Here is a 113,630-nt window from a genome sequence, read left to right on the forward strand (position 1 = left end):
TATCAACAAACTTGGCACACTATTGAGTTCTCAAACAACAGACACCCCGGACTACCACAACCAGGACCATTCATCCCGACCGCTTCGCTCCGAAGCAACTCGAATACCTTACCCGCATCCCCCCGCCAATGCAAACCGCAGAACCTGCGACCCGCACCACACCGGAGAACCCGCAACCCCCTTTCCCCGCCACCATTCCCAGGGCGTTCGAGAACACCCGCCGAAACGGTTCAGAGAAAAAGGAAAAAGGATTCCGCCACCGCTTCGATCCTCAGCCCCGGATCTCTCCGTGCTGTCCTCGTCGCGACGACTCGAAATACTCTACACAGAAACCAGCACCCCGCAAAATCGGGCGGCCACCCCCTCCCGCGGGCCTCTCAGCCGCGCCATTCCGGGGATTTGGGCCGCTCTGCCGGTCGAGACGGGGCCCGGCGGAAAATGCGTACTGCGTCACATCGCTCCCTTCTCCGCCGGCTCTTCCGGCGCAGTCGGGAAACGTCTATCGGACGCCGTCGGTGAGTGGCATGTTGTCGATGAGTCGGACGGAGCCGACACGGGCGGCCACCAGGGCGAGGGCCGTTCCCGTGAAGGGAGTGTCCTGGCAGTTGAAGGCGAGCACCTGGAGCGTCTCGGGATCGACGATCTCGAAGTAGTCGAGCTCCACTCTCGGCTCGGAGGCGATGAGCGCGACGGCGTCGTCCGGCTGCAGGGGGAGCCGGGACTCGGCGCGCTCCTTCATGAGGAACAGCGCCCGCGACAGGACGAGGGCCGCCTCGCGGTCCTCGTCCGTGAGGAACTGGTTGCGGCTCGACAGCGCCAGCCCGTCCTCCGCCCGGACGATCGGCACCGGCCGGATCTCCACCGGGTAGGCGAGGTCCTTGACCAGTCGCTGCACGATAGCGAGCTGCTGCGCGTCCTTCTGCCCGAAGTAGGCGCGGTACGGGGTCGGCACGGCCGTGGCCGCCTCCGGATTCCCGTAGTGGAGGAGTTTGGCGACGACGGCGAGCATGCCGTCGAAGTGTCCCGGGCGGGACCGCCCCTCGAAGCGCGCGCCCAGATCCCCGGCGGAGACGAGCACCCGCGGAGTCCCGTCCGGATAGACCTCGTGCTCCTCGGGGGCGAAGACGACGTCGGCGCCGGCCTCCCCGGCGAGCGCCGCGTCGGCGTCGAGCGTGCGCGGGTACCGCTCGTAGTCCGCCGGGTCGTCGAACTGGAGACGGTTGACGAAGACCGTGACGACGACGACGTCGTTCTCCGCGCGGGCCTGCCGGATGAGCGTCGCGTGCCCGGAGTGGAGGGCGCCCATGGTGGGCACGAGCCCGAGCGACACCGGTTCCGCGCCCTCCTCGCCCACCCGACCGGCGGCCTCCAGCAGCTTCCGCGAGGCCGTCTTCAGCTCGGCGACCGTGCGGACGATGCGCGGTGCCGGTCCGGGGACACCGCTCTCACTGGCTCGGGCGGACTGGGCGGGGCGCGGTTCCGTGTTCACGGCGTCAGTCTAGGAGGTCGAGGATCCCGTCGGCCTGCGCCCGGGTGAGGCGTCCGCGGTCCACGGCCCGCAACGCGGTGGCCCGCGCCATCGCCTGGTAGGCGAGGCGGACGTCGTCGTCCTCGGCGCGGAGGGCCTCCCCGTGCGCGGCGACGGTGCCGGTGTCCCCCCGGGCCACCGGACCCGTGAGGGCGCTCTCCCCGGAGGCGAGCGCGTTCTCCAGCGACGCCCGCATCAGCGGGGCGAGGACGCGGTCCGGCCGCTCCACGCCGACGGCGCCGAGCATCTGGGCGGCCTGTCCGGCAATGGTGACCAGGTGGTTGGAGGCGTGGGCGAGCGCCGCGTGGTAGCGGACCCGGTCCTCCTCGGCGACGACGACGGGCTCGGCGCCCATCTCCACCACGAGCGCCTGCGCGATGGGGAGCATCATGTTGTCCGCCGTGACCCCGAAGACGCAGTCGGACAGGCGCGCGAGGTCCATCGACAGGCCGGTGAACGTCATCGCGGGGTGGATGGCGAGCGGGACGGCCCCCGCCGCGCGGACCGGCTCGAGCACTCCGACGCCGTAGCGGCCCGCGGTGTGCACGACCAGCTGCCCGGAGCGCCAGTGGCCGCCGTCGGCGAGGCCCTGCACGAGCGGGCCGAGCTGATCGTCCGGCACGGCGAGCAGGACGAGCTCGGCCCGCCGCAGGATCTCCGGGATCTCGAGGACCGGGGCCCCGGGCAGCAGGGTCTCGGCGCGGTCGCGCGACTCCTCGGAGACGGCGTGCACGCCCACCACCTGGTGCTCCGCGGCCCGCAGGGCGTAGCCGAGCACGGCGCCGACCCGCCCCGCGCTCACGATCCCGATGCCGAGGCGTCCGGGCTTGCTCATCGCTCTCCTTCCGCGACGGGGCCGCGCTGCGGGGCACCGTACGGGTCGTCGTCCAGCCAGTGGTCGTGGTCGTGCAGGTGCCGCGCCTCGGCCGCGCGCTCGGCCTGCTCGAGGAAGAACCGGCGCGCCTCGGCCGCTCCCGCCTGGGTGATGGCCGGATGCACCGGCCCGTCCGTGGTCACCAGGGAGACGTCCGCGACGCCGCGCCAGCGCTCGAGCGGCCCCTGGGTCAGGCGGATGCCCTGGGTCCGCTCGTGCGGCACCATGAACAGACTGCGGACCAGGAACCCGGACCGGGCGAAGACGGCCGTGCGCGTGACGGTGTAGCCCTGCCGGCTCCATGCGAACGGTGAGAGGAGGCGGGCCGTGCGCGGCGACGTCGTGAAGCCCTCCCCCGTGCCGCGGCCGGCGATACCGGCGTCGATCAGCTCCAGCGGGCGGTCCGTGCCGGGGTTCGGCAGGATGATCGCCAGGACGTTCAGCACGTCCTGACGGGTGCCGACGGGCAGGACGGTGGACCGGGCGGCGCTGCCGCCGGTGGCCTCGCCGTACCCAGCGACGTTGACCGTGACCTTGTGCCACCCGAACAGCTTCCAGATCACGCCCTGCGTCACCTGCACCGCCTGCACGCGGCCGGGCGGGACGGTCTGGTGGTGCGTGTCCAGCAGGCCGTAGCTCATGCGCAGGCCGTCCGGGCTCACGCCGGCCCGGAAGTTGAAGCCGTTGGAGAATTCGGTCCACAGCCACGGCAGGATCCCGAAGAGACCGGGCACGAGGTACACCGTCCGGAACGCCCCCTCCGTGAGGACCTCCCCCACGATGCCGCCGGCCAGGGCCGCGAACACGAACCAGAGCCACGGGCTCACCAGCAGCGACAGGACCAGACGGCCCGGCGGGACGCGGACCAGGACGTTCTCCGGCGCCTCGAGGTCTGCGTCGGTCAGCACCGGGGCGGCACCGGTCGTACCGGCCACGGAGGTCCCGGGATCCGGCAGCGTGCCCGCGGGAGCGACGTCGTCGGCCCCGGCCGGCGGCGCGCCGCCCGCCCCGGTGCCGGACGGCGACTCGGCGGGGCGGGCCGTCCCCGACTGGGCGGCGCGCAGACCCCCGGCCCGGGCGAGGATCCGATGGCGCAGCCGCTTGGCCTCCGCGAGCTTGAGGTAGGACAGCTTCATGGCGGTGCTGCCGCCGTCGGCGACCTCGAACTTGAGCTCGCCCAGGCCCGTGATCCGGGCGACCAGGGGCTGACCGATGTCGATGGCCTGGACGCGGTCGATCCGCGCCTGGCGCTGCTGGCGGAAGAGGATGCCGGAGCGGACGTTCACGTGTCCCTCGGTCACCTGGTACTTCGTGAACCGCCAGGACAGGAAGAACCCGAGCAGGATCAGCAGCAGCACCCCGAGGGAGATACCGACGACCCAGAGCAGGCCCTCCTGGGTCGCGGCGAGCTCGGCCGGATTCCACGTCCCGGACTCCTCGGGCTCGTCGCCGCCGATGCCGGTCAGGTCGGAGAACAGGTTCTCCGCCCACGACTGCCCGAAGAAGTAGACGATCGCCACCAACGCGATCCAGCCCCGCACGAGGGGCGAGATCGGATGCACCCGGTGCCACTCGTCCGCGGCGTCCGTGAGAGCCGGGTCGGCGGAGGCCCCCGGCGGGTCCTCGGCGGCGTTCTCTGGAGCGCCCTCGCGGGCGCTCCTTCCGGGAGGCACGACGGCGTCCTCGTCAGGGGGCACGACGGCGTCGGGGTCCTGGTGGCTCATAGGCCGGCCAGCCTCGCCTCGCCGCGGGCGGAGAGCTGCTCGCGCAGCCTGGCCCCCTCCTCCTCGGGAACCCCGGGGATGGTGGCCGTCACGGACGAGGACGCGGTGTGCAGCTCGACCTTGCAGAGCCCGAACGCGCGGTCCAGCGGACCGGCCTGCACGTCCACGTACTGCATCCGGCCGTAGGGGACCACCAGCAGGCGGCGGAAGAGGATGCCCTGCTTGACCAGCAGGTCCTCGTGCCGCTCCGCGTAGCCGATGGCCCGCACCTGGCGCGGAGTGATCGCCAGCCCGATGAGGAACCACAGGAGGACGACGCCGGGGACGGACCAGGCCAGCCACCCGGGGTAGCCCGCCCAGACGCCGGTGGACCGCAGGACGAGCGGCACCGAGAGCACGCCGACGACGACGACCATCCAGACGGCCCCGCTGATGAGGCGGACCGTGATGAGCTTGTCCGACACCGGCAGCCAGTCGACGCCCTCCGGATCCACGGCCTGGTCAGGCGCCTGCCGGGAATCCTTCTCCGCGTTCATCCGTGTCCCCCAGGTTCGCCGCCGGGTCGTCCGGCGGAAGCTTGCAGAATTGTTCCACCACCCATCCCACCACACTCATGACGACGCCGGCGCCGAGCATCACCCAGGCGGTGATCACGGTGGCGGAGGCGGGCGCCATGGCCCCGAGCAGGTCCACCAGGACGCCGCCGTGCCAACCGCCCACCACGGAACCCGCGTAGGCCACGGCCTGCGCGAGGATCAGGGTGCGTGCCGCGAGCAGCGGGCTCATCTCGACCGGGTCCCGACGGGGGGCGGGCCTGCGGTCGGACTGGCCGCGGTCCTCGGAGCCCGGGCCCTCGGGAGCACGCCCGGCCGCGGCCTGCTCGGAGGCGGCCTGACGGCGGCGCTCCTCGGCCCAGCGGCGGCGCTGCGCCTGCACGGCGCGCACGCGCAGCCCGAGGACCAGGACGATCAGGGTGGCGGCGCCGACGGTGATCAGGCTGGTCGGGTGCAGGACCGGCGCCGGGGCCGAGTGGGACGCGGCGATCAGGCTCGCGCCCCAGCCCAGAACCGCCGCGATGACGGCGGTCAGGCCGAGCCCGGCCGGGCGGATCTGGTTCATGCGGCGGTCAGTCCCCGTACTCGTCGGCCTCGACGTCGTAGAGGGAGACGTCGTCGCGGTCCGAGGCCTGCTGCGCGAGCTCCGCGACGCTCTGCCCGGCGAGCGTGGCCTCGGGGTCCATCCAGGCCCAGGGCTGCAGGACGAACGCGCGCTCGGCGGCCCGGGGGTGGGGCAGCGTCAGGTCGTCGTCGTCCAGGGTCAGGTCGCCGTAGGTGACGATGTCGACGTCGAGCGTGCGCGGGCCCCAGCGGACCTCGCGGGTCCGCAGGTGCTTGTCCTCGACGTCCTGGCAGTGGGCCAGCAGCTCGTAGGGCTCGAGCGTGGTCTCCACCTCGAGCACCATGTTCAGGTAGTCGGGCTGGCCCTCCGGGCCGCCGACCGGCTTGGTCTGGACCACCTCGGAGACCTGCAGCAGGCGCACCTGCTGGTGGGCGATCAGGTCGCCCACGGCCAGGGAGAGCGTGTCGCTCCGCTCGCCGAGATTGCTGCCCAGCGCCAGGAGGCACTTCACTGGTGTCCGGCTCATGCTCGCGTGCCTGCTTCCCGCTCCCGATGGATGCTGATGCTGACGTCCCCGAACGGCACCGGGATCGGCGCCTGGGGCTTGTGCACGGTGACATCGACCGCCGAGACCGTCCGGAAGACTGCCAGAATCGCATCCGCGATGCCCTGGGTCAACGTCTCGATGAGGTCGTGCGGGCCGCCCTCGATCCGGTCCCGGACCAGCTCGGCGGCCTTCCCGTAGTCGGTGGTCAGCGCGAGGTCGTCCGCTGCGGCGGCGGGGCGGATGTCCGTGTGCAGGACGAGGTCCACCACGAACGGCTGGCCGTCGCGCTTCTCATGGTCGAACACCCCGTGGTGGCCGGTGGCCGTGATGCCGGTGAGGGCGATCCGGTCCCGCGCCGCGGGTGCGGCCGCGCTCACGCGGTTCCGCCGGCGGGAACGCCCGCGGCCGGGTCCGCCTCGCGCTGGCCGCCCTCCGCCTGCCCGTCGCTCTGGGCCGGGCCGCGCTGGGAGTCGTGGATCCCGTCCGCGCCGGCGCCGCCGCCGCTCATCCACGCGGTGGCGACCTTGACGGCGTCGTACGACGCCGGGACGTCGTGCACGCGCACGGCCCAGACACCCGCGGCGGCCGCGAGGGCGCTCGTGGCGGCGGTGGCGTGGTCGCGCTCCTTGGGTGCGGCGGGCGTGCCGCCCTGGGACAGCAGTGCGCCGAGGAACCGCTTGCGGGACGTCCCGATGAGGACCGGGTGGCCGAAGTCGGAGAACTCGCCGATGCGGTGCAGCAGCTCCCAGTTGTGGTGGGCGTTCTTGGCGAAGCCCAGGCCCGGGTCCACGATCAGCTGCTCCGGCTGGACGCCGGCGTCGAGGAACGTCCGGCGCAGCCCGGCGAGCTCGTCCCTCACCTCGGCCACGACGTCGTCGTAGTCCGCGTAGTCGCTCATGTTCTGCTGGTCGCCTCGGCGGTGCATGAGCACGTACGGCACGCCCAGCTCGGCCACGAGGGCCGGCATCTCCGGCTCGTGGGTGAGCCCGGAGACGTCGTTGATCAGGTGCGCGCCCGCCTCGACGGCCGCCCGGGCCGTGCCGACGTGCATGGTGTCCACCGAGACCACCGCGCCGGCCTTCACGAGCGCCTCGATCACGGGGACGACGCGCTTGCGCTCCAGCTCGGGGTCGATGAACGCGGCGCCGGGGCGCGTGGACTCCCCGCCCACGTCGATGATGTCCGCTCCGGCGTACATCATGCGCAGCCCGTGCTGGATGGCGTCGTCGACGGAGACGAACTCGCCGCCGTCGCTGAAGGAGTCCTCCGTCACGTTGAGCACGCCCATGACGAGGGTGCGTCCCACGGGCAGGTCACCGAACTTCTTGACCCTGGACGGACGGACGACGGGCAGCGGACTGGTGGCCGGACCGGTACCGGGGACGGCTCCGAGGTTCATTGCTCTCCTACCGGGTTGGGGTTACTTGCCGAGGATGAGGCTCATGGCCTCGGCGCGCGTGGCGGATTCGAGCAGCTGCCCGCGCACGGCTGACGTGACGGTGCGGGCTCCGGGCTTCTGGACGCCGCGCATGGACATGCACATGTGCTCGCACTCGACCACCACGATCACGCCGCGCGGAGCGAGGTGCTCCACCAGCGCGTCCGCGATCTGCGTGGTCAGGCGCTCCTGGACCTGCGGCCGGCGGGCGTAGAGCTCCACCAGACGGGCCAGCTTGCTCAGGCCCGTGACCTTGCCGTGCTCGCCGGGGATGTAGCCGACGTGGGCGGAGCCGTGGAACGGGACCAGATGGTGCTCGCACGTGGAGTAGAACGGGATGTCCTTCACCAGCACGAGCTCGGAGTGGTCGATGTCGAACGTCGTGTCCAGCAGGTCCCCCGGCCGCTCGTGCAGGCCGGAGAAGAACTCCGCGTACGCCTTGGCCACGCGCTTGGGCGTGTCCAGCAGGCCGTCGCGGTCCGGGTCCTCGCCGATCGCCTCGAGGATCTCGCGCACGGCGCGCTCGATCCGCGGCTGGTCGACGACGAAGCCGGCCGACGGATCCGTCTCTAGGTTCTGAGTCACAACGACGATCCTAACGAAGTCTGGGTGCCGGCTGCTCGCCGGGTGCGGGTACGCGGCAGGCGGGGCACCCCGGGGGATGCCCCGCCTGCCGCGACGACGGCGGCGTGACCGGGGCCACGCCGCCGTCGTCCGTCCTCCGCGGCCGTCGTCATGCGACGCCGCAAAGCGTCACGGGCGGGCCGACGGGGCGGTCCGGTCCCGGGTCAGCCGTCCTGCTGCTCGGCGCCGCCGGGGAGGCCGCCCGGGTTGGCCGGGTCCGTCCCGGGGCGCCCGGCGCCGGTGCGGCTGCCGGGCTGGCTGTCCTCGGGCACGTCGGTGACGTCTCCGATGCCCTCGGAGTACTCGTCCGGGCTCTTGCCCTCGGCGGCCTCGCGGCGCTCCTTGTGGGACATCACCGGGCCGTGCTCGCCGATGGGGCGGGTGTCCTTGGAGAGCCAGAGCGGGCGGGAGGGCAGCTTGACCAGGTCGGCGAAGATCTCGGCGATCTCCTTCTGGTTCAGGGTCTCGCGTTCGAGCAGCGCCAGGGCCAGCCGGTCCAGCACGTGCCGGTTCTCGAGGAGCACCCGGTAGGCCTCATCGTGCGCGGCGTCGATGAGGAGGCGGACCTCCTGGTCGACGACGGCGGCGAGGTTCTCCGAGTAGTCGCGGTCGTGCCCGGCGTCGCGGCCCAGGAACGGCTCGCCCCCGCCGGAACCGAGCTTCACGGAGCCGATGCGCTCGCTCATGCCGTACTGCGTGACCATCTTGCGGGCCGTCGCGGTGGCCTTCTCGATGTCGTTGGACGCGCCGGTGGAGGGATCGTGGAAGACGATCTCCTCGGCGACACGGCCACCCATCGCGTAGGCCAACTGGTCCAGCAGCTCGTTGCGGGTGATCGAGTACTTGTCGTCCTCCGGGACCACCATCGTGTACCCGAGGGCGCGGCCGCGCGGGAGGATGGTGATCTTCGTGACCGGGGCCGAGTGGTTCATGGCGGCCGCGACGAGCGCGTGGCCGCCCTCGTGGTAGGCCGTGACCTTGCGCTCGTGCTCCTTCATGAGCCGGGTGCGCTTCTGCGGGCCCGCCATGACGCGGTCGATCGCCTCGTCGAGGGCGCGGTCGTCGATCAGCTGCGCGTTGGAGCGGGCGGTGAGCAGCGCGGCCTCGTTGAGGACGTTGGCCAGGTCCGCACCCGTGTAGCCGGGAGTCTTCTTGGCGACGCCCTTGAGGTCCACGTTGTCCGCCATGGGCTTGCCCTTGGCGTGGACCTGCAGGATCTGCTCGCGGCCGGCGAGGTCGGGGGCCTCCACGGGGATCTGGCGGTCGAAGCGGCCCGGGCGGAGCAGCGCCGGGTCCAGCACGTCGGGGCGGTTGGTCGCCGCGATGAGGATGACGTTGGTCTTCGCGTCGAACCCGTCCATCTCGACGAGCAGCTGGTTGAGCGTCTGCTCGCGCTCGTCGTTGCCGCCGCCGATGCCGGCGCCGCGGTGGCGCCCGACGGCGTCGATCTCGTCGACGAAGATGATGGCGGGCGCGTTGTTCTTGGCCTGCTCGAAGAGATCGCGGACGCGCGAGGCGCCGACGCCGACGAACATCTCGACGAAGTCCGAGCCGGAGATCGAGTAGAACGGCACGCCGGCCTCGCCGGCGACGGCCTTGGCGAGCAGGGTCTTGCCGGTGCCCGGGGGGCCGTAGAGCAGGACGCCCTTGGGGATCTTGGCGCCGACGGCCTGGAACTTGCCCGGCTCCTCGAGGAACTCCTTGATCTCGTGGAGCTCCTCGACGGCCTCCTCGGCGCCGGCGACGTCGACGAAGGTCACCTGCGGCATGTCCTTGGTGATCAGCTTGGCCTTGGACTTGCCGAACTGCATGACCTTGCCGCCGCCGCCCGAGGCCCGCGACATGAGGAACCAGAAGAGCAGGGCGATCAGGATGAAGGGGATGAGCAGGCCGAGCATGGAGAGGAACCAATTCTCCTGGACCGGCTGGTCCGTGAAGCTGTCCAGGTCCGCCCGGTCGATCGCGTCGACCACGTCCTCGGCGCGCGCCTGCGAGTAGTAGAAAGAGACATCGGTGCCCATGTCGACGCCGTCGACCTCCAGGGCCTCCCGCAGCTTCAGGTCCACGCGCTGGTCGCCGTCGAAGATCCGGGCCTCGTAGGCCTTGTCCTCCTCGAGGAGCTCGAGCCCGACGCTCGTGTCCACCCGGCCGGCGTTCCCGGCCGTCAGCGTGGGGAGGAAGATGATCAGCGCGGCAGCGCCGATGAGCACCCAGATGACCCAGCTGTTAAAGATCTTCTTGACGTTCATGTTCGGGGTCCGTCCCCGTCCCTCCTGATCGGACTTCACGCGGCAGCCGTTCTCCGGGCCGTCGACGCGATCGAATCGATGCGTCGGCCTGCGGGGCCCGAGCCCTCCAGTGGCGATGCACCGCTTCCTAGCTTTGCACTCACCACTGTTCGACGCACAACGGAGCCCGAAAGTTCCCTGAGGGCGTAGCGGGCACGGCAGGAGCCGGGCACCGTCCTCGTCGACGGTGCCCGGCTCCTGTGCGTGCGGCTCGAGTCGGGCGCGCCGGCCCGGTCCTGGAGGCCTGGGGTCAGTTCAGTTCGCCCTGGAGGGCCGCGGCGGCGAGGGCCGGGTCCACGGCCCCGTAGATGGCGCCGCCGGCCACGGCGACGTCGGCTCCGGCGGCCTGGACGGCCGCGATGGAGTGGATGTTCACGCCGCCGGCGACCGAGAAGCGCACCTCGGAGGCGACGCCGGCCTCGAGCAGGGTGGTGAGGCTGAAGCCCGGCTGGGCCTGCTCGTCGAGTCCGGCGTGGAACTCGACGAACTCCGCACCGAGCTCCACGACCTGGCGGGCGCGGGCGGCCTTGTCGGCGACGCCGATCAGGTCCACGACGACGCCCTTCCCGACCTCACGGGCGGCCTCGACCGCGCCGCGGATCGTCGAGTCGTCCGCCGTGCCGAGCACGGTCACGAGGTCGGCACCGGCCTCGAAGGCGATCCGCGCCTCGAGGGCGCCGGCGTCGGCCGTCTTGAGATCGGCGAAGACGATCTTGTCCGGATGGGCGTCCTTCACGGCGCGGATGACGCCGAGGCCCTCGCTCTTGATGAGCGGGGTGCCGAGCTCGATGATGTCCACGTGCGGGGCGACCTTCTCGGCGAGGGCGAGCGCGTCGGCGGTGGTCAGAAGGTCGATGGCGACCTGGAGTTTCGTCATATCAGTTCCTTTGGTGAGTGGGGGATCCCGGGGATGGGCGGATGGTTCATTCGAGGTTGGCGTGCCGCGTCCACAGCTCCTCGGCGGCGGCGCCGCTGCGCTGCCAGAGGGCGTGGAAGACGGCGTCGCCGGTGAGCATCACCGTCTGCTCGAAGAGGCTCCCGGCGTACTGCGCGGACGCGGTGCCGCCGTGGTCGGTCTTCGCCGCGGCCTCGACGGTGATCGTGCAGGCCGCCATGCGCCCCACCGGCGAGTCGGCCGCCGTCGTCAGCGCGACGACGACGGCGCCCTCGCCGGCCGCGGCGACCGCGGCGCGGACCACCGAGCCGGTGGTCCCCGATCCCGAGGCGACGACGAGGACGTCGCCCGCGCCGATCGACGGCGCGGTGGCGTCCCCGACGACGTGCGCCGCGAGGCCGAGGTGCATGAGGCGCATCGCCAGACCGCGCAGGGCGATCCCGGACCGCCCCTGGCCGAAGACGAAGACCCGGCGCGCCCCCTCGATCAGATCGGCCGCCTCGGCGAGCGAGGCCGGGTCGAGGGCGCGGACCGCGCCCACCGCCTCAGCCGCGACGAGGTCGAGCGCGACCTGCTCGGGTGACTCGACCGTCTGCACGGTGTCGACGGGGTGCACGGTGTCGACGGGGTGCACGGCGTCAACTGTCTGCTCAGCGTCAACAGTCTGCACGGGGCTCCTTCCAGCAGTGCGTGTGGGTGCCGATCCATCCCATCGCAGGCGCGGGCCGCGGGAACCCGCCCGTTGCGCCGGATCTGCTACCCGAATGGGTAGGCCGCGGCGGGTGGGGCGTCCATACTGTTGAACCATGAGTTCGCTTCGGCTCCAGACCCTGCCCGACGACGGCGCCGACCACGGGGCGCGGGACGCAGCGGGTGCCGCGCAGCTGCGGCTGGCACTGGCGGTGGCCCGGATCGTGGAGGCGCCCCTGCGGGAGATCGCCGCCGCGCTGAGCGACGCCGTCGCACTGGCGCTCCCGCACCGGGCACTGGTGATCCTCACGGAGGACTGCACGGGGCGCCCCCAGAAGAAGGCGGGCGATCCCGCGATCACCGAGCGGGTGACGGTGCTGGAGATGGACGCGATCCGCCGTCGGCTCCGCGACGGCGAGGAGATCGCCACCGCGACGCTCGCCGGCGGGGAGCAGCAGGTGCGGGCCTGGGAGGCGGCCACCGGGGCGGTGCTGGCGCTGTGCGATCCGGGGGCGGCCGAGGGGCCGTCGGTGCGCGAGACGGTCCAGGCGGTCTGGGAGATCACGGCGACGTGCATCCGGCGGCAGGTGGCCGGGGCCTCGCCGGCGGACCTGGTCGACTCGAATGCGGTCTCCAGGGAGCGCGTCCGCGTGACGACGGAGCTGACCGAGCGCCACGCGACGGACCTCGAGTCGCTCCTGGCGGTCCTGCGCAGCCGGGACCTGGACGACCGGCGGACCAGGACGGCGGCGACGGAGCTGGCGTCGTCGGCCCTGGTCCGGACCCGGACCGCCAACGACGTGATGATGGCCCTCTCCGAGGAGCCGGTGGTCGGCGCGTTCTCGCGACTGCGCACGGACCTGCGCCCGCTGACGCAGTACGGTCGCCTGGACGTCCAGTTCATCGAGCCGCCCGCCGAGGGCCGGGCGCTCCCGGGCGAGATCGCCTACGCGGCCCGGTCGATCGTCCGCAGCGCGGTGCTGGCCATGAACGAGCAGGAGGACATCACCCGGGTGCGGGTGCAGTGGGACTGCGACGGCCGGAACCTGCTGATCAACATCCGCGACGACGGTCCCGGGCGGCTGGACGCCGGCACGCCGGGCCTGCACCAGGCGCAGGCCAACGTGGCGGCGCTCGGCGGCGCGGTCGGCGTGAAGCGCGTCCCCGGCTGGGGGACGGAGCTCGATGTGACGCTCCCCATCGACGCGCCGCGCGCCGGGGCGGCCGGCGAGTGGGACCTGGCGCCCCGGGAGCTCGAGGTGCTGCGCCTGGTCGTGCGCGGCCGGAAGAACCGGCAGATCGCCGAGGAGCTGTTCATCAGCGAGAACACGGTGAAGTTCCACCTCACGCAGATCTACCGCAAGCTCGGCGTGGGGTCCCGGTCGGCCGCGGCGGCCGCCGCCGCGGCCGGCGGACTGGCGTGACGGCGGGCGGTGCGAGCAGTCCGGGGTGTCGCCGCGCGCAGGACGGCTCGACGGCGGAGCGCCGCCGCCGGGGACCGACGGCGGCGCTCCGCTGAGCTGAATTCCGCTGTGCCGTGCTCTGCTCCGGCCGACTACTCGGCGGCGTTGAAGACGGGCACCACGTGCTCGATGAACAGCTCGAGCGACCGCTTCTTCTCCTCGTGGGTGAGACCGTTGTCCGACCAGAGGCTGAACTCGTCGATGCCGAGCTCCTCGTAGCGGCGCACCCGCTCGATGACTTCCTCCGGCGTGCCGATGACGGCGGACTTGTGGAGCGCCTCGGGCGCGAACTCCGGCTTGTCGGCGAACGCCTCGGCGGGCGTCGGCTCGAGGAAGCCGTTGACCGGCGTCGTCTTGTTCATGAACCAGGCGTGGAACGTGCGGTAGTACCGCTGGACGGCCTCCGCGGGACGGCGCCAGCCCTCGGGGTCCGCCGCGTCGTGCACGTGGGTGTGCCGGAGCATCATGAGCTCCGGGCGGGAGACCTCCGGGTGGGCCTCGACCGCCGTCTCGAACTTCCGGACGAGGTCCTCGACCTCCTCGTCGCCCTTCATCAGGGGCGTGACCATGACGTTGCAGCCGTTGGCCACGGCGAAGTCGTGCGACGCCGGGTCCCGGGCCGCGACCCACATCGGCGGCGTCGGCTGCTGGACCGGCTTGGGGACGCTGGTCGACGTGGGGAACTGCCACACCTCGCCGTCGTGCGCGTAGTCGCCCTGCCACAGTTTGCGCACCGCCGGGACGAGCTCCCGCAGGTGCTTGCCGCCCTCGGCCGCCGGGAGCCCGGGCGCCAGCCGGTCGAACTCGAACTGGTGCGCGCCGCGGGCGAGGCCGACCTCGGCCCGGCCGCCGCTGATCACGTCGAGCAGGGCGGTCTCGCCGGCGACGCGGATCGGGTTCCAGAACGGAGCGATGATGGTCCCCGCGCCGAGCCGGATGGTGGACGTGCGGGCGGCCAAGTAGGCGAGCTGGGGCATCGGGCTCGGCGAGACCGAGTACTCCATGGCGTGGTGCTCGCCGATCCAGACGGTACCGAATCCGCCGGCCTCGGCGAGGAGCACGAGCTCGGTGAGGTTCTCGAAGGCCTGCTGGTGGCTGACCTCGTCGTCCCATCGCTCCATGTGCACGAAGAGGGAGAATCGCATGGCTAAAGCTCCTTTGCTCTGGTGTTCTCCGCCGAGGCCGCCTGGCGCTCGGCGATGGTCCTGTCCGCCTTGGACCAGTGCGAGGCGGGCACCTCGCGGATGATGACGGTGGTGTTCTCGGGCAGGGCGCCGACGGTCTCCTCGGCCGCCCGGTGCAGGGCGGTCACGAGGCGGCGCAGGTCCTCGGCGGTCCGACCCTCGGCGATGGAGACGTCGATCAGCGGCATGCGCTAGCTCCTCAGCGTGAACGGATCCGCGACGGGACCCTCGTCGGTGTTGATCCACACGCTCTTCAGGCGCGTGTACTCGTGCATCGACTCGAGGCCGTGCTCGATCCCCACGCCGCTGGACTTGAAGCCCTGGCGCGGCGACATCGGGGACATGGCGCGGTACGTGTTGACCCAGACGGTCCCGGCGTCGAGCCGCCGCGCCATGCGGTGCGCCCGGGCCAGGTTCTGCGTCCAGACGCCGGCGGCGAGGCCGTACTGCGTGTCGTTGGCGAGGGCGAGGACCTCGTCCTCGGTGTCGAACGGCATGACGGCGGCGACCGGGCCGAAGATCTCCTCGCGGACCACGCGCATCCCGTTGTCGACATCGGTCAGGACGGTCGGCTCGAAGAAGTAGCCCGGCAGGCCGGTCTCCGGCCGCGACCCGCCCGTGGCGATCCGCGCACCCTCGTCCACGCCGAGCCGAACGTAGGAGGACACCTTGTCGAGCTGGTCCTGGAAGGCCAGCGGCCCGAGCTCGGTGGCCTCGTTCTTCGGGTCGCCGATGACGATGCTCCGGGCGCGCGCCGCGACCTTCTCCAGGAGCTCCTCGTAGACGGAGCGGTGCGCGAACACGCGGCTCCCGGCGATGCAGGTCTGCCCCGCGGCCGCGAAGATGCCGGCGACCACGCCCATCGCGGCGTTGTCCACGTCGGCGTCGTCGAACACGATGTTGGGGCTCTTGCCGCCGAGCTCCAGCGTGCAGCCGATGAACCGCGAGGCCGTGGAGGCCGCGATCCGGGCTCCTGTGGCCGTGGATCCGGTGAACGAGATCTTGGCGATGCCGGGGTGGTCCACGAGGGCGGCGCCCGCCTCCGCGCCCAGCCCCGTCACGACGTTGACGACCCCGTCCGGGAAGCCCGCCTCGACGGTCAGCTCCGCGAAGCGCAGGATGGTCCGCGACGTGTACTCGGACGGCTTGATCACCAGCGTGTTCCCCGCGGCGAGCGCGGGCGCCAGCTTGGAGGTGGTGAGCGTCAGCGGCGAGTTCCACGGGGTGATGGCGCCGACGACGCCGAGCGGCTCGCGCTGCGTGTAGTTGAGGACCTGGATGGAGCTGGTGGGGATCTGGCTGCCCTGCACCTTGTCCGCGAGGCCTGCGTAGTAGTAGAGGTACTCGGGCAGCCCGGTCAGCTGGCCGCGCATCTCGCGCAGCAGCTTCCCGTTGTCCTCGGTCTCCTGCAGGGCCAGCTCCTCGGCGTTCGCGGCGACCAGGTCGCCGAGGCGGCGGAGCAGGTGGCCGCGCTTCGTCGCGGAGAGGTCCCGCCACAGCGGGTTCCGGAAGGCCTCGGCGGCAGCGGAGACGGCGCGGTCGACGTCCTCGGACGTGCCCCGGGCCGCCTCGTAGAGGACCTCGAGGGTCGCGGGGTTGGTGCTGGTGAAGTACTCGCCGCCGGCGGGGGCGGAGGACTGCCCGTTGATGAAGTGGTCGTAGCGCTCAGTCATGCTCGGTGCTCGATTCTTCGATGAAGTGGTGGATGGTCTCGGCGAGTTCGCGGGGCGCCTCCACCGGCAGCATGTGCCGGGCGCCGGGGACGACGACGGCCCGCGAGCCGGCGATGCGCTCCGTGAGGCGGTGTGTCATCTCCGGCGTGGACCCGGGGTCCGACGCGCCGGTGACGTTGAGGGTGGGCTGCCGGATCCGGCCCAGGTCCGGGCCGATCTCGGCATCGCCCCACGCGAAGACGCCGTAGGCGGCCAGGAACGATTCGACGTCGTTCCCCAGGAGCACGGTGCGCGTCCGCTCGACCGTGTCGGCGTCGACCGAGGTGCCGGCGGGGTACCAGCGGTCGATCGAGGCCTCGGCGGCCGCGTCGAAGTCCGCCACGGCCTGCTCGAGCCGGGCGAGCACGGCGGCGCGCTCCGCCTCGGTGCGCCGGCAGACCGAGCTGACGTTCACCAGGCTGGCCACGCGGCCGCCGTGGCGGACGGCGAGCGCCTGGCCGATCAGCGCACCGAGCGAGAAGCCCACGAGATGGGCCCTCGGTGGCAGCCGGTCGGCGACGTCGTCCGCGTAGACCGCGAGATCCGCCGTCCCCCGCCAGGGCGGTCGTTCGCCGTGGCCGGGCAGGTCGAGCGCCAGGACCTCGCGGTCGGAGAGGCGGCCGAACTCCGTGCGGAATCCGTCCCACACCGTCCGGTCCAGGCCCACCCCGTGCAGCAGCACCAGCGGCGTCGGCTCGTTCCCGGCCACGACTGCTACTGCTCCGTGCTCAGCGGCGCGAGGCGCTGCTGCGGCCGTCCCTGCGCCGCCGCCGCCAGCGCGATGACGATCTCGCCCGGATGCGGCGCATCGGCCAGCCGGACCTCGATGGTCTGGTGGTGCGAGCGGACCGTGGCGTCGGTCTTGTGCTTGAGGGGAATGTCGAAGACGACGCCGGCGGGGCCGCGCTTCTCGACGGCCGGCAGCAGGGTGGTGGCCTCGGCGGCCTTGCGGAAGTGGTCGCCGAACTTCAGGGTGTGGATCAGCGCGGAGCCGTGCTCGACCTCTCCGTTCAGGCCCACGATCGCGGCCTTGCCGTACGCCTCGACGGGCTCGCCGAGCGCTTCGATAACCCGTGGCGCGAGGAGGGCTCCGACGTCGGACGCCACGGCGTCGATGCCCGCCGTGAGGTCCTCGACGAACCCCTGGCCGTCCCAGGGGTTCGGGATCACGGCCGCCACGACGGCGACGCGCGCGACGGTCTCGACGGGCCGGCCGCCCTCGGTGTGCGTCTCTTCGACGATGGTCACGATCTTGCGCGGGTTCATGCTTCTGCTCCTTCGAGGATCGCCGAGGTCACGGCGGGGTCCGTGGTCCGGTCGCCGATCCGCGGGTGCGGACGGGGGCCGGTGGACGCGGCGGCCACGACGACGATCTCGTCGGGTGCGGGGCCGTCGCTGACGCGGGTGGTCATGGTCTGGTAGTGGCTGCGTGTGGCCGCGGCCGTCTTGTGCCACAGGGGCACGGTGAGGCTCTGGCCGGCATCGGCGCGCTCGTCCGCGAAGCAGAGGATCGAGGTCCCCTCCAGGAATTCGCGCACGAGGTTGCCGAAGTAGGGGGTGTGAATGAGGGCGCTGCCGTGCTCGATCTCGCCCGCGGTCCCGACGATCGCGGCCTTGCCGAAGGCCTCGATCGCGTCGACTCCCCCGAGCCCCTCGATCAGGCGTGCGGAGACGATGCGCGCCAGCTGCGGCGCCACCCGCTCCGCCTCGGCGGAGAGGTCCTGGTCCGGGCCGGTCCCGTGCCATGGATTCCGGATGACGACGGCGACCGAGGCGCGGGTGGCCGGCACTGCCGGCGCTGCGCCGGCCTCCAGGAGGACCTCCTCCTGGAGGTAGACGACCTTGCGGACCTCGGGGAGGCCGGTGCGGGGGGTCATGCGTGAGCTCCTCTCCGGCGGTGCCGGGGGCGGGGCGGTGCTGGAAGGCTCATGCCTGTCCTTTCGAGCCGACGGGGTCGGCGGTACGTGGTGTCTGGAGTGGGCGGGGCCGCGCGGCGGCGGGCTTCCTCAGAGGAGCGAGGACTCGTGGGCTGTGGCCGAGTCGGTGAGCAGCTCCCGCGAGGAGGCGTACACGTGGTTGCGCATGGCGGCCTCGGCGCCGAAGTGGTCCTTGGCCATGATCATGTCCAGGACAGCGCGGTGCTCCTCCGTGGAGGTCCGGATCCGGCCCGGGTGCTCTGCCGTGCGCACCACCATCCGGTGGTAGGCGAGCTGGTTCATGAGCCGGTCGTAGTGCTCCACGAGCTTGCGGTTGTCCGAGCCACGGATGATCGTCCAGTGGAACTCGTGGACGAGGGAGGCGTACCGCTCCGCGTCCTGCTCGGCCGCGGCGACCACCGAGTCCTCGACGTTCCGCTCGAGGACGTCCAGTTCCGGCACGGGGCCCCGGCGGGCCAGCAGCCCGGCCGCCAGCCCCTCCAGACCCTCCTTGAGCTGGAAGAGCTCGACGATCTCGCGGCGGGTCGGCTCCCGGACGAAGGTCCCGACCTTCGGGCGGATCTCGACGAGGCCCTCGTGCTGGAGCTGCTTGAGCGCCTCGCGGATCGGCGTCCGGCTGACGCCGAACTCCTCGGCCAGGAGCACCTCCGACAACGGTGCCCCCGGCGGATACTCCCCGCCGAGGACCAGGCTGCGGACGCGGTCCAGGAGCGTCCCCTGCTCCGCTGGCCGTGGGAGAGCCTCAGTCACGTTCTCTTGCATGCAACAGAACGTACGTCAGTCATCCGGACCTCGTCAAGCATTCCTCCGAAACTGCTGGTATTCAGCGACTTACGGCGTGAGACGGGCCGAGTTCCGCAACGCTCTTGACGCGACGTTGTGACTGGCATTACGTTCTCTACCATGCAACAGACATTAGCTCCCTCCCTGACATCCGCCTGGATCGACGCCTGGAACGACGGCGACGTCGCGACCTTCCGGAAGGTGGTGACCGACGACTACGCGCGCGTCAGCCGCTCGACCGGCACGTCCCACACGCTCGAGCAGATCCAGGAGGACATCTCCGCGATCCGCTCGGGATTCCCCGATCTGACCACCCGGATCGACTCCGTGGTCGAGGGCGAGGACCAGGCCGTCATCTTCTGGACGAGCGTCGGGACGCACACCGAGGCCTTCCTCGGGGTTCCCCCGACCGGCCGCCGCGTGGAGACGCGGGGCTGCAACCACGTGCGCCTCGCCGACGGGCGGATCCAGCGCGAGGAGGTCACGTGGGACAGCTCCGAGCTCCTGCACGCCCTCGGCGTCCGGCACCTGAGCGACGCCGCTCCCCAGGCGACCGACGTCGTCGTCGACGACCTCTCCGGCGAGCCGGACCCGGACGTGATGAAGACGTTCAACCGGCAGTTCGTCACGGGCGTCACCGTGGTCACCACCCGCGACGGGGAGACGCCGAAGGGCCTGGCCGTGAACGCCTACGCCTCGGTGTCGCTCGAGCCGCCGCTCGTCATGGTCTGCGTGCAGAAGACGTCGTCCACCTACCCGGCCCTCTTCTCCGGGACCCACCTGGGGATCAACATCCTGGGCACCGACCAACGGGATACTGTTGCTACTTTCGCGTCGAAGACCGCGGACAAGTTCGCCGATCTGGATTGGCACGCCGGCCCCCACGGAAGTCCGCTCATCGACGGCTCGCCGGCCTGCATCGAGGCCGAGATCCGCGAGCGGTTCCAGGCCAAGACCCACACGGTGTTCATCTGCCGCGTCCGCCATGCCGAGGTCTCCGAGGCCAGCCCGATCGTCTACAAGGCCGGTCGCTTCTTCGACAGCGACGACCTCCAACCGCTCTGACCCAGCTCAGGGCACCCCTTCACTCGCCGAACCAAGAACTGGAGAACACCGTGGTCCAACAGAGCTCCCCGCCGGCCGAGGCCCAGGCCCGGGCTTCCGCACGACGGCCCGCCATCGGCGGAGTCATGTACGCCTCCGTCGGGCTCATCGCGGTGTTCGTCCTCTGGGCGTCCATCTCCCCGGAGAGCCTCGGCTCCGCCATGGGCTCGTCCATGGCCTGGGTCGCCGAGACCATCGGCTGGAGCTATCTGGTGGTCCCGCTGCTGTGCATCGGACTGCTGGTCTACCTCTTCTTCAGCCGGTACGCCGACGTGCGGCTCGGATCCGACGACGCCCGGCCCGAGTACAGCACGTGGTCCTGGCTCGCGATGATCCTCGCCGCCGTCATGGGCATCGGCCTGGTCAGCTACGGCGTGGCGGAACCGATCTCCCACTTCATGGCGCCCCCGCACGGCCTCGCCGAACCGGAGACCATGGACGCCGCCGTCCGCGCCCTGCAGTTCAGCTACTTCGACTGGGGGCCACACGCCTGGGCCGTCTTCGGCGTCTTCGGGCTGGCCATCGGCTACTCCACGCACCGCAAGGGGCGCCCGGGCCTCGTGTCCCCAATGCTGCGGCCCGTCCTCGGCCGGCTCGTGGACGGCTGGTTCGGCAAGGCGATCGACGTGTTCGCGGTCATCGCCACGCTGTTCGGCACCACCACCTCGCTCGGCCTCGGGGCCTCGCAGATCAACGAGGGACTCGCGCGGACGTTCGGGCTGCCGAGCGGCCTCAGCATGCAGATCGTCATCATCGCGGTGATCACCGTGCTCTTCACCGTGTCGGCGCTGACCGGCGTCAGCCGAGGCATCAAGTACATCAGTCAGACGACCATGGCCGCGTCCATGATCATGGCCCTGTTCGTCCTGTTCGCCGGACCCACCAACTTCGTCACCAATCTGTTCTTCCGCTCGGTCGGCCGCTACTTCAACGACTTCTTCGCCATGAGCCTCACGACGCCCACGACGCCGGCGGACATGGAGTGGATGCAGTGGTGGACGTACTTCATGATGGCGTGGTGGCTCAGCTGGGGCGCCTTCGTCGGCATCTTCCTCGCGAAGATCTCCCGCGGCCGCACCATCCGCCAGTTCGTCGCCGGCACGCTCGGCGTACCGACTCTGGTGTTCTTCGCCTGGTTCGCGATCTTCGGCGGGTCGGCCATCAACTTCGACCTGCAGGGCGCGGGCATCGGCGCCGCGACCACGGAGAACATCAATTCCGCGTTCTTCTCGCTCCTGGACCAGCTGCCGCTGACGCACTTCATGTCGATCGTGACCGTGCTGCTGGTGGTCCTGTTCTTCATCTCGGGCGCTGACTCCAACACGTTCGTCCTGAGCACCCTGTCCTCGAACGGGGACCTGAATCCGCGCAAGCCCGTGCTGACCCTGTGGGGCGGGCTGACCGGCCTCTGCGCCGTGCTCCTGCTGATCGTCGGGGGGCTCAACGCATTGCAGCAGGCGGCCATGCTCTCCGCCCTGCCCTTCACCATCATCGTCGGACTGCTCGGCATCTCGCTGGTGATCGAGCTGCGCCAGGACCCCGAGTTCAAGCTCCTCCGCCGGGCCCGGCTGCGGGAACTGGTGGCCCGGGACCAGGACTGATTGAACTCATGGCGCGGGACCGCGTGCCGCGTCAGCCCTCCAGGTGCTGGCGCGGCACGCGGTCCCGCTCGTATGTGATCTCGGTGTAGCCGTGCGGGGCGGGCTGCCCGTCCTCGCCGAGGTTGACGAACACCAGCTTCTCGATCGTCAGGATCGACTGGCGCGTGAACATGTTCCGGACCTCGGCCCGCATGGTCAGGGACGTGCGACCGAAGTGCGTGGCGGCCAGCCCCATCTCGATCAGGTCGCCCTGCTGGGCCGAGCTGACGAAGTTGATCTCCGACATGTACTTGGTCACCGCGCGCCCGTTGCCGAGCTGGATGATCGCGTAGATCGCCGCCTCCTCGTCGATCCAGCGCAGGAGCGAGCCGCCGAAGAGCGTGCCGTTCGCGTTGAGGTCCTCGGGCCGGACCCACTTGCGGGTGTGGAATGAGATGTCGCCGTTCTCTGGCATGGGTCGCCTGTCCTTCCGCCGTGGCCGGGAGGGCGGCGATCCGCCGCGGACACCGTTCCGGCCGCCGGATTCCTCACCCTAGCCATTGCCGTCCGGCCGCGGCAGACCCTGCGCGGGAGATCACAGCCGCAGCGGAACACCACGACGGGCGAGGGGTACGACGGCGGTGCGCACCGCCGTCGTACCCCTCGCCGAACGTCGGGCCCGCGACCTATGCGTAGCTGAGCAGCGCGGTGCTGTCCGCCGGGGTGCCCGCCAGTTGGGGCGCCCAGCCGTCGGCGCCCCCGAGGTACCGCGCCGCGGTGTACTCCGCCGCCTCCGCGACGGAGAGCTGCGGCCGGTCCGCGCTGACGGCCGAGCCCGGGCCGCTGTTGTGGAACTCCGCGAAGCGGGCGTCCTTCCAGGAGAAGCCGCTCATGTCCGTCCACGGCGAGGCCTTGATGTGTGCCCCGAGACGGGAGTCGCGCACCAGGACCTGCGCGATCGCGTCCGGGTCGCCGCCCGGATGCCACGGTCGGCCGAGGTGCACGGTGCCGCGCGAGGCCGGCGAGGTGAACTCGCAGCCGTCGAACAGGTAGCCGTGCTGGATAGACTGGTCCACGCTGTTCGCAGTGACGTACCCGTTGTTCGCCTCGCCGCGGTCCAGCGAGACGATCCGGCAGGAGTCGAACACGGCGGTGCCGCGGCCGAAGATGAAGTCAACGTCCCCCTCCACGTAGCAGGAGTCGAAGAGGAAGCGCGCCTGGACGCCCGTGTCCGGCGAGTTCACGTAGAGCGTGTCCTGGTTGCCCAGGCAGCGCACGTTGCGCAGCACCGAGTAGTCGCCCGCGAGCCGCAGCGCGACCGCCTGGCGGCTGGTGATCTCCGGGTGCGCGTCCTCGTCGAAGTCGTTGGCGAACGTCAGGTTCTCCGCGTGGAAGTAGGCGGCGTCGACCCGGATGGACGTGCTGCCCGTGGTCCCGTACGTGCCGCCGTCCGGGTGCGGGGTGCCGGACGCATTGTTGTAGACCAGTACCGTGTCCTCCGGCGTCGAGCCGAGGCCGAGGAACGTGACGCGCTGCTTGTCCGAGCGCACGCGGACGACTTCGCGGTACTCGCCCGGCTGGATCCGGATGACGGTGCGCGTCCCGCTGTAGGACGGGACGGCGTCGACGGCGGCCTGCACGGACGTGTAGTCACCGCTGGGGCCGACGTCGAGGATCCGCACCTCGTCCACGGGCCGTTCCGGCGGCCAGTAGGTCTCGGTGAGCGGGTCGATCTCCATGTCGAGGCGCGTGAACCAGCTACCCGGCGTGATGCCCTGCGCCACGAGGTCGCGGGCCACGAGCCGGGCTACGGCGAGCGCGCCGACCGCGTGGAAGTGCGTGTTGTCCTCGCTGCCGTCAGGGAACTGGGGGTGCTCGCCGGGGGCGAGGTGCAGGAAGTGGGACAGGGTCCCCTCCGGCCCGAGCTGCTGCCACAGCCGCAGCGACAGCTCGGTCAGGTCGACGAGCGGCGTGCCCGTCGCCTCGGCGAGCTCGCGCATCGCCCGCGGGTACTCGCTGTGGGACGTGCGGGCGTTGCCCGCCGCGTCGAATCGGCGCCGCTCCACCGGGGTGACCAGGACGGGGTCCGCCCCACGCGAGTGCGCTCCGTCGATGTAGCGGGTCAGATACTCCTTGTAGGTGGTGTCCGGGTCGGTACCGCGGTTCGGGTCGGTCGTCTTGGAATCGTTGTGCCCGAAGGAGATGAGCAGGGTGTCTCCCGGCTGCATCAGGGGCAGCACGGTGTCCAGCTTGCCGGCGTCCGCGAAGCTCTTGGACGAGGCGCCGGACCACGCGTAGTCGAACACGGATGCCTTGCCGCCGGTCAGCAGCGGCAGGGCCTGGCCCCAGCCTGTGCGGGGGCGCAGACCGTGCTCGTAGGCGCTGGCCGTCGAGTCCCCGACGACGAACACCACGGGGTCGCGGCGCGGGGCGGCCGACGTCGAGGCCGTCGTCGGGGCGGCGGGCCCGGCCAACGCGCCCTGGGCGCCGACGAGGACCGCGGAGCCGGCGGCCAGGCCGAGGGTGCGCAGGATGGCGCGGCGGGAGAGCGTGAGGACGTCCATCAGCGATCACCCTCCGGGCTTCCGGCGGTGAGGATGGGTCCGGCCGTGCGCTCGAGCAGCGCCGGCAGCGCCTGCGGGGCGTGGACCGTGGTGCGCAGCTCCGGGGTCCACGACGTGTCCACGGCGAGCTGCTGGGAGGCGTCGACGGAGGCGTTGTGGGCGGCCAGCAGATCCGTCCTCTCCCCGTCCACCAGGTTGTTCGCGGTGTAGATGCCGGTGCCCCGCCAGTTCTTGATGACGCTGGAGGCCTCGACGCCCTCGATCGCGTTGTCGGTGACGTGCAGGTGGGACTCGGCGCCGGCGCCGAAGAGGTAGCTGTACTCGACCGGTGCGTCGTCGGTGGAGACGAAGTGGTTGTTGTAGACGTCGACCTGGCCGTAGCGGACGCGCGGGGCGCGCTGGCCGATGTCCTCGAACACATTGTGGTGGAGGGTGACCTTCAGCTTCCCGGGGTCGCCGCGGGTCGGCGAGTCGGTGGAGCCGATCAGCATCAGCTTGTCGTGGTCCTCGAACCGGTTGTAGGACATGGTCACGTAGTTGGAGCCGTTGGTGACGTCGACGGCGCCGTCGTGCATCTGGAAGGGGCGGCCGAAGTACTCGGGGAGCTCGTCGTCGAAGTTCGGCGCGTCGGTGAACGTGCTGTGGTCGATCCAGACGTTGGTGGAGCCGTTGATGACCTGCAGCAGGTCGTACTCGCTGTTCCAGCTGCCGGTGTCGCCGTCGGTGGGGTCCCAGGCGGGGAAGCAGTCCTTGGAGTCGCTGATGGTCAGGTTGCGGACGATCACGTTGTGCTCGCCGTTGATGCGGAGGGCGGCGCCCGTGATGCCGCTGTCCGGGTCGGCCCCGACGAGGGTGGTGTTGCTGGGGATGTCCCAGCGGATGTAGTCCTGCTGATGGCTCGCGGCAGCCTGCCGCGCCTCCTCCTGCGGCCCGGCGGGATCCTCCTCCCAGCCCCAGACGGCGGGGTCGTAGGCGGCGAGGTAGGCCTCGAGGCTGTACCCGGTGCCCCCGGCGTAGGCGTCGCAGGTCTGCGGGGCGCCGCCGGCGTCCTCGCTGGCGTCGATGACGCCGTGGACGCGGATGATCTTCTCGTCGTCGCCGGCCTCGAGGGCGGCGAGCAGCTCGGCCCGGAAGTCGACGTCGTACACGCGGTCCGCCGCCGCGGCTGCTCCGCCGGTAGTGCCGCCGTCGGCCGAGGCCCAGCCGTCGCCGTCGGGCAGGACCTGCCGCTCGAGCGGCGTGCGGGCCGTCTGGCCCGTCGGGTCCGCCTGGGTGCTGGGCGCCCCCGTGGCGGCCGCGGCGCCCGTGCCGAGGAGGGCCGCCGCGAGGAGGACGGCCGCCGCGGTGCGGGCGGGATGGATGGGAGTGCCGTGCGTTGCCGTGCTGCTTCGCCGTGCCATGGAGGGTCTCGTCTCTTTCCGTCGTTGGAAGGGAAACTGCGGCGCTCCAGCGGGCCGACGAGCGGTGATGTGACCCCCGTCACCGGAAGAGCGCTGCTCAGGAACCTAACAGCAAGCGCTTTCCCAGCGGGAGGGTCGATGCCTGATCGGTACGGCACGAGTCCCTCAGGGTTCGTCGTCCACCCACTCCAGAATGTCGCCCGGCTGGCACTCCAGGACCCGGCAGATGGCCTCGAGCGTGCTGAACCGGATGGCCTTGGCGCGGCCGTTCTTGAGGACCGCGACGTTCGCCGGGGTCAGGCCCACCCGCTCGGCGAACTCGCCCACCGGCATCTTGCGCCTGGCCAGCTCGACGTCGAGCCGCACGACGATCGCCATCAGATCACCCCTTCCATGTCGGTGCGCAGACGGGTGGCCTGGCGCAGCAGGGCGCGCATCACGAGCATGAGCAGGAAGAGGACCAGCCCGCCGAGCCCGACGACGCCGATCGCGATCACCAGGCCCGGAGCGACCCCGTCGTCGGAGCCGAAGTACGCCACGAGCCCGGCGAAGAGGCCGAGGCAGCCCCAGAGGACCAGTGCGACGGCGATCGCCCACAGGATGCCGTCCACCCAGCGGAACGCACTCTCCGAGAAGATCTCGCCCTCCTTGACCATGGAGAGCAACCGCCAGGTGCATCCGAGGACCACCTGGACGCAGAGGATCTCCACGATGAAGAACGCGATGAAGGGGATTCGCAGGGCGGCGGCGGGCGTTCCGTCCTCGCCCATGTCGTGGAACTGGCCGGGGACCATGAGGCACTGCGCCACCAGGAGGCCCGCGAACAGCAGGACCATGAGCACGCGGAGCGGCGTGACGAGTCGGTTGTCGATCATGGGTTGATTCTCGATCACAACCTATCGAAAGTCAACAGATAGTCTTCTCAGATCGCTTCTGCCGGACTGGCTACCTCGAGGACGGCTCGGATGTAGTCATCGCCGAAATCGACACGCGTCAAATGCCTGAACTTCACCTTCGTGAGGTAGTCATTCCAAGTACAGTCCGGATCGATCATCCTCACCAGGATCGATTTCTGCCCCACCTCGGTCGGCGCCGCGATCCACAGCATGTCCGGCCGTCGGGCCTCCTCATGCAGAGCCAGGGCGGGAACCTGCCGTGCGATGCCGGCGAGGAACCCTGCGGGATCACTGAGGTCGAGGGGGCCGGCCGGCGCGGACGGCGGCCAGGTGTGGCCCGTCCGGAGGGCCGGCAGGAACGTGGGATCGACCTTGACCCGGCGGATGTCCTCGAGACGCAGGAGCGTGAACCCGTCGAAATAGGCAGCGTCCCGCAATGATGCGAGCAAGACCCAACGCGCTCCGATATCGAGCACGATGCCCTCCACCCGCTCCTGCGGATCGAACCGGCGCCTGACGGCGACCGGCACTTGCTCGGCCGCCGACCGCCGCAAGCGAGCGCGGATCTTCTGAGGCGACATGCTCTTCTTCACCGCCACATCGTCCCATGAGCCAAGCGGCTACTGGCCGTCGTCTCAGACTCATGAACTAGTGCTCGGTAAAGGTGAACGTGCTTCGACGCAGTCTCCAACGTCGAGCGCTGGTCTCGATCGTCAGTGTAGGGACCGGACGTCGTCGAATGAGACTTGGCCGGTAGGTGATCTGGGCTTCCGCCCGCAAATAAGCGAGGACGAGATGAGCGAGTTCGCGAATCTCGTCCGCCTTCTCCTCTTCGTCGTCGCCATAGTCGAAGAGAATTGCACCGACATCCAAGTCCAGGATCCGAGCATCGAACCATTCGTAGGTGGCGCGCAGCTCAGCACGCCGAACCCGCCCATCGGGGCCTGCGTGTGCGCTCAGCTGGAGGCCGTGCATATGCGAGGAGTCGGACGCGAGGTCCTGCCAGGTCACGGGCTCGCCATCGAAGACCTCGGCCACAACCCGGTGCAGGAGTTCTCGGATGTTGATGGTCACGGCTCAAGCTTGGCACGGGTTTCGGCGACTCCGGCCAGAGAACGACCATCGACGTCGCACTCCTGCAGGCCTCCGGGGCCGGAGGGATGCAGGAGTGCGACGTCGGTGGTTCACGGCTGCACGGCTGCGACGCCGATGAAGCGCAGCTGCAGGATCACGACCTCGATGCCGCGGTCGCGGCCGGGCCGCGGACGCCTACTGGTAGACGTGCGGCGCGAGCGTGCCGATGAAGTCCAGGTTGCGGTACTGCTCGGCGAAGTCGAGCCCGTAGCCCACCACGAACTCGTTGGGGATGTCGAAGCCGACGTACTTCACGTCGATGTCCACCTTGGCGGCCTCCGGCTTGCGGAGCAGCGCGCAGACCTCCACGGAGGCCGGGCCGCGGGAGACGAGGTTGGACTTCAGCCAGGACAGGGTCAGGCCCGAGTCGATGATGTCCTCGACGATGAGGACGTGCTTGCCCATGAGGTCCGTGTCCAGATCCTTGAGGATGCGGACCACGCCAGAGCTGGTGGTGCCGGAGCCGTAGGAGGAGACGGCCATCCAGTCCATGGTCACGTGCGAGTGCAGCGCGCGGGCCAGGTCGGCCATGATCATCACCGCGCCCTTGAGCACTCCGACGACCAGCAGGTCCCGGCCCTCGTAGTCCTTGTCGATCTGCGCGGCGAGCTCGGCGACTTTCGCGTCGATCTCTTCCTTGGTGTACAGCACATGCGCCAGATCGGCGCTGACGTCATTCGAATCCACGAACGGGCTCCTGAAGTGTCGGGTGTCCCGCTCCGGCGCGGTGGCCGGGCGGGCGGCGGCTACACCCAAGGTTACCGCGCGGCCCGGACCGGTTCCGTCTCGCCCTCAGGCCGTGACCGGGACGCGGCGGAGGACCAGCACCGGCCCCTGGAACCCGTGCCCCCGTCCGTCGCGCACGCGGTACGCGGCGACGTGGCCGGCGAGCTGCACGGGACCCGCCGATCCGCGGCCCACCGCGAGCCGCTCCAGCGCCGCGGTGCGCTCGAATGTCGGTGCCTCCCCGCCCGCAGCGCGGACGGCGAGGCGCAGGACGCGCGGCCGCAGCGCCGCATCGAGATCCCGCACCGCGGGCAGACGGAGCACGACGTCGCCGCTCGCCGGAGCGCCCGTGTCCGATCGGCTGCCACCCGGCGGAAGGCGGAGTCCGGCGAGCGCCTGCTCGGCCTCGGCGTCGAGGTGGTCGGCGTCGGCCGCGGCGAGGGCCGCAGTGCGGGCGAGGTTCGCGGCCACGCCGCCGCCCAGCTCCCGCTCGAGGTACGGAAGGACGTCGAGGCGGACCCGGTTCCGGAGGGCGTCGCGCTCGGCGTTCGTCGGGTCGTGCCAGACCTGCAGCCGCTCGTGGGCGCAGATCGCCTCGGTGTCCGCGCGCCAGAGGCCGTCTGCCCGGCCCTCCGTCCCGGCCGGAGCCGAGCCGGCGTCCCCCCGGGAGGGTGTGCCGAGGAAGGGGCGCAGGAATCGCCCGCGCCGGGCGGGAATGCCGGCCAGGGAGCGCGTCCCGGACCCGCGCGCCAGCCCCAGGAGGACCTGCTCGGCCTGGTCGGAGAGGGTATGGCCGGTGAGCACAGCGACCGGCGGCCCGGGCTCGGCCGTCTCCCAGCGCCGCGCTGCCGCCTCGAGCGCGGCGTAGCGGGCGGCGCGGGCCTGCTCCTCCGTCCCCGGGGCCGGCACATCGACGGCTAGGACCTCCACCGGGGAGAGGCCTCTGTCCGTGAGCTGGTCGGCGGCTCGCCGGGCAGCATCGGCGCTGCCCGCCTGGAGTCCGTGGTCCACCACCACGGCGCCGGCCGCGAGCCGTCCCCTGCTGGCCAGGAAGGCGCAGGTGACGGCGAGCGCCAGGGAGTCGGCTCCCCCGCTGCAGGCCACGAGCACCCGCGGGGGCTCGATGCGCGGGGAATCGGAGCGCTGGGGCTCGCGACGCAGCGGCTCGAGGCTCGTCGGTTCACGACGCGCCGGCGGTGTGGCCGCGGGCCGGGGCGCGTCGTCGTCGTACCGGTAGTCGTCCCGCTGGGCTTGCGGCAGCTGCCAGGCGGCCACGGCCTCCCGGACGGCGGCCCGCGCGGCAGCGAGCTGGGGCGGCAGGTTCCCGCCCACGCTAGGCCTGCATGCGGTCGACCCACTCCTGCGGGTGGTGCAGCTCGTGCTCGGTGGGCAGGTGCTCCGGGCGCTCCCACACCCGGTTGAACCCCTCCATGCCGATCTGCCGCACCACCGCGGAGACGAACTTCTGGCCGTCGGCGTACTGGCGCATCTTGGCGTCCAGGCCGAGGACCCGGCGGAGCCAGTTCTCGATCGCCCCGCGGTCCGCGCCGCGGCGGGCGAAGCGCTGGCGGATGGTCTTCACGCTGGGAACGATCGAGCAGTCGACTCCGTCCATGACCACGTTCGCGTGGCCCTCGAGCAGGCTCATCACGGCGGTGAGGCGACTCATGATCTCGCGGTCGTGCTCGTCGCGGATGAGCTCGGTCAGGGGCGTCTTCTCGGTGAAGAGGCGGGTCAGCCGCTCGCCGAGGCTGTCCGCCTTGCCCAGCATGCCCTCGACCAGCTCGGCGATGCTGCCCAGGAGGTAGTCGCGCAGCCAGGGGGCGGCCGCGAACTGGACCCGGTGGGTCTGCTCGTGGAGGCAGACCCAGAGCCGGAAGTCGGCGGGCTCCACGTTGAGCTCGCGTTCGACCTCCACGATGTTCGGGGCGACCAGCAGGAGCCGGCCGGCCTCGGGCAGGTGGGGGCGCTTCAGGGGCGCGAACGGATCGAACTGGCCCAGCACCTTGGAGGAGAGGAAGGAGAGGATGGCGCCCATCTCCGCGCCCGTCGCCCGCGCGGTGACCGCCGCGGAGGTGGCGCTGAGCTTCTCCGAGTGCTTGGCGGCGGCCTCGCGCAGCGGGCGGTCGATGATCGCCTCGAAGCTGTGGACGTTCGCCCGCGCCCAGCTGGCCCGGTCGACGATCAGCACGTCGGAGTCCCGCAGGTCGCGTGCCGCCTCCAGCCGGGTGATCTCGTGGACGTGCCCGACGGCGGCATCGGCGTGGCGGCGCAGGTCCGCCACCACGGCGCTCGCCTCGGCGGGAGTGAGCTTGGGGCCGGGGGTGCCGAGCGTGGCGGCCGTCTTCGCGGCGAGCTCCCAGTGGATGAGGCGGTGATCCATGGGCCCATCCCATCACGGATGGAACCCCGTCGCTACGCGCAGCGGGCCGGCGGGAGGCCCCGACGGTGGCACCCGGGCACCGACTGATCGAGCCTGGGAGATCGCTGAACGATCCGCCCGCTCCCCTTTCGACGAGCGGCTGCCCCTTGTTAGCGTCCGGAGGGTACGCGGAAAGCACGCAGGGCGGCCGGCCCTGGGCAGAACGGCGTCGGCGGCCTGCGACCCAGCGAGAAGAGGAGCAGTGCCATGAACGATCTCATCAGCAGCATGCAGGCGACGCACCCCCGCGAGTTCACGGTGGGCGGCTCCGCAGTGGATCCGGCAGCTCTGGCCGAGTGCCTGGCCGCCTGTGTCGAATGCGCCCAGACCTGCACCACCTGCGCGGACGCCTGCCTCTCCGAGGACATGGTGGCGGACCTGGTGGGTTGCATCCGCCTCAACGCGACCTGCGCGGACATCTGCGCCGCGACCGCCTCGGTCCTGTCGCGGCGGCCGGAGGGCGACGCAGCCTACCTGCGCTCGCTCCTGGAGGCCTGCCGCGACGTGTGCGAGCGCTGCGCCCAGGAATGCGGCAGCCACGCCGAGATGCACGAGCACTGCAAGGTCTGCGCGGAGGCCTGCCGACGCTGCGCCAAGGCCTGCGCGGACCTGCTCTCGGCACTGGGTTGAGCGCGGCAGTGCAGCCTACCCCGCACCCCAGCGCCACCAGCTAGAGCGTCGTCAGGGCCGCTGCGGCGCGGTCGAGCTCCGCTCGGGCGGCGCCCAGACTGCCGGGCACGTCCCGGGCGAAGAAGGAGAAAGCCACCAGGCGGCCGTTCTCCGTCACCGCCAGACCCGTGAGGGTTACGACGCCGGCCAGCGTGCCCGTCTTGGCGCGCACCCGTCCGAGCGTCTGCTCCGTGCCGAGGCGGTTGGCCATGGTCCCCGTCGCGCCGGCGATCGGCAGCAGGTAGCTGACGTCGCGCAGGTCCTCGTGGCCCGCCGTGGTCACGGCGGCCATCATGAGCGCCAGCTGCTCGGGTGTCACCTGGTTGGCCGCCGCCAGCCCGGAGGCGTCGACGATGCTGGCCCCGGCGGTGTCGATGCCCATGCGTTCCAGCGCGCGGTTCAGGCCGTGCGCGACCCCGCCGAAGCTCGCCGGCTGGCCGAGCTCGATCGCGACGAGGCGCCCCAGCGTCTCGGCCACGTAGTTCTCCGAGTGCTGGGTCATCACCTCCACCATCTCGCCGATGGTGGGTGAGACCAGCCGGGCCAGTGGCTCCGCCGACTCCCCGCGGTCACCGCGGACGACCTCGGCGACCACCCGGCCCTCGCCCAGCTCGGCGGCCAGGGCGTCGCGGAAGGCTAGCGCGGCGGTCATCGCGGGGTCCGAGACGCGCGGCGCACCGGACGCGGCCGAGGCGCGGGCGGCGAACATGGCGATCGGCATCACGGGCGCGATGTTGTTGCTGGTCAGGAGTGACTCGTCCCAGTGCGGGCTCAGGGTGCTGCCGTCGAACAGGGTGTCCTCCAGCACCACCTGCACCGGCCCGGCCTCCCCGGAGTCCGGCCCCTCCGGCAGGGCCGCAGCGGTGTCGGCGGCCAGCACGGCCAGGCGCTCGGGCGTCAGCAGCACGTCGCCCCCGCCGACCAGCACGACGTCGCCCGCAGCGGAGTACGTGGACGTCGCCACGGTGCGGTCTTCGCCGAGGACGCTCAGCGCAGCCGCCGCGGTCAGCGTCTTCAGGCTCGACGCCGGCGTGCCGGGGTCGTCTCCGCTGCGGGAGAACACCTGGTCGCCGCTGGCGACGTCCACGACGGACCCGGTGACGTGGCCGGCCGCGGCCGGGAAGCTCTCGAAGACGGGGCCCAGCGCGGCCTCGGCGTCCTCCGCCGTGACCGGATCCTGCCCGAGCGGCGGGGCGACCGTGACCTGCACCGCCCCCACGGTGGGCAGGTCCTCCTGCGGGACCAGCGGCGTCGTCCGCGTGAGCACGGCCGGCGCCAAGTGGAGGAGATTGATCACCAGCAGGGCCACCACCAGGAGGACCATGAGGGCGAGGCCCGCGGCGCGGAGGCGGCGGCTGGACTTGCGACGCATCGGCGGCACCTCGTGATCGGCGGGACTTCGGGCGGGCGGGCGGCGCAATATACGCTTGCCATAGCACTTAAACACTAGTCCCGCGGGCCGCTGCCCCACGACTGCCCCGCGGAGCCACATCTAGGAGAGCCGATGAGCCACGACGTCACCATCGAGATCCCGGCGGGATCGCGCGTCAAGTACGAGATCGACCACGAGACCCACCGCCTGCGGCTGGACCGCGTGCTGTTCACCTCGATGCAGTACCCGACCCACTACGGATACTTCGAGGACACGCTGGGCGAGGACGGCGACCCGCTGGACGCGATGGTGTGGATCCCGGGCGTCGACCTGATCCCCGGCGTGATCGTCGAGTCGCGCCCGATCGGCGTGTTCAACATGACGGACGACGGCGGCGGAGACGCCAAGCTGCTGTGCGTGCCGACGGACAAGCGGTTCGACCACATCCGCGAGCTCGAGGACGTCGACGAGTGGCTGATCAAGGAGATCGAGCACTTCTTCACGCGCTACAAGGACCTGGAGCCGGGCAAGTGGGTCAAGGCCGAGGGCTGGCAGGGCCGCGAGGCCGCCGAGGCCGAGCTGGCCGCGTCCGTGGAGCGGTTCGACCGCCTCGGCGAGGAGTCCGAGGAGGACGAGCCGCAGGGTCGCGACGTCTGATCGACGACGGCGACGACGGCGCGTCCTGATCGACGGCGTAGGGCGGTCCACCGGTTCGGTGGGCCGCCCTTCGTCGTCTCGGCCGCGCTGCTCGCCCCGGGACGGGTCGGGTTTAATGGATTCGATGCCCTCCGTCCCGCTCCCGCGTCCGTCCCGGCGGCCGCGTCCGCGCCTGGTCCCGATGACGCCGCTGCAGCAGCTGCGCGCGCCACGCAAGCCGCTGCGCCTGCTGAACCTGACCCTCGGGATCGTGGTGCTGGGCATCGGCGTGGGCCTGTTCGTGCGCGCGGGGTTCGGCCTCTCGCCCTGGGACGTCCTGCACCAGGGCCTCAGCAGGCTGCTTCCCATCAGCTTCGGCACCGTGATCGTGCTGCTGGGGCTGCTGATCCTGCTGCTCTGGATTCCGCTGCGGCAGTGGCCGGGGTTGGGCACCGTCGTGAACACCTTCGCCGTCGGGCCGATCGCCGACCTGACGATCGCCCTGATGCCGCCGATCCACGGGCTCGGGTGGCAGGCCGGCGCCATGGCGCTGGCCACCGTCCTCGCGGCCTTCGGCACCACGCTCTACATCGGGGCGCAGTTCGGCGGCGGTCCTCGCGACGGCCTCATGACGGGGCTCCACTTCCGGACCGGGCTGAGCGTCCGCGTCATCCGCACCCTCATGGAGCTCACCGCGCTGGCCGTCGGCTGGCTCCTGGGCGGCGTGGTCGGCATCGGCACCGCGGTGTTCGCCCTGTCGATCGGGCCGCTCTGCCAGCTCTTCTTCCGCTGGACCGTCGTGGACCTCGAGCGCCGCTGACCCGACGGGCCGGTCAGTGGCGCCGGCCGGCTCAGCCGGCGACCTCCTCCCAGGCCTCCGCGATGCGCGGGAGCGCCCACTCGAGCTCGTGCCCGGCCTGGGCGAAGGGGATCCGCATCCAGTGCTCCAGCCCGTGGTCCTCCACGGCGAACATCGAGCCCGGCGCCAGCAGCACGCCGCGCCGGCCCGCCGCCGCGGCCAGGGCCGTGGACGCCGGCCGCGGCAGCTCGAACCACAGTGAGAGGCCGCCGGCCGGCCGGCGCGCCCTCCACTCCGGCAGCAGCTCCGCCGCCCGCTCCAGCACCAGGTCGCGGGTGGCCCCTAGACGCGCCCGCGTCTCCGGCAGCAGGTCGCTGCCGCGTTCCAGGAGCCGCGCGAGCACCAGCTGGTCCAGCACCGGGGCGCCCAGGTCCAGCGTCATGCGCATCCGCGCGAGGCCGCCGACCAGCGCGTGCGGTGCCCGGATCCAGCCGAGCCGCAGCCCGCCCCAGTGGGACTTGCTGGCACTGCCGATCGTCACGACGTCGTTGGAGAACCCGGCCATCGGGCGCACGTCGGGCTCGTCGTCCAGCCACAGGCGCGCGCACGTCTCGTCGACGATCCCCGTGGCCCCGGCCCGCCGCAGCTCCCCGGCCCACCGTTCGCGCACCTCGTCGGAGGCGAGCGTGCCGACCGGGTTGTGGAAGTCCGGCAGGCAGAGCATCGCCCGGGCGCCGCTGGAGCGCAGCGCGCCGGCGACGGCGTCCACGTCCGTGCCGTCGGCACCGATGGGCACGGGCGCGACGCGCACCCCGTGGTGGCGCAGCGACGTGACGCTGTTGGGGTACGTGGGGCTCTCGGCCAGTGCGACGGCGCCCGGCTTCAGCAGGAGCCGGGCGGCCGCAGCCACGCCGGCCAGGGCGCCGGCGGTCACGAGGACCTGCCCGGCGTCCGTCGGCACGCCGCGGCGGGTGTAGTCGGCGGCGATCGCCTCGCGCAGCGCCGGGACGCCGAGCGGGAAATAGCCCATGCCGCTGATATAGGCGGGCAGCTCGTCGAGGGCCTCCTGATAGACGGCGGCCAGCCCCACCGGGGCGGAGGGCGCGGCGCAGGTGAGGTCGACGCCGGTGGGCTCGCCGACGCCGTCGTACGCCCCCGAGGCGCCGCCGCGCGGCCCGAAGCCGCCGAGCGGCAGGGGCTCCGCGCCCCCGACGACGGGGCCGCCCGGGACGCGGGCGATGGTCCCGGCCCCGACGTGGGCGCTGGCGTAGCCGCGGTCGCGCAGTTCGGCGTACGCGCGGGAGACCGTGGTCCGGCTGAGGCCGAGCGTGCTGACGAGCTGGCGCTCGCTGGGCAGCGCGGTGCCGTGGATGATGCGGCCGTTGGCGATGAGCTGGCGGATGGAGTCGGACAGCCACGCGTAGGCCGGCCGCGCCGCATCGGGCTCGCCGAGCATCGCGGCGAGGCGGCCGCCGCCGAGGCGACGGGCGGGTGTGATGGTGGCCATGGAGCCATTCTGCTGCAATTGGCTATTTTTTCAAGGTCCAATCGCGAGCAGAGTGGAGGCATGGCACAGACGACCCACCCGAGGCTCCTCCCGCTGACCCCGCTCCAGCAGCTCCGCGCCGGACGGCTCCCGCTGCGACTCGTCAACCTGTTCGTGGGGCTCACCCTGTTCGGCGCCGCCATGGCGGTCTTCATCCGCGCCGGCCTCGGCCAGGCGCCGTGGGACGTCCTGCACGTCGGGCTCAGCACGCGGCTGCCCCTGAGCATCGGCACCATCATCATCCTGCTCGGCTTCGTGGTCCTGCTGCTGTGGATCCCGCTGCGGCAGTGGCCCGGCCTCGGCACCATCGCCAACGTCCTGTGGCTCGGCGTGGCCGCCGACCTCACCCTGTGGCTGGTGCCGCCCATCGAGGGCCTCGGCTGGCAGATCGCGGCCATCGGGGCGGCGCTGGTGGTCAACGGCATCGGCGGCGCCCTCTACATCGGCAGCCAGTTCGGGCCCGGCCCGCGCGACGGCCTGATGACCGGCGTCCACCTGCGGACCGGGATCAGCATGCGCCTGGTCCGGACCGTGGTGGAGGTGACGGTCCTCGCGATCGGCTGGTTCCTCGGCGGGATCGTCGGCGTCGGGACGGTCGCGTACGCCCTGCTCATCGGTCCGCTCACGCAGTTCTTCCTGCGCTGGAGCGTGGTCGAGCTCCCCGACGCGACCGTTCCGCCGGAGCACGACGCGACCGCCCGCCCCGCCGCCGAGCCCGCGGCCTGCCGCTTGTAGCGGCCGGACCTGGGCGAGCCCGGGCAGACCCGGCTGGCATACTGACGCCATGTACGTGGTGACCATCAACCAGCGGGACACGCGCGCGGCCGGGGACCGCGTCGACGACCTCGTCCGCGCCCTCGAGGACCTGCCGACGGCGTCCGCGTTCCGGCGCTCGGTGGCCGACGAGGCGATCGGCATCCTGACCGAGCCGGCCGCCGTCGTCACCGCGGCCCTCACCGCGCTGCGGGAGCGGCGCTGGAACGTCGGCATCGGCGTCGGATCCCTCCACGAGCCGCTGCCGGAGGAGCTCGACGACGTGCGCGGCCCCGCGATCGTCCACGCCCGGCGCGCGGTCACCGCCGCCCAGAAGATCGGCGAGCGCGTGCCGCTCGTGGTCGCCGGCCCGGACCCGGACCTCGCCGCCGAGGCCGAGGCAGTCCTGCGCCTGCTGGGCCACCTCGTGGCCCATCGCACCGCGGCCGAGTGGGCCGTCGTCGACCTGCTGGTCCCCGGGGTGCGCGGCCAGCACAAGGACATCGGCGCGGCCCTCGGGATCACCAGCCAGGCCGTGTCCAAGGCGGTCCTCCGCGCCCAGGCGAAGGAGGAGTGGGCCGCCCGGCCCGCCGCCGCGCGGCTGCTCGGCCTGCTGCACGCCTCCTGACGAGGCTGCCGGGCCGACGGGCGGGGCCGGTGCGCGCCGGACCTTAAGGAAATCCTCGGAAACCGCGTCACGATCCGCGGGCCGGGCGCTCTTTAAGGGTGACGCAGCAACCGCCGGCCCCGCCCGGGCCACCACCGCAGGAGACCGTATGTCAGCCACCGCCCGCCACCTGGCCCCCGCAGCACCGTCCGGCCTCGCGCGCCGCCGGGGCCCGAAGCCACCGGCCGGAGGGTCCGGATCGCCGTCGCAGTGCGGCCTCGTCGCCCGGCGGATGGTCGCGATCGGCCTCGGCGTCATCGCCATGGGCGTACTGCTCGTCGCCGGCGCGCTCTCCGCCGTCGGGGCACTCCTCGCCACCGCGGTCTGAGGGCTGCCGAAAGCCTGTCCCACTGGGGACGATCGTGCCTAGACTGGCGGCACCGGCGCCCCCGCGGCGCGCAGCCGACCGCTAGGAGATCCCCATGGTTCCCGACATCAACATCTGGGCCGTCCTCGTCGCCACGGTGGCGTCGATGGTGGTGGGCATGGTCTGGTACACGCCCAAGACCTTCGGCAGCGCCTGGATGCGACTGGCGCGCGTGGAACCCGGGCAGGGGAAGAGCATCGCGGGGCCGCTGATCGTCAGCGCGATCGCCGCGTTCATCACCGCCTGGGTGCTGGCCGGGTCCGCGTTCATCGCCCAGGAGTTCTACGGCGGGTCGTTCCTAGCCAACACGCTCATCACGGGCGTGATCCTCTGGGCCGGTTTCACGCTCGCCCGATTCTTCACGCACGACGCGTTCGAGGGCCGGCCGGCCGCCCTGACCCTGCTCAACGCCGCTCACGAGCTCGTCGCCGTGCTGGCGATGGGCCTGGTGATCGGGCTCTTCGGCGTCTGAGGCCCCCGGGCGCGCGATCCGGTCCGCGCACCCGCCCGGACACCTGCCCGCTCCCCCTTGACCTTGACGTCGCGTCAACTTCTACCGTGGTGATCACGCCGCCGGAGCACCAGGCGGGAGGGACGAGACGGAAGGAGCGCCGTCGTGACGAGCGCGCAGCACGGAGCCGCCGCACACGGTGGAGCGGACCGCGAGTGGTCCATCCAGGAGGTCGCCCGGCTCACGGGGACCACCAGCCGGACGCTGCGGCACTACGACGACGTCGGTCTCCTGCCGCCGTCGCGCGTGGGGTTCAACGGGTACCGCTACTACGACGCCGACTGCCTCCTCCGCCTGCAGCGGATCCTCCTGCTGCGCGGGCTTGGCCTCGGCCTGCCGGCGATCCGGGAGGCCCTGGACGCCTCGGCGACCGGGACGGCGGCCTCCGCCCCAGGGCGGGCGGCGCAGGCCCGGGCGCTGGACGCGCACCTGGGCGTGCTCCGCGGCGAGCAGGAGCGGCTGGCGCGGCAGATCGCGTCGGTCGAGCGGACCATCACCACATTGAAGGGAGGTGGCGATCTCATGGCGGACACCATGTTCGACGGGTTCGACCACACGCAGCACAAGGACGAGGTGACCGAGCGCTGGGGAGCCGATGCCTACCGGGCGCGCGACCGCTGGTGGCGCGGCCTGGGCGACGAGGAGCGCGCCGCGTGGAAGGCCCGCGTGCGCGAGCTCGGCGAGGACTGGGCAGCGGCCGCCGCGGCGGGCGAGAGCCCGGCGTCGGAGCGCGCCCAGGCGCTCGCGGCCCGCCACGTCGAGTGGCTGGGCTCCGTGCCCGGCACGCCCGGGGCCGGTGGGGCGCCGGACACGGGCTACATCGCCGGGTTGGCGGATCTGTACGTCGCGGACGAGCGCTTCGCCGCGAACTACGGCGGCGCCGAGGGCGCAGGATTCGTGCGCGACGCCCTGCTCGAGTGGGTGCGCCGGCACGACGGCTGAACCCAGGGGGGAGGCCGGGCAGGCCAGGGGCGGGACCTGCCCGGCCCGCCCGGCCACACCGAGCGGGCCGAGCGGGCCGAGCGGGCAGGGCCGACTATTTAGGGCCGATCATGCCCGGGATTTCCCCACCGAGTCCATCAATATAGGCGCGCGGGCTTTTCCGTAATCGACTTAGGTTCGGCTAAGCTCGGTCATCGACGCGGGCGGTCCCGCGGCCTGATTCCGAGCCCCTGGAGCACTCATGAGGATCCGCACCCTCGCCTACGCCGCCCTGACGGCGACCCTGACCGCTGCCCTCGCCGGATGCGGGGCCTCCGAGCCCGTCCCGGAGGAGTCGGCCGCGTCCTCGGCCGCGGGCGAGGGCGTCACGGAGTACCCCCTGACCATCGACAACTGCGGCACCGAGGTCACGGTCGACGCCCCGCCGGAGCGCGTGGTGTCCCTGGACCAGAACTCCACCGAGATCCTCCTCTCCCTCGGGCTCGAGGACCGCGTGGTGGGCACGGCGTCCTGGACGGACCCGATCCTGCCGGAGCTCGAGGCCGCCAACGAGGACGTCCCGCGACTGGCCGACAACGCCCCCACCTACGAGGTCGTCCTCGGCGCCGATCCCGACTTCATCACCGCCTCCTTCGGCCGCCACCTCAACGAGACCGGCGTCGCCACCCGCGACCGCTTCGCCGAGACGGGCATCGAGACCTACCTGTCCCCCACCGACTGCGAGGGCGACGTCTCCATCAACGGCGGCGGCACGCGCACACAGCTGCTGGACGTCGAGTCCCTCTACACGGAGATCCGCGAGATCGCGGCCGTCTTCGACGTCCCCTCCCGCGGCGACGCGCTGGTCGCGGACCTGGAGGAGCGCACGGCCGCGGCGCTCGACGGCGTGGACGCCGACGGTGCGACGGTCGCCTTCTGGTTCGCGGACACGCGCACGCCGTACATGGCCGGCGGCTACGGATCGGCGGCGATGCTCGCCGACATGTCCGGCATGGAGAACGTCTTCGCGGACACCCCCGACGACTGGCCGGCCATGGGCTGGGAGGCCGTCGTCGAGAAGAACCCGGAGGTGCTGGTCCTGGGCGACCTGCAGCGGGCGCGCTTCCCCGGCGACCTGCTCGAGGAGAAGATCGCGTTCCTCGAGTCGGATCCCCTGACCAAGACCATGGACGCGGTGAAGAACAAGCGGTACATCGCCCTCCACGGCGCCGAGATGAACCCGTCCATCCGCTCCGTCGACGGTCTGGAGAAGATCGCGGAGTTCTGGAAGGAGCAGGACGCTGGCTAGCGCGGTCGTGACGGACGAGGAGAGGACCGGCGTGGCCGGCTCGAACCGGGGCGCGGTCGCGGCGACCGTCGGCGCGCGGAGCACGAACGCCGCCGGCGCCGCGGCGCCGCGCGTCCTGCGCACGCGACGGCGTCTGCGCACCGCGCTGCTGGGCACCGTCTTCACCCTCGGCGGCCTGGCCCTGCTGGTCCTGTCGGTCGGTGTGGCGATCACGCTGGGCCCGGCCGACGTCTCGCTCGTCAACGTGCGCGACGTGGTCCTGAACCACCTGGCGGGTGCGCAGATCCCCGTGCGCGTCTCCGAGGACGCGATCGTCTGGCAGGAACGCCTGCCCCGCGCCCTCGTCGCGGCCGCCTGCGGTGCCGGCCTCGGCCTCTGCGGGGCGATCATGCAGTCGCTGCTGCGCAACCCCCTGGCCGACCCCTACGTCCTCGGCGTCTCCTCGGGCGCCTCGACGGGCGCCGTCGCTACGGGCGTGCTGGGCCTCGGCGGTGCGGCCCTCGGCCTCTCCGGCGGCGCGTTCATCGGCGCGCTCGTTGCGTTCGCCCTGGTGCTGGCGCTGGCCCGGATGGCCGGCGGCGGCAACGACCGCGTGGTCCTCGCCGGCGTCGCCAGCACGCAGCTGTTCTCCGCGCTGACCTCGCTGGTCGTGTTCGCGTTCGCGGATTCCGACGAGACCCGCGGGGTCATGTTCTGGCTGCTCGGCTCGCTGGAGGGCGTGCGCTGGGACGACGTCGGGCTCTGCCTCGCCGTCGTCGCGGCGGGGACGCTCATCTGCCTGCGCTACGCCCACGCGCTGGACGCGTTCGCGTTCGGCGACGAGGTCGCCTCCTCGCTCGGGCTCAACGTGCGCCGCGTGCGCCTGCTGCTGCTGCTCATGACCGCGCTCATCACGGCCACCCTGGTCAGCGTGGCCGGGGCGATCGGCTTCGTCGGCCTCGTCCTGCCGCACGCGGCCCGCCTGCTCTTCGGCTCCAGGCACACGCGCGTGGTTCCGGCCACGGCCGTCCTCGGCGCGATCTTCATGGTCTGGGTCGACGCCGGTTCCCGCGTAGCCTTCGCCCCCACCCCGCTCCCCGTGGGCGTCGGCACCGCGCTGATCGGTGTGCCGGTGTTCATCGCCCTGCTCGCCCGACGCCGGAGGGCCGCATGAGCCTCACCGCCGAGAACGTCAGCTGGGAACGCGAGGGCGCGCTGATCGTCGACGGCGTGACCCTGCGCCCCGAGCCCGGAGCGACCGTCGGCCTGCTCGGCCCCAATGGGTCCGGCAAGTCCTCCCTCCTGCGCCTGATGCAGGGCGTCACCAGGCCGTCCGCCGGCGCGATCGAGCTGGACGGCGAGCCCCTCTCCTCGATCCCGCGCCGTGCCATCGCGCGCACGGTCGCGGTCGTCAGCCAGCACGCGCAGACCGACATGGACATCCTCGTCGAGGATGTCGTGCGCCTCGGCCGGATCCCCCACCGCGGCACCTGGGGCGGCGACCCGGACGCCGACCGCGCCGCCGTCGTGCGCGCCCTCGAGCAGACCGGCCTGAGCGACAAGGCCGACCGGCTCTGGCACACGCTCTCCGGCGGCGAGCGGCAGCGGGCGCAGATCGCCCGCGCGCTGGCGCAGGAGCCGCGCGAGCTGCTGCTCGACGAACCCACCAACCACCTGGACATCCGGCACCAGCTGGAGCTGCTCACGCTCGTCACCCGGCTGCCGATGACCACCGTCGTCGCGATGCACGACCTCAACCTCGCCGCGATGTTCTGCGATCACCTGGTGGTCCTCCACGGCGGATCGGTCGTCGCCGGCGGCACGCCGCGGGAGGTGCTCACGCCCGAGCTGATCCGCGAGGTCTACGAGGTGGAGGCGGAGGTCGCGTACGACGACGTCCGCGGCCGCGTGGTCATCTCCTTCGAGCCCGCCGTGCTCGCCAGCCGCTGCCCCCTGCCCGCCCTGCAGGGGCAGTGACGACGCCGCCCGGAACCGGGTGACGGACTCCTCCCAGGCCGCTATGCTCGCCGCACAGGCCTGACGCCACCCCGCGCACGGCGGATGCGGCGGCCCCGGGCCGGACCAACGGACTCGACCGCCAGGAGGGCCGCGCGATGCCCAGCGATGCCGAACGGAACGACGCCGGGGGCGTGGTGCTCCACGCCTCCCACAGCCATCTCTTCCCGGGCGCACGGCTCGCGGCGCCGGGGATCGACGGGCCGCTCGCCGGCGGCTCCCGCCCTCGATCGCGCGAGGCGCGGATCGTCTTCTCCGACTTCTCGGAGGCCGACGCCGAGCTGAGCCGCCCGGACGACGCGCCCTCCGGCCACCTGCTGCTCGACGTGGCCGAGTACCGCACGGCGCCCGGCCGGGTGATCTCGGCCCGTGCCTGGCTCGTGGAGCAGCAGTCCACCGGCGGCGACGGCGCGGCGGCGGGGCTCCGCGTCGTCGCCCGGGCCGATCTCCCCTGAGAGCACCCGGCGGCCGACCGGCGGCAGCACTCGGTGGGCCCCCGCCGGCGGGATAGACTCCGCCGGGATCGGACCGGACCGCACGGAGTCGCGGGATGAGGCGTGGAGCACGTTGTGACGTCCGGCTTCCGGGCGGTCTGGGCGCACGACCTGACACGTGTCAAAATGGTGCGCCTGCGCCCACCCCTGCCCATCTGAAGGAGCTGCAGCCGTGACCCACACCCCCGCGAGCCTGGCGGAGATCGAGCGTCTCATCCGGTTCGACACCACCAGCCGGGACTCCAACCTCCCGCTCATCGAGCACGTCGTCGGCCGACTCCGGTCCGCCGGCGTGGAACCCACCCTGATCCACAACGCCGAGGGCACCAAGGCCAATCTCCTGGCTACGTTCCCGGCCGCCGACGGATCGACGCGTGGCGGGACCGTCGTCTCGGCGCACACCGACGTCGTCCCCGTCGACGGCCAGGACTGGTCGAGCGACCCGTTCGCCCCCGAGACCCGCGACGGCCGCCTGTACGCGCGCGGCAGCGCCGACATGAAGTCCTTCCTGGGCGTCGCCGTGGCGAAGATCGACGACATCGCCTCCCAGCCGCTCGCCGAGCCGATCCACTTCGCCTTCTCCTACGACGAGGAGGTCGGCTGCATCGGCGCGGTGTCCCTCGTGGACGCGATCGTCGAGGCCGGCCTCGAGCCCACCGGCTGCGTGGTCGGCGAGCCCACGAGCATGCGGATGATCCGCGGGCACAAGTCCGTCAACGTCCTGCAGGCGCACTTCCGGGGCGTCGCCGCCCACTCGTCGCTGCCCACCGAGGGCGTCAACGCGATCGCGCACGCCGCCGAGTTCGTCCGGTTCGTCCACGGCGTCGCCGCCGAGTTCGCCCAGGACGGCCCCTTCGACGACGGCTACCTCGTCCCCTACACCACCACCACGGCCAACCGGATCGACGGCGGCATCGCCGTGAACACCATCCCCGCCGACTGCACGGTGACGTTCGAGTTCCGCTCGATCGCCGCCGTCGACCAGGAGGCCCTGATCGAGCGCTTCCGCGCCGAGGTCCAGCGCATCGGCGCGCTCATGCGCGAGCAGGACGGCTCCGCCGGCGCCGAGTTCACGATCGTCTCCACGGCCCCGGGGCTGGAGACGGCCGACGACGCCGCCATCGTCTCCCGGGTCGTCGAGTGGGGCGCCGACGCGAGCACCGGCAAGGTCACCTACGGGACCGAGGCCGGCCTCTTCTCCCGCGCGGGCATCCCCACCGTGGTCTGCGGCCCGGGCGACATCGCCCAGGCGCACGCCCCCGACGAATTCATCGAGCTGGACCAGATCGCCCGGTGCGAGTCCTTCTTCGACCGCCTCATCGCCGCGCACCGCGCCTAAGGAACGGAACCATGACCACCACCGCACCCCTGGAAGTTACGCCCGAGCGGCTCAAGACCGCCAAGAAGGCCGTCATCAGCAGCTCCATCGGCGCCGCCCTCGAATGGTTCGACTTCACGGTCTACGCCGCGTTCGCCGTCGTCATCGCCGCGAACTTCTTCCCCGCCGAGGGCGAGAACGCCCACGTCATCGGACTGATGCAGACGTTCGCCGCGTTCGCGCTGTCCTACCTCATCCGCCCCCTCGGCGCGATGATCCTCGGCAGCTACGCGGACCGCAAGGGCCGCCGCAACGCCCTGACGCTGACCATGATGCTCATGATGGTCGCGACCCTGATCATGGCGCTGGCGCCCACGTACGACCAGGTGGGCGTGTGGGCCGCCGCCGCGATCCTGCTCTCGCGACTGGTGCAGGGCTTCTCCGCCGGCGGCGAGTTCGGCACGGCCACGACGTTCCTGATCGAGTCGGCGCCGCACCGGAAGGCCTTCTACGCCTCCTGGCAGATCGCCGCCCAGGGCGCCTCGCTGCTGCTCTCCTCCGCCTTCGGGTTCGCGCTGTACACGTGGATGTCCGAGGAGGACCTGTACGCGTGGGGCTGGCGCATCCCGTTCTTCTTCGGCCTGCTCGTGGGCCCCGTCGGCCTCTACATCCGCGCGCGGATGAGCGAGACCGAGGAGTTCGTGAACACGGTCAAGGAGAAGACCCCGCTGAAGACCGTGCTGACGCAGCACCTCGGCCGCACGCTGGCCGGCATCGGGGTCATCGGCGTCGCGACGATCTCCGTCTACATGATCTTCTACATGCCGACGTTCGCGATCGAGCACCTCGACGTCCCGGCCACGGCCGGCTACCTCGGCGGTCTCGTCGCCGGCATCGTGATGCTGGTCGGCTCCCCGTTCGTCGGGGCGCTGGCCGACCGGGTCGGCGCCGGGCGCGTCATGACCGTGTCCGCCCTCGCCGCGCTCGTGCTCGCCTGGCCCCTGTTCGCGTTCCTGGTCGCGTTCCCGAGCGTGGCGACGCTGGTGGCCGTGATCGTGATCCTCGGCATCGTGATGACGTTCTACTTCGCCCCGCTGCCGGCGCTGCTCTCCGCGCTGTTCCCGGCGGCGATCCGCGGCTCGGGCCTGTCGGTGTCCTACAACATCGGCGTCACGCTCTTCGGCGGCATCGCGCCGCTGGTGCTGACGTGGCTGCTGGATGCCACCGGGGTCCTGGAGACGCCGGGCTACTACTACCTGATCATCGCGGTGGTCTCCCTGGTGGGCCTGCACTTCGTGCGGACCCGCTACCAGGACCGCTGACGGGCCGAGACCCGGACGCGCGGAGCAGATCCCCCGACGACGGACGCAGGGCCGGTCGATCCCGATTCCGGGGTCGACCGGCCCTGCGTCTCGTCCGGGCCCTGCCCGCGGCGAGTCGCGGCGATCCTGCGCTCAGGCGGCGCGGACCGACTCGGTGAGGATGTCGCGCAGGATGTCGGCGAGTCCGTCCTCCTCGACCGGGGCCGTCACCTCGTCGGCGACGTCCTTGACCTCCTCGGGGGCCTGGCCCATCGCGACGCCGCGGGCGGCCCAGGCGAGCATCTCGATGTCGTTGCGGCCGTCGCCGGCGGCGACCGTGACGGACGGGTCGACATCCAGCATGATCCGCAGCTCCTCGAGCGCGGTGGCCTTGCTGACGCCCTGCGCGGCGATGTCCAGCCACGCGGTCCAGCCCACGGAGTAGGTCACGCCCGCCAGGCCGATGCTGCGGACGGCCTTGCCGAACTCCTCGGCGGTCGAGTCGGTGGAGAAGACCACCAGGCGCGTGGCGGTGGCCTCCATCATGTCCTCGAAGTCCACGCCGCGGGCCTCGACGCCGAAGCTGGCATCCTGGAACCGCTCCGTGGAGAGGAACTGGCCCTCGTCGTCCTCCAGGGCGAACTTCGCGGTCGGCAGCGAGTGGCGCAGTGCCTTCAGGGCCGGCGCGGGGTCGAAGGTCTTCCGGTCGATGACCTCGTAGGCCTCCGGCAGCGAGGTGTCGATCCGCAGCGTCACGCCGCCGTTGGAGCAGACCGCGTAGCCCTCCTCGATGCCGAGCAGCTCCACGATCGGGAGCGTGGCCCCGAGCGAGCGGCCGGTGGAGACCACCACGGTGTGCCCGGCCTCGACGACGGCGCGTGCGGCCTCGCGGACGGCCCCGCTCATGTGCCCCTCGTGGTCCACCAGGGTCCCGTCCACGTCGAGGCAGATCATCTTCTTGTCATTCATCTTCCGGTCTTCGGTGCCGGTAGCCAGTGTTTCGATCATCTCCATAGTGAAGCACTTTCGGACGCGGCGCGCGACGCGCCACGGCACACCACCACCCCGCGGCAGCGGTTCTTCACCGGGGTTTCACCGGCTGCTCGCCGCCCCGTCCACCGCCGGTCGCGCCGCGGACGGGGCGGGGCGGGTCAGCGCTCCTCGGCCGCCGTCGTCAGCGTCTCGCCGCGGAAGAACGCGGGCCGGCGGACGTACTGGACCACCATGATGACGACCCCGATGCCCAGCACGGCCATGCCGAGCACGAAGACCAGGCCGAGGCCGAAGAGGTGCGAGCCGGAGCCGTAGGCGGGATCCATGCTGTCGATGATGGTGGTGAAGAACAGGATCATCAGGATGATCCCGCCGATGCCCGGGCAGAGCAGCTGGAACACGAAGTTCCGCACGGAGGCCGTGAACGTCCGGCGGAAGTACCAGACGCTCGCGAAGGCGGTGATGCCGTAGTACAGGCAGATCATCATGCCTAGGGCCGTGATGGTGTCCCAGAGGACGTTCTCCGAGACGAAGCGCATCACGGCGTAGAAGGCCGACGCGACGACGGCGGAGACGATCGTCGCGTAGCCGGGCGTGAAGAACCGCGGGCTGATACGGGCGAACTTCGGCGAGATGGCCCCGTAGTGGCCCATGGCCAGCAGGGTGCGCGCCGGCGAGACGAACGTCGACTGGAGCGAGGCCGCCGAGCTGGAGAGCACGGCCAGCGAGACCAGCCAGGCGAACGGGCCGAGCACCAGGTGCGAGAGGTGGAAGAAGACGTTCTCCTGGATCTCCTCGTTGCCCAGGCCGTACTCGCCCGTGCCGACGCCGGCGAAGGCGATGAGTGCCACCGAGAGCAGCAGGTACAGGCCCACGATGATGAGGACCGTCAGGGTGGCGGCCTTGCCCGGCGTGGACGCGGAGCCCTTGGTCTCCTCGTTCATCGTCAAGGTCACGTCCCAGCCCCAGAAGATGAAGATGGAGAGGGACAGGCCGGCCGCCACGGCGGAGAAGGAGTCGACGGCGAACGGGTTGAACCACTCGAGGGCGATCGGCGTCGCGTCGAACGCGCTGCCGTCCGCGACGTGCCTGAGCGCGGCGACGGCGAAGACCACCAGCACGGCGATCTGGAAGCCGACCAGCAGATACTGCACCCGCTGGGTGGTCTGCATGTCGCGGTAGGAGATGGCCGTCGCCGCCGCCATGAACGCCAGACAGGTGGCGACGTTGATCAGGGGGTTGCTCGTCAGGTCGGCGATCCCCGCGTTGCCCGTGATCTGGGCCAGGAGCAGATAGAGGAAGTCGACGGCGACGCCGGCGAGGTTGGACAGGACCAGGATGGTCGCGGCGATGAGGCCCCAGCCTCCCAGCCAGCCGATCCACGGTCCGAAGGCCCGGGTGGCCCAGGTGAAGGAGGTGCCGCTGTCCGGCATGGAGCGGTTGAGCTCCCGGTAGCCGAAGGCGACGAGGAGCATCGGGATGAAGCCGACCAGGATGATGGCCGGGACCTGCAGCCCGACGGCGGACGCCGTCGGGCCGATCGCGGCCGTGAACGTGTAGGCCGGGGCGATGCAGGAGATGCCGATGACGATCGCGCCGATCAGCCCCACGGAGCCCGCGCTGAGGCCCTTCTTGCTCAGGCCGCCGGACTGCTCGGCCGGCTCGCCGCCGGGGGCGGGCGCCGCGGCCCGCTGCGCTTCGGTGCTGCTCATGCTGTGGTTTCCTCGTCGTCGAAGGTCAGTTCGGTCTCCCGCGGCACGATCACCAGCGGGACGGGCAGGGCGCGCAGCATCTTGCCGGCGGTGCTGCCCAGGAAGATGCGGCCGCGGGAGGCCAGGCGGGAGGAGCCGACGACGACGAGGTCGCCCGGCTGCCACTCGGCCCGGCGGACGGCGTCCTCGATGCCGCGGCCCGTCGCGACGGCGACGTCGGTCACCGCCACCTCGGGCGCGGCGGCCTCGAGGAAGCCGCGGACGCGCTCGGCGTGCTCGTTCGCCGTCGCGGCCGCCTCGGGGGCGGCGGGGTCCTTGGCGTCGAGCGGGACGAGCGAGAGGACCCGCAGGTCGGTGCCGGTCCGGGCGGCGGCCGCCGCGGCCGCGCGCATGACCTCCTCGGCGCCGGGGCGCAGGCCGACGGCGGCGGTCACGCGCGTCAGGGGCGCCTCGGCCGGCGTCCCGCCCCCAGCGCCCCCGGCCGTGGTCGGTGCCACGGCGACGGGGACCCGGGAGGCGTGCAGGAGCGAGTTGGCGACGCTCCCGGTGCGCTCGCGCCCGCCGACCACGATCAGCGTGGTGCCCAGTCGGCGGCTCGCCGACAGCAGCCCGCCGGCGGCCGAGTCCGCCTGCTCCACGTGGGTGCCCACGCGGACGTCGTCCGGCACCGTGCCCGCCGCCTCGGCGAGCCACGACTCTGCGGCGGTGCGCACGTGCTGCGTGTAGCCGGCGTCGCGCGGCACCAGGGCGCCCCGCTCCGACGTGAGGACCATGACCAGCTCGAGCGTCGCGTCGAGCGCGCGCGCCAGGCGGACGCCGAGGCGCACGGCGTCGCCTCCGCCCGCGGTATGGGTGTAGCCCACCAGAATCTTCATGGGGATGCCTGTCCTCTTCCTCGTCGGCACCGGGCCGGGCCGGTTTCCGGCCCGGGGGTCTGTGCGTGGCCCGCTGCCGGCGCCCTGTGATCGGGCGCACCACGCGGGGCACAGGGACGAGCGTAGAGTTGTGCGGAACACATCTGCGGTGCCAATGTGTCAAAATGAACGACTTTCTTTAGCCAAAACGGCATGACCCGGACGGAGCCGTCGTGACCGCGACCCTGCGCAGCCTCCTGGCGGATCCCGACCTGGGACTCCGCCCGCTGACCGCCCCGGAGGACGGCGGATGTCTCGACACGCCGCTGACCTGGGTCGCGGGAAGCGATCTGGCGGATCCGACCCCCTTCCTCGGCGTCGGCAACGCCGTCCTGACCACCGGCGCCCAGTTCGGCGGCACGTCGCCGGCGCGGTTCAAGGACTACGCGGCCCGGCTGCGGGACAGCGGGATCGTGGGACTGGGCTTCGGGACCGGCGTGCTGCGCCCGGACGTGCCGCCGGAGCTCGTGGCCGCGTGCCGCGCGGCCGGCCTGCCGCTGTTCGAGGTCCCCTACCGCATCCCGTTCCTGGCGGTGATCCGCCGCGTCGCGGACAGCGTCTCGGCGAACCGGCACGCCCGCGAGAGCTGGGCCCTCGGCGCGCAGCGCGCCATCTCCTTCGCGTCCCTCCGCGCCGACGGCGTGGACGCGAGCCTCGCCGAGCTCGCCCGGCAGCTGGACCGCTGGGTGGCCCTCCACGACGCGGACGGGCGCCGGACCCACCTGGTTGGGGCCGGCGCGGGGCGGGCGGAGGATCCGCTCGTGGCCGAGCCCCTCGCCGTCGAGGTCTCGCGCCTGCTGGGGCGCGGTCAGCGCTCCGGATCCACGGTGGTCTGCGACGGCGACGCCCTCGAGTTCCAAACCATCGGCCGTCGCGGCGAGCTCCGTGGCGTGCTGGTCATCGGCGCCGGGAGCGACGGCGGGGGACGCGACGACGAGGGGGACGACGGAGGAGCGAACGATGGCGGAGCGAACGACGGCGGAGCGAACGGGGCCCTCGACCAGGCGGCCCGTTCCGTAGTCGCCAGCGTCATCGCGCTCGTGGGGCTCGCCCTGGAGCAGAACCGGGCGCTGAACCGCTCGCGCGCCGCGCTGCGCACCGGCCTGATGACGGCCCTGCTGGCCGGTGATCTGGCCCTCGTGCGCGACATCGCCCAGCGGATGGGGTCGCCGCTGCCCGCGGAGCCGGTGCGGGTCCTCTTCTTCAGAGCGCCGGAGGCCGGTCCGGACCGTCTCGACGGCTGGCTGGAGGACGCGATCGCCTCCGCCCCCGGGCGCCTGTTCGGAGCCTCGCACCGGGACGGCGTCGTGCTCGTGGCCGACGAGGCGGAGGCGCGCCAGGCCCTGCGGGCCGCGCGTCGCAGCCCGGCTACCCACACGGGGATCTCCGACGCCGTCGTCTACGCCGAGCTTCCGTCCGGGATCCGGCAGGCCGAGCAGGCCCGGGACCACGCGGAGCTGGTCGGCGCTCCCAGCGCGGCGATCTCCGACGTCGCCGAGAACGGCATGGCGGGGCTGCTCCCCGAGCTGCGGGCCCGGGAGGTCGCCCGGCGGCTGCTGGCCCCGCTGTCCCGCCACGACGACGGCTCCCAGCTGGTGGACGACCTGCGCACGTGGCTGGAGCACAACGGGCAGTGGGACCCGGCGGCCCGGGAGCTCGGCATCCACCGCCACACCCTCAAAGCGCGCATCGGCAGAGCCGAGCGCCTCCTGAGCCTGGACCTGTCCACCTTCGCCGGGCGGGCGGAGGTGTGGCTGGCGCTCCAGGCCGCCGGCTGAGCGCGGCGGCGGTGGAACCCTAGAGGACCGGCAGGACCTCGAGGCCGCCGAGGTACGGGCGGAGCGCCTCGGGGACCGTGACGGAGCCGTCGGCGTTCTGGTGCTGCTCGAGGATCGCGACGATCCACCGGGTGGTGGCCAGCGTGCCGTTCAGCGTGGCCACGGCGCGGGTCCGGCCCGGCTTGCCGTCGGCGTCGATCTGGCGCTCGCGGATGTTCAGCCGCCGCGCCTGGAACGTGGTGCAGTTCGAGGTGGACGTCAGCTCGCGGTACTTGCCCTGCGTGGGCACCCAGGCCTCGCAGTCGAACTTGCGGGCGGCGCTCATGCCGAGGTCGCCGGCGGCGGTGTCGATCACGCGGTACGGCAGCTCGACCTTCGCGAGCATCTGCTCCTCCCAGGCGAGCAGGCGGGCGTGCTCGGCCTCCGCGTTCTCGACGGAGGTGTAGATGAACATCTCCAGCTTGTTGAACTGGTGGACGCGGATGATGCCGCGGGTGTCCTTGCCGGCCGACCCGGCCTCGCGCCGGTAGCAGGAGGACCAGCCGGCGTAGCGCAGGGGCCCGGCGGAGAGGTCCATGATCTCGTCGGCGTGGTAGCCGGCGAGGGCGACCTCGGACGTGCCGGTCAGGTACAGGTCGTCGCGCTCGAGGCGGTAGATCTCGTCGTCGTGCGCGACGTCGAACCCGGTGCCCTGCATGGTCTCGGGCCGGACCAGCGTGGGCGTGATCATGGGCGTGAACCCGTTCTCCAACGCCAGATCGAGCGCCATGTTCATCAGCGCGATCTCGAGCCGGGCGCCGACGCCCTTGAGGAAGTAGAACCGCGAGCCGGAGACCTTGGCGCCGCGCTCCATGTCGATCGCGCCGATGAGCTCGCCGATCTCCAGGTGGTCGCGCGGCTCGAAGCCGTCCGCGGAGAAGTCGCGCGGCTCGCCGACGTGCTTGAGTACGGTGAAATCGTCCTCGCCGCCGGCCGGGACACCGTCGGCGATGAGGTTCGGGAAGGACCGCTGGAGCCCCGTCAGCTCCTCCTGGGCCGCATCGGCCGCGGCCTCGGCGGCCTTGACCCGCGAGGCGAGGTCCTTGACCTCGGCCAGGAGGGCCTGCTTCTCCTCGCCCTTGGCCTGCGCGACCCGCTTGCCGAAGGCCTTCTGCTCGGCCCGCAGCGACTCGAACTCCGCGATCGACTCCCGCCGGGAGGCGTCCGCCGCGATGATGCGGTCCACGAGCGACTCGTCCGCGCCGCGACTGCGCTGCGACGCGCGGAAGGCGTCCGGATTCTCTACCAGTTCTCTGACGTCGATCACGCGTACAGCCTAGCGAATCGCCGCGCCGCCGGGTCGCCGCCTATAGGCTGAGCCCATGCCGTTCGAAATGGTCGTCATCGTCCTCCTCGTCATCGCGATCGCCCTGGCCGTCGTGGCCCTGTTCTACGCCCGCTCGGTGGGCCGGCGCATCGCCTCCGCACCGGACGGCCCCGAACCTGCCGCCGAGGCGTCGGATGCGGTCGAGCTGCCCCAGGGGGCGCACCGCATCGCCGTCATCCTCAACCCGTCCAAGAACAAGGCGGCCTCGGCCAAGCGCCGCCTCGTCGAGGCCTGCGCCAGCGCCGGACTGGAGCCTCCCGTCTTCTTCGAGACCACCCCGGACGACGCCGGCTACCAGATGACACGCGACGCCCTCGAGGGAGACTTCGACACCATCATCGCCGCCGGCGGGGACGGCACCGTCCGCGTGGCGGTCGAGGTCATGACCGGTCACGACAAGGTCATGTCCGTCCTGCCCCTGGGCACGGGCAACCTGCTGGCCCGCAATCTGGACATCGACGTGGATGACGACGAGGAGGCCCTCTCCCAGGCGGTCTTCGGCACCGAGCGCAAGGTGGACTCGGCCCGCGTGCGGCTCACCCGGGCCGACGGCACCGTGGAGGAGAAGGTCTTCGCCGTCATCGCCGGCGTGGGCTTCGACGCCGAGATGATGGAAGCCACGGACAGCGAGCTGAAGGCCCGGCTGGGCGCCGTCGCCTACGCCGAGGCCGGGTTCCGCCAGATGGCCGGGCACCGCAAGACCGTCCGCATCACGATCGACGACGCCGAGGAGATGGTGGTCAAGACCCGCTCGGTCATGGTGGCCAACTGCGGCAAGCTCCAGGGCGGGCTGGTCCTGGCACCCGACGCCGTGATCGACGACGGCCTGCTGGACGTGGTGGTCATGAGCCCGCGCTCGGTCTTCGGGTGGGGGTGGATCGCCCTGCGCGGCATGCTGAAGCACCGGTCCAAGAAGGACCCGATCATCGACTACTACCAGGGCAGGCGCGTCACGCTGCGCGTCGACGAGGCGATCGCCGCGCAGCTCGACGGCGACACCGACGGCGAGGTGGTCCGGATGGACGTCGAGGTGCTCCCCGGCGCGCTCGAGGTTCGCTGCTGAGGCCTGCCTGAGCGCCGCTCAGGCGTGGCGGGCGCGGAGCTCCTCGATCCACCGGGCGGCGGCGGCGAACGCCTCGTCCGTGTTGTGCCGCTCCACCGAGGGGCGGTCCACGGGCACCGCGTCCTCGCCGGGCAGCCCGGCGGCCGGGTAGGAGCCGAGGAACCGCAGGTCCGGGCTGATCCGGTGCAGGCCGGCCAGCGCGTCGGCCATCCGGGCCTCGTCCACGTGGCCGTGGGCGTCGATCGAGAAGAAGTAGTTGCCCAGCCCCTTGCCGGTGGGCCGGGACTCGATCCGGGAGAGGTTCACGCTCCGGGCGGCGAACTGCTCCAGGATCCCCATGAGCGCCCCCGGGTGGTCCTCAGGCAGCGGGATGACCACGGTGGTCTTGTCCGCGCCGGTCGCCGCCGGCAGGGAGCCCGGCCGGCGGACGAGCACGAAGCGCGTCACCGCCTCCGCGTTGTCCTCGATCCCGCGGCGGAGGACCGTCAGCGGGTACTGCTCCGCGACCAGCGGGGAGCAGATGGCGGCGTCGACGTCGTTCTCCTCCAGCAGGAGCATGGCCCCCGCGGCGGTGGACGAGGACAGCATGAATTCCGCCTGCGGCATCTCGGCCTCCGCCCAGCGGCGGCACTGCGCCCACGCGTGCCCGTGGGTGGCGACGGTCCGGATTCGGGACGGGTCGTCGATCCCGTCGCGGGCCACCAGGTCGAAGGAGATCTGGACCAGGGCCTCGGCCACGATCTGCAGCGAGTGGCCGGTCGCGATCGCGTCGAGCGTCGCGGAGACGCCGCCCTCCACGGAGTTCTCGATCGGCACCATCGCCGCGTCGGCCGCGCCGGAGCGCACGCGGTCCAGGGCGTTGTCCACGCTGCTGGCGGGGACGCGCTCGGCGTCCGCGGCCCCGGGGACCTGCAGGAGGGCGGACTCGGTGAAGGTCCCGGCGGGGCCGAGGTACGTGTAGATCATCGGATGATGGGATCCTCGCCGGTCTCGCTCTGCAGCGGCAGGCCGGCCTCGAGCCAGGCGCCGGAGCCGCCGGCGACGTTGAAGGCCGTGTAGCCGTTGACCGTCAGGTACTGGGCCACCTGGGCCGAGCGGCCGCCGGTGCGGCAGATGACGTAGGTGTCCTCGTCCGGATCCAGCTCGTCGAGGCGCTCCGGGACCTCGTTCATGGGGATGTGCACGGCGCCGGCCGCGTGGCCGGCCTCCCACTCGTAGTCCTCGCGCACATCCAGGACCTTCGCCCCCTCGGGGATCTCGGTCGGCCGGACGGTCTCGAACTCGCTCATTCTGGGCTCCTCAGCAGTCGCTTCTACCGGTTCGACGGTGTCCCCAAGCCTATAGTGGGGAGCGATTGGCCGGCACACCACGGGACAGATCGGGGAGCCACATGACACAGGGTCCGAGGCCTGCCGACACCGACGGCGTCACGTCGCTGACGCTGCGCGAGTTGCGGGAGGCGCTGCGCTCCGGAGCCCTCTCCGCGCGGGAGGCCGCCGGGGCGTTCCTGGGCCGCGTCGCTCAGCGGAACCCGCGGATCGGCGCGTTCACCCGGGTCACCGCCGAGACCGCACTGGACGAGGCGGCCGCCCTCGACGAGCGCTGGGTCGCCGTCCGCCGCGCCGGCGCCGGCGATCCCGCCGGGCTCGCGCCGCTGCACGGGGTTCCGGCGGGGTGGAAGGACCTCTGGGACGTCGCCGGGGTCCCCACCACCTACGGGACCGCTGCGGTCCCGCCGCAGACGCCGGCGGGCGACCACCCCGTCGTCGCACAGCTCCGCGCCGCCGGCACCGTGAGCCTGGGCAAGACGCAGATCCCGGAGTTCGGGCTGAACTCCTACTCGGAGAACCTCGTGGCGCCGCCGGCGCGGAACCCCCTGGACCCGGCCCTCTCCGCGGGCGGCTCCAGCGGCGGCAGCGCGGCGGCGGTCGCGGTCCGGATGCTGCCGGCGGTGATCGGGAACGACGGCGGCGGGTCCGTCCGGATCCCGGCCGCGGCGTGCGGGCTGGTCGGGCTCAAGCCTGGCTTCAACACCGTGCCGGCGGACCGCTCGGCGCTCGCGGCGAGCGACACCGACGCCGGCGCCCGGGACGGCGAGCTGTATGTGGACGGCTACGGCGCCCCGCGCTTGGTGGTCTCCGGGCCAATCGCACGCAGCGCCGCCGACGCCGGAGCTCTGATGGACGCGTTGATGGGCACGGCGGTCGGCGCAGCCGCCGGGCCGAGACCCGGGAGCCCCGTCGGGCCTCCGGTCGGCGCAGGCCCGTTCGAGCGCGCTGCGCTCGGGCTGGAGCCGGAGCTCGAGCGCCCCCTGCGGATCGGCGTGAGTCTGACGAGCCCCTTCGAGTCCGTCTATCCGATCAGCGTCTCGGCGCCGGCGCGGCAGGCGCTGGAGGCGGGCATCCGCGCCCTGGAGGCCGCGGGCCACCGGATCGAGGAGGCGCGCCTGCGCTACGACCCGCGCTACCCGGACGCGTTCCACAGCGTCTGGACCTCCCGGCTGGCCGACCTGCCTCTGCCCGACGGTGCCGAGCAGGAGCTGACCGGGCTGACCTACCAGTTCCGCCGACGTGCGCTCGAGCGCACCGAGGACGCCAAACGTGCCGCCTCCGCCGTGCTCCTGGAGATCGCCCGCGACCTGCGTGCCCAGTGGGGGCGCTACGACGCGGTGCTCACGCCCGCCATGGCGCAGACGCCGCGGCCGATCGGCTATTTCACCGGGCCCGATCCGCGGCACGCGGACGGCGACCTGGACTACCGCCTGCAGTGCCAGTACACGCCCTACACGTCGATGGTGAACGTTTCCCAACTACCGGCTGGAGTCGTTCCCAGTCTCACGACCGCGGACGGACTGTCGATGGGCGTGCATCTGATCGGCCGCGCCGGCGCGGAGGCACGGCTGCTGGCGCTGATGGGCCGGATCGAGCGCGAACTGGCGTAAGGGAACGCCGCAGGTCGGCCGGCACTCCAGCTTCTGAGGTCCTGCTGACAGCCCATATGCGACGCACGGCATAGAGTCATCTCACAATGTGACACGCATCATAAAAGTATGCGAATGACTTCTGGGTGGCGTTTCATAGGGAAAATGACCACTACACAGCCGTCGCCCGGCGCGGCGAATCAGCGCGTGGAGAAGACGTTCTTCGGGCATCCGAGCATGCTCTTCAACCTGTTCTCGGTTGAGCTCTGGGAGCGCTTCTCCTTCTACGGGATGCAGGCCATCCTGGCCTACTACATGTACTTCTCGGTGACCGAGGGCGGCCTCGGGATCGAGCAGGGCCTGGCCCTGAGTCTCGTCGGCGCCTACGGCGGCGGCGTCTACCTCAGCACCATCCTCACGGCCTGGATCGCGGACCGGCTGCTCGGCTCCGAGCGCGTCCTGTTCTACTCGGCCATCGTCGTCATGGCGGGCCACGTCGCCCTGGCCGTGCTGCCCGGCGCCGTGGGTCTCGCCATCGGCCTGATCCTGGTCGCCTTCGGCTCCGGCGGCGTCAAGGCGGCCGCCGGCTCGCTCGTCGGCTCCCTCTACACGCGTGAGGACACCCGCCGCGACGCCGGCTTCTCCATCTTCTACATGGGCGTGAACATCGGCGCCCTCGTCGGCCCGCTGCTGACCGGCCTCCTCCAGACCCGCATGGGCTTCCACTGGGGCTTCGGCGCGGCGGCCGTCGGCATGGCGCTCGGACTGGCCGTCTACATCTCCGGCCGCAAGAACGTCCCGGAGTCCTCCCATCACGTGGCGAACCCGCTGCCGCGCGAGGGGCGGCGCAAGTTCGCCCTGGCGGCCGTGCTGGCCCTGGGGCTCATCGTCGTCGCGTTCCTCACCGGCCTGGTGAACCCGGCGAACCTGGCGAACACCATGGCCGTTGCCGCGATCATCGCCTCCGTCGTCTACTTCGTGGTCCTGCTGACCTCCAAGAAGGTCGAGGGCACGGAGCGCAAGCGCGTCACGGCGTTCATCCCGCTCTACATCGCGTCGGCGGCGTTCTTCGCGCTGTTCCAGCAGCAGTTCACCTTCATCGCCGTGTACTCCGAGGAGCGCCTGGACCGTCGCATCCTCGGCTGGGAGATGCCGGCCAGCTGGGTCCAGTCCATCAACCCGGTCTTCATCATCATCTTCGCCGTGGTCTTCGCGGCCTTCTGGACCAAGCTGGGCACCCGCCAGCCGTCCACGCCGCTGAAGTTCGGCATCGCGCTGGTGATCATCGGCATCGCCTACCTGGTTTTCATCCCGCTCGAGTCGCTCGAGATGACCCCGCTGCTGGCCCTCGTGGGCATCCTGCTGCTGGTCACCTGGGCGGAGCTCTTCCTGAGCCCCATCGGCCTGTCGGTGGCCACCAAGCTGGCGCCGGTGGCTTTCACCACGCAGATGCTCGCGCTGTTCTACCTGTCCATCTCGCTGGGCACCACGCTCGCGGGCATCCTGGCGGGCTTCTACACGGAGGGCAACGAGGTCCAGTACTTCGTCGCCCTCGGCGGCACGTCGATCGTCCTGGGCGTCGCGCTCATGGCGGCGACCCCCGGCATCAAGAAGCTGATGGCGGGCGTGAAGTAGCCGCACGCGACACGACGCACCCTCACGACGGCGTCGGACCGTCCCCCTCCACCGGAGCCGGGACCGGGCCGGCGCCGTCGTCCTGCTCGGGGAGCCCCCGCCACGTCCTGACCCCACGGCTCCAAGCCGTCGGGAGTGGCCACTAGACTGCCGGGAACGGGCCCCGCACAGCCGTGCGGGCCGAGGGCAGGCCGCACGGAGGTCGAGCGCATGGAACGGTTCCACCGGATCGTCGACGCGGTCCGCCACGAGCTCTGGCCGCTGCCGGCGGTCGGCATCGGCCTGGGCCTGGTCCTCGGCTTCGTCCTCCCGGCAGTGGACGGACGGCTGCCCGGCGCCCGCACGTGGCTCTCCGACTGGGTCTTCGGCGGCAGCGCCGAGGCCGCCCGGTCCATCCTCGGCACCATCAGCGGCTCGGTCGTCACCGTCACGACGCTGACGTTCTCGCTGACGCTCGTAGTGCTGCAGCTGGCGTCGAGCCAGTACACGCCGCGGCTGCTCCGCAAGTTCACCGGCGACCACGTGGTCCACGGGACGCTGGCGGTCTTCCTCGGGACCTTCGCCTACTCGCTCGGCGTCCTGCGGACCGTGCGGAACGAGCGCGCCGGGGAGGCGGCCTTCGTGCCCGGGATCAGCGTGACGGTCGCATTCCTGCTCGCCGTCGTCGTGGTGGTCCAGCTGGTGGTCTTCCTGTCCCACGTGGCGACCTCCATCCGGCTGGAGACGATCCTCCAGGACGTCGCGGAGGAGGGTCGGGCCGCCCTGCGCCGCGCGTACCGCGGCTCCCGCCCCGCCGACCCGTCGTTTCCCCAGGCCCATCCGGCCGCCGCGATCCCCGCGAGCGGGACCGGCTTCGTCACGGAGGTCGACGCCGCGTCGATCGCCTCCGCGGCGTCCGGGGGCGGCTGGACGGTCGAGATGACGGTGAGCCCGGGGGACTTCATCACCGCCGGCCAGACCGTGGGCCTGGTCCGCCGCGCGGAGACCGCGCACCGCCTGACCGGAGACGAGACGGCCGCGGCCGCCGGGAGCCTGAACGGGGCGATCGCCCTGGGCCGCGAGCGGACGGCGCTGCAGGACCCGCTGTTCCCGGTCCAGCAGATGGTGGACATCAGCAACCGCGCCCTCTCCCCCGGGGTCAATGACTCGACGACGGCGCTACACTGCCTCCACTACCTGGGCAGCGTCCTGACCGCCGCCGCCGCGCTCGACGTCCGGGACGACCACCAGTACGACGACGGAGGCACCCTGCGGGTGGTGACGCCACGGCCCGCCTTCCGGGAGATCGCCGGGCTGATGGTGCATGACGCCGTCGCCTTCGGCCGGGACCACGTCCACATCCTCTGCAAGGTGTTCGACCTGCTCCACGAGGCCGCCCTGTGCGACACCGCAAACCGGTACTCGTCCGACTTCCACGAGCTGATCGACGACCTGGTCGCCGCTCTGGACCCCGCCGACCGCACGCCGCGCGACGCCGAGCGGATCCGCCGCGCCGTCACCGGGGCGCGGGAGGCCGCCGTCGGCCGCCACGACCTCCTGGCCGGCGACGTCGCGGAGCGCACCGGCGACGCGTAGCGGGCCGGGGCGCCGCCACCGAAACAATGCCGCTGAATTGCCCCGCGCCCCTACTGCCCACGCCGAAGGCGTGGAAGGCTAAGGCCCATGGCTCACGAACGCGCAGGCACCACCGCTCAACCCCAGGACCTGATCGACGTCGACGCCCTCGTCGCCGCGTACTTCGACACTGCACCCGATCCGGACGACCCGGGACAGAAGGTCGCGTTCGGCACCAGCGGCCACCGCGGCACGTCCCTGAACGGATCGTTCAACGAGAATCACATCGCCGCCATCACGCAGGCGATCGTGGACTACCGCAACGGGCAGGGCATCGGCGGGCCGCTGTTCCTCGGCCGCGACACCCACGCCCTCTCGGGGCCCGCGCAGGACACGGCGCTCGAGGTCCTCGCCGCCAACGGCGTGCACGTGCTGATCGACTCCCGCGACCGGTTCACCCCGACGCCGGCGCTCAGCCACGCGATCCTCGCCCACAACCGCGGGCGCACCAACCCGGCCCACCATGCCGACGGCGTCGTCATCACGCCGAGCCACAACCCGCCGCAGGACGGCGGCTTCAAGTACAACCCGCCGCACGGCGGTCCCGCGGACTCGGACGCGACGGGGTGGATCGCCGGGCGCGCCAACGAGTACCTCTCCGGTGGGCTCGCCGGCGTGAACCGCGTCCCGCTGAAGGCGGCGAAGTCGGCCGAGACCACGGACGGCTACGACTTCCTGGACCGGTACGTGGGCGATCTCGGCAACGTGATCGACCTGAACGTCATCCGCTCGGCCGGCGTCCGGATCGGCGCGGACCCCATGGGCGGCGCCTCGGTGGACTACTGGGCGGCCATCGGCGAGCGCCACGGCCTCGACCTCACCGTGGTGAACGACGCCGTCGACCCCCGCTGGTCCTTCATGACGCTGGACTGGGACGGCAAGATCCGCATGGACTGCTCCTCGCCCTACGCCATGGCGTCGCTGATCTCCCGCGTCGAGGACGGGGCCGGCTTCGACATCGCCACGGGGAACGACGCCGACGCGGACCGCCACGGGATCGTCACCCCGGACGCCGGGCTGATGAACCCGAACCACTTCCTGGCCGTGGCGATCGACTACCTGTACCGCAACCGCCCGGACTGGCCGCAGGGCGCGGGCGTGGGCAAGACCCTGGTGAGCTCCTCGATGATCGACCGGGTCGCCGCGTCCCTGGGCCGGGAGCTGGTGGAGGTGCCCGTGGGGTTCAAGTGGTTCGTGCCCGGCCTGCTGGACGGCACGGGGGTCTTCGGCGGCGAGGAGTCCGCGGGGGCGTCGTTCGTCCGGTTCGACGGCAGTCCGTGGAGCACGGACAAGGACGGGATCCTGCTCTGCCTGCTCGCCTCCGAGATCCAGGCGGTCACCGGCTCCTCCCCGAGCGACCACTACCGCGGTCTGACCGCCGAGTTCGGCTCGCCGTCGTACGCGCGGATCGACGCGCCGGCGACGCGCGAGCAGAAGGCCTCCCTGGCGAAGCTCTCGGCCGCGGACGTGCCCGCGACGGAGCTGGCCGGCGAGGGCATCACCGCGAAGCTCACGGAGGCCCCCGGCAACGGCGCGGCAATCGGCGGGCTCAAGGTCACCACCGAGAACGCGTGGTTCGCCGCCCGGCCGTCCGGCACGGAGGACGTCTACAAGATCTACGCGGAGTCATTCCGCGGCGACGAGCACCTGGCGCAGGTGCAGGCCGAGGCGAAGGCCCTGGTGGACTCGGTCATCGGCGGCTGACCGCGGGCGGGACTCCGCGGCCGGGAGCGGCCCTGGTCAGGCGGGGGATTCGGGGCCGATCTCCCGGTGCCCGCCGGCCGACGGCTCGGCCCCGTCCGCTCCACCGTCGCCCTCGAGGAGCGACGGTGCTCCGCCCGTCTGCCGCGCGGCGGCGGCCTGCTTCGCCGACCCGGCGCGCACGGTTCGCATGACGTGGGCCTTGCCGCGACGGTAGGGCGGGTAGGCGATGCGCAGCGTGTCCACCATCGCCGTCTTCGAGAGCACGGGCCGTAGCTGGCTGAACGTCGCGAAGCCGTACCGTCCGTGGTAGCTGCCCATCCCGGAGGCCCCGACGCCGCCGAACGGCAGTGTCGGCACGGCCACGTGCAGGTTGCAGACGTTGTATGCGATCCCGCCGGCGCGGACCCGGTCCTCGAATGCGGTGTGCCAGCGGGGCCGGTCGCTGAACAGGTAGGCCGCGAGCGGCTCCGGGCGGGCCGCGATGAACTCGAGGGCGGCGTCGAACGACTCGACGGAGAGGATCGGCAGGATGGGGCCGAAGATCTCCTCCTGCATCACCGCGTCGTCGGGCGAGACGCCGAGGAGCAGGGTCGGCTCGATGTACAGCGACTCCGCATCGAAGTCGCCGCCGACCACCGTCACGTTGGGGTCGATCTCGGCGTCCTCGATGTAGCGGACCAGGCGGTCGAACGCCGCCCGGTTCACGATCCGCCCGTAGTCGCGGTTCTTCGCCGGGTTCTTCCCGTAGAAGGAGGCGAGGGCGCGGACCAGCTGGGCCGGCAGCCGCTGCGCGTCGGCGCCGACGAGCAGGACGTAGTCCGGCGCCGTGCAGGTCTGCCCGGCGTTGATGAACTTCCCGTGCGCGATCCGCCGGGCGACGGCCGCCATGTTCCCGTCGCCGACGACGGCGGGGCACTTGCCGCCGAGCTCGAGCGTCACCGGGGTCAGGTGCTCGGCCGCGGCGCGGGCCACGATCCGTCCCACCCGCTCGCTGCCGGTGAAGAGGATGTGGTCCCACGGCTGCTCCAGCAGGGACTGCGCCACGTCCGGGCCACCCTCGACGACGGCGACGACCCGCCGGTCCAGATACCGCGGGACCAGCCGGGCCAGCAGCGCGGACGTGGCCGGCGCCAGCTCGGAGGGCTTCAGCGCCACCGTGTTCCCGGCGGCGAGGGCGCCGACCAGCGGACTCAGCAGCAGCTGCACGGGGTAGTTCCAGGCGCCGATGATCAGCACCATGCCCTTGGGCTGCGCCTCCGTCTTGCCCATCGCCGGCTGCAGCGCCAGCGGCACCTTGACGTGCTTGGCCTCCATCCACTCCGTCAGATAGAGCTGGGCGTGGTGGATCTCGTCCTTGAGCAGCTCCAGCTCGGTCAGCCGCGCCTCCGCGGGGTGCTTCCCGAGGTCGGCCTCCAGCGCCTCCAGCAGGTCCTGCGTGTTCTCCTCGAGCAACCGGTCCAGGGCGCGCAGCTGCCCGGCGCGCATCCGCCGCGGGTGCATCAGGCGCGTGGACCTCGCGTCCTTCAGCCGTGCGTGCACCTCGGCGACGCCGGGCACGTGGGGCGCGCCGGCGTCGGACGCCTCCTCCGCAGGCGGGGCGGGGCGGCGGCGTGAGAAGAGACCCATGGCGTCAGACTACCGGCGGCGCGTGGGGCGCACGGCCAGCGTCTCGACGGTGCCGCGCGGGGGCATGTCGACGGCGGCGCGGACGGCCGCGGCGACGTCCTCCGGGGCCAGGTAGTAGGCGGCGTCGTACTCCTCGCCCAGCTTCTCCACCAGGCCGTGCTGCATGTCCGTGTCCACGCGCCCGGGGTGCACGCTGGACACGCGGACGCCATGGCCGCGCTCCTCCTCCCGCAGGGCGTCCGTGAACGCCCGCAGTGCGAACTTGGACGCCGCGTAGGTGCTGGACTTCGGCGACGCGGTGAACCCGGAGCCGCTGTTGATGGCGACCACCAGGCCGCCCGCCGCGCGGAGGGCGGGGAGCGCCTGCCGGGTCAGCTCGGCCACGGCGAAGACGTTCAGGCGGAAGACCCGCTCCCAGGTCTCGTACGACGTCGTCTCCACCGTGTTCCCGTCCTCCACCCCGGCAGAGTGGACCAGGACGTCCAGGCGCGCCGGCAGGGCCGCGTAGGGCGGGTGCTCGAGGTCGGCGACCCACGGTTCGGCCGACGGGAGCTCGCGCACCAGCGCGTCGACCGCGTCGGCGCCGCGGCCGCCGACCAGGACGTGGTGCGTGGCGCCGAGGTCGAGCGCGACGGCGCGGCCGATCCCGCGGGTGGCTCCGGTGACGAGGGCGACGGGACGGTCGGCGGTGCTCATGGGCGCTCCTTCGATGGCGGGACGTGGGTTCCTCCAAGCTACTCGCTGCGCGAGGCTCGCGAGATGCCGGTGGAGCACCTGGGCCTCGCGAGGCGCCGGAACAGCACCCGGGGCTCCGCGAGGTCGCACTCCAGCACCAGTACCCGGCCGTGGCCGGTGCTGGAGTGGCATCTCGCGGCGTCGAACGTGCTGGAACGCGACCTCGCAGCCCGGTCGGGGGGGGACACCGCCCCTACGCCCGCGCCCGATGTGACGGCTCCGGAGATGACGCCGCACACGCGGCGGCGTACGCTGGATGGCACGGCACGGGGTGTCCCCAGAGGACTGAGATCACACCCGCATGCACCTGATCTAGCTAGTACTAGCGGAGGGATGTCGCTTCATGGAGTCCATGGCGCCTCAAGACACGTCTGTATCCACCCCCGAGACCACGGCGCCCGGCGCCGCCCGCGACTGGGCCGGCCTGGCCGCGGAGCACCTCGCGGCCTTCCGGGCGGCGAGCCCGCTGGTCCAGTGCGCGACCAACTCGGTGGTCACCAACTTCACGGCCAACGTCCTGCTCGCCTCGGGTGCCGCGCCGGCCATGGTGGACGTCCCGGGCGAGGCCGGGCCGTTCGCGGCGATGGCCTCGGCGGTCCTGGTCAACCTGGGCACGCCGATGGACCGGCAGCGCGAGGGCATGCTCGAGGCCGTCCGCGCGGCCCGCACCGCGGGGACCCCGTGGGTCCTGGACCCGGTGGCCGCCGGCCCGCTGCGGCTGCGCACCGATTTCGCCCGCGAGCTCCTGCGCTTCTCCCCCACGGTGATCCGCGGCAACGCCTCCGAGATCCTCGCGCTGGCCGGCACGGGCGCCGGGGGCCGGGGCGTGGACGCGACGGACGACGTCGACTCCGCCACCGGCGCGGCCGTCGCCCTGTCCCGTCGCACCGGCGCCGTCGTCGCCGTGTCCGGCCCGGAGGACGTGGTGACGGACGGGACGACCGTGGTCCGGGTCGCCGGCGGCAGCGAGCTCCTCACCCGGGTGACCGGCGGCGGCTGCGCCCTCGGCGCGCTCGTCGCCGGATTCGTCGGCAGTACGACGCCGGCCGGCCGGCCGGCCGCGGAGGGCTCCCCGGCACTGGAGGCCACGGTCGCCGCGCACGCGTTCTACTCCGCGGCCGCCGAGCGCGCCGCGGCCGGGGCGACGGGGACGGGCAGCTTCCAGGCGGCCTTCCTCGACGCGCTCGCTGCGGTGGGACCGGAGGACCTGGCCAGCTCCCGCATCACGGCCGCGGCGGCGGAGGGCCCGTCCGAGGGCGACCGGGCCCGCAGCGGCGAGTCGGGCTGGGACCGGGACCTGGACCGCGTCGGTGGCATCCCCGCGGGCGGGACGGCACTGCCGCGCTCGGCTGCACTCCCCGGTGCCGCCACCCCGGTGGCCGAACAGGCGGGGCAGCGGATCGACCCGGACGATCTATCCGTGTACCTGGTCGCCGATGCGGCGACCGCCGGCGAGCGCCCGCTCGAGGACATCGTCGCCGCCGCGGTGGACGGCGGGGTCCGCACCATCCAGCTGCGCTGCAAGGACACGCCCGCCAAGGAATTCCTCCGCCACGCCATCGCCTGCGCGGAGATCACGGCCGGCCGCGCGCATCTCCTGCTGAACGACCGGGTGGACGTCTACCTCGCAGCGGTCGCCGCAGGCGCCAGCGTGCAGGGCGTGCACATCGGGCAGAAGGACCTGCCCCCGCACTCGGTGCGCCAGCTCATCGGCCCGGACGCGGTCCTCGGCCTGAGCGCCTCCACCGAGGAGGACCGGGCCCGGCTGCTGCGCCTGCCGGCAGGCACCGTGGACTACGTCGGCACCGGCGCGGTCCGCGCGACCCCCACCAAGAAGGACCACCCGACGCCGATCGGCTGGGACGGCTTCGGCCGCTTCGCCGCCGCTGTCCGCGCCGCGGGCGGCCCGCCCTGCGTGGCGATCGGCGGCGTGGGCCCGGGCGACGCGGCCGACGCACGGGCCGCGGGTGCGGCGGGCTTCGCCGTCGTCCGCGCGATCTGCTCGGCCGAGGACCCGGCGGCGGCCTCGCGGCAGCTGCGCGACGAGTGGGAGGCCGCGGCATGAGCACCCACACGGCCCTCGACGCCCCACAGACCGCTGCGACGCCGGGAGCCGTTCCCGCGGCCGCTCCCGCCCCCGGCCCCGGCACGGCAGCGGCGGCCGGGGTGCGCGTCCCGAACGTCCTCTCCATCGCCGGGTCCGACCCCTCCGGCGGGGCCGGCATCCAGGCCGACCTGAAGTCGATCGCCGCGTGCGGCGGCTACGGCATGGCCGCCATCACCGCCCTGACGGCCCAGAACACGCGGGGCGTGTCCGGCGTGCACGTGCCGGATCCGGCGTTCCTGACGCAGCAGCTGGATGCCGTGAGCGCCGATGTCCGGGTCGACGCCGTGAAGATCGGGATGCTGGCCAGCGCCGAGGTCATCGGCGCCGTGCACGCGTGGCTGGCCCGCGAACGCGCCGCGGGCCGCGTCGCCGGCGGCGTCGTGCTGGACCCGGTCATGATCGCCACGAGCGGCGACCGCCTCACCGACGACGACTCCGTCGCAGCCCTGCGCGGCCTGCTCGCCGAGGCCGACGTCGTCACCCCGAACCTGCCGGAGCTGGCGGTCCTCGCCGATGCGCCGCTGGCCCGCACGTGGGACGAGGCGCTCGAGCAGGCGCGTCGCGTCGCCACGGCGGCGGACGTGCTCGTGGTCGCCAAGGGCGGCCACCTCGACGAGCTCGAGGCCGGGCACGACGGCGACGGCAGCGGGGCGCCGCGCGGATGCCCGGACGCGCTGGTGGGCCCCGACGGCGTCGTCCTGGAGCTGCCCGGGCAGCGGGTGGAGACCACGAGCACGCACGGCACGGGATGCTCGCTGTCCGCCGCGCTCGCGACCCTGCAGGCGCGGTTCGGCGACTGGCCGACCGCGCTGCGGCTGACCAAGCGGTGGCTGACGCGGGCGATCGAGGACTCGGCACGGCTCGAGGTCGGCGGCGGTCACGGGCCGGTGAGCCACCTGGGGCAGCTGTGGGACGGCCGTTCGGTCCCGGACCCGCGCGCGGACGTGGGCCACTGGTGGGACCTGATCGCGGACCTGCGCGCCCGCATCGACGACGTGTGGTTCGTGCGGCGCCTGGCGGACGGGACGCTGGACCGCGCGGACTTCGAGCACTACCTCGCCCAGGACTCGATCTACCTGCGGACCTACTCCAAGGTGCTCTCCCGGGCCGCGCAGCTGGCCCCGACGCTGGAGGAGCAGCGGTTCTGGGCCAACGGCGCCCACGAGTGCCTGGAGGTGGAGCTCTCCCTGCACCGGGCGCGGCTGGCCGAGGCGGAGGCACGGGGCGAGGCGCCGGCCCGCGCGGCCGACGCCGAGGTCGCGGCCTCTGCCGAGACCCGCTCGTACCTGAGCCACCTGCTCGCCGCGGCGGCCGTCGGCTCTTACGCCGTGGTGGTGGCGGCCGTGCTGCCCTGCTACTGGCTCTACCAGGACATCGGGACCCGGCTGGCGGCCGCGAACCGCCCGGACCACCCGTACGCCGACTGGCTGGGCATGTACTCGTCGGCGGAGTTCGACGCCGCGACGCGGCGGGCCATTGCGATCACGCAGGCGCAGGCCGACACCGCGCCGCCGGCCGAGTTGGAGGCGATGCTGGACGCCTATCTGGAGTCCTCGCGCCAGGAGATGGAGTTCTTCGCGCAACGACGGGTGGGCTGAGGCGGCGCGTGGGGCGCAAGGCGAGGCGGGCACCTCGACCGGAGGGGGCGCGACTTCTCCGGACTCGGCGTTCCCTCGAACGACCGCCCGTACTAGGTTGAGAAACAGGGATCGTGCGATCCACTGCTCGTCCGATCCACCGCGCCCGTGAGAGGAACGAAGATGTCAGATCCGACGCAGCCACCGCCGCAGCCACCACAGCACGGCGGGTACCCGCCCCAGCCGCCGAATGGACCCCCGCGGGGACCGGGCGGCGGCCCCGAGCCCTGGCACGGCCAGGGGCCCTACGAGCCGCACGACGGCGGACCCGATGCGAAGGGATTCTTCGGAGCGCTGTTCGACTTCAGCTTCCGCAGCTTCGTCACGCTGAAGTTCGCCAAGATCATCTACATCCTGCTAATCGCACTCGTGGTGCTCGGCTGGCTGGCGTACATCGTCCTCGGATTCGCCGCCGATCCGATGCTCGGTGTCGCCGCCCTGATCCTCGGCTGGATCCCCGGCTTCATCTTCGTGGTGCTCTTCCGCGTGAGCCTCGAGTTCTACATCGCGATGATCCGGACGTCCCAGAACACGGCGGCCACGAAGGCCGAGGTCGAACGGCTGCGGAACGACCTGACCGCCGGGTAGCGCTTCCCGCTCGGCCTCGACCGGGGTGAACCGCAATTAGTTTGTGCGCAAACTAATTGGATATGATCGGTGCGCGCGCTCCACCTGCGCAACGGTGCCGCCCCGGCGCCGACGGATCTCTCGACAGGACGCCATGAGCGACAAGCCACGCCCGATCGTCCGGGACACCACCGGACTCAGCCTGAACTACCGGTTCTGGTGGCGCCTGCAGTACCTGGGATTCGCCATCTTCGGTCCCGCCGACCAGCAGCCCCACCGGAGCCCCAGGGAGCACCTGAAGCAAGAACGCGCCCTTCGGGTGCTCCGCGCGCACGAGACGCGGGGAACCCAGGCCCCGCAGGAAGTCGTCGAGGCGGCCCGCGAGCTCTAGGGCCAGCAACCGCCCGGCCCAGCCCACAGGCAGAGCCGATGGGCGGGCGACTACCCGTTCGACCCGTGCCTACGGGCGACGCGTGGCAGCGGAGATCAGCTTCGTCATGCTCGCGTGGAGGGCCGCGAGCTCCTCGGCGTCCATGTCCAGGCGGGCCATCATCTGCGCCGGGATCCGCTCCGCCTGCGCGCGCAGCGCACGCCCCTCGGGGGTGAGCGAGATCCGCAGAGAGCGCTCGTCGTCGGGGTCGCGCTGGCGCTCGACGTAGCCCAGAGACTCCAGACGCTTGACGAGCGGTGAGACCGTCCCGGCGTCCAAGTGGAGCAGCGCCCCGACGTCCCGCAGCGACAGGGGCTCCCTCTCCCACAACGCGAGCATCACCAGGTACTGGGGGTGGGTGAGGTTCAGGGGCTCGAGGACGGGCCGGTAGGCGGCGATGACGGAGCGGGAGGCGACGGCCAGGGCGAAGCACACCTGCCGCTCCAGCGAGAGCGGGTCCTCAGCGTCCATCCGGAGTGCCGCCTTCCGCGTCCTGTTCCCGTCGGTCGCTCCGACGGCCTGTGGCGGGGCCGCAGTCGGCCGCGCCTCTCCCGCATTTTAGCCGCCTGACCACGGAGACCGGGGGTGGGCCCCCTCGCGGCGCTCGCACCTACAAGCGGTCGAGCGTGAAGTCCGCGGCATCCGGAAGCCTCTGGAACCCGGCTGCCGCGTACGTCGCCGTGGCCGGCGTGTTCGCCGCCGGAGTGCACACCAGCACGCTCGAGGAGCCCAGGGCGCGGAGGGCGTGCGCCGAGGCGAGGGTGATGGCCCGGCCGAAGCCGGAACCGCGGGCGTCCGGCTCCACGCCGAGCGGCTCGATCAGGCCGGGTCGGCCGGGACCCGCGGACCAGACGATCGACGTCGCCACCGGACCGCGCTCGGGATCCAGCGCCAGCAGGCACCTCGCCGAGGCGTAGGGGTAGCCATTCGCCGTCATCTGCCACCGGTCCACCGTGAACCGGGTGCTGTCGAAGGCAGCGGCATGGACCCGCGACCACGCGGCGACGAGCTCGGCGGCCGGGGAATCCGGCGCAGTGAAGCCGTCGCGCCCGACGTCGAGGCTCACGACGGGCACCTCGACGTCCGGCAGGCGGGCGTCCAGGTCGAGGACGAACGGCGCCCAAACCTCGCCGGGCTGCCAGCCACGGGCCGCGAACTGCTTCCGGAGAGCCGGACCGAACCGTGCCTCCACACTGACCGGCCCGTCCGGCAGCACCTCCCGCGACGGGTCGGAGAGGTCCGCGGCGATCGCCTGGGCGAGTGCTGCATCGGCGGCGGCGTGGGGCGCGATGCCCAGCCGCAGGACGTCCGGGCCGTCCAGCATTCCCACGGCCAGCACCTCCCGGCGCCCGGCCCAGATGCGCAGTCTGGCCGCGAGTCCCTCTGCGCCGATCTGCCAGGACCACCCGAGGTCGCCGGGATGGAGCTGGATGGGCAACCCGTCCTGCTGCCAGGAACGGAGCGCGTCCACGATGGCGGGGAGCTCGGGCGCCGTCGGCGTCCTCAGGTCGATGCGCATGCTATCCCTCTCCCGATCCCTGCCGGTCGTCGGATGATCCATGCGTCCGGCGGCACTCGAGGGCCACGCTTCCATACCGCGACGGGACCGGCCAGTGGAACCGCTAAAATCGGTGAGGCCCGGCGCGCGTGCGCCGCACAGGAGCGTCCGTCCGGAGCCATCGACCCCCTCCCCCCTCGGAAGGCCCTCCATGAGCAACCGCCTCGGCCTCGGCTGGAATCTGCACGGCGACGGCAGGACCATCCGTCCCGGCACCGTCGTCGCACCCGACGAACGGCTGAATTGGCCGCAGACCATCGGCGTCGGCGTCCAGCACGTCATGGCCATGTTCGGGGCCACCGTCCTGGTCCCGGCCATCACCGGCTTCCCGGCGACCACCACGCTGCTGTTCAGCGGTCTGGGAACGCTCCTCTTCCTGATCGTCACCGCGGGACGCGTCCCGAGCTACCTCGGCTCCTCATTCGCCTTCCTGGCCCCGGTGGCGGCGGCCACCAGCAGCTACGGCATGAGCGGGGCGCTCGGCGGCATCCTGGTCACGGGCGCAGCCCTGTTCCTGATCGGGTTGATCGTGCAGAAATCCGGCACGGACTGGATCCACCGCCTGATGCCGCCCGTGGTCATGGGCACCATCGTCGCCCTGATCGGTTTGAATCTGGCCTCCACCACCCTGACGCCCATGCAGGAGGTACCGCTGACGACGTTCGCCACCGTCGGCGCCATCGTCGTCTCCGCCGTCCTGTTCAAGGGCCTGCTCGGGCGCCTGTCCATCCTGGTGGGCATCGTCGTCGGATACCTCGTGGCGCTGGTGCAGGGGCAGATCGACTTCAGCATGGTGAGCGAGGCGGGCTGGGCCGGCCTCCCGGCCTTCGAGACCCCGACGTTCCACCTGGACATCATGCTGGTCTTCCTCCCGGTGGTCTTCGTCCTCATCGCCGAGAACATCGGCCACGTGAAGACGGTCAGTCTGATGACCGGCCGCGACCTGGACGACGTCTACGGCCGCGCGCTCATGGCCGACGGTGCGGCGACCATGCTGGCCGGTGCCGGCGGCGGCTCCGGCACCACCACCTACGCGGAGAACATCGGCGTCATGGCGTCCTCGCGCGTCTACTCGACGGCGGCGTACTGGGTGGCCGGCGCCGTCGCCATCCTGCTGGCCTTCTCCCCCAAGGTCGGCGCGGTCATCAACACCATCCCGGCGGGCGTGACCGGCGGTGCGGGCATCGTCCTCTACGGCATGATCGGCATGATCGGCGCGCGCCTCTGGGTGCAGAACCGGGTGAACTTCTCCAACCCGATCAACCTGATGACCGCGGGCACCGGCCTGATCGTCGCGATCGCCATGGGCTCCAGCGCGCTCATGTTCGGCAACCTGCAGCTCGGGGGCATCGCCGTCGGAACCATCGTGACCCTGCTGATCTTCCACGTGATGACCACGGTCGCCCGCGCCCGCGGCACCGAGCCGGTCGACGCCCCCGAGGACCAGGGCTCCCAGCCCAGCAAGATCGGTTGACGCTGTCGCCCGCCCCGGCGCGGCCCCTAGAATCGTCGGGTGGCTGAGTGGAACGAGGAGTGGGCGACCGAGGAATGGCGCCGGCAGGCGGACGAGTGGATCGCCATGGTGCTGGAGACGTACCGGATCGCGCCCACCGGTGCCGTGGAGCAACGGTTCAACGGCCTCTTCTCGACCCAGCTGACAGTGCCGACCGACCACGGCCAGCTGTTCTTCAAGGCGACCAATCCGGGGCAGATCGCGGAGGTCGCCGTCACCGCCACCGCCGCGAACCTGTGCCCTGAGCAGTTGGTAATGCCGCTGGCGATCGAGCCGCGGCGCGGCTGGATGATCACGCCGGACTTCGGCGAGACGCTGCTGGCCGTACCGAGCACGGACCACCAGATCTGGGCGCGCATGCTGCGCGACTTCGCGGCGGTCCAGCAGCATCTCAGCGGCTTCGGGGACACGCTCTTCGACGCGGGACTGCTGCATCTGGACCCGTCCTGGCTGCCCGACTACATCGACGAGCAGCTGGTCCTGCACGCATCCATGCCCGCCCTGCACCCGCTGCATCTCCCCGCCCGGGACGCGGAGGAGCTCGACGCGCAGCTGGCCGAGGTCAAGGGGATGTGCGAGTTCCTCGCGGCCGGGCCCGTCCCCCTGTCGCTCGAGCACAACGACCTACACCGGGGGAACACGTTCCTGCCGACCGCCCCGGACGAGCCGCTGCGCTTCATGGACCTCGGCGACGCGTACTGGGCGCACCCGTTCTCCTCACTGGGCACGCCGATCCGGGTGATGTGCGACGAGCTCCGCACCCGCCCCAACGATCCGCGGATCCGCCAGGTCGTCACCGAGTACCTCGCCCAGTGGGGCGACTACGGGACCGTCGACGAGCTCTGGGACTACGTGGAGCCGGCCCTGCGCGCGGGCAAGATGCAGCAGCACGCCATGGCGATGCGCATCCTCGCCGGCGCCGCCGAGGACGAGCTCCTCGAGCACGCCGACCTGGCCCTGCGGCCGCTGGCGGAGCTGGCGCAGCCGATCCTCACCGACTGACGACCGCCCCACCGGCGCCGAGAAGTCGTTCCGGGGGACACCGCCGCCCGCACGTCCCCCGAATCGACGGCTCGATCGGCTTCACGCGCGGACCGGTTCAGCCGGGAGGCCAGACCCCGCGCTCGCGGTAGACGCCCACCAGCACGTCGGCGCGGTCGGTCATGATCCCGTCCACGCCCAGGTCCAGGAGCCGGTGCATGGTCGGCGCGTCATCGACCACCCACACGTGCACCTCCAGCCCGGCCTCGTGCGCCCGCGCCAGGAAGCCCGGCTCCACCACGGTCAACGGCCCCTGCCGGATCGGGACCTGCAGCGCGAACACCCGGCGCAGGAACGGCCGCAGCAGCCGCCACGGCTGGAATCCGCCGCGGCTGAGCTTGCCGAGCAGCGTGAACGCGGCCACGAGCGCCATCCCGGCCGTGGCCCGCACCCGCGGGCTCCCGCGCCGCTCGAGCTCGCGCTGCAGGGCGCGCCGGCGCCGGTCGGAGAACGACGCCGCCACCACCCGACCGTGCGCGCCGTGCCGGATCACGGCGTCGGCGAGCGCCTGCACGGCCGGCTCGTCCTTCAGGTCCACGTTCAGCTCTACGTGCGGCCACGCGGTCACCAGCTCCTCGAACGTCGGGATGGGCTCGCCGGCCACGCGCACCGCGGCGAGCTCGGCGAGCGTCCGGTCGCCGATCCTCCCCGTCGCGCCGGTCAGCCGGTCCAGCGTCTCGTCGTGGAAGACCACCAGGTGCCCGTCCGCCGTCGTCCGGACGTCCGTCTCCAAGTGGGTGAAGTCCAGCTCGACGGCGGCGCGGAACGCGGCCATCGTGTTCTCCTCGCCATCCGGGGAGAACCCGCGGTGGGAGTACGCCTTCGGGCGGCGGCGCGGGCTCACGGGGCGGCCGGCCCGCGGTCCGACGGCGTTCCGGTGGAGCCGCCGGCTCGGTCCGACGGCGTTCCGGTGGAGCCGCCGGCTCGGTCCGACGGCGTTCCGGCGGGGCCGCCGGCTCGGTCCGGACGGTCGGCGCGTGCCGCGAGGAGCCGCTCGATCCGTTGCGCGACGCCGTCGTCGTCGAGTCCGCCGGTGACCTCCGCCGCGGCCGCCTTCGCGAGCCGGTGGCCGGAGCCCATGGCGCAGCCGAGGCCGGCCCAGGCGAGCATCTCGATGTCGTTGGGCATGTCGCCGAAGGCCGCGACCTGGTGCCGGTCGATGCCGAGGTCGGCGGCGTACCGCTCGAGGGCCACGGCCTTGTTGACGTCCGGCCGGGACATCTCCAGCAGGGCGACGCCGGGCGCCGAGTGCGTGACGGCCACCAGCTCGGCCACCTCGGGGTGCACGGCCCGGCGGAAGTCCTCCGACGTGCCGCCGTAGAGCTTGGCGAGGAGCTTGACCGTCCCCTCCTGCTCCAGCCGGTCCTCGGGCAGCGCTGCCGGTCGGACGCCGTCGAGCCGGAGAGCCTCCTCCTCCGTCACGAAGCCCGGCTCCAGGTAGAGCCCGGCGGTCGTCTCCGCCGCGAAGAGCGCCTCGGGCTCGAGGGCCAGGATCCGCCGGCGCACCTCGGTCACCGTGGCGGCGTCGAGGGTCCAGGAGTGGAGCACGCGCTCGTCCTCCTGGTCGTAGACGAGCGCGCCGTTGGAGCAGATCACCGTGCCCAGGTGCCCGAACGCGCGCTGTACCGGCCCGAGCCAGCGGAACGGGCGGCCGGTGACGAACACGATCTCGATCCCGGCGGCGCGGGCGGCCCGGAAGGCCTCGACCGTGCGGGTGGTGACGGTGCCGTCGGCGTGCAGGATGGTCCCGTCCAGATCGCTCGCGATGAGACGGATCCCCGCCGCCCGGTCGGGTGCGTCGACGGCGCCGGCGTCCACGGCAGCACCCTCCGCGGCGCCGCGGGCGGCCACTACTCGACCTCGCCCCGGTACGGCGGGTTGGCGCCGGCCCGGGAGACCGTGACGGCCGAGGCCCGCAGGGCGAAGTCGATGATCTGGCGCAGCTGGTCGGCGGGGAGCCGGCGCAGGTGCTCGCGGTTGGCGGAGCCGATGAGCTCCCGGTCCGCGATGCCGGAGAGCAGCGCGGCCATGAACGTGTCGCCGGAGCCCACGCGGTCGGCGACCTCCACGGTCCGGCCGGAAACGTTGACCTCTCCGCCGTCCACGAAGCCGGAGGCGCCCCGAGACCCGTGCGTCACCGCGACGACCGCCGGTCCCAGCTTCAGCCACGCCTTGGCGGTCTCGGTCACGCTGCGGCGCGGGTACAGCCAGTCGAGGTCCGCGTCGGAGGTGCGCACGACGTCGGACAGGCGGACGAACCGCTCGACCTGGGCGACGGCCTCGGCGTGGTTCCGCACGAAGGTGGGACGCACGTTGGGGTCGTAGCTGATGGTCGCGTGCGGGCGGGCCAGCTCCACGGCGCGCAGGACCGTGGACGCGCCCGGCTCGACCACGCAGGCGATGGATCCGGTGTGGACGAGCTGCGCGTCGGCGAGCGCGGGCTGGATCCGCTCCAGGCCGGGCAGCTCCCAGGAGAAGTCGAAGTCGTAGGTGGCGGCGCCGGCCGGGTCCAGCGTGCCGCGCGCGGTGGAGGTCGGTTCCTGGTCCGGTCCGAGGGCCTCCCGGACGGAGTTCGCCTGCAGGTACTCGCGGATCATCCGCCCGGGCTCGTCGTTGCCGTACCGGCCCACGAAGGTCACCGGGTGGCCCAGCCGCGCGAGCGCCACGGCCACGTTCAGCGGGCTGCCGCCCACGTAGGTCTTCGACGCGCTGATGCCTCCGGACAGCACGTCAACCAGGGCCTCGCCCATGACAGTCAGCAACGTTCCATCCTCACGTAGACTCCGCGCCCAATATACCGGCCGGCCCCCCGCCCGCCCGCCGGTCCGTTCCGGCGCGGTTCAGTCGGGCTCAGCTCAGTTGGGCTCAGCTCAATCCGGCGCGGTTCAGTCGGGCTCAGTTCAGTCCCGCTCGGCCTCCTCCAGCCCGGCCAGCCGCGCGAGCTCGCGCAGCGTCAGCTTCCAGGCCCGGCTCTCCGGGTCGATCAGCGCCAGGTGGTCCCCAGGCACTGGGCGGAAGCGCGGGCTGGCTCCGGCGCCGGCGGCCGCCTCGCAGTAGGAGTGTGCCACGGCGGCCGGCACGTCCTCGTCGGCCTCCGGGTGCAGGACGACGACGTCGACCGGCGCGGGGGCCAGCCGCGCCGGGTCGGCGTGGTGCCAGTCTTCCGGGGCGTCCACGGGGGTGGAGCCCATGAGGCGCCCGGCGGCGTCGTCGCTCAGCTGCATCTCGTGGGCCAGGTGGAGGTCCAGCAGGCCCGCCTGGCTGACCACGCCCGCGAGCCGGACGCGCGGTTCGGCGCCGACCGCACCGGCGTCGAACTCGCTGCGGTGCGCCGCCCAGACGGCCAGATGACCGCCGGCGGAGTGGCCCACGGCGTAGACCGGCAGCTCCCGGTAGGACTCGGGCAGGAGGTCGGCCAGCGCGTCGATGCCCGCGGCGACGTCCTCGAAGGTGGCGGGCCAGCCGCCGGCGTCCTCGGGGTCGTCGCCGTCGATGCGGCGGTACTCGAGGTTGGCGGCCACCCACCCGTGCTGGGCGAGGTCCGCCGCGAGCGGCAGGCCCAGGTCGGCGCCGTACGTGGCCCGCCAGTAGCCGCCGTGGATCACCACGGCCACGCCGCTCGGTTGTTCGCCGTGCTCGAGGCTCGGCAGGACCAGCTCCAGGAACTGGCTCGGGGACTCGCCGTAGTGGTGGAGCGTGTAGGCCACATCGGATGCGGCGTGGGGACGGTTGGACATTGCTACCTCCCGGGGAAGCTCGGTGTCTCCTTGGCCAGAAATGCCGCGCGGCCCGCGCGCGAGTCGTCGGTGGTGAACGCGTCGCGGAAGCTCGCGGCCTCCACCGCGAGTCCGTCCTCGGTGGGCAGGGCCGCGACGGCCCCGAGGGTGAGCTTGGCGTTCGCGACGGCGGTCGGGGCCTGCCGGGCGATCAGCTCGACGGTCTCCCGGGCGGCCTCCAGCAGGCTCTCACGGTCCGCCAGCACGCGGTTGACCAGGCCGATCCGCAGGGCCTCCGCGGCATCGATCCGCCGGCCCGTGAAGATCAGCTCCCGCGCCATGCCCGGGCCCACCCGCTGCTGCAGTCGCACGGACCCGCCGAACCCGGGGACCAGGCCCAGGGAGACCTCCGGCTGGCCGAAGCGGGCGGCCTCGCTGGCGAAGACGACGTCGCACGCCAGCGCGAGCTCGCAGCCGCCGCCCAGGGCGTAGCCGTCGACGGCGGCCACGACCGGCACCGGCAGCCGCTCCAGGTCCAGCGTCAGGCGGTGCATGCGCCGGGAGTACTCCTGCGCCTCGTCGGGGCTCATCGCGGACATCTCCCGGATGTCCGCCCCGGCCACGAACGCCTTCCCGCCGGCCCCGGTGAGGATCACGGCGCGGAACGGCCAGCCGTCGGCGAGGGCGGCCCCGGCGCGCGCGAGGACGTCCTGCAGCTCGTCGACGAGCTCGCCGGCGAGCGCGTTCAGCGCCTTCGGCCGGTCGATCGTCACGACGAGCGCGGACCCCTCCTGCTCTACGCGCAGGTGGCGGTACGCCTGCTCGGCGTCCGGGGCGGACGGTGTGCTCATCCTGCGGCTCCTCTGCTGCGGTCGTCCGGTTGCTGTGCCGTTGTCAGGCGGTCCTCCCCCGGCGCGGTGCTCGGGTGTGAGCCCGGACACCGGGCGACGCCCACACGGCCAGCTTGCCAGATCCCGCCCGCCGCAGACAGCCCCCGCCCCAGTTCGACGCCGCCCCCGCTCGGCCCCTCGCCCGAACAGCTCCGCGCCGGTCAGCCCGCACTCCTGCCGCTCGGGGACGGGTCCGGCTCAGCGGCGCGGCGGGTACTGCTTGAACTTGCGGAACTGGTTGGCCAGCGCCGCCGCGATGTAGAACCAGCGGCGCGGGTGCCGCTCCGCCCGGTAGACCAGCGGGTTGACGGTCTCACGGGACTTCAGGAGCGCGGCCGCGCGCTCGCCCACGGGCCCCACCAGGTGCTGGCGCAGCAGCGGCGCGGGCAGCACCGAGTAGAGGATCTCCTCGCGGGAGACGGTCAACCCGGAGGGGAGCTGCGTGGCCTCGAACCGCGGGCCAAGGAAGTCGCGCACGTAGGCGCGGGCGGGGTTCGCCCAGTGGCGCCCGCCGGCCGCTGCGGCGGCCGTGAGGTAGTAGTGGTTCCGCCCCAGCCGGGGGTTGAGCTCGAAGAACTTCACGACGCCGTCGCGCGGGTCCAGCTTGGCGTCGAACATCGCGAAGCCGCGCCAGCCGAGCCGCTCCAGGATCCGCCGGCCCTGCTGCACGAACGTCTCCGCGGCCGCGTCCGGCATCCCGGAGACGATCGCGGCGGAGTTCCCGAGGACGATCGGCGCGTGCTCCTCCACCGCCACCTCGCCGTAGGCCGCGTAGCGGGCCCTCCCGTCCGGGTCGCAGTAGAACGTCGCGAGCTTCATGTTGGAGTCGCCGCCGGGGATGAGCTCCTGCAGGATGAACCGGCCGCCGTAGCCGCTGGCGTCGATCCGGCCCAGGAGGTCGTGAAGCTCCTCGGGCGTATGGAGGGTGTGGACCTTCTGCTTGCCGGCGAACTTCGCCGCCACCCACGCCGAGGAGTCGGACGGCTTGCCGATCAGCGGGTAGGGGAGGTCGTCCGGCACGGCGCCCGAACCGGCGTCGTACACGTGCGTCCGGGGGTGCGCGATGCCGAGCTCGGCGCAGAGCTCGTAGAAGTTCTCCTTCAGCGCCGCCAGCTCCACCAGCTCCAGCGGGACGTACGGGATGACGTAGTAGTCCTCCAGGCGGGCCCGGTGCCGCGTGATGGTGGTGATGTGCAGGTCCAGGGACCCGAACAGCAGCAACGGCCGGTCCCCGTCGCCCTTCAGCTCGGCGCCGAGGCGCAGGAGGTGCTCGACGACGACGTCCTCGGCCATGCTCCCGGCCGGACGGACGTCGACGGCCACCGAGTGCTCCAGCACGCCGTTGGTGCCGGCCGGGACGGCCACGCTCGCGGCGCCGTAGGCCTCGTGGAACTCCCGGGCCAGCGAGTAGGTGCCGATGTCCCCGCCGAGGATGACGGGGACGAAAGTCTGGGAATCGGGAACGCGCATGCGTCCCAATCTAGCGGTCCGGCGGCCCGCCGCCGCGGCGCAGGTCCCGTGCGGCGTCAGTGCGGCGGCAGGTCGTCGGCGAGCGCGCGGCGGACCTCGTCCACGAGGCAGCGCATGTGCGTCTCGGCGCCCGCCCCGTCGCGCCGTCCGACGGCGTCCGCGACCGCCTCGTGCTCCGCGAGGGCCTCCGGCTGCGGCTGCAGGGGCATCAGGCCCTGGTGGGTGCGTCCTGCCAGGACCTCCGCGATGACGCCAGTGAGCTCGGCGAACATGGAGTTCCCGCTCGCCTCCAGGAGCAGCTGGTGAAAGGCGATGTCCACGGCGAGGAACTCCTCGAGCCGGCCGGATTCGCCGAGGACGCGCAGCTGCCGCGCGAGGCCCTGCAGCTCGTGCCGGATCTCGGCGCTGGCGCGGACGGCGGCGCCCGCGGCGGCGAGGGGCTCGACGGCGATGCGCAGCTCGGTGAGCTCGGCGTACTGGCGCTCGCGCCCGGGGCCGGAGAGCCGCCAGCGGATGACGCGGCGGTCGTACTTGGTCCAGTGCTCCGGCTCCAGGACCACCAGTCCCACGCGGCGGCGCGAGTGGACCATGCGCAGGGACTCCAGGACGCGCATGCAGTCGCGCGCCACGGTGCGCGAGACCCCGAAGCGCCCCTGCAGCGACTCCAGGGTGAGCCGGACGCCGGGGGCGTGGACGCCGTCGACGATCTCCTGTCCGAGCACCTCGATGATCGGGTGCTGGAGCAGGTCGGCGGCATCGTCGAAGGGCATGGGAGAATCCTAAGTCCTGTGATTGGTATTACCTTATCGGCGAAAAGGTGCTATCTTTTCTGAATCGCCGCTGAGGGGCTGGTCACACCCGTTCCGAGGCGGCACTGTTGGACCCAGGGATCCCCGGCCGCCGGCCGGACCCGGAGCCCGGGGACCGACGCACCTGCACCACCGCACGGCCAACGACGTCCACAAGGAGCCTCCATGTCCTCCCACCCCACCGGCACCGCCACCCACCTCGTGGTCATGGGTGTCTCGGGATCCGGCAAGACCACCCTCGCCAAGAAGCTGTCGGAGCGGCTGGGGCTCCCCTACGCCGAGGCGGACGAGTTCCACCCGCAGGCGAACATCGACAAGATGTCGCGCGGCGTGGCACTCACCGACGAGGACCGCTGGCCGTGGCTGCGCGAGATGCGGGACTGGATGAGCGCCAAGGCGCACGACGACGACGCCCGCGGCAGCGTCGTGACCTGCTCGGCGCTCAAGCACTCCTACCGCGACCTCCTCCGGGAGGCCGACGGCGTCGTCCTCTTCCTCCACGTCGACTGCGACCCGGAGGTGCTCACCGAGCGCATCACCGCGCGCAGCGACCACTTCATGCCGCCGAGCCTGCTCCCGAGCCAGCTCAAGACCCTGGAGCCGCTCGCCGCCGACGAGGCCGGTGCGCGGATCCTGAACGACGGCACGATCGAGGACCTCGTGGACCGCGCCCTGGCCGTCATCGACGACCACACCCAGAACAACCACCGCGCGAGCGCCCAGAGCGCTTGAGCGACCACGTCAGAGAATCAACGGAGAATCCATGACAATCGAAGGCTGGACCCAGACCCTGGGCGCCGGACCACTGCTGGCCATCGCCGGCGCGGCCGTGCTCCTGCTCCTGTTCCTCATCATCAAGCTCCGCGTCCACGCGTTCGTGGCGCTCATCCTCATCAGCCTCCTGACGGCGTTCGCCACGGGGATCCCCGCCGGCTCCGTGATCGACACGCTGACCTCCGGCTTCGGGTCGACGCTGGCCAGCGTCGCCCTCCTGGTGGGCCTCGGCGCCATGCTGGGCCGGCTGGTCGAGAAGTCGGGCGGCGCCAAGGTCCTCGCCGATACGCTCATCAACACCTTCGGCGAGAAGCACGCCCCGTTCGCGCTCGGCGTCGCCTCCCTGCTGTTCGGCTTCCCGATCTTCTTCGACGCCGGGCTCGTGGTCATGCTGCCCGTGGTCTTCGCGGTGGCCCGCCGTCTCGGCGGATCCGTGCTCCTCTACGGTCTGCCGGCCGCCGGTGCGTTCTCAGTCATGCACGTCTTCGTGCCGCCGCACCCCGGCCCCGTCGCCGCCTCCGCCTTCTTCGAGGCGAACGTCGGCTACGTCCTGATCATCGGCCTGCTCGTGGCGCTGCCGACCTGGTACGTCACCTGCTACCTGTTCGGCAAGTGGGCCGGCCGGAAGTGGCAGCTGCCCATCCCGAACATCCTGGGCGAGGCGAGTGCCGAGCACGAGGCCAACCCGCCGAAGTTCGGCGTCGTCGTCTCGCTGCTGCTCCTGCCGCTGGTGCTGATCTTCCTGAACACCGGCCTGAGCACGCTCGCCTCCGCCGGCGTGGTCTCCGAGTCCGCCTCCGAGTCGGGCTGGTTCCAGTTCCTGCTCACCGTCGGCTCCACGCCGGTCGCGCTGCTCATCACGCTCCTCGTCGCCGTCCTGGCCATCGGCATCCGCCGCGGCATGGGCAAGACGGCGATCGAGCAGACCCTCGAGGGGGCGCTCGGCCCGGTGGCCTCGGTCATCCTCATCACGGGTGCGGGCGGCATGTTCGGCGGTGTGCTGCGCACCTCCGGCATCGGCGCTGCACTGGAGGATGTGCTCGGCGACCTGGGCATCCCGCTGATCCTGGCCGGCTTCCTCATCTCCAGCATCATCCGCGTGGCCCAGGGCTCGGCGACCGTCGCCCTGACCACCACGGCCGGCCTGCTCAGCTCCGCCGTCCTGGCCGCGGACCTGAACGAGCTGCAGCTGGCCTCGATGGTCATCGCGGTCGCCGCCGGCTCCGTCATCGCCTCCCACGTCAACGACTCCGGCTTCTGGCTGGTCGGCCGCTTCTTCGACATGGACGTCAAGACCACGCTGAAGACGTGGACCGTCCTGGAGACGCTGATCGCCCTGATGGCCTTCGTCATCGCGGCCGTGATCTACGGGGTGGCCTCGCTGGGCTGACGCGGCGCCGAACTCGCCCGGGACCCATCACGGGCGCGGACCGACGAAGGGGGTGTCCCCGGCTCCAGGCCGGGGGACACCCCCTTCGCTCTGTCGTCCGCCCGGCCGTTCAACGCCGGCCTCGGCCCTTCCCGCCGGACTTGCCGCCGGACCCGCGGCCGGGCTTCGACGGCGCCCTGCCGCCTGCGGACTTGGCCCCGGCCTTCCCCGCACCGGTGCCGCGCGCGGGCGCCGAGGCCTGGCGCTTCCTCTGCGCCTTGGCGGCCTCCTCCTGTTGGCGCTGGCGCACCGAGGGCTGCCGGGACGACTCGGGGCTGCGCCCCCGGACCACGCCGACGAACTCCTCGATGAGCCGCAGCCGCTTCGATTCGGCGCTCTCCGGGTCGTCGAACGCCGGATCGGAGAGCGAGGGCCGCCGCCACACGATCGAGACCGCCGTCTTCTCGGCGCCGGCCACGACCCGGTGGACCACATCCTTACGGTGGTACAGCCGCGCGACGGACATCGGGACGATCACCAGGCCGGCACCCGTGCCGACCACCTCGATCGCCATCCGCGCCCCGCCCACCTCGGGCGGGTAGTCGGCGAGGTCCAGGAACGTCTGGTCCGCGAGATCCTCCAGGGGCACCTCGTCGTCGTAGAGCTCCACCTCGTGCTCGCGCGGCGCGCACACCACGGGCAGCTCCTCGTAGAGGACGATCGCGTGGTGCAGGTCGCCGGCGAGGCGCTCCCCCGCCGCGGACCGGACGAACACGACGTCGGCCCGCGCCGGGTCGTCGGCCGGGAGGTCCAGCAGCGCGCGGGGGTCGCCGGCGTCGTGCAGGACGGCGTCCAGCGGCACGTCGGGGAGCCGGTCCCGCCAGCGGGAGAGCCATTTGCCGGGGGTGACCCCGGGGACGTACGCGACGCGCAAACTGTTGTCTTCCACGCCGCTCAGCCTATTCCAGCTCAGACCAGGCCCTGGGCCAGCATCGCGTCGGCGACCTTGACGAAGCCGGCGATGTTCGCGCCCGCCACGTAGTTGCCCGGCGAGCCGTACTCCTCGGCGGTCTCGAGGCAGCGGTCGTGGATATCGCCCATGATCTGCTCCAGCCGGTCGTGGGTGAAGTCGAAGCTCCACGAGTCCCGGCTGGCGTTCTGCTGCATCTCCAGGGCGGACGTGGCGACACCGCCCGCGTTGGCCGCCTTCGCCGGGCCGAACAGGACGCCGGCCTCCGCGAACAGTTCCACGGCGCGCTGGGTGCACGGCATGTTGGCCCCCTCGGCGACCGCGAGGACGCCGTTCTCGACGAGCCGCCGCGCGTCCGCCTCGTCGAGCTCGTTCTGGGTCGCCGACGGCAGGGCGATGGTGCAGGGCACGGACCAGACGCTGCCCTCGGAGACGAAGCGCGAGCGCCCGCCGCGCAGCTGCGCGTACTCGGCGATGCGTCCGCGCCGGCGCTCCTTGACCTCCCGGAGGAGCTCGACGTCGATCCCGTCCTCGTCGACGACGAAGCCGGACGAGTCGGAGGCCGTCACGGCGACGGCACCGAGCTGCTGCGACTTCTCGATGGCGTTGATCGCCACGTTGCCGGAGCCGGAGACGGCCACGCGCTGACCCTCCATGCCCAGGCCGCGGGTGCGCAGCATGTGGTCGGCGAACATGACGGCGCCGTAGCCGGTGGCCTCGGGCCGGACCAGGGACCCGCCCCAGCTCACGCCCTTGCCGGTGAGCACGCCTGCCTCGAAGCGGTTGGTGATCCGCTTGTACTGGCCGAAGAGGAAGCCGATCTCGCGCGAGCCGACGCCGACGTCGCCCGCCGGGACGTCGGTGTACTCGCCGATGTGCCGGTAGAGCTCCGTCATGAACGACTGGCAGAAGCGCATGATCTCGCCCTCGGAGCGGCCCGCGGGATTGAAGTCGGACCCGCCCTTGCCGCCGCCGATCGGCATGCCGGTGAGGGCGTTCTTGAAGATCTGCTCGAACCCGAGGAACTTCACGATGCCGAGGTAGACCGTCGGGTGGAAGCGCAGGCCGCCCTTGTACGGGCCGAGCGCCGAGTTGAACTCCACCCGGAAGCCGCGGTTGATCTGGACCGTGCCCTGGTCGTCGACCCACGGCACGCGGAAGATGATCTGCCGCTCCGGCTCGCACATGCGGCGCAGGATGCCGGCCTCGACGTACTCGGGGTGGCGGTCGACCACCGGTGCCAGCGCTCCGAAGACCTCGGCGACGGCCTGATGGAACTCCGTCTCGCCCGGATTGCGCTGGAGCACCTCCTGACGCAGGTTCTCGATGTTGTGCACGTGGCCTCCTGATGGATCGTGGGGACTGCGCCGGCGCATGGCGCAGCACCGGCACACAGCGTTGGGTTCACTGCACAACGTAGCGGCGCTCGGACGCTCTCGCTATGCGGAAGGCCGATTCCGGCATTCTGTGACGTGGGCCCGGGCGCGGTCCGGGCAGCCGCGGCGATCGCCGGCCGCCCGGCGAGGGCCTCCTGGGACGACGACGGCGCCGCACCCGTGCGGGTGCGGCGCCGTCGACCTCCTCGTGCCCGCCGTCGAGGCGGACCCGCGAAGGTTACCGGTCGGTCTTGACGATGTAGACGTCGCAGGGGGCGTTCTGCGCGACCGAGGTGGCGACCGAGCCGAGCAGGCGGCCCAGGCCCTTCATGCCGACGTTTCCGACGACGATCAGCTGCGCCTCGAGGTCCTCGGCGGCCGTCACGAGGGCGTCGGTCGGCTTCCCGCGGAGGGCCTTGGTCTGGATGGTCGCGCCGGGCACGACCTCGCGCAGCTTGAACGCGACCTGGTTGGTCAGCTTCTCGGCCTGCTCGGCGCTGTCCAGGACCCAGGTGTCATTGCCGATCTCCACGACCTCGGTGCTGTCCTTGGCGTAGGCGGTGACGACCGTGAGGGGGGCGCCGAGGCCGGCGGCCACGGTGGCGGCGCGGGTCGCCGCCTTGAAAGACGTGGTGCTTCCGTCGACACCGACGATGACAGTTCCGGACATGTGCTTCTCCTTTGGTGGTCGAGCCCGGGAGGGCTCCGAATTCGAAATCGGTGAGGGCCCGCGGGCCGCGCCGGACTACTCCACGTTCGCGCGCAGGAACGAGACGGCGCGGTCCCACGCCAACCGGGCGTTCTCGGGGTCGTAGTTGCCGGCGGTGTTCTCGTCGTTGTGGAACGCGTGGTCGGCGTCGTAGTAGTGGAAGGTGACGTCGGTGCCCGACTCGCGGCGGATCTGCTCCTCCTGCTCGCGCGCCTGGTCCACGGGGTACATGGAGTCCCGTACGGCGTAGTGGCCCTGCACGGCCGCGGCGAGGCCGGTGTAGCTCTCGGGGACGGCCTGGCCGACACCGTAGAACGGGACCGCGGCCGAGACCTTCTCGCCCTGCTGCGCCGCGAGCGCCAGGACGAACCCGCCGCCCATGCAGAAGCCGATGGCCCCGACCGTGCGGCTCGTGACCTCGTCGCGGGCGAGCAGGTAGTCGGTGGCTCCGGCGAGCAGACGCGCGCCCTCCTCGGCCGGGAGCCTGGCCATCATCTCGCCGGCCTCGTCGGCGTCGTGCGTGGTCCAGCCGCCGAAGAGGTCCGGAGCCAGCGCGACGAAGCCGTGCGCGGCGAGGCGGTCGGCCACGTCGCGGATGTGGTCGGTCAGGCCCCACCACTCCTGGACGACGATGACGCCTGGTCCGCTGCCGTCCTCCGGGATCGCGATGTACCCGTGGGCCTGGCGGCCCTCCGACTCGAACGAGACATTCTGGTGCGGGGTCTTCTCAGCCACTGAACTCCTTCCGCGCGACGGTCCTGGTCCTCGCGGCCGCCCGTCGGGGCCGGCCGCTCGAGCCAGTCTATGCATGTGATCCACATTACAGATAAGTGCGACGGCGCTGTCGAGGGTTCTGCCCGGCGGCGCAGGCGCGCTGGCCGAGACGTTTCAATTCTAGGGATCCGGAGGGGTCCCGTGGGCGAATCGTGGCGGATGTCATGCGGACCGCAAGCAGAAGGACCGGCCCTCCCCGTGGGAGGACCGGTCCTTCTGCTATGAAAACTGTGTGCGCGAGGGGGGACTTGAACCCCCACGCCCTTGCGGGCACTGGCACCTGAAGCCAGCGCGTCTGCCAATTCCGCCACTCGCGCATGAGTTGTGCTCGTCGATCACTCGCCGAACAGCGAGAACAATCATAAGCATGCCCGGTGCCAACTTCCTAATCGGTACGGTGGGGAGCGGCCCGGACGCGGCGTCCGGGCCGGGATGACGCGGCGTCGGCCGGGAACCCGCGCGGTTGCGGTTTCGTTGCGATTGGGGACGGACGAGACCGGGCCCGACCGCGGCCTCAGGCGTGGCAAGTAGTATCGACCCAACGCCGCACCCTCCGGCGTCGGAGTCGTGCGTGCCGCTGGACGGCGTGCCCGGCCCCGGTGCGGGGGGAACGGGAACCGACGGAGAACGCAGGAAGGAGCAGCGCCAATGGGCTTGGTAGACAACGTTGAGCGCGGCCTCGAGAAACTCGTGACCAGCGTGTTCCGCGGCTCCGGCGGCGGTGGGGTCCAGCCGGTGGAGATCGCCAGCAAGATCCGCAACGAGATGGACCACGGCACGCTCACGGTGTCGCAGACCCGGACCATCGCCCCGAACGACTTCCAGGTGTCCCTGTCCGGGCCGGACTTCGAGCGGATCAAGAAGTTCGGCTCCGCCCTCCCCGAGGAGCTGTGCGACGTCGTCGTCCAGCACGCCCGGGGACAGCACTACGCGCTCACCGGCGACGTGTCCGTCGCCTTCCGCGAGGACGAGGAACTGCGCGACGGCGAGATCCAGGTGGCGGCCTCCATCGCCCGCGAGGGCGAGTCCTCCGCGCAGTCGCCCGCTCCCGCCCCGAGCCCCGCGGCCCCGGGGCCGTCCGCTCCGGCGCCCTCCCCCGCGGGCGGGACGCAGCGCACACAGCCGATCCTGCAGTTCGGCGGCAAGCGGTACGGGCTGAACTCCGACTCGATCATCCTGGGCCGCTCGTCCCAGGCCGACATCCCCGTGGACGACACGGGCGTCTCCCGCAGACATCTGGAGATCCGCCAGGAGAACGGCCGCACGTACGCCGTCGACCTGGGCTCCACCAACGGGAGCTACGTCAACGGCCAGAGGATCGACGGCCGCGCGGAGCTGTTCGACGGCTCCATCATCACGATGGGTCGTTCCCGCATCACGTTCCGACTGCTGCCTCAAAGCTCTGGAGAACGCTCGTGACAGAACTCGCCCTCACCGCGCTGCGCCTCGGCTTCCTGATCCTCCTCTGGATCCTGATCCTCAGCGTGCTCGGCGCCCTGCGACGCGACCTCATGATCGGCAAGCGGGCCCGGACCGCCAGCGCACCCGCGGAGTCCGAGGCCCCGGCGGCCTCCCCGCAGTCGCCTCCCCGGCAGACGGTCCACCGCCTCGTCCTCATCGAGGGGCCCCAGGCGGGGACCGAGGTGGAGCTGGCCGCCAGCCCGATCCTGCTCGGCCGCGCCCAGGAGGCCACGCTCGTCCTGGTCGACGACTACGCGTCCGCACGCCATGCACGCCTCTTCCCGCAGGGCTCCCGCTGGTTCATCGAGGACCTCGGCTCGACGAACGGCACCTACCTCGGCGAGTCCCCGCTGACCCGCGCGCAGCCGGTGGAGCCGGGCCAGCGCATCAGGATCGGCAAGACCGTGATGGAACTGAGGCCCTGACGTGAGTCAGAGCAAGCCTCTGGTCCTGCGGTTCGCGGCCGCCTCCGACGTCGGCAAGGTGCGGTCCAACAACCAGGACTCCGCCTACGCCGGCCGCTACCTCGCGGTCGTGGCCGACGGCATGGGCGGCCACGTCGGCGGCGATGTCGCCTCGGCCTCCACCGTCCTGGACCTGGTGCATCTGGACCAGCACACCACCGAGGACCCGGAGACGGTCCTGCCGGACGAGATCCAGACGGCCAACTCCATCCTGAACGAGCTGGTCAGCCAGAACCCGAAGCTCTCCGGCATGGGCACCACCGTGACCGCGCTCCTCCTCACGGGCGATACATTCCAGTACGCGCATATCGGCGACTCACGTGCATACCGACTGCGGGATGGAAAGTTCGAGCAGGTCAGCCGGGACCACACCTTCGTCCAGCGACTGGTCGAGGAGGGGCGCCTCTCCCCGGCCGACGCCGAGACGCACCCGCACAAGAATGTCCTGCTCCGCGTCCTCGGGGACTCGGACGCCAGCCCCGAGCTCGACATCCGACAGTTCCCGGTCACTCCGGGCGAGCGCTGGCTCCTGTGCTCGGACGGGCTCAACGCCGTCGTGCCGGACGCGATCATCGAGCGCATCGTGCGCGGCACCAAGGACCTGCAGGAGACGGCCGACGACCTGGTGCAGACCACCCTCGACCGGGGGTCGCCGGACAACGTGACCGTCGTCGTCGTCGAGGTCGCCGAGGACGACGGCACACCGCCCGTGCTCCCCCCGGCCCCCGCGGCGCCCGAGGAATCCGCGCCGGACACGGGCATGCTCGAGCGGATCACCGGGTCCGAGGACCTCGAGGCCAGCGCCGCGATCATCCGCCACGAGATGAACAACCGGCCCCACGTGCTGGTGGGCTCCGCGTACCTGGCCACCCAGACCGGCCACATCCCCATGGTCACGACGCGGTCCGCGCAGAAGCGCGCCGCGGCACTGCTCATGCACAAGACGCCCCAGCAGGAGGCGGAGGCCCTGGAGCACCTCCAGGAGGAGCTGTCACCACGACGGCGCTGGCTGATGCCGGCGTTCCTGACGCTGATGTCGCTGATCCTCATCGCGGTGCTGTGGTTCGGCTACCTGTGGACGCAGACCCAGTACTACGTGGGCAACGAGAACGGGCGGGTGGCGATCTTCAACGGCGTCTCGCAGGACCTGGGACCCGTGAAGCTCTCCGAAGTCGCCTCGGTGACGGACATCCCGCTCGACGCGCTCCCCGCCTACACCCAGCAGCGGCTCAAGAACTCCCTGCCCGCGCGGGACCTCGCGCACGCCCAGGAGATGGTCGACGAGCTGCTCGTGACCGCCCGGCGGTCCTGCCCCGTCGTCGTGCCCGCCGAGGACGAGTCGGCGGCGGCCCCCGCCAATCTCCCCGCCTACTGTGTGGAGGACGTCGATGAGTGACCTCCGGACGGCCCCCGTCTCCCGCCGCAACACCGAGCTGTGGCTGCTCTTCCTCGCCACGGGCGTCGCCGTCGGCGCCGGCTACCTGGCCGGCCTGACCGCGCCGGAGGGCCTCTCCCCCGAGTTCGTGAAGCAGGGCGGGATCCTGCTCGTGCTCGCCCTGCTCATGCACATCGTGCTGCGCATCTGGGCCAAGTACGCGGACCCGATCATCCTCCCGTGCGTCGTCGCGCTGAACGGCATCGGCATCGCCATGATCCACCGGCTGGACATCGCCTCCGGGGACACCGCGGCGAACCGGCAGCTGCTGTGGACGGGCGTGGCCATCGCGGCCGCCATCGCCGTCGTCTGGGCGATCCGCGACCACCGGATCCTGCGCCGGGCGACCTACATCTTCCTGGCGCTCTCCGGCCTCCTGATGGTCCTGCCGCTCATCCCGGGCCTCGGCGTCGAGATCAACGGCGCCCGGATCTGGGTGAACATCGCCGGGATGTCCTTCCAGCCCGGCGAGCTCGCCAAGATCACGCTGGCAATCTTCTTCGCCGGCTACCTCTCGAGCAACCGGGATCTCATCCTGCTGGCCGGACGGAAGATCGGCCCGCTGCAGCTGCCGCGCGTCCGGGACCTCGGACCGATGGTCCTCGCGTGGCTGATCAGCATCGGCGTCCTGATCCTGCAGCGCGACCTGGGCACCGCCATCCTCTTCTTCGGTCTGTTCATGTGCGTCGTGTACGTCGCGACGGCCCGCATCAGTTGGATCCTCATCGGGCTCGGCCTCGTGGCCGTCGGCGGGGTCCTCGCCGCGCAGTTCATGGGGCACGTCACGCGCCGCATCAACGGCTGGCTGAACGCCTTCGACCCCGAGGTGATCAACGCCGCCGGCGGCTCCCACCAGATCGTGCAGGGCCTCTTCGGCCTCGCGAACGGAGGGCTGTTCGGCACCGGCATGGGCAACGGCCGGCCGGACCTGGTCCCGTACGCGAACTCGGACATGATCATCTCCGCGCTCGGCGAGGAGCTCGGGCTGATCGGCGTGATCGCGATCGTCCTGCTCTACGTGGTGATCGTCAGCCGCGGCATCCGCGCCGCCCTCGGCACGCGGGACGCCTTCGGCAAGCTGCTCGCCTCCGGCTTCTCGTTCATCATCGGCCTGCAGTGCTTCGTGGTCATCGGCGGCGTCACGCGGCTGATCCCGCTGACCGGGCTGACGACGCCGTTCATCTCGGCCGGCGGCTCCTCGCTGCTGTCCAACTGGATCATCGTGGCGCTGCTGCTGCTGATCTCCAACAACGCCCGCAAGCCGCTGCCCACGACCGAGGACGTGGCGGTCCTGACCAAGAACGGGGGGAACGCATGAACCAGGCCATCCGGAACACGTGGATCGCGCTCATGGTCCTCTTCGTCGCGATCATGGGGTCCCTCACCTACGTCCAGTTCTTCACCGCCGACGAGCTCAACGCCAATCCGCTCAACCGGCGGCAGCTCTACCAGGACTTCGACATGGCGCGCGGCGCCATCCTCGTCGACGGGAGTCCGATCGCCGAGTCGGTCCGCACGGACCAGGGGCAGTTCGAGTACCAGCGCGTCTACCACGATCCGCTGCTCTACTCGCACCTGACCGGCTTCTACTCGCTGGCGGCCGGCTCCACGCACCTGGAGTCCGTCATGGACGAGTACCTGGCCGGCCGGAGCGACGAGCAGGCGTTCGACCGCCTCCTCAACCTCTTCACGGGCTCCTCCACCGAGGGCGCGTCCGTCGAGCTGACCATCGACGGCGCGCTGCAGCAGGAGATCTACGACATCCTGCCCGACGATGTCCCGATCACGGCGGTCGTCACCGACGTGAGGACCGGCGACATCCAGGCCATGGTCTCCAAGCCGTCCTACGACACCAACCTGCTCACCGTGCCCAGCACGGCGCAGGCCCAGGAGAACCTGCAGGCCATCGAGGAGCGCCCGGGGTTCAGCCCGTACCGCAACCCCGCGATCGCCGACCTGGTGGCCCCCGGCTCCACGTTCAAGATCCTCGACCTGGTGGCCGCGCTCGAGTCGGGCGAGTACGACGTCGACTCCGAACTGCCGAACCCGCCGAGTCTGGACCTGCCGGGTTCGAGCACGCCCCTCAGGAACTTCGAGGAAGGCATCTGCGAGCGCCGGCCCGAGGAAGCGTCGCTGCGCTTCATCGTGGCCCAGAGCTGCAACACCCCGTTCGCGCAGATCGCGGCGACGGTCGGCGAGGACGCGCTCAGGGACGTCTCCGAGCGGTTCGGCTTCGGCCAGCCGCTGAGCATCCCGCAGCGCGTCGAGCCGTCGCGCTTCCCGCAGGAACTGGATCCCGCGCTGCTCGCGCTGTCCTCCATCGGCCAGTACGACGTCGCCGCGACGGCCCTGCAGATGAACATGGTGTCGATGGGCATCGCGAACGACGGCGTCATCATGAAGCCGAACCTCATCGATCAGATCATCGCGCCCGACCTGAAGGTCCTCGAGGATCCGCAGCCGGAGGAGTTCAGCACGGCGACCACGCCGGAGGTCGCGGACCAGGTCACCGAACTGATGCGCGAACCGCTCGACGGCGGCACCGCCGCGGCGGCCCGGGTGCCGGGCCTGGACGTGGCCGCCAAGACGGGAACCGCGCAGATCGGCGGGGACAGCGACAACGTCAACTCGTGGATCACCGGGTTCGCGCCGGCGGACGATCCCCAGTATGCCGTGACCATCATGGTGCCGAACATTGACTACGAGACCGGCCATTCGTTGACCAGTCCCAACATGAAGAAGATCCTAGAGGCGGTGTTCAACAAGTGAGGCCTACATCGGGTATCACCCTTGGCGGTCGGTTCAAGCTGACGGACAGGATCGCCATCGGCGGGATGGGCGAGGTCTGGAAGGCGCAGGACCAGGTCCTCGGCCGGATCGTCGCCATCAAGATCCTCAAGGAGGAGTACACCGGCGATCCGGGGTTCCTCCGCCGTTTCCGTGCCGAGGCGCGCCACACCGCGCTCCTGAACCACAACGGCATCGCCTCCGTCTTCGACTACGGCGAGGAGGAGGGATCCGCCTACCTGGTCATGGAGCTGGTCCCCGGCAAGCCCCTCTCCGCGATCATCGAGCGCGAGCGGGTCCTGTCCACCGACCGCACGCTCTCCATCGTCGCCCAGACGGCCCGCGCGCTCGCTGCCGCCCACGAGCTCGGGCTGGTCCACCGCGACGTCAAGCCCGGAAACCTGCTGATCCTGCCGGACGGGCGCGTGAAGATCACCGACTTCGGCATCGCGCGCCTGGCCGACCAGGTCCCGCTCACCGCGACCGGGCAGGTCATGGGCACCGCCCAGTACCTCTCGCCCGAGCAGGCGACGGGCCAGCAGGCCACCGGCTCCAGCGACATCTACTCCCTCGGCGTCATCGGGTACGAGTGCGTCGCCGGGCGCCGCCCGTTCTCCGGCGAGTCCCAGATCGCGATCGCCCTCGCCCAGGTCAACGACACGCCGCCGCCGCTGCCGGACAACATCGACCCGCACATCCGGGCACTCCTGATGTCCATGCTCGCCAAGGACCCCGCGGACCGCCCGGCCGACGCCAACAAGCTGGCGGAGGCCGCCGACGCCCTGCGCGCCGGCAACAGGAGCGCCGCCGTCGCCGCGGTGCCCGGGATGCTCAACTTCGTCACCGACACGGCGGCCACGCAGGCAATCGGCACGGGCGAGGCTCCCACCCAGGCGCAGACCCGCGTGGTCCCCGGCCAGGCCAACCCCTCGACGTCGGAGCTCCCGGCCGTCGGGGCGGGCGCCGCCGCAGGGGCCGCCGCCGGCGGCGACTTCAACTCGATCGTCGGGGCCAGCCACGACTGGGAGGACACCGAGCACGACGACGCCGGCGAGGACCAGCAGCTCGCGCGCGAGCGCCGCAGCCCCTGGACGTGGCCGCTCATCGCGCTGCTCGCGCTCGTGGTCTTCGCGCTGCTCGGCGCCTGGCTCTTCCCGCTGCTGACCGGGTCCGACGACGATCCGGAGCCCCGGCCGTCGTCGTCGGTCTCGGCGTCCCCGAGCGAGACCGAGTCCGAGACGCCGTCGGAGTCGCCATCCGAGAGCGAGACCGCCCCGGAGACCACCTCGGCGCCGCCCAGCGAGACGGAGGACGAGCCGGACACCGTCACGGTCCGGGCCAACGACTACATCGGCCAGCCGCTGGAGGCCGCCCGTCAGGACCTGATCAACCGGGGCCTCCGGGTGGACACGGAGGGCCGGGAGAGCAGCGAGGCCGAGAACACCGTCCTGGACGTGTCGCCGACCGGCGAGGTCCGCGTCGGGCAGACCGTCACCCTGGTCTACTCGGTGGCGCCCGAGCAGCCGGAGCAGGTGACCGTTCCCTCGAACCTGGTGGGCCAGAGCGAGGACGCGGTCCGCCGGGCCCTGCAGGAAGCGGACCTGAGCCCGGTCCGCGCCGAGCGCAGGGCCAGCGACGAGCCGGCCGGCACCGTCCTCAGCGTCAATCCCTCCAGCGGATCGCAGGTCGCCCCGGGTTCCGAGGTCGCCTACGTCGTCTCGACCGGTCCGGAGCCCAGCGAGACGCCGGACCCCACACCCAGCCAGTCGGCCCAGCCGGGCGCCTCGGCCGGCCCCACGGCCACGACCTCGCCCAGCAGCTAGATGACCCAGAACAAAGTCCTGAACGACCGCTACGAGGTCCTCTCCCTCATCGGGCGCGGCGGCATGGCCGACGTCTACCGGGCCCGCGACATCCGGCTGGGGCGCGAGGTGGCCATCAAGCTCCTGCGCCGCGACATGGCGCGCGACCCGGTCTTCCAGGCCCGGTTCCGCCGTGAGGCCCAGGCCGTCGCGGGACTCAACCACCCGGCGATCGTCGCCGTGTACGACACCGGCGACGAGCAGGTGCCGGACGACCGCGGGAACGAGGGCACCAGCAGCGTGCCCTTCATCGTCATGGAGTATGTGGACGGCCGCACGCTCCGCGACCTGCTCAAGGACGGCGAGGTCAGCGTCGACGACGCCGTCGACTACACCCTCGGGGTGCTCTCCGCCCTCACGTACAGCCACAGCAAGTCGATCGTCCACCGAGACATCAAGCCGGCGAACGTCATGGTCGCGGACAACGGCCGCGTCATGGTGATGGACTTCGGGATCGCCCGGGCCCTCGCCGACGCCTCCGCCACGATGACGCAGACGCAGGCGGTCGTCGGCACGGCGCAGTACCTCTCCCCCGAGCAGGCGCGCGGCGAGACCGTCGACGTGCGCAGCGACATCTACTCCACCGGCTGCCTGCTCTTCGAGCTGCTCACCGGCCGGCCGCCGTTCGTCGGCGACAGTCCCGTGGCCGTGGCCTACCAGCACGTCGGGGAGGCTGCGCCGTCGCCGAGCGCCCTCAACGAGAACGTCCCGCGCGCGCTGGACACCGTCATCGCCCGCGCGCTGCAGAAGGACCGCGAGGACCGCTATCCGGACGCGGCCGCCTTCGCCGCCGCCCTGGAGCAGGCCCGCCGCGGCGGCGATCCCGAGGCCACCCAGCTCCATCCCGCCGTCGTCGGGCACGACGACGCCCGCACCGAGGCGCTCGCGGTGTCCTCGGCCGCCACGGCGGCCATCCCGGCGTCGTCCGCGGCCGGGCCGGCCCACCGGGAGGCGCATGCCGCCACTCCGGAGGACGGGGAGGACCACCACGCGGGCGCGCTCACGTACGACGACGGCTCCCACCTCGGCGGGGCCCCCGGCCATCGCGGCGAGGACCGCAGGCGCGGACGCGGCTGGGCGGTGTTCGCGACCGTCCTGGTCATCCTCGTCCTCGCCGGCGGCGCCGCCTACCTCTGGAACTGGTCGCAGCAGGTGCAGGCCGCCAACGCCCAGGTGTCCGTCCCGGCGGTCGCGGGGCTGGATCCCACCACGGCGCAGAACCGCCTCATCGACGCGGATCTGCGCGTGAGGGGGATCGTCGAGGAGTTCAGCGACGACGTCGACGAGGGCCTCGTGGTGGGCACCCGCCCGGGCTCGGGCGAGTCCGTGCGCGTCGACTCGCCAGTGGAGCTCGTCGTGTCCAAGGGGCCTGAGTCGGTGGAGATCCCCGACCTCGGCGGGGCGACCGAGTCGACCGCCCGCGCGTCGCTCGAGGATCTCGGGCTCGTCGTGGACACCGAGATGCGCGAGGAGAACAGCGCCACCGTCCCGCAGGACCGGGTCCTGTCCACCAACCCGGGTTTCGGCGAGCGGGTCCAGGCGGGCAGCACCGTCCAGCTCACCCTCTCCACGGGCCGGGTCTCCGTCCCGGACCTGATGGCCGAGGGGCTCACGGTGGAGGAGGCGGACGCGCTGGTGTCCGACCCCGCCGTCGGACTGTCCCTGCGGGTCGTCGAGGAGACCAACGCGGTCCTGCCCCCGGGCACCATCACCGGGCAGTCCCCGGAGGCCGGCGCGGACATCGAGCAGGGCGGGGTCGTGCAGATCACCGTGGCCACCGAGCCCGCCGCTCCGGCCGAGCCGACGCCTTCGGAGGAGTCCGAGTCGCCGAGTCCCAGCGAGTCAGCCGAGGAGTCCTCGGAGCCGGCGGAGGAGAGCTCGGAGGCCCCGGGCAACAGCGACCAGGCCCCGGGCCGCTCGGAGGCCCCCGGGCAGACCAAGCGGCCCGACGAGGGCTGAGGGCCCGACGGCTCGGCCCGGAGGTCCCCCGGGCGGGGCTGCTCGACCGGGGACTACTTGATGAGGGGGCTCAGCGTCGCGGCGCGGGCGGCGGCACCCTCGAGCCCGAGGCTCTCGAGCCAGTTCCCGAGCATCTGGTAGCCGCCCTGCGTGAGCACGGACTCGGGGTGGAACTGGACGCCCCACAGCGGAGCGCTCTTGTGGCACAGGCCCATGACGACCCCGCCGGGAGCGTTCTGGGACGCCGTGGTCCACGCCGTGATCGCCAGGTCGTCGCTGATGGTGTCCCGGACGGCGGCGAGCGAGTGGTAGCGCGTCGCGGTGAACGGGCTGGGCAGGCCCGCGAAGGGCCCGGTGCCGTCGTGCTCGACCAGCGACGTCTTCCCGTGCATGAGCTCCTCGGCGTGGGTGACGACGCCGCCGTAGGCCTCCGCGAGCGCCTGATGCCCCAGGCACACGCCGAGCATCGGCTTGGCGGCCGCTCCGCACCAGCGCACCATCTCGATGCACACGCCGGCCTCGGCGGGGTTGCCGGGGCCCGGGGAGAGGAGGACGCCGTCGCGTCCCGCGGCGAGCTCGATCGCCTCCTCGAGGGTGACGTCGTCGTTGCGCACGACCGTCGTCTCGGCGCCCAGCTCCTGGAGGTAGCCGACCAGCGTGTAGACGAACGAGTCGTAGTTGTCGATGACCAGAATGCGTGCGGTCATAGGAGGACCCAGCCAATCGTCGAATCGGTCCACAGGCTCACACGGCCGCTGACCCAGGGAAACACGTACACGAACAGGACCAGTATGACGCCGGCGAGGAGGGCGACGCTAATGAGGACGCGCAGCCAGAAGGGGCCGGGCAGGGTCCGGAAGAACCAGGCGTACACAGTGACTCCTCGTCGTCGGTGCGTTCGGGGTGCGGTCGAGGGGAAGGCTCAGCCGGTCGAGGCCGAGCCCCGGTCCGCGGCGGCGTAGGCCTCGCGGATCTGGTCCTGCGGTCCCGCCTCCGCGGGCCGGAAGGACTCCAGCTCGGCGTAGGCGATGATGCGCTGGGCCGTGCTGAAGATCGGATGGCAACTGGTCAGCGTGAGGATGTTCCACTCGGGTTCGGCGTCCGGCTGGTGCGGGACGGGGAGCAGGACCTCCGAGGCCCCGGGATTGACGATCTCCGTGTCCGAGTACTCGTACTGGTAGAAGCCCTCCCGGGTCTGGACGTAGAGCCGGTCTCCGTCGGTCAGCTGGTCGATCTCGTAGAACACCTGCCCGTGCGTCTGCCGGTGGCCAGCGAGGGCGAAGTTCCCCGGCTCGCCGGGCAGCTGCGTCTGCGGGTAGTGGCCGATCCCCACGGTGTTCAGCACGTCGAGTCCGACGCCGGTGCTCACCGGCCGGACGTAGTCGTCGTCGAAGCGCGGAACGTAGAGCAGGGCGAAGGTCCCCTCGCCGCCCGCGGCGGCCGGCGGCTCCCCGAACTCTGCACGATCGGCCGCAGCCTGCTCCTCCGGTGAGAGCAGCCGCCCGGTCGGCTCCGGAGCCGGTGCCGCGTCTCCGAAGTCCTCCAGGAGCCGGCTGGTGGCCTGGCCCTGCTGGCGGCCGGCCTCGAGGTTGGTCCACCACAGCTCCCAGACCACGTAGAGCATCAGGACGACGCCGAGGGTGATGAGCAGCTCGCCGAGCAGCCCGGCGACCCGGGCGGCCGGCGACCGCCGTCGTCGCCCGCGGGTTCGATCTGCCATGTGCGCTCCTGAGGCCCGCCTTCGACCGGGCGGGTTAGCTAGTATGGTGTAGCCAGACTACCGTCCGCCACGACCCGCAGGAGTCCGCCGTGCCCGAGTCCAAGACGCGCCGGAAGGCCCGCCGCCAGGCCGATCCGGCGGCCGCGACGGAGCGCATGCCCCTGCCGCTCTGGTACAAGATCATCATGTTCGGGTCGATGATCCTCGGACTGCTGTGGATCATCGTCTACTACGTGACGCAGAGCCTTTTCCCGATCATGTCGATCGGCGGCTGGAATATCGTGATCGGCTTCGGCATCGCCATGGTCGGCTTCTTCATGACCACGCGCTGGCATGCCTGACCGCGTGCCGTCCGGCCAGCGCACCGCAGATCCGCGGCCGGCAGCGGCCGCATCCGGAGCGCTCCCCTCGCCGCGGGGACTCTACGGTGCCGTCGCGCTGGTAGAGGTGATCACCTGGGCCCTCCTGCTGATCGGCATGGCCTTCAAGTACACCGGTGTGACCGAGGTGCTGGTCTCCATCTTCGGGACCATCCACGGCGTCGCCACCGTCGCCTACGTCCTCACGAGCCTCTTCGTCTGGGTGAACGAGCGCTGGAGCGTCGGTGTCGGCGTCATGGCTCTCGTGTCCGCCGTGATCCCGTTCGCGACCCTGCCGTTCGAGCGCTGGACCCTGCGCACCGGGCGCCTCTCCGCCGCCTGGCGTCTGGCTCCCGGTTCGGGCGGGGGAACCGCGGAAGCTCCCCGTGGACTCGTCGAGCGGCTGCAGGCCTGGTGCCTCGCCCGGCCGGTGACGGCACTCGTCGTCGGTGTCCTCTTGGTCGCCCTCATCACGGTGGCACTGCTGCTGATGGGTCCCCCAATCCCCGCCGACTAGCGTATATGCCATCGAAGGTATTTGTTTCGCGGGCATTTCAGGAATGGCATCCATGAGCTGGCTCCTGTCGTCGGCCTCCGGCCTGGCGATGGGCCTGTCGCTGATCGTCTCCATCGGCGCCCAGAACGCCTTCATCCTCCGGCAGGGCATCCGCCGCGAGCACGTGCTCCCGGTGGTGGCGGTCTGCATCGCCTCCGATGTCCTCCTGATCGGAGCCGGTGTCGCGGGATTCGGGTCCCTCGTACTCTCGGCCCCGTGGATCCTCCAGGTCGCCCGCTTCGGCGGTGCGGCGTTCCTGACAGCCTTCGGCGTCATGGCCGTACGCCGCGCCGTACGCCCGGCGGCCCTCACGGTGGACGAGACCGCGGGCACCTCGCCCGCCGGGCCCTCCGGTGCCGGGCGGCGGGCCCCCGTGCTGATCGCGCTGGCGCTCACCTGGCTGAATCCGCAGGTGTACCTGGAGACCGTGGTGCTCCTCGGCTCGGTGGCGGCGGCCCGCGGCGAGCAGCTCGGCGACACCGCACGGTGGTGGTTCGGCGGCGGTGCCATGACTGCGAGCGTCCTCTGGTTCAGCGCGCTGGGGCTCGGTGCCCGCTACCTGCGGCCGCTCTTCGCCCAACAGGCGGCCTGGCGCGTCCTGGACGCCGGCGTTGCGGTCATGATGTTCGCACTCGCCACGCTGCTCGTCGTCAACCCGCTGTAGCCGTCTCCTGGGGTGCTCGGAGGGGCTCGACGACCTTGCTGTACTCCACACTCCGCCGAATGGGGCGGAACCCGATCCGTTCGTACAGGCCGACGGCGCCGGTGGGGCTGTCGGAGTCGACACCGAGCTCGATCCGCTCGTACCCCGCGGCCCGCGCCTGCCGGACGACGTCCGTCAGGAGTGCCGAGGCGAGTCCTCTCCCCCGCGCGCGCCGTCGGGTCCCCACCAGCGCCACGTAGATCTCTCCTGCGTCCCATTCCTCGCTCAGGACGTAGGCATCGACCGGGTCCTCGGGGTATCTCGGATCCAGCGCCAGGCGGCTGAACTCGGGCCGGAAGGCGCTGCCGCCGACGAAGTGCTTCCACTTCTCGATACTGCCGGGGGTGAAGTTCCAGTGATCGCGGAACGCGTCGAGGTGGGCCCGGTGGACGTGTGGACTCAGGGCCTCGGTGATGCGGACCGGCTCGGCAGCGTGGTCGGAAGGTTCCGGCGGCGTCCAGACCGCCAGGTCGATGCGCATGTCCAGGAAGTAGCGGACGGCCTCGTAGCCGTGAGCGACCGCCAGCTCCTGGTAGCCATCGTTGGTGAGCGTGTTCCACAGGTCGATCTGCACCGGCAGCCCCGGGTGCCGCGCAGCGGCGAGCCGTCGGATCCGCGCCTCCCCCCGGGCGAGGATCTCCCCGCCGAGACCGCGGGCGCGAAAGTCCGGGTGGACTCCCCCGTCGAGATTGGCCTTGGCGACGCCGTCCTTGGCGGCCTCGCGGACGGAGACGGTGGAGGAGGCGATCATCGTGGCGCCGTCCCACCAGGAGAAGGTATCCAGCTCCGGGTCCCGGCCCGGGATGCTCAGCATCTCCCCCATCTGGACCGCATTGGCGACTTCCCCGCTGTCGTCGAAAGCCCCGACGGCGTTGTGGAGGACCGACCATGCCTCGAGGTCGTCGACGCCGATGGCCCGGGGCGGTCCGACGGATGCGCGGACCGGCGCAGCGCTGCCCGAAGTGTCACGGGCCATCGTCTCGGCGGCCGTCTCCGTGGACGACGCGGTGCCCTCTGGGCGAGGTGCGCTCATGGCTCTACTTCCCTGTGAGATATCGGGCCGGGACCCGGCCCGTCAAGACTGATTGATAATTCCCAACCATCAGCCTACGACGTCCTCCCCGCCAGAGGAAGGCCGCGACGGGGTGTTCTTCACCGTTCACACCGGATGCCCACAGTTGTGCACGGAAGTTATCCACAACTGGGGACAGTGCTGTGGGAAAGTGTGTTCGATTCGCTGCCATCTCGCCGCCCCGGTGCCCTCGAAACCTTCGAATCACACGCTTGTAAGTTATTAACACTGTGGACAATCGCTGTGGACAGCGTTCCGCCGGGGCTGCAGCCCTGGACGGGCAGCACCCGCTGGTCGCCCGGATCCGCGCGGCGGGGAGCAGACCGTCGCTCGATCGGACCATCTCGACCACGCGTCCCTCCGGAGGATGGCTCTCATGGCTTCACACGTGTGCACGGCAGTTATCCACAGGTGGGGATAGATGTGTGAATAATGACGCACGACAGCGGTGCCACTCGCTCGCTGGCCCGCGCTGGAGGGGATCCGCGCCAGGCGGAGTGTGAAGGGCCGGGAGCGAATGACACCGCTGTGAGTTATTAACACTGTGGACAAGCCGTGTGGACAAGCCTCGGGCGGCGCACCCCTTCGGCCCTACAGCGCGTAGATGCGCTCCGGCACGGTGCTCGCTCCCCACCACGTGAGAGCGACGAGAATCAGCGCGATCGCGACGAAGCCCGCGATCTGCACCGTGTTGCGGCGCCGGTGTCGGACGGCGGCGGCAGCGACGGGGGAGAGCTCCGGATCGGCCGACGGCCGGCGTCGTACCGAGAGCGTGACGACCGCGGCGACGGCCGCACCCGTCAGCAGGCCGCCCAGGTGCGCCTGCCAGGACACGTTGAAGCCGGGGATGAACCCGATCACCAGGTTGATGCCCACGATGATCAGGATGGGCACGAAGTTGCCGCCCCGGGCGCGGGTGACGATCAGCAGCGCACCGAAGAGCCCGAAGATCGCCCCGGACGCGCCGACGACGCCCTGCAGGGGATGATCGAGCAGCAGGACCGCGACCGAGCCACCGACGCCGGACAGCAGGTACAGCAGGGCGAACCGCAGTCGTCCCAGCATGGGCTCGAGCACACGGCCGATGATCCAGAGCGCGTACATGTTGAAGGCGATGTGCATCAGGAATCCCTGCGAGTGCAGGAACGTCGAGGTGATCATCCGCCAGGGCTCGCTGAGGATGTAGACGCCGGCCCAGAGCAGGCTGTTGGACAGCGTGGGGACGGCCCACTGCGCGAGGAAGGTGACGACGCAGAGGGCGATCATCGTGTACGTCACCAGCGGGCGGCCGTCGGTGGGGCGCGCGCCGAACGCGGTCCGCGCCACCGGGGCCGAGCGGTTGGCCTCGCGGACGCAGTCGACGCACTGCACGCCCACGGGCGCCGGACGCTGGCACTCGGCGCACGCGGGCCGACCGCAGCGCTGGCACCGGACGTAGCTCGGGCGGTCGCCGTGCCGCGGGCAGACGGGGGCGCCGGCGCTCTGGCCGTAGGCGGGGCCGTGGGGATCGCGGGGCGGGTCGTTGGGCAGTCCGTAGGACATGGCTTCCACTCTCTGGTTCCGATGGTGCTGTGCTGCGGGGCTATACGTCGTCGGGGAGGGCGCGAGGGTGCTTAACGAGCGTCGGTCCCGTGCGAAGACTCGCGACGGGACCGATCGGCTGGCCGGCGGGGCCGCCCGCGCGACCCGGGAGGGCCGTGCGGGGCGGTCGCGCACGAGCGGGACCTAGACGGCGACGACGTCGACGCTCTCGATAACGACGTCCTCGCGGGGCTTGTCACGTCCGTCGGTGGAGACGCGGTTCAGCTTGTCGACGACGGCGCGCGAGTCCTCGTCGACGACCTCGCCGAAGATCGTGTGCTTGCCCTGCAGCCACGTGGTGGGGATGGTGGTGATGAAGAACTGCGAGCCGTTGGTGCCCGGGCCGGCGTTGGCCATGGCCAGCTTGTACGGCGCGGTGAAGTCCAGCTCCGGGTGGATCTCGTCCTCGAACTGGTAGCCCGGGCCGCCGAAGCCCTTGCCCAGCGGATCGCCGCCCTGGATCATGAAGTCAGCGATGATGCGGTGGAAGATCGTGCCGTTGTACAGGGGGGTGCCGGTCTTCTTCTCGCCGGTCTCCGGGTGCGTCCACTCGCGCTCGCCCGTCGCCAGGCCGACGAAATTCTCGACCGTCTTGGGGGCGTGGTGCCCGAAGAGGTCGACCTTGATGTCGCCCTCGTTGGTGTGGATGGTTGCCTTGTGCGTGGGGATTGCAGTCATACCGCCATTCTTCCACGCACCTCCCGCGCGTAGGGGGCCCGCATCTGGGAGTCCCCTACGCGGTGAGTGAAAATTCCGGAGACAGCTCTGGCAGTGTCCTGAGAATCGTGGTCCGCCCGGGGCCTACGGCGTAGGCTGGGGCCAGAACCGCAAGCACTTCGGGAGGAAACCTGTGAAGAAGACAGAACGTGTTACCCGCGAGTTGGGCGATTCCGTCACGCATACGGTCGAGGGCGCACGCGACTGGGCCGCCCCGCGCGTCGACGCGGCCGTCAATTGGGCCGCCCCGCGCATCGAGCGCGGCATCGAGGTCGCCTCGCCGAAGCTCCAGGCCGGTATCGCCCGCGCCGCCGTCGAACTGTCCGACGGCGTCGCGAAGGTGACGCCGAAGCTCCAGGACTCCATCAACCAGGCGGCGCCGAAGATCTCCCGGTTCGTCGACGAGACGTCGCCGAGGCTCCAGCGCACGCTGGACAAGGCGACGCCGGCCCTCCACAACGCCCGTGACGCCGTCGTGGGGAGCTACATCCCGGCCGCCAGCTCCAAGCTGGGCGATGCCGCCGACTTCACGGCGCACAAGCTCGAGCACCTGAAGGTGGCCGCCCCGCTGCAGGAGGCCGTCGCCACGGTGACCAAGGACAAGAAGGCCCTGAAGAAGGCCCGCAAGGCCGCCGTCTCGGCCGCCAAGCAGGCGTCGAAGGACCTGAAGAAGTCCAAGAAGCGCCGGGGCAAGGGCTTCATCGTGTGCCTGGTGGTCGCGGCGGCCGTCGCCGCCGGAGTGGCCGCATGGCGCGCCTCCAAGCCGGTCGAGGACCCGTGGAAGACCCCGAGCCCGGTGGATCCGGCGCCGGTGCCTGCCGACTCCGTCGAGGAGTCGCCGGTGCGCGAGGCCGCCGACAAGGCGGTCGGCGAGGCCGAGGCCACCGTCGAGGAGGTCCGCGAAGCCATCAAGGGCGACAGCAGCAAGTAGCTCCCCGGGGAGCGGCAGGGCAGGCGCTGGGCGGAGGGATCCGTCCAGCGCCTGCCCTTTCCCTGTTCCGGGTAGATTGGCCCCTGTGAGCGGCCGCCCGAGCGTTTCCATCATCATCCCGGCGTACAACGAGGAGCGCATCATCCGGCGCTGCGTGACCGCGGCGCTGGAGCAGTCGGTCCCCGCCCACGAGGTCATCGTGGTCGACAACCGCTCGACCGACCGGACGCGGACCGTCGTCGCGGAGCTGATGGGGGAGCGCCCCGACGCGCCGCTGAGGCTGCTCCGGCAGGACGCGGAGCAGGGACTGGTCCCCACCCGCAACGCGGGGCTCGACGCCGCCACGGGGGAGGTCCTGGGCCGGATCGACGCGGATTCCCTCCTGGAGCCGGACTGGGTGGAGCGGGTGGTGCAATGCTTCGCGGATCCGGCGGTGATGGGCGCCACCGGTCCGGTGCACTACTACGACATGCCGCTGCGCCGGCTCGGCCTGCGGGCCGACGACAGCCTCCGTCGTCTCTCCCTCCGGGCCGTCTCGGGGCGGTACCACTTCCTCTTCGGATCCAACATGGCCCTGCGCGCCTCCGCCTGGGGGATCCTCCGCCACGAGGTCTGCCGGGACGAGGACGACGCGTTCCACGAGGACATCGACCTCTCCGTCCACATGGCCCGCCACCGGATGCCGATCCGCTACGTGCCGGGCCTGGTCGCCGGCATGTCGGCGCGTCGCCTCGACGACTCACCGCGCGACTACCGCTCCTATGTCCTGCGCTTCGACCGGACCTACCGGGCCCACAGCATCCGCGAGCCGCGGCTGCGGATCCCGATGCTGATCTTCCTCTCCATCTATTTTCCCGCCAAGCTCATGCGGCTGCTCCACGCCGGTCAGACGGCGGGGGAGCGGGAGGGGTGACGGTGAAGCGGCACGGCCGGCGTCGTCGGCGGTAGAGGCCGCCCGCCGAGAGCAACGGTCCGGAGCGCGCTGGATCCGGGCCGGAGGTGCCCGGGAACGACGGAATCCCCGGTCCAGATGGACCGGGGATTCCCAGTGGTGGAGGCAAGGGGACTCGAACCCCTAACCCTCTGCTTGCAAAGCAGATGCGCTACCAATTGCGCCATGCCCCCGTGCGGGTCAGTCTACGCGATCAGTCGCCTGATCCCAGACCGACTTCTCGGCTTCCGATTCGCGCCACTTCTTGAACGCGAAAACACCGGCGGCTGCTGCTGTGACGAGAACGATGAACCGCCTCATGGCCTCTCCTACCGGTGGGATTGCGTGGGCGTACCAGGACTTGAACCTGGGACCTCTTCGTTATCAGCGAAGCGCTCTAACCGCCTGAGCTATACGCCCCCATGGCCGCTTGGACCGAGATAAAACTTTACAACATGGATTTGCAGTCCAACAAATCGTGTCCCGCCGGTGTGGGGAACGTTACCGGCGGGACACGGTCCTGCCTGGTCAGTCGTCGGTCAGGGTGACGCCGATGCCGCCGACGAGGGAGGAGGAGATGTTGTAGAGGACGGCCGCGAGCGTCGAGATCGCGGTGATCAGGACGACGTTCACGACGGCCACGATCGTGGCGAAAGCAGCGATCTGGCCCAGCGAGGCGAAGTCAGCGAGGCTGAAGCCGGACTCCGAACCCGCGATCTCCGTGAGCAGGCTGTTGACGCTGTCGAACACGCCGGTCAGGTCCAGCACCGTCCACAGCACGACGGCGGCGACAACAGTCACGATGCCGAGCGCCACGGAGAGCAGGAAGGACAGCTTCAGCACGGACCAGGGATCGACGCGGCTCACGAGCAGGCGTGCCTTGCGAACCTTCGCCTTGGGCGCCGGACGCACCAGTTTCTGCTGTCCCGCCCCCTGCTGACCGGCGGGACGCTGGCCGGCCGGTCGCTGCTGACCGGTCGCCTGCTGCGGACGCTGCTGACCAGTCTGCTGCTGCGGACGCTGCGGGGCCGGCTTGCCGGCCGCGGACTTCGCGGCGCCCGACGCGGGCGCCCCGGTCGCCGCGGGGGCCCGGCCCGGAGTCGGCTTCCCCGACGCCGGCCTGGACTCCGGCCGCTGCTTCTCACCCGGCTGGGAGGCGCGCTGGGCATCGCCGCGCGCCGCCTCGCCGGCCCCCGGCTTCTTGCCGGCTACCGGTTCCTTGGACCCGGAGGCCAGACGCTGGCCGGCGGCTCCGCTGGGCGACTTCTGCTCTCCGGACGTGCGTGGAGCCTGGCTACCTTCGGGCCGGGGCGAGCCCGGGCGCGGAGTGTTGGGGGTGCTCACGCATTACCTCCGTCAATCTCTGGTGCTTCGCTCGCGGAGTCGGGCGCATCTGCCGTGCCCGCGTCTGCCGCGGCCTCCGGCGCCTCGTGCGGGGCGTCGTCGTTCTGCGCTGCGTCGTCGTTTAATTCCGGGTCCAACGGTACTTCATCATCCCCGGGGACTCCTGCGAGGCCACGCTCGGTGTTCCGTGCGACGGCGATGATCCGGTCCTTCTTGTCCGGCTTCGCGAAGATGACGCCCATGGTGTCGCGGCCCTTGGCCGGGATCTGGACCACCCGGGAGCGGACGACCTTGCCGCTCTCCATGACCACCAGCACCTCGTCGTCCTCGTTCACGACGACGGCGCCGACCAGGTTGCCGCGCTCGTCGGCCTGCTTGGAGACCTTGATGCCGAGTCCGCCGCGGCCCTGGACACGGTACTCGTCCATGCGCGTGCGCTTGGCGTACCCGCCCTCGGTGATCACGAGCGAGAACGAGTCGTCGGTGACGACGTCGGCGTTGAGCAGCTCGTCCTCCTCGCGGAACTTCATGCCAGTGACGCCGGAGGTGTTGCGGCCCATGGGGCGCAGCGCCTCGTCGGTCGCGGTGAAGCGCAGGGACTGGCCCTTCCGGGAGACGAGCATCAGGTCGTCCGTCTCGGAGATCAGGCGGGCCGCGACCAACTCGTCGCCGTCGCGCAGGTTGATCGCGATGAGGCCGTTGGAGCGGTTGGTGTCGTAGTCCGCCAGGCGCGTCTTCTTGATCAGACCGCGCTTGGTGGCCAGGACCAGGTACGGGGCCTGCTCGTAGGACTTCAGCTCCATGACCTGGGCGATCGTCTCGTCCGGCTGGAACGCCATCAGGTTGGCCACGTGCTGGCCCTTGGCGTCACGGCCCCCCTCGGCGAGCTCGTAGCCCTTCGCCCGGTACACGCGGCCGTGGTTCGTGAAGAACAGCAGCCAGTTGTGCGTGGTGGTGACGAAGAAGTGCTCGACGACGTCGTCGCCGCGCAGATTGGCACCCTTGATACCCTTGCCGCCGCGGTTCTGAGAACGGTACTGGTCGATCCGGGTGCGCTTGACGTAGCCGCCGCGGGTGATGGTGACGACCATCTCCTCCTCGGGGATCAGGTCCTCCATGGACATGTCGCCGTCGTAGCCCATGAGGATCTTGGTCCGGCGGTCGTCGCCGTACTTCTCGGAGATCTCGGCGAGCTCCTCGGAGATGATCGAGCGCTGGCGGGCCGGATCCTCGATGATCGACTTGAAGTCCGCGATCTTCAGCTCCAGCTCGGCGTGCTCGTCCTGAATCTTCTGCCGCTCGAGCGCGGCGAGACGCCGCAGCTGCATGTCGAGGATGGCCTGTGCCTGCAGATCGTCCAGCCCCAGGAGCTCGCGCAGGCCCTCGCGGGCGTCGTCCGCGGTCGGGGAGCGGCGGATGAGCGCGATGACCTCGTCGAGCGCGTCGAGCGCCTTGAGCAGGCCGCGCAGGATGTGCGCGCGCTCCTCGGCCTTGCGCAGCCGGTACTTGGTGCGCCGGACGATGACCTCCACCTGGTGCGCCACCCAGTGCCGGATGAACGCGTCGAGGGAGAGCGTCCGCGGCACCCCGTCGACGATCGCGAGCATGTTCGCCGAGAAGTTGGTCTGCAGGTCGGTGTGCTTGTAGAGGTTGTTCAGCACCACCTTGGCGACGGCGTCGCGCTTGAGCACCACCACGAGCCGCTGGCCGGTGCGGCCGGACGTCTCGTCGCGGAGGTCGGCGATGCCGGCGATCTTGCCGTCCTTGACCAGCTCGGCGATCTTGATCGCGAGGTTGTCCGGATTGGCCTGGTACGGGAGCTCGGTGATGACCAGGCAGGTGCGCCCCTGGAGCTCCTCCACGCTGACCACGGCGCGCATGGTGACGGAGCCGCGGCCGGTGCGGTAGGCGTCCTCGATGCCCTTGTGGCCGAGGATCGTGGCGCCGGTCGGGAAGTCGGGGCCCTTGACCCGCCGGATCAACTCCTCCAGCAGCTCCTCGCGGGAGGCCTCCGGGTTCTTCAGGTACCACTGGACGCCGTCGGCGACCTCGCGGAGGTTGTGCGGCGGGATGTTCGTGGCCATGCCGACGGCGATGCCCGAGGAGCCGTTGACCAGCAGGTTCGGAAAGCGGGCCGGGAGGATCGTCGGCTCGAGGTTCTTGCCGTCGTAGTTGGGCTGCATATCGACGGTCTCCTCGTCGATATCGCGCACCATCTCCATGGCCAGCGGGGCCATCTTGGTCTCGGTGTACCGCTGGGCTGCGGCGCCGTCGTTGCCGGGGGAGCCGAAGTTGCCCTGCCCGAGGGCCAGCGGGTAGCGCATGACCCAGTCCTGGATCAGGCGGACCAGGGCGTCGTAGATCGCGGTGTCGCCGTGGGGGTGGTACTGGCCCATGACCTCGCCGACCACGCGCGCGCACTTGTTGTAGGAGCGCTCGGGGCGGTACCCGCCGTCGAACATCGCGTACAGCACGCGCCGGTGCACGGGCTTGAGGCCGTCGCGCACGTCCGGCAGCGCGCGGCCGACGATCACGGCCATCGCGTAGTCCAGGTAGGACCGCTGCATCTCGGTCTGCAGGTCGACCGGTTCGATGCGGTCCATCTCGGCCTCGGTCACGGGGGCGGGCGCCACGACGGCGCCGGTCTGCTCACCGTCCTCGTTCAGGTCTCCGGGCAGGTTTTCGGGGGTCTCGTCACTCATCGAGCAATTCCTCTAAGTAGATTGCGCATCCGCGCAGAACTGGATCTGATGTGGGGTTCCGGATCAGATGTCCAGGAAGCGCACGTCCTTGGCGTTCTGCTGGATGAAGTTGCGGCGGGACTCGACGTCCTCGCCCATCAGGACGGAGAAGATCTGGTCCGCTGCGGCCGCGTCCTCCATGGTGACCTGCTGCAGCGTGCGGTGGGCCGGGTCCATGGTGGTGTCCCACAGCTCCGCGTAGTCCATCTCGCCGAGGCCCTTGTAACGCTGGATGCCGTTGTCCTTGGGCAGTCGCTTGTTGGCGGCCTGTCCCTCGCGGAGCCTGGCGTCGCGCTCGGCGTCGGTGAAGACGTAGTCGTGCGGGGCATTGGACCACTTGATCCGGTACAGCGGCGGCATCGCGAGGAACACGTAGCCGTGCTCGATCAGCGGGCGCATGTAGCGGAAGAGCAGCGTCAGCAGCAGCGTGGTGATGTGCTGGCCGTCGACGTCGGCGTCGGCCATGAGGACGATCTTGTGGTACCGCAGCTTGGCCAGGTCGAACTCCTCGCCGATGCCGGTCCCGAAGGCCGTGATCATCGACTGGACCTCCGTGTTGCCCAGCGCCCGGTCCAGACGGGCCCGCTCCACGTTCAGGATCTTGCCCCGCAGCGGCAGGATGGCCTGGGTCCGCGGGTCGCGGCCGCGCTTGGCGGAGCCGCCGGCGGAGTCGCCCTCGACGATGTAGACCTCGCACTCCGCCGGGTTCTTGGAGGAGCAGTCGGAGAGCTTGCCGGGCATGCCGAACGTCTCCAGCGGGGACTTGCGGCGGGCCGTGTCGCGGGCCTTGCGGGCGGCCAGGCGGGCCTGGGCCGCCAGCAGCCCCTTGCGGACGATGTCGCGCGCCGTGTTCGGGTTGCGCTCCAGCCAGTCGCCGAGCTCCTCGTTGACGACGCCCTGGACGAATCCCTTGGCCAGGGAGTTGCCCAGCTTCGTCTTGGTCTGGCCCTCGAACTGCGGCTCGCCGAGCTTGACCGAGATGACGGCGGTGAGCCCCTCGCGGATGTCGTCGCCCGTGAGGTTCTCGTCCTTCTCCTTGAGCAGGCCCTTGTCGCGCGCATAGCGGTTGACCAGCGACGTCAGCGCGGCACGGAAGCCCTCCTCGTGCGTGCCGCCCTCATGAGTGTTGATCGCGTTGGCGTAGGTGTGGACCGACTCCGAGTAGGCGGTGGTCCACTGCATGGCGATCTCCACCGAGATCATGCGCTCGGTGTCCTCCGTCTCGAAGGCGATGACGTCCGGGTGGACCATCTCGACCTTCTTGGAGGCGTTGAGGTACTTCACGTAGTCGAGCAGACCGTCCTTGTAGAGGTAGTCCACGACGCGGTGCTTCGGCGCGCGCTCCTCGGCCGCCGCCTCGCCGTCCGCGCCCTCGCCGGAACCGTCGGGGTCCGTGACGTCGTCGTCCGTGTCCGCGAGCGTGCGCTCGTCGGTGAGCGTGATGCGCAGGCCCTTGTTCAGGAACGCCATCTGCTGGAAGCGTGCGCGGAGCGTCTCGAAGTCGAACTCCGTGCTCTCGAAGATCGCCGGGTCCGCGTAGAACGTCTGGGTGGTGCCGGTCGCGTCCGTCGCCTCGCCCTGCTCGAGCGGGCCCTGCGGCACGCCGCCGTCGGCGAAGGACATTCGCCAGACGCTGCCCTGGCGGCGGACCTCGGTCTTCACGAGCCGCGAGAGCGCGTTGACGACCGAGATGCCCACGCCGTGCAGGCCGCCGGAGACCGCGTAGCCGCCGCCGCCGAACTTGCCGCCGGCGTGCAGGATGGTCATGACGACCTCGACGGTCGGCTTGCCCTCGGTCGGGTGGATGTCCACCGGGATGCCGCGTCCGTTGTCCTCGACGCGGACGCCGCCGTCCTGCTGCAGGGTGACCTTGATGTGGTCGCAGTGCCCGGCCATGGCCTCGTCGACGGAGTTGTCGACGACCTCGTAGACGAGGTGGTGCAGGCCGCGCATGCCGGTCGAGCCGATGTACATGCCGGGGCGCTTGCGGACAGCCTCGAGCCCCTCGAGCACCGTGATGGCACTGGCCCCGTAGTCGTTGGTGACGCGCCCGCTCTTCTCCGCGGGCGTATTGGCGTTCGGGTACTCCCCAGCTGCCTCCGCGCCGGACGCGGCTCCCCCTGGCGCGTCCTCCGTCGGTTCGGTCGACTGGTTGTGCTCAGTATCCACAGGCGCTGCAGACTCCTCGGGTGTAGGGAAGCTTACCCATGGATTCTACCGCCTGACCCGCGTTTTCGGTGCCGTTTGGATCACCTGTATGGCCTGAAAGGGCAAAAAGTGCCCCCAGAACGCTCCGAGACCCCCTGCGGGTGTCCCGGTACTGACAGGCACCCCCTGCGCTCCTGGCGGCCAATGCTTCCATATGCGCCGAACGGAATGGAGCGGGCTACCCGTAGGTGTCGCGCGGACCGCGGCCCTCGACAGTCCGCCGGCCCTTCCGCCAGCTCGGCGCCAGCGGCCCCAGCACCTCGATCCGGGTGACGATGCCGGGACCGAGCTTCTCGTCGAACGACTTCAGGATGCTGTGGCTGAGGAGCCGCATCTGGGTCGCCCAGCTGCTGGAGTCGCAGCGGACCACCACGGTGGTGCCCTCGAAGCTCTCGGGTCGGCAATGCGAGGCGACCTGGGGGCCGACCAGCTCGGCCCACCGCGACATGACCGATCCGACGGCGACCGGCGAGGTCCACCCGCGGTTCCGGACGAGTCGGCCCAGGACCGAGCCCAGCTCCTGGGGGTCGCGGCCGTCGTCGTACATGGCGGACTGGGTGCGCTTCGCGCGCTTGGCCCGGGCCTCCGCCTGGCGTTCGGCGATCGCCGCGGCCCGCTGGGCGTCGATCCGCGTCTCTCCGCGGCTCTCGGCCATCATCCGCATGCGATTCAGGGTCGCGTGCGCGGCGTCGAAGGTCTGTCCACGGTCCGGTCCCACCTCGGTGGGGGCCTGCCCGGCGGGGCCGTCGCCGGTCCGGCTGTGCTCCGGCTCGTCGCGGTCGCGGTTCATCGGCCTGCTCCGTCCCCCGGCTCACGCACGGTCGGCTCCGCGTCGGCCGGGCCCGAGCGCTCTGGCAGAGCGCTCCCCTGGTCCATCCCCTCCGCCGCGTCGCCGGCGGAGGGCCGGATCTCCGGTGGGGCTGGCTCCGGCCCGGTGCCCTCCTGCACGACGGCGCCCGGCGTCACGCGCAGGACGCGTCCGCCGAGGCCCTCGGGGACGTCGGCGTCGACGGCCGCGGTCACGATGACCTGCTCGGCGCCCGTCACCACAGCGGCGAGGCGGGCGCGGCGGGACGCGTCGAGCTCCGCGAAGACGTCGTCCAGGATCAGGACGGGCCCGGCACCAGGCCGGGGATCGTCGTCGAGCATGGCCTGGTACGAGGCGAGGCGGAGGGAGAGGGCCAGCGACCACGTCTCGCCGTGGGACGCGAAGCCCTTCGCCGGGGCCTCGCCGAGGGTGAGCAGCAGGTCGTCGCGGTGCGGGCCGACCAGCGTCATACCGCGTTCGACCTCGCGCGGTCGCTTCGAGGCGAGGCTCTGCCGGAGGCGTTCCTCGAGCTCGTCGGCGCCCAAACCGAGCAGGCCGTCCACTGAGTCCTGGCCGGGCTGGGACTCGGAGACCGGGCCGGTGCCGGGGACCTCGTCGTCGTCCTCGAGGTCCTGGACCATGGTGGAGCGGTACGTGGCGGAGACCGCCTTGCTGCCGTCGGTGAGCGAGGCATAGGCCGAGCCCAGCGGGGCGGCGATCCGGGAGAGGACGTCGAACCGGCCGCGCAGGACCCGGGCGCCGGCCTGGGCCAGATGGTGGTCCCACACGTCGAGGGTCGCCTCGTGCTGGCTGGTCAGCCGCCCGGCCGCGCGGGCGGATTTCAGGAGCGCGTTGCGCTGCTTGAGCACCCGCTCGTAGTCACTGCGCGTCGCGGCCTGATGGGGCTGCAGGACGACCAGCAGATCGTCGAGGAAACGCCTCCGGTGCGACGGATCGCCTTTGACGAGCGCGAGGTCCTCCGGGGCGAAGAGGACCGTGCGCAGGATCCCGAGGATGTCGCGGGCACGCACCGGATTGGAGCGGTTGATCCGGGCCCGGTTCGACCGGCCGCTGGTGATCTCGAGCTCGAGGGCCGTCGCCTGATTGTTCCGGACGACCTGCGCTCGGACGATCGCGCGCTCGGCACCGAAACGTAGCAGGGAGGCATCCGCCGTGACGCGGTGGGAGCCGAGTGTGGCGAGATACCCGACGGCCTCGGCGATGTTGGTCTTGCCGACGCCGTTGGCCCCGACCAGGACCGTGGTCCCGGGTGCGAGCTCGAGGTCCAGGTGCGGGTAGCTCCGGAAGTCCGTCAGCGACAGGTGTGAGATGTACACGCGGTGTCGCTGCGGATCAGTCGTTCGGCAGACGCACCGGCATGACGAGGTACCGGTAGGCGTCGGAGTCCTCGCCCTCGAGCGAGTCCTGCGCCGTGATCATGGCCGGCTTGGGAGCGGAGGTGAAGGAGAACCGCACGAACTCGCTGTTGAAGGCGTTGAGGCCCTCGCTGAGGTAGGCGGGGTTGAACGCGACCGTGATGTCCTCGCCGTCCAGGTGGGCCTCGATGGTCTCCTCGGCCTTGGCGTCCTCGCCCGTGCCGGCGTCGAGGGAGACCTGGCCCTGCGTGAAGGCGAGCCGGACCGGGGTGTTGCGCTCGGCGACCACGGACACGCGGCGCACGACCTCGACGAGCGACGATGTGCTCACGGTGGCATGGATCGGCGTGTTCTCGGGGAACAGCGAGCGGATCTTGGGGTAGTCGCCGTCGACCAGCAGCGAAGTGGTGCGCCGGCTGCCGCTCTCGAAGCCGATGAGATCGCCGTTCGCGGCCAGGGCGAGCTTCAGCTCGCCTCCGCTGGCCAGGGTGCGGGCGACCTCGTTGAGGGTCTTCGCCTTGACCAAGGCCGAGGTGGAGATGCCCGGGGTGAGGGGACGCCAGCTGACCTCGCGCATCGCCAGTCGGTACCGGTCGGTGGCGAGGAACGTGATGAGGTCGTCCTCGATCTCCATCTTGACGCCGGTGAGCACCGGGAGGGTGTCGTCCTTCGAGGCGGCGACGACGACCTGGCTGATGGCGGAGGCGAAGGCCTCCCCGTCGACAATCCCTGCGACCTCGGGCAGGGCCGGGAGATCTGGGTATTCCTCGACAGGCATGGTCGGCACATGGAAGCGGCTGCGTCCGCAGGAGACGTTGACCTTGGACCCCTCGGTCTCGAGGGTCGCCCGGGCCTGGGGGAGGCTGCGGGTGATCTCGGCGAGGAGCTTGCCCGAGACGAGGGTGGTCCCCTCCTCCTCGACGTCCGCTGCGATCTCGATGCGGGCGGAGACCTCGTAGTCGAATCCGGCGAGGGTGACGGTGCCGTTGCCGGCCGTCATCAGGATGCCGGCGAGGACAGGGGAGGGCGGACGCTGCGACAGGGAACGAGCAGTCCAAGAGACAGCCTCGGCCAGGACGTCTCTCTCAACACTGAACTTCACTGAACGCTCCGCCTTTCACAGCCACCGACATCGAACTACGCGTGCAAGCTTAGCCCGAAGGGCGAAGCGAAAGATACGCGCTCCAGCTCCGTCCCGGAGTGGTCGTTCCGTGGCTCGGAGGGCGGGTGTCCGGGATCGGGGACTTGTTATCTGGAGGTCTTCATTCAAGGGATAGGAGTGTTAATAACCGGTGTGGAAACTGTGGATAACCATCCTCCCCTGCGGCGTCGCGGGCTTTAAGGCTGTTCACAAGCTGTGGGCTCGCGGACCCGTCGACAGGGAGGGCCGGTGGACAGGGATCCGCGTGTTTTCCGGCCTCCACAGGTGACCCTGTAGTTATCCGCAGCTACGGGCCCCGGTCCACTTAACTGTCCACAGAGTTGTCCACAGCTGTGGTTTTCGTCGTGTCAGCCGCGGCGCTGCTGCTGCTTGATGCGGTTCGTCAGCTCCGTG

At 71.5% G+C, this 113,630-nt stretch carries 109 protein-coding genes, 3 tRNA genes and 1 riboswitch (1 of these 113 running past the window's edge); of the genes, 43 read left to right on the plus strand and 69 right to left on the minus strand.

Features of this window, described 5'->3' with window-relative positions; translation table 11 throughout:
- Positions 1-499 precede the first annotated feature (499 nt).
- From panC to hxlB, 12 genes are all read right to left on the minus strand, one after another.
- On the minus strand, positions 500-1,417 hold the full coding sequence (panC, locus tag RIN46_RS11300; RefSeq protein ID WP_309081848.1) for a pantoate--beta-alanine ligase: 918 nt from the start codon (positions 1,415-1,417) through the stop codon (positions 500-502).
- Between the two features lie 76 nt (positions 1,418-1,493).
- Complete coding sequence (locus RIN46_RS11305) at positions 1,494-2,363, minus strand: DUF2520 domain-containing protein (RefSeq protein WP_309081683.1); 870 nt, start codon at positions 2,361-2,363, stop codon at positions 1,494-1,496.
- Positions 2,360-4,126: a PH domain-containing protein gene (locus RIN46_RS11310; RefSeq protein WP_309081684.1), complete on the minus strand. Its 1,767-nt coding sequence runs from the start codon at positions 4,124-4,126 to the stop codon at positions 2,360-2,362. The genes RIN46_RS11305 and RIN46_RS11310 overlap by 4 nt, the downstream gene beginning before the upstream one ends.
- Complete coding sequence (locus RIN46_RS11315; RefSeq protein ID WP_309081685.1) at positions 4,123-4,662, minus strand: PH domain-containing protein; 540 nt, start codon at positions 4,660-4,662, stop codon at positions 4,123-4,125. Before RIN46_RS11315 ends, RIN46_RS11310 begins: the two co-directional genes overlap by 4 nt.
- Positions 4,628-5,245 carry a DUF3180 domain-containing protein gene (locus RIN46_RS11320; protein WP_309081686.1) on the minus strand — a complete coding sequence of 206 codons (618 nt, stop codon included), beginning with the start codon at positions 5,243-5,245 and terminating at the stop codon, positions 4,628-4,630. The genes RIN46_RS11315 and RIN46_RS11320 overlap by 35 nt, the downstream gene beginning before the upstream one ends.
- A 7-nt stretch (positions 5,246-5,252) precedes the next feature.
- Entirely contained in the window at positions 5,253-5,771 is a 519-nt protein-coding gene (gene folK / locus RIN46_RS11325; RefSeq protein WP_309081687.1) for a 2-amino-4-hydroxy-6-hydroxymethyldihydropteridine diphosphokinase, read from the minus strand.
- Positions 5,768-6,169 (minus strand): dihydroneopterin aldolase, encoded by a 402-nt coding sequence (gene folB, locus RIN46_RS11330; protein ID WP_309081688.1) that lies wholly within the window; start codon positions 6,167-6,169, stop codon positions 5,768-5,770. The genes folK and folB overlap by 4 nt, the downstream gene beginning before the upstream one ends.
- Positions 6,166-7,191 (minus strand): dihydropteroate synthase, encoded by a 1,026-nt coding sequence (gene folP / locus RIN46_RS11335; protein WP_309081689.1) that lies wholly within the window; start codon positions 7,189-7,191, stop codon positions 6,166-6,168. Before folP ends, folB begins: the two co-directional genes overlap by 4 nt.
- 21 nt (positions 7,192-7,212) lie before the next feature.
- Positions 7,213-7,815 (minus strand): GTP cyclohydrolase I FolE, encoded by a 603-nt coding sequence (gene folE, locus RIN46_RS11340; protein ID WP_309081690.1) that lies wholly within the window; start codon positions 7,813-7,815, stop codon positions 7,213-7,215.
- Between the two features lie 203 nt (positions 7,816-8,018).
- Positions 8,019-10,103, minus strand: coding sequence for an ATP-dependent zinc metalloprotease FtsH (gene ftsH, locus RIN46_RS11345; RefSeq protein ID WP_309081849.1), 2,085 nt, complete (start codon positions 10,101-10,103; stop codon positions 8,019-8,021).
- 289 nt (positions 10,104-10,392) lie between these two features.
- Positions 10,393-11,019, minus strand: coding sequence for a 3-hexulose-6-phosphate synthase (gene hxlA / locus RIN46_RS11350; RefSeq protein WP_309081691.1), 627 nt, complete (start codon positions 11,017-11,019; stop codon positions 10,393-10,395).
- 46 nt (positions 11,020-11,065) lie between these two features.
- Positions 11,066-11,707, minus strand: coding sequence for a 6-phospho-3-hexuloisomerase (gene hxlB / locus RIN46_RS11355; RefSeq protein WP_309081692.1), 642 nt, complete (start codon positions 11,705-11,707; stop codon positions 11,066-11,068).
- 136 nt (positions 11,708-11,843) lie between these two features.
- On the opposite strand from hxlB, the gene RIN46_RS11360 reads away from it, so the two are divergent.
- Positions 11,844-13,151, plus strand: coding sequence for a LuxR C-terminal-related transcriptional regulator (locus tag RIN46_RS11360; RefSeq protein ID WP_309081693.1), 1,308 nt, complete (start codon positions 11,844-11,846; stop codon positions 13,149-13,151).
- A 131-nt stretch (positions 13,152-13,282) separates the two neighbouring features.
- On the opposite strand, the gene RIN46_RS11365 is transcribed toward RIN46_RS11360, so the two are convergent.
- The 7 genes from RIN46_RS11365 to RIN46_RS11395 form a co-directional block, all read right to left on the minus strand.
- Positions 13,283-14,335 (minus strand): LLM class flavin-dependent oxidoreductase, encoded by a 1,053-nt coding sequence (locus RIN46_RS11365; protein WP_309081694.1) that lies wholly within the window; start codon positions 14,333-14,335, stop codon positions 13,283-13,285.
- Between the two features lie 2 nt (positions 14,336-14,337).
- Positions 14,338-14,562 (minus strand): tautomerase family protein, encoded by a 225-nt coding sequence (locus RIN46_RS11370; RefSeq protein ID WP_309081695.1) that lies wholly within the window; start codon positions 14,560-14,562, stop codon positions 14,338-14,340.
- Positions 14,563-14,565: 3 nt separating this feature from the next.
- A complete protein-coding gene (locus RIN46_RS11375; RefSeq protein WP_309081696.1) occupies positions 14,566-16,047 on the minus strand; it encodes an aldehyde dehydrogenase in 1,482 nt (493 codons plus the stop codon).
- Complete coding sequence (locus RIN46_RS11380) at positions 16,040-16,795, minus strand: alpha/beta hydrolase (protein WP_309081697.1); 756 nt, start codon at positions 16,793-16,795, stop codon at positions 16,040-16,042. The genes RIN46_RS11375 and RIN46_RS11380 overlap by 8 nt, the downstream gene beginning before the upstream one ends.
- A 5-nt stretch (positions 16,796-16,800) precedes the next feature.
- Positions 16,801-17,352 carry an amino acid synthesis family protein gene (locus RIN46_RS11385; RefSeq protein WP_309081698.1) on the minus strand — a complete coding sequence of 184 codons (552 nt, stop codon included), beginning with the start codon at positions 17,350-17,352 and terminating at the stop codon, positions 16,801-16,803.
- Entirely contained in the window at positions 17,349-17,963 is a 615-nt protein-coding gene (locus RIN46_RS11390; RefSeq protein ID WP_309081699.1) for an amino acid synthesis family protein, read from the minus strand. Before RIN46_RS11390 ends, RIN46_RS11385 begins: the two co-directional genes overlap by 4 nt.
- 129 nt (positions 17,964-18,092) lie before the next feature.
- Complete coding sequence (locus tag RIN46_RS11395; protein WP_309081700.1) at positions 18,093-18,785, minus strand: GntR family transcriptional regulator; 693 nt, start codon at positions 18,783-18,785, stop codon at positions 18,093-18,095.
- A 141-nt stretch (positions 18,786-18,926) separates the two neighbouring features.
- On the opposite strand from RIN46_RS11395, the gene RIN46_RS11400 reads away from it, so the two are divergent.
- Together RIN46_RS11400 and RIN46_RS11405 are read left to right on the plus strand one after the other, a co-directional pair.
- Positions 18,927-19,871 carry a flavin reductase gene (locus RIN46_RS11400; protein WP_309081701.1) on the plus strand — a complete coding sequence of 315 codons (945 nt, stop codon included), beginning with the start codon at positions 18,927-18,929 and terminating at the stop codon, positions 19,869-19,871.
- A gap of 50 nt (positions 19,872-19,921) precedes the next feature.
- Positions 19,922-21,511, plus strand: coding sequence for a BCCT family transporter (locus RIN46_RS11405; protein ID WP_309081702.1), 1,590 nt, complete (start codon positions 19,922-19,924; stop codon positions 21,509-21,511).
- A gap of 31 nt (positions 21,512-21,542) precedes the next feature.
- Here the strand turns inward: RIN46_RS11405 and RIN46_RS11410 are convergent, their stop codons facing one another.
- The 10 genes from RIN46_RS11410 to RIN46_RS11455 all read right to left on the minus strand — a co-directional run bounded on the left by RIN46_RS11410 (position 21,543) and on the right by RIN46_RS11455 (position 30,593).
- Complete coding sequence (locus RIN46_RS11410; protein WP_309081703.1) at positions 21,543-21,965, minus strand: hotdog domain-containing protein; 423 nt, start codon at positions 21,963-21,965, stop codon at positions 21,543-21,545.
- A 211-nt stretch (positions 21,966-22,176) separates the two neighbouring features.
- Entirely contained in the window at positions 22,177-24,054 is a 1,878-nt protein-coding gene (locus RIN46_RS11415) for a pectinesterase family protein (protein WP_309081704.1), read from the minus strand.
- Complete coding sequence (locus RIN46_RS11420; RefSeq protein ID WP_309081705.1) at positions 24,054-25,454, minus strand: polysaccharide lyase family 1 protein; 1,401 nt, start codon at positions 25,452-25,454, stop codon at positions 24,054-24,056. Before RIN46_RS11420 ends, RIN46_RS11415 begins: the two co-directional genes overlap by 1 nt.
- Before the next feature lie 165 nt (positions 25,455-25,619).
- Positions 25,620-25,832 carry a helix-turn-helix transcriptional regulator gene (locus RIN46_RS11425; protein WP_309081706.1) on the minus strand — a complete coding sequence of 71 codons (213 nt, stop codon included), beginning with the start codon at positions 25,830-25,832 and terminating at the stop codon, positions 25,620-25,622.
- Complete coding sequence (locus RIN46_RS11430) at positions 25,832-26,329, minus strand: DUF2975 domain-containing protein (protein WP_309081707.1); 498 nt, start codon at positions 26,327-26,329, stop codon at positions 25,832-25,834. Before RIN46_RS11430 ends, RIN46_RS11425 begins: the two co-directional genes overlap by 1 nt.
- A gap of 47 nt (positions 26,330-26,376) precedes the next feature.
- Positions 26,377-26,943: a hypothetical protein gene (locus RIN46_RS11435; RefSeq protein ID WP_309081708.1), complete on the minus strand. Its 567-nt coding sequence runs from the start codon at positions 26,941-26,943 to the stop codon at positions 26,377-26,379.
- A gap of 55 nt (positions 26,944-26,998) precedes the next feature.
- Positions 26,999-27,424 carry a hypothetical protein gene (locus tag RIN46_RS11440; RefSeq protein ID WP_309081709.1) on the minus strand — a complete coding sequence of 142 codons (426 nt, stop codon included), beginning with the start codon at positions 27,422-27,424 and terminating at the stop codon, positions 26,999-27,001.
- A 195-nt stretch (positions 27,425-27,619) separates the two neighbouring features.
- Positions 27,620-28,171, minus strand: a complete 552-nt coding sequence (hpt, locus tag RIN46_RS11445) for a hypoxanthine phosphoribosyltransferase (protein ID WP_309081710.1) — start codon at positions 28,169-28,171, stop codon at positions 27,620-27,622.
- Between the two features lie 105 nt (positions 28,172-28,276).
- Positions 28,277-29,542 (minus strand): tRNA lysidine(34) synthetase, encoded by a 1,266-nt coding sequence (locus RIN46_RS11450; protein WP_309081711.1) that lies wholly within the window; start codon positions 29,540-29,542, stop codon positions 28,277-28,279.
- A 1-nt stretch (position 29,543) separates the two neighbouring features.
- Positions 29,544-30,593, minus strand: coding sequence for a zinc-dependent metalloprotease (locus tag RIN46_RS11455; protein WP_309081712.1), 1,050 nt, complete (start codon positions 30,591-30,593; stop codon positions 29,544-29,546).
- Between the two features lie 246 nt (positions 30,594-30,839).
- Between RIN46_RS11455 and RIN46_RS11460 the strand changes: the two genes are divergently transcribed.
- Positions 30,840-31,262: a four-helix bundle copper-binding protein gene (locus RIN46_RS11460; RefSeq protein WP_309081713.1), complete on the plus strand. Its 423-nt coding sequence runs from the start codon at positions 30,840-30,842 to the stop codon at positions 31,260-31,262.
- 40 nt (positions 31,263-31,302) lie between these two features.
- On the opposite strand, the gene dacB is transcribed toward RIN46_RS11460, so the two are convergent.
- The gene (gene dacB / locus RIN46_RS11465) at positions 31,303-32,673 is read right to left on the minus strand and encodes a D-alanyl-D-alanine carboxypeptidase/D-alanyl-D-alanine-endopeptidase (protein WP_309081714.1); all 1,371 of its coding nucleotides are present in this window, start codon (positions 32,671-32,673) and stop codon (positions 31,303-31,305) included.
- A 132-nt stretch (positions 32,674-32,805) separates the two neighbouring features.
- Between dacB and RIN46_RS11470 the strand changes: the two genes are divergently transcribed.
- Together RIN46_RS11470 and RIN46_RS11475 are read left to right on the plus strand one after the other, a co-directional pair.
- Positions 32,806-33,330 (plus strand): inorganic diphosphatase, encoded by a 525-nt coding sequence (locus tag RIN46_RS11470; protein WP_309081715.1) that lies wholly within the window; start codon positions 32,806-32,808, stop codon positions 33,328-33,330.
- Positions 33,331-33,454: 124 nt separating this feature from the next.
- Positions 33,455-34,129 (plus strand): YitT family protein, encoded by a 675-nt coding sequence (locus RIN46_RS11475; protein WP_309081716.1) that lies wholly within the window; start codon positions 33,455-33,457, stop codon positions 34,127-34,129.
- Positions 34,130-34,160: 31 nt separating this feature from the next.
- On the opposite strand, the gene RIN46_RS11480 is transcribed toward RIN46_RS11475, so the two are convergent.
- Positions 34,161-35,615, minus strand: coding sequence for a PLP-dependent aminotransferase family protein (locus RIN46_RS11480; protein WP_309081717.1), 1,455 nt, complete (start codon positions 35,613-35,615; stop codon positions 34,161-34,163).
- A gap of 60 nt (positions 35,616-35,675) precedes the next feature.
- Between RIN46_RS11480 and RIN46_RS11485 the strand changes: the two genes are divergently transcribed.
- The 11 genes from RIN46_RS11485 to RIN46_RS11535 all read left to right on the plus strand — a co-directional run bounded on the left by RIN46_RS11485 (position 35,676) and on the right by RIN46_RS11535 (position 45,311).
- A complete protein-coding gene (locus RIN46_RS11485; protein WP_309081718.1) occupies positions 35,676-36,389 on the plus strand; it encodes a hypothetical protein in 714 nt (237 codons plus the stop codon).
- A 49-nt stretch (positions 36,390-36,438) separates the two neighbouring features.
- Entirely contained in the window at positions 36,439-37,035 is a 597-nt protein-coding gene (locus tag RIN46_RS11490; protein ID WP_309081719.1) for a hypothetical protein, read from the plus strand.
- Between the two features lie 148 nt (positions 37,036-37,183).
- Positions 37,184-37,402, plus strand: coding sequence for a hypothetical protein (locus RIN46_RS11495; RefSeq protein WP_309081720.1), 219 nt, complete (start codon positions 37,184-37,186; stop codon positions 37,400-37,402).
- A 94-nt stretch (positions 37,403-37,496) separates the two neighbouring features.
- Positions 37,497-37,913: a DUF1761 domain-containing protein gene (locus RIN46_RS11500; RefSeq protein WP_309081721.1), complete on the plus strand. Its 417-nt coding sequence runs from the start codon at positions 37,497-37,499 to the stop codon at positions 37,911-37,913.
- Positions 37,914-38,057: 144 nt separating this feature from the next.
- A complete protein-coding gene (locus tag RIN46_RS11505; RefSeq protein WP_309081722.1) occupies positions 38,058-38,894 on the plus strand; it encodes a TipAS antibiotic-recognition domain-containing protein in 837 nt (278 codons plus the stop codon).
- 241 nt (positions 38,895-39,135) lie between these two features.
- Positions 39,136-40,182, plus strand: coding sequence for an ABC transporter substrate-binding protein (locus tag RIN46_RS11510; protein WP_309081723.1), 1,047 nt, complete (start codon positions 39,136-39,138; stop codon positions 40,180-40,182).
- Positions 40,183-40,297: 115 nt separating this feature from the next.
- The gene (locus RIN46_RS11515) at positions 40,298-41,335 is read left to right on the plus strand and encodes a FecCD family ABC transporter permease (RefSeq protein ID WP_375141885.1); all 1,038 of its coding nucleotides are present in this window, start codon (positions 40,298-40,300) and stop codon (positions 41,333-41,335) included.
- On the plus strand, positions 41,332-42,138 hold the full coding sequence (locus RIN46_RS11520) for an ABC transporter ATP-binding protein (RefSeq protein ID WP_309081724.1): 807 nt from the start codon (positions 41,332-41,334) through the stop codon (positions 42,136-42,138). The genes RIN46_RS11515 and RIN46_RS11520 overlap by 4 nt, the downstream gene beginning before the upstream one ends.
- 137 nt (positions 42,139-42,275) lie before the next feature.
- On the plus strand, positions 42,276-42,632 hold the full coding sequence (locus RIN46_RS11525) for a hypothetical protein (protein ID WP_309081725.1): 357 nt from the start codon (positions 42,276-42,278) through the stop codon (positions 42,630-42,632).
- A 211-nt stretch (positions 42,633-42,843) separates the two neighbouring features.
- Positions 42,844-44,010, plus strand: a complete 1,167-nt coding sequence (gene argE / locus RIN46_RS11530; protein WP_309081726.1) for an acetylornithine deacetylase — start codon at positions 42,844-42,846, stop codon at positions 44,008-44,010.
- Positions 44,011-44,021: 11 nt separating this feature from the next.
- Positions 44,022-45,311: an MFS transporter gene (locus RIN46_RS11535; protein WP_309081727.1), complete on the plus strand. Its 1,290-nt coding sequence runs from the start codon at positions 44,022-44,024 to the stop codon at positions 45,309-45,311.
- A gap of 132 nt (positions 45,312-45,443) precedes the next feature.
- On the opposite strand, the gene RIN46_RS11540 is transcribed toward RIN46_RS11535, so the two are convergent.
- The 3 genes from RIN46_RS11540 to RIN46_RS11550 all read right to left on the minus strand — a co-directional run bounded on the left by RIN46_RS11540 (position 45,444) and on the right by RIN46_RS11550 (position 48,870).
- Positions 45,444-46,298, minus strand: coding sequence for an HAD family hydrolase (locus RIN46_RS11540; RefSeq protein WP_309081728.1), 855 nt, complete (start codon positions 46,296-46,298; stop codon positions 45,444-45,446).
- A 143-nt stretch (positions 46,299-46,441) separates the two neighbouring features.
- Positions 46,442-47,995, minus strand: coding sequence for an APC family permease (locus RIN46_RS11545; protein ID WP_309081729.1), 1,554 nt, complete (start codon positions 47,993-47,995; stop codon positions 46,442-46,444).
- Positions 47,992-48,870, minus strand: a complete 879-nt coding sequence (locus tag RIN46_RS11550) for a universal stress protein (protein ID WP_309081730.1) — start codon at positions 48,868-48,870, stop codon at positions 47,992-47,994. Before RIN46_RS11550 ends, RIN46_RS11545 begins: the two co-directional genes overlap by 4 nt.
- A 212-nt stretch (positions 48,871-49,082) precedes the next feature.
- Here RIN46_RS11550 and RIN46_RS11555 point away from each other — a divergent pair, with 212 nt between their 5' ends.
- A complete protein-coding gene (locus RIN46_RS11555) occupies positions 49,083-50,687 on the plus strand; it encodes a PucR family transcriptional regulator (RefSeq protein WP_309081731.1) in 1,605 nt (534 codons plus the stop codon).
- Positions 50,688-50,706: 19 nt separating this feature from the next.
- Here the strand turns inward: RIN46_RS11555 and serS are convergent, their stop codons facing one another.
- The gene (serS, locus tag RIN46_RS11560) at positions 50,707-51,993 is read right to left on the minus strand and encodes a serine--tRNA ligase (protein WP_309081732.1); all 1,287 of its coding nucleotides are present in this window, start codon (positions 51,991-51,993) and stop codon (positions 50,707-50,709) included.
- Positions 51,994-52,048: 55 nt separating this feature from the next.
- Between serS and RIN46_RS11565 the strand changes: the two genes are divergently transcribed.
- Entirely contained in the window at positions 52,049-53,116 is a 1,068-nt protein-coding gene (locus RIN46_RS11565) for a diacylglycerol kinase family lipid kinase (protein ID WP_309081733.1), read from the plus strand.
- Between the two features lie 18 nt (positions 53,117-53,134).
- Here the strand turns inward: RIN46_RS11565 and pheA are convergent, their stop codons facing one another.
- Both pheA and RIN46_RS11575 read right to left on the minus strand, forming a co-directional pair.
- Positions 53,135-54,082: a prephenate dehydratase gene (gene pheA / locus RIN46_RS11570; RefSeq protein WP_309081734.1), complete on the minus strand. Its 948-nt coding sequence runs from the start codon at positions 54,080-54,082 to the stop codon at positions 53,135-53,137.
- On the minus strand, positions 54,079-54,405 hold the full coding sequence (locus RIN46_RS11575) for a rhodanese-like domain-containing protein (protein ID WP_309081735.1): 327 nt from the start codon (positions 54,403-54,405) through the stop codon (positions 54,079-54,081). The genes pheA and RIN46_RS11575 overlap by 4 nt, the downstream gene beginning before the upstream one ends.
- A gap of 101 nt (positions 54,406-54,506) precedes the next feature.
- On the opposite strand from RIN46_RS11575, the gene RIN46_RS11580 reads away from it, so the two are divergent.
- The 4 genes from RIN46_RS11580 (at position 54,507) to pgm (ending at position 60,989) form a co-directional block, all read left to right on the plus strand.
- Positions 54,507-56,057: an amidase gene (locus RIN46_RS11580; protein ID WP_309081736.1), complete on the plus strand. Its 1,551-nt coding sequence runs from the start codon at positions 54,507-54,509 to the stop codon at positions 56,055-56,057.
- A gap of 144 nt (positions 56,058-56,201) precedes the next feature.
- Positions 56,202-57,671: a peptide MFS transporter gene (locus RIN46_RS11585; RefSeq protein ID WP_309081737.1), complete on the plus strand. Its 1,470-nt coding sequence runs from the start codon at positions 56,202-56,204 to the stop codon at positions 57,669-57,671.
- 210 nt (positions 57,672-57,881) lie between these two features.
- Complete coding sequence (locus tag RIN46_RS11590; RefSeq protein WP_309081738.1) at positions 57,882-59,246, plus strand: DUF2254 domain-containing protein; 1,365 nt, start codon at positions 57,882-57,884, stop codon at positions 59,244-59,246.
- Positions 59,247-59,333: 87 nt separating this feature from the next.
- Complete coding sequence (pgm, locus tag RIN46_RS11595; protein ID WP_309081739.1) at positions 59,334-60,989, plus strand: phosphoglucomutase (alpha-D-glucose-1,6-bisphosphate-dependent); 1,656 nt, start codon at positions 59,334-59,336, stop codon at positions 60,987-60,989.
- 36 nt (positions 60,990-61,025) lie between these two features.
- On the opposite strand, the gene RIN46_RS11600 is transcribed toward pgm, so the two are convergent.
- Positions 61,026-62,615, minus strand: a complete 1,590-nt coding sequence (locus tag RIN46_RS11600; RefSeq protein WP_309081740.1) for an aldehyde dehydrogenase family protein — start codon at positions 62,613-62,615, stop codon at positions 61,026-61,028.
- A 9-nt stretch (positions 62,616-62,624) separates the two neighbouring features.
- Positions 62,625-63,311, minus strand: coding sequence for an SDR family oxidoreductase (locus tag RIN46_RS11605; RefSeq protein WP_309081741.1), 687 nt, complete (start codon positions 63,309-63,311; stop codon positions 62,625-62,627).
- Positions 63,312-63,607: 296 nt separating this feature from the next.
- Positions 63,608-63,701, plus strand: a riboswitch (TPP riboswitch).
- A 1-nt stretch (position 63,702) separates the two neighbouring features.
- Here RIN46_RS11605 and thiM point away from each other — a divergent pair.
- The 4 genes from thiM to RIN46_RS11625 all read left to right on the plus strand — a co-directional run bounded on the left by thiM (position 63,703) and on the right by RIN46_RS11625 (position 68,052).
- Entirely contained in the window at positions 63,703-65,415 is a 1,713-nt protein-coding gene (gene thiM / locus RIN46_RS11610) for a hydroxyethylthiazole kinase (protein WP_309081742.1), read from the plus strand.
- Positions 65,412-67,055 carry a bifunctional hydroxymethylpyrimidine kinase/phosphomethylpyrimidine kinase gene (thiD, locus tag RIN46_RS11615; protein ID WP_309081743.1) on the plus strand — a complete coding sequence of 548 codons (1,644 nt, stop codon included), beginning with the start codon at positions 65,412-65,414 and terminating at the stop codon, positions 67,053-67,055. Before thiM ends, thiD begins: the two co-directional genes overlap by 4 nt.
- A gap of 162 nt (positions 67,056-67,217) precedes the next feature.
- The gene (locus RIN46_RS11620) at positions 67,218-67,682 is read left to right on the plus strand and encodes a DUF4282 domain-containing protein (RefSeq protein ID WP_309081744.1); all 465 of its coding nucleotides are present in this window, start codon (positions 67,218-67,220) and stop codon (positions 67,680-67,682) included.
- Positions 67,683-67,815: 133 nt separating this feature from the next.
- Positions 67,816-68,052: a hypothetical protein gene (locus RIN46_RS11625; protein WP_309081745.1), complete on the plus strand. Its 237-nt coding sequence runs from the start codon at positions 67,816-67,818 to the stop codon at positions 68,050-68,052.
- A gap of 69 nt (positions 68,053-68,121) precedes the next feature.
- Here the strand turns inward: RIN46_RS11625 and RIN46_RS11630 are convergent, their stop codons facing one another.
- Entirely contained in the window at positions 68,122-68,562 is a 441-nt protein-coding gene (locus RIN46_RS11630; protein WP_309081746.1) for a MarR family transcriptional regulator, read from the minus strand.
- A 139-nt stretch (positions 68,563-68,701) separates the two neighbouring features.
- On the minus strand, positions 68,702-69,610 hold the full coding sequence (locus RIN46_RS11635; RefSeq protein ID WP_309081747.1) for a GNAT family N-acetyltransferase: 909 nt from the start codon (positions 69,608-69,610) through the stop codon (positions 68,702-68,704).
- A gap of 190 nt (positions 69,611-69,800) precedes the next feature.
- Here RIN46_RS11635 and RIN46_RS11640 point away from each other — a divergent pair, with 190 nt between their 5' ends.
- The gene (locus tag RIN46_RS11640) at positions 69,801-71,123 is read left to right on the plus strand and encodes a solute carrier family 23 protein (protein ID WP_309081748.1); all 1,323 of its coding nucleotides are present in this window, start codon (positions 69,801-69,803) and stop codon (positions 71,121-71,123) included.
- 39 nt (positions 71,124-71,162) lie between these two features.
- Complete coding sequence (locus RIN46_RS11645; protein ID WP_309081749.1) at positions 71,163-72,164, plus strand: phosphotransferase; 1,002 nt, start codon at positions 71,163-71,165, stop codon at positions 72,162-72,164.
- A 97-nt stretch (positions 72,165-72,261) separates the two neighbouring features.
- Here the strand turns inward: RIN46_RS11645 and RIN46_RS11650 are convergent, their stop codons facing one another.
- From RIN46_RS11650 to RIN46_RS11680, 7 genes are all read right to left on the minus strand, one after another.
- Positions 72,262-73,047, minus strand: coding sequence for a glycerophosphodiester phosphodiesterase (locus RIN46_RS11650; protein ID WP_375141883.1), 786 nt, complete (start codon positions 73,045-73,047; stop codon positions 72,262-72,264).
- Entirely contained in the window at positions 73,044-74,054 is a 1,011-nt protein-coding gene (locus RIN46_RS11655; protein WP_309081751.1) for an HAD family hydrolase, read from the minus strand. The genes RIN46_RS11650 and RIN46_RS11655 overlap by 4 nt, the downstream gene beginning before the upstream one ends.
- A complete protein-coding gene (locus RIN46_RS11660; protein ID WP_309081752.1) occupies positions 74,054-74,965 on the minus strand; it encodes a carbohydrate kinase in 912 nt (303 codons plus the stop codon). The genes RIN46_RS11655 and RIN46_RS11660 overlap by 1 nt, the downstream gene beginning before the upstream one ends.
- Before the next feature lie 138 nt (positions 74,966-75,103).
- A complete protein-coding gene (locus RIN46_RS11665; protein ID WP_309081753.1) occupies positions 75,104-75,940 on the minus strand; it encodes an alpha/beta hydrolase in 837 nt (278 codons plus the stop codon).
- Positions 75,941-75,942: 2 nt separating this feature from the next.
- Positions 75,943-76,770, minus strand: a complete 828-nt coding sequence (locus RIN46_RS11670) for an enoyl-CoA hydratase-related protein (protein ID WP_309081754.1) — start codon at positions 76,768-76,770, stop codon at positions 75,943-75,945.
- A 237-nt stretch (positions 76,771-77,007) separates the two neighbouring features.
- On the minus strand, positions 77,008-78,279 hold the full coding sequence (locus RIN46_RS11675) for a carbamoyl-phosphate synthase (RefSeq protein WP_309081755.1): 1,272 nt from the start codon (positions 78,277-78,279) through the stop codon (positions 77,008-77,010).
- A 56-nt stretch (positions 78,280-78,335) separates the two neighbouring features.
- Complete coding sequence (locus tag RIN46_RS11680; protein ID WP_309081756.1) at positions 78,336-79,049, minus strand: FCD domain-containing protein; 714 nt, start codon at positions 79,047-79,049, stop codon at positions 78,336-78,338.
- A gap of 204 nt (positions 79,050-79,253) precedes the next feature.
- Between RIN46_RS11680 and RIN46_RS11685 the strand changes: the two genes are divergently transcribed.
- Entirely contained in the window at positions 79,254-79,820 is a 567-nt protein-coding gene (locus RIN46_RS11685; RefSeq protein ID WP_309081757.1) for a gluconokinase, read from the plus strand.
- Positions 79,821-79,851: 31 nt separating this feature from the next.
- A complete protein-coding gene (locus RIN46_RS11690) occupies positions 79,852-81,252 on the plus strand; it encodes a GntP family permease (RefSeq protein ID WP_309081758.1) in 1,401 nt (466 codons plus the stop codon).
- Positions 81,253-81,361: 109 nt separating this feature from the next.
- Here the strand turns inward: RIN46_RS11690 and RIN46_RS11695 are convergent, their stop codons facing one another.
- From RIN46_RS11695 to RIN46_RS11715, 5 genes are all read right to left on the minus strand, one after another.
- A complete protein-coding gene (locus tag RIN46_RS11695; protein ID WP_309081759.1) occupies positions 81,362-82,180 on the minus strand; it encodes a LysR family transcriptional regulator in 819 nt (272 codons plus the stop codon).
- Between the two features lie 20 nt (positions 82,181-82,200).
- Positions 82,201-83,538 (minus strand): NADP-specific glutamate dehydrogenase, encoded by a 1,338-nt coding sequence (gene gdhA / locus RIN46_RS11700; RefSeq protein ID WP_309081760.1) that lies wholly within the window; start codon positions 83,536-83,538, stop codon positions 82,201-82,203.
- A gap of 277 nt (positions 83,539-83,815) precedes the next feature.
- Positions 83,816-84,247 (minus strand): universal stress protein, encoded by a 432-nt coding sequence (locus RIN46_RS11705; protein ID WP_309081761.1) that lies wholly within the window; start codon positions 84,245-84,247, stop codon positions 83,816-83,818.
- Positions 84,248-84,322: 75 nt separating this feature from the next.
- Positions 84,323-85,021 carry a dienelactone hydrolase family protein gene (locus tag RIN46_RS11710; protein ID WP_309081762.1) on the minus strand — a complete coding sequence of 233 codons (699 nt, stop codon included), beginning with the start codon at positions 85,019-85,021 and terminating at the stop codon, positions 84,323-84,325.
- A gap of 272 nt (positions 85,022-85,293) precedes the next feature.
- Positions 85,294-85,377 (minus strand) — tRNA-Leu (locus tag RIN46_RS11715).
- A gap of 331 nt (positions 85,378-85,708) precedes the next feature.
- Between RIN46_RS11715 and RIN46_RS11720 the strand changes: the two genes are divergently transcribed.
- The 7 genes from RIN46_RS11720 to pknB are packed head-to-tail and all read left to right on the plus strand — an operon-like array spanning position 85,709 to position 95,028.
- A complete protein-coding gene (locus RIN46_RS11720; protein ID WP_309081763.1) occupies positions 85,709-86,479 on the plus strand; it encodes a DUF3662 and FHA domain-containing protein in 771 nt (256 codons plus the stop codon).
- Positions 86,476-86,946: an FHA domain-containing protein gene (locus tag RIN46_RS11725; RefSeq protein ID WP_309081764.1), complete on the plus strand. Its 471-nt coding sequence runs from the start codon at positions 86,476-86,478 to the stop codon at positions 86,944-86,946. The genes RIN46_RS11720 and RIN46_RS11725 overlap by 4 nt, the downstream gene beginning before the upstream one ends.
- Position 86,947: 1 nt before the next feature.
- A complete protein-coding gene (locus RIN46_RS11730; protein WP_309081765.1) occupies positions 86,948-88,381 on the plus strand; it encodes a protein phosphatase 2C domain-containing protein in 1,434 nt (477 codons plus the stop codon).
- Entirely contained in the window at positions 88,374-89,738 is a 1,365-nt protein-coding gene (locus RIN46_RS11735; protein ID WP_309081766.1) for an FtsW/RodA/SpoVE family cell cycle protein, read from the plus strand. The genes RIN46_RS11730 and RIN46_RS11735 overlap by 8 nt, the downstream gene beginning before the upstream one ends.
- The gene (locus RIN46_RS11740) at positions 89,735-91,189 is read left to right on the plus strand and encodes a penicillin-binding protein 2 (protein WP_309081767.1); all 1,455 of its coding nucleotides are present in this window, start codon (positions 89,735-89,737) and stop codon (positions 91,187-91,189) included. The genes RIN46_RS11735 and RIN46_RS11740 overlap by 4 nt, the downstream gene beginning before the upstream one ends.
- On the plus strand, positions 91,186-93,030 hold the full coding sequence (locus RIN46_RS11745) for a protein kinase (RefSeq protein WP_309081768.1): 1,845 nt from the start codon (positions 91,186-91,188) through the stop codon (positions 93,028-93,030). Before RIN46_RS11740 ends, RIN46_RS11745 begins: the two co-directional genes overlap by 4 nt.
- Positions 93,031-95,028 (plus strand): Stk1 family PASTA domain-containing Ser/Thr kinase, encoded by a 1,998-nt coding sequence (gene pknB, locus RIN46_RS11750; RefSeq protein WP_309081769.1) that lies wholly within the window; start codon positions 93,031-93,033, stop codon positions 95,026-95,028.
- A 53-nt stretch (positions 95,029-95,081) separates the two neighbouring features.
- Here pknB and RIN46_RS11755 read toward each other — a convergent pair whose 3' ends face one another.
- From RIN46_RS11755 to RIN46_RS11765, 3 genes are read right to left on the minus strand one after another with little or no spacing between them, the layout of a single operon-like run.
- On the minus strand, positions 95,082-95,735 hold the full coding sequence (locus RIN46_RS11755; protein WP_309081770.1) for a gamma-glutamyl-gamma-aminobutyrate hydrolase family protein: 654 nt from the start codon (positions 95,733-95,735) through the stop codon (positions 95,082-95,084).
- Entirely contained in the window at positions 95,732-95,902 is a 171-nt protein-coding gene (locus tag RIN46_RS11760) for a hypothetical protein (RefSeq protein ID WP_309081771.1), read from the minus strand. Before RIN46_RS11760 ends, RIN46_RS11755 begins: the two co-directional genes overlap by 4 nt.
- A 48-nt stretch (positions 95,903-95,950) precedes the next feature.
- Positions 95,951-96,748, minus strand: coding sequence for a class E sortase (locus tag RIN46_RS11765; protein ID WP_309081772.1), 798 nt, complete (start codon positions 96,746-96,748; stop codon positions 95,951-95,953).
- An 89-nt stretch (positions 96,749-96,837) separates the two neighbouring features.
- Between RIN46_RS11765 and RIN46_RS11770 the strand changes: the two genes are divergently transcribed.
- From RIN46_RS11770 to RIN46_RS11780, 3 genes are read left to right on the plus strand one after another with little or no spacing between them, the layout of a single operon-like run.
- Positions 96,838-97,089 (plus strand): cell division protein CrgA, encoded by a 252-nt coding sequence (locus tag RIN46_RS11770; RefSeq protein WP_309081773.1) that lies wholly within the window; start codon positions 96,838-96,840, stop codon positions 97,087-97,089.
- On the plus strand, positions 97,082-97,624 hold the full coding sequence (locus RIN46_RS11775) for a DUF3817 domain-containing protein (RefSeq protein WP_309081774.1): 543 nt from the start codon (positions 97,082-97,084) through the stop codon (positions 97,622-97,624). The genes RIN46_RS11770 and RIN46_RS11775 overlap by 8 nt, the downstream gene beginning before the upstream one ends.
- Positions 97,625-97,667: 43 nt before the next feature.
- On the plus strand, positions 97,668-98,327 hold the full coding sequence (locus RIN46_RS11780; protein WP_309081775.1) for a LysE/ArgO family amino acid transporter: 660 nt from the start codon (positions 97,668-97,670) through the stop codon (positions 98,325-98,327).
- Here RIN46_RS11780 and RIN46_RS11785 read toward each other — a convergent pair.
- The 3 genes from RIN46_RS11785 to RIN46_RS11795 form a co-directional block, all read right to left on the minus strand.
- The gene (locus RIN46_RS11785; protein ID WP_309081776.1) at positions 98,314-99,399 is read right to left on the minus strand and encodes a GNAT family N-acetyltransferase; all 1,086 of its coding nucleotides are present in this window, start codon (positions 99,397-99,399) and stop codon (positions 98,314-98,316) included. The genes RIN46_RS11780 and RIN46_RS11785 overlap by 14 nt on opposite strands.
- Before the next feature lie 630 nt (positions 99,400-100,029).
- Entirely contained in the window at positions 100,030-100,980 is a 951-nt protein-coding gene (locus RIN46_RS11790) for a rhomboid family intramembrane serine protease (protein WP_309081777.1), read from the minus strand.
- A gap of 183 nt (positions 100,981-101,163) precedes the next feature.
- Complete coding sequence (locus RIN46_RS11795; RefSeq protein WP_309081778.1) at positions 101,164-101,697, minus strand: peptidylprolyl isomerase; 534 nt, start codon at positions 101,695-101,697, stop codon at positions 101,164-101,166.
- Positions 101,698-101,869: 172 nt separating this feature from the next.
- Here RIN46_RS11795 and RIN46_RS11800 point away from each other — a divergent pair, with 172 nt between their 5' ends.
- Complete coding sequence (locus RIN46_RS11800) at positions 101,870-102,667, plus strand: hypothetical protein (RefSeq protein ID WP_309081779.1); 798 nt, start codon at positions 101,870-101,872, stop codon at positions 102,665-102,667.
- Between the two features lie 85 nt (positions 102,668-102,752).
- Positions 102,753-103,580: a glycosyltransferase family 2 protein gene (locus RIN46_RS11805; protein WP_309081780.1), complete on the plus strand. Its 828-nt coding sequence runs from the start codon at positions 102,753-102,755 to the stop codon at positions 103,578-103,580.
- A 136-nt stretch (positions 103,581-103,716) separates the two neighbouring features.
- On the opposite strand, the gene RIN46_RS11810 is transcribed toward RIN46_RS11805, so the two are convergent.
- The 10 genes from RIN46_RS11810 to dnaA all read right to left on the minus strand — a co-directional run.
- Positions 103,717-103,792 (minus strand) — tRNA-Ala (locus RIN46_RS11810).
- Positions 103,793-103,799: 7 nt separating this feature from the next.
- The gene (locus tag RIN46_RS11815) at positions 103,800-103,919 is read right to left on the minus strand and encodes a DLW-39 family protein (protein WP_309081781.1); all 120 of its coding nucleotides are present in this window, start codon (positions 103,917-103,919) and stop codon (positions 103,800-103,802) included.
- A gap of 25 nt (positions 103,920-103,944) precedes the next feature.
- Positions 103,945-104,018: transfer RNA gene (locus tag RIN46_RS11820), tRNA-Ile, on the minus strand.
- A 108-nt stretch (positions 104,019-104,126) separates the two neighbouring features.
- The gene (locus tag RIN46_RS11825; protein WP_375141884.1) at positions 104,127-104,942 is read right to left on the minus strand and encodes a DUF3566 domain-containing protein; all 816 of its coding nucleotides are present in this window, start codon (positions 104,940-104,942) and stop codon (positions 104,127-104,129) included.
- Positions 104,939-107,644 carry a DNA gyrase subunit A gene (gyrA, locus tag RIN46_RS11830; protein WP_309081782.1) on the minus strand — a complete coding sequence of 902 codons (2,706 nt, stop codon included), beginning with the start codon at positions 107,642-107,644 and terminating at the stop codon, positions 104,939-104,941. The genes RIN46_RS11825 and gyrA overlap by 4 nt, the downstream gene beginning before the upstream one ends.
- Before the next feature lie 63 nt (positions 107,645-107,707).
- Positions 107,708-109,702: a DNA topoisomerase (ATP-hydrolyzing) subunit B gene (gyrB, locus tag RIN46_RS11835; protein ID WP_375141886.1), complete on the minus strand. Its 1,995-nt coding sequence runs from the start codon at positions 109,700-109,702 to the stop codon at positions 107,708-107,710.
- A 367-nt stretch (positions 109,703-110,069) separates the two neighbouring features.
- Positions 110,070-110,681, minus strand: a complete 612-nt coding sequence (locus tag RIN46_RS11840) for a DciA family protein (protein WP_309081784.1) — start codon at positions 110,679-110,681, stop codon at positions 110,070-110,072.
- Positions 110,678-112,036, minus strand: a complete 1,359-nt coding sequence (gene recF / locus RIN46_RS11845) for a DNA replication/repair protein RecF (protein ID WP_309081785.1) — start codon at positions 112,034-112,036, stop codon at positions 110,678-110,680. The genes RIN46_RS11840 and recF overlap by 4 nt, the downstream gene beginning before the upstream one ends.
- A 16-nt stretch (positions 112,037-112,052) precedes the next feature.
- Entirely contained in the window at positions 112,053-113,177 is a 1,125-nt protein-coding gene (dnaN, locus tag RIN46_RS11850; RefSeq protein WP_309081786.1) for a DNA polymerase III subunit beta, read from the minus strand.
- 407 nt (positions 113,178-113,584) lie between these two features.
- Positions 113,585-113,630, minus strand: partial view of a chromosomal replication initiator protein DnaA gene (dnaA, locus tag RIN46_RS11855; protein ID WP_309081851.1) — the final stretch only. The gene runs 1,406 nt beyond the window's last position; only the last 46 of its 1,452 coding nucleotides appear in the window; its start codon lies beyond the right edge, outside the window — the gene reads right to left on this strand; the stop codon is at positions 113,585-113,587.

Source organism: Zhihengliuella sp. (genome assembly GCF_031178195.1).
GTDB lineage: Bacteria > Actinomycetota > Actinomycetes > Actinomycetales > Micrococcaceae > Zhihengliuella.

Coding starts and splice junctions, on each gene's coding strand:
- RIN46_RS11575 (WP_309081735.1), bottom strand. CDS start 54,405: ATGAGCGAGTTCGAGACCGTCCGGCCGACCGAGATCCCCGAGGGGGCG.
- RIN46_RS11735 (WP_309081766.1), top strand. CDS start 88,374: ATGAGTGACCTCCGGACGGCCCCCGTCTCCCGCCGCAACACCGAGCTG.
- RIN46_RS11670 (WP_309081754.1), bottom strand. CDS start 76,770: ATGAGCACACCGTCCGCCCCGGACGCCGAGCAGGCGTACCGCCACCTG.
- RIN46_RS11665 (WP_309081753.1), bottom strand. CDS start 75,940: ATGTCCAACCGTCCCCACGCCGCATCCGATGTGGCCTACACGCTCCAC.
- RIN46_RS11740 (WP_309081767.1), top strand. CDS start 89,735: ATGAACCAGGCCATCCGGAACACGTGGATCGCGCTCATGGTCCTCTTC.
- RIN46_RS11420 (WP_309081705.1), bottom strand. CDS start 25,454: ATGGCACGGCGAAGCAGCACGGCAACGCACGGCACTCCCATCCATCCC.
- RIN46_RS11540 (WP_309081728.1), bottom strand. CDS start 46,298: ATGATCGAAACACTGGCTACCGGCACCGAAGACCGGAAGATGAATGAC.
- pheA (WP_309081734.1), bottom strand. CDS start 54,082: ATGATCTACACGTACCTCGGCCCCGCCGGGACCTTCACCGAGTCCGCC.
- dacB (WP_309081714.1), bottom strand. CDS start 32,673: ATGCGTCGCAAGTCCAGCCGCCGCCTCCGCGCCGCGGGCCTCGCCCTC.
- RIN46_RS11605 (WP_309081741.1), bottom strand. CDS start 63,311: ATGAGCACCGCCGACCGTCCCGTCGCCCTCGTCACCGGAGCCACCCGC.
- RIN46_RS11580 (WP_309081736.1), top strand. CDS start 54,507: ATGACACAGGGTCCGAGGCCTGCCGACACCGACGGCGTCACGTCGCTG.
- RIN46_RS11430 (WP_309081707.1), bottom strand. CDS start 26,329: ATGATCGACAACCGACTCGTCACGCCGCTCCGCGTGCTCATGGTCCTG.
- RIN46_RS11685 (WP_309081757.1), top strand. CDS start 79,254: ATGTCCTCCCACCCCACCGGCACCGCCACCCACCTCGTGGTCATGGGT.
- hxlA (WP_309081691.1), bottom strand. CDS start 11,019: ATGACGAAACTCCAGGTCGCCATCGACCTTCTGACCACCGCCGACGCG.
- RIN46_RS11585 (WP_309081737.1), top strand. CDS start 56,202: ATGACCACTACACAGCCGTCGCCCGGCGCGGCGAATCAGCGCGTGGAG.
- ftsH (WP_309081849.1), bottom strand. CDS start 10,103: ATGAACGTCAAGAAGATCTTTAACAGCTGGGTCATCTGGGTGCTCATC.
- RIN46_RS11565 (WP_309081733.1), top strand. CDS start 52,049: ATGCCGTTCGAAATGGTCGTCATCGTCCTCCTCGTCATCGCGATCGCC.
- RIN46_RS11690 (WP_309081758.1), top strand. CDS start 79,852: ATGACAATCGAAGGCTGGACCCAGACCCTGGGCGCCGGACCACTGCTG.
- RIN46_RS11590 (WP_309081738.1), top strand. CDS start 57,882: ATGGAACGGTTCCACCGGATCGTCGACGCGGTCCGCCACGAGCTCTGG.
- RIN46_RS11390 (WP_309081699.1), bottom strand. CDS start 17,963: ATGACCCCCCGCACCGGCCTCCCCGAGGTCCGCAAGGTCGTCTACCTC.
- RIN46_RS11640 (WP_309081748.1), top strand. CDS start 69,801: ATGAGCAACCGCCTCGGCCTCGGCTGGAATCTGCACGGCGACGGCAGG.
- thiD (WP_309081743.1), top strand. CDS start 65,412: ATGAGCACCCACACGGCCCTCGACGCCCCACAGACCGCTGCGACGCCG.
- pgm (WP_309081739.1), top strand. CDS start 59,334: ATGGCTCACGAACGCGCAGGCACCACCGCTCAACCCCAGGACCTGATC.
- RIN46_RS11625 (WP_309081745.1), top strand. CDS start 67,816: ATGAGCGACAAGCCACGCCCGATCGTCCGGGACACCACCGGACTCAGC.
- RIN46_RS11460 (WP_309081713.1), top strand. CDS start 30,840: ATGAACGATCTCATCAGCAGCATGCAGGCGACGCACCCCCGCGAGTTC.
- gyrA (WP_309081782.1), bottom strand. CDS start 107,644: ATGAGTGACGAGACCCCCGAAAACCTGCCCGGAGACCTGAACGAGGAC.
- RIN46_RS11510 (WP_309081723.1), top strand. CDS start 39,136: ATGAGGATCCGCACCCTCGCCTACGCCGCCCTGACGGCGACCCTGACC.
- RIN46_RS11485 (WP_309081718.1), top strand. CDS start 35,676: ATGGCACAGACGACCCACCCGAGGCTCCTCCCGCTGACCCCGCTCCAG.
- RIN46_RS11365 (WP_309081694.1), bottom strand. CDS start 14,335: ATGCGATTCTCCCTCTTCGTGCACATGGAGCGATGGGACGACGAGGTC.
- RIN46_RS11395 (WP_309081700.1), bottom strand. CDS start 18,785: ATGCAAGAGAACGTGACTGAGGCTCTCCCACGGCCAGCGGAGCAGGGG.
- RIN46_RS11495 (WP_309081720.1), top strand. CDS start 37,184: ATGTCAGCCACCGCCCGCCACCTGGCCCCCGCAGCACCGTCCGGCCTC.
- RIN46_RS11475 (WP_309081716.1), top strand. CDS start 33,455: ATGCCCTCCGTCCCGCTCCCGCGTCCGTCCCGGCGGCCGCGTCCGCGC.
- RIN46_RS11620 (WP_309081744.1), top strand. CDS start 67,218: ATGTCAGATCCGACGCAGCCACCGCCGCAGCCACCACAGCACGGCGGG.
- RIN46_RS11815 (WP_309081781.1), bottom strand. CDS start 103,919: ATGAGGCGGTTCATCGTTCTCGTCACAGCAGCAGCCGCCGGTGTTTTC.
- RIN46_RS11490 (WP_309081719.1), top strand. CDS start 36,439: ATGTACGTGGTGACCATCAACCAGCGGGACACGCGCGCGGCCGGGGAC.
- RIN46_RS11410 (WP_309081703.1), bottom strand. CDS start 21,965: ATGCCAGAGAACGGCGACATCTCATTCCACACCCGCAAGTGGGTCCGG.
- RIN46_RS11720 (WP_309081763.1), top strand. CDS start 85,709: ATGGGCTTGGTAGACAACGTTGAGCGCGGCCTCGAGAAACTCGTGACC.
- thiM (WP_309081742.1), top strand. CDS start 63,703: ATGGCGCCTCAAGACACGTCTGTATCCACCCCCGAGACCACGGCGCCC.
- folK (WP_309081687.1), bottom strand. CDS start 5,771: ATGAGCCGGACACCAGTGAAGTGCCTCCTGGCGCTGGGCAGCAATCTC.
- RIN46_RS11545 (WP_309081729.1), bottom strand. CDS start 47,995: ATGAGCAGCACCGAAGCGCAGCGGGCCGCGGCGCCCGCCCCCGGCGGC.
- RIN46_RS11305 (WP_309081683.1), bottom strand. CDS start 2,363: ATGAGCAAGCCCGGACGCCTCGGCATCGGGATCGTGAGCGCGGGGCGG.
- RIN46_RS11360 (WP_309081693.1), top strand. CDS start 11,844: ATGAGTTCGCTTCGGCTCCAGACCCTGCCCGACGACGGCGCCGACCAC.
- RIN46_RS11795 (WP_309081778.1), bottom strand. CDS start 101,697: ATGACTGCAATCCCCACGCACAAGGCAACCATCCACACCAACGAGGGC.
- RIN46_RS11550 (WP_309081730.1), bottom strand. CDS start 48,870: ATGAAGATTCTGGTGGGCTACACCCATACCGCGGGCGGAGGCGACGCC.
- RIN46_RS11705 (WP_309081761.1), bottom strand. CDS start 84,247: ATGTCCGGAACTGTCATCGTCGGTGTCGACGGAAGCACCACGTCTTTC.
- RIN46_RS11790 (WP_309081777.1), bottom strand. CDS start 100,980: ATGTCCTACGGACTGCCCAACGACCCGCCCCGCGATCCCCACGGCCCC.
- RIN46_RS11455 (WP_309081712.1), bottom strand. CDS start 30,593: ATGGATCACCGCCTCATCCACTGGGAGCTCGCCGCGAAGACGGCCGCC.
- RIN46_RS11600 (WP_309081740.1), bottom strand. CDS start 62,615: ATGGGTCTCTTCTCACGCCGCCGCCCCGCCCCGCCTGCGGAGGAGGCG.
- RIN46_RS11755 (WP_309081770.1), bottom strand. CDS start 95,735: ATGACCGCACGCATTCTGGTCATCGACAACTACGACTCGTTCGTCTAC.
- RIN46_RS11525 (WP_309081725.1), top strand. CDS start 42,276: ATGCCCAGCGATGCCGAACGGAACGACGCCGGGGGCGTGGTGCTCCAC.
- RIN46_RS11775 (WP_309081774.1), top strand. CDS start 97,082: ATGCCTGACCGCGTGCCGTCCGGCCAGCGCACCGCAGATCCGCGGCCG.
- RIN46_RS11630 (WP_309081746.1), bottom strand. CDS start 68,562: ATGGACGCTGAGGACCCGCTCTCGCTGGAGCGGCAGGTGTGCTTCGCC.
- RIN46_RS11400 (WP_309081701.1), top strand. CDS start 18,927: ATGCAACAGACATTAGCTCCCTCCCTGACATCCGCCTGGATCGACGCC.
- RIN46_RS11765 (WP_309081772.1), bottom strand. CDS start 96,748: ATGGCAGATCGAACCCGCGGGCGACGACGGCGGTCGCCGGCCGCCCGG.
- RIN46_RS11840 (WP_309081784.1), bottom strand. CDS start 110,681: ATGAACCGCGACCGCGACGAGCCGGAGCACAGCCGGACCGGCGACGGC.
- folP (WP_309081689.1), bottom strand. CDS start 7,191: ATGAACCTCGGAGCCGTCCCCGGTACCGGTCCGGCCACCAGTCCGCTG.
- RIN46_RS11635 (WP_309081747.1), bottom strand. CDS start 69,610: ATGCGCATCGACCTGAGGACGCCGACGGCGCCCGAGCTCCCCGCCATC.
- RIN46_RS11315 (WP_309081685.1), bottom strand. CDS start 4,662: ATGAACGCGGAGAAGGATTCCCGGCAGGCGCCTGACCAGGCCGTGGAT.
- pknB (WP_309081769.1), top strand. CDS start 93,031: ATGACCCAGAACAAAGTCCTGAACGACCGCTACGAGGTCCTCTCCCTC.
- RIN46_RS11375 (WP_309081696.1), bottom strand. CDS start 16,047: ATGACTGAGCGCTACGACCACTTCATCAACGGGCAGTCCTCCGCCCCC.
- RIN46_RS11675 (WP_309081755.1), bottom strand. CDS start 78,279: ATGCGCGTTCCCGATTCCCAGACTTTCGTCCCCGTCATCCTCGGCGGG.
- RIN46_RS11520 (WP_309081724.1), top strand. CDS start 41,332: ATGAGCCTCACCGCCGAGAACGTCAGCTGGGAACGCGAGGGCGCGCTG.
- RIN46_RS11470 (WP_309081715.1), top strand. CDS start 32,806: ATGAGCCACGACGTCACCATCGAGATCCCGGCGGGATCGCGCGTCAAG.
- RIN46_RS11680 (WP_309081756.1), bottom strand. CDS start 79,049: ATGCCCTTCGACGATGCCGCCGACCTGCTCCAGCACCCGATCATCGAG.
- RIN46_RS11500 (WP_309081721.1), top strand. CDS start 37,497: ATGGTTCCCGACATCAACATCTGGGCCGTCCTCGTCGCCACGGTGGCG.
- RIN46_RS11785 (WP_309081776.1), bottom strand. CDS start 99,399: ATGAGCGCACCTCGCCCAGAGGGCACCGCGTCGTCCACGGAGACGGCC.
- RIN46_RS11425 (WP_309081706.1), bottom strand. CDS start 25,832: ATGGCGATCGTCGTGCGGCTCGACGTCGAGCTGGCCAGGCGCAAGATG.
- RIN46_RS11415 (WP_309081704.1), bottom strand. CDS start 24,054: ATGGACGTCCTCACGCTCTCCCGCCGCGCCATCCTGCGCACCCTCGGC.
- RIN46_RS11780 (WP_309081775.1), top strand. CDS start 97,668: ATGGCATCCATGAGCTGGCTCCTGTCGTCGGCCTCCGGCCTGGCGATG.
- RIN46_RS11320 (WP_309081686.1), bottom strand. CDS start 5,245: ATGAACCAGATCCGCCCGGCCGGGCTCGGCCTGACCGCCGTCATCGCG.
- RIN46_RS11310 (WP_309081684.1), bottom strand. CDS start 4,126: ATGAGCCACCAGGACCCCGACGCCGTCGTGCCCCCTGACGAGGACGCC.
- RIN46_RS11385 (WP_309081698.1), bottom strand. CDS start 17,352: ATGAACCCGCGCAAGATCGTGACCATCGTCGAAGAGACGCACACCGAG.
- RIN46_RS11370 (WP_309081695.1), bottom strand. CDS start 14,562: ATGCCGCTGATCGACGTCTCCATCGCCGAGGGTCGGACCGCCGAGGAC.
- RIN46_RS11535 (WP_309081727.1), top strand. CDS start 44,022: ATGACCACCACCGCACCCCTGGAAGTTACGCCCGAGCGGCTCAAGACC.
- RIN46_RS11480 (WP_309081717.1), bottom strand. CDS start 35,615: ATGGCCACCATCACACCCGCCCGTCGCCTCGGCGGCGGCCGCCTCGCC.